Origin of the sequence: Nonomuraea sp. 10N515B, assembly GCF_052245915.1 — a bacterium.
Lineage (GTDB): Bacteria > Actinomycetota > Actinomycetes > Streptosporangiales > Streptosporangiaceae > Nonomuraea.
Map to the genome: position 1 here is coordinate 113266 of NZ_JBQQBQ010000011.1, position 112770 is coordinate 226035.

Annotated in this window: 105 protein-coding genes and 3 pseudogenes (1 of these 108 only partly in view); 65 read left to right on the top strand and 43 right to left on the bottom strand. The window is 69.9% G+C overall.

What is annotated here, in order from left to right; genetic code table 11:
* A protein-coding gene (locus tag ACTWQA_RS18615) for an adenosylcobinamide-GDP ribazoletransferase (protein WP_443160448.1) crosses the window boundary here: on the top strand, nucleotides 1–171 show its final stretch. Its footprint begins 777 nt before the window's first position; 171 of the gene's 948 nt are visible here — the last part of the coding sequence; its start codon lies off the left edge, out of view; its stop codon occupies nucleotides 169–171.
* Nucleotides 172–218: 47 nt separating this feature from the next.
* Here the strand turns inward: ACTWQA_RS18615 and ACTWQA_RS18620 are convergent, their stop codons facing one another.
* The 3 genes from ACTWQA_RS18620 to ACTWQA_RS18630 form a co-directional block, all read right to left on the bottom strand.
* Nucleotides 219–1118: a CPBP family intramembrane glutamic endopeptidase gene (locus ACTWQA_RS18620; protein WP_443160449.1), complete on the bottom strand. Its 900-nt coding sequence runs from the start codon at nucleotides 1116–1118 to the stop codon at nucleotides 219–221.
* A 28-nt stretch (nucleotides 1119–1146) separates the two neighbouring features.
* Nucleotides 1147–2697, bottom strand: a complete 1551-nt coding sequence (iscB, locus tag ACTWQA_RS18625; RefSeq protein WP_443160450.1) for an RNA-guided endonuclease IscB — start codon at nucleotides 2695–2697, stop codon at nucleotides 1147–1149.
* A 98-nt stretch (nucleotides 2698–2795) separates the two neighbouring features.
* The gene (locus tag ACTWQA_RS18630) at nucleotides 2796–3146 is read right to left on the bottom strand and encodes a GntR family transcriptional regulator (protein ID WP_443160451.1); all 351 of its coding nucleotides are present in this window, start codon (nucleotides 3144–3146) and stop codon (nucleotides 2796–2798) included.
* 105 nt (nucleotides 3147–3251) lie between these two features.
* Between ACTWQA_RS18630 and ACTWQA_RS18635 the strand changes: the two genes are divergently transcribed.
* The 14 genes from ACTWQA_RS18635 to ACTWQA_RS18700 all read left to right on the top strand — a co-directional run bounded on the left by ACTWQA_RS18635 (nucleotide 3252) and on the right by ACTWQA_RS18700 (nucleotide 18468).
* Entirely contained in the window at nucleotides 3252–4721 is a 1470-nt protein-coding gene (locus tag ACTWQA_RS18635; protein ID WP_443160452.1) for a leucyl aminopeptidase, read from the top strand.
* A gap of 51 nt (nucleotides 4722–4772) precedes the next feature.
* A complete protein-coding gene (gene lpdA, locus ACTWQA_RS18640) occupies nucleotides 4773–6137 on the top strand; it encodes a dihydrolipoyl dehydrogenase (RefSeq protein ID WP_443160453.1) in 1365 nt (454 codons plus the stop codon).
* A gap of 39 nt (nucleotides 6138–6176) precedes the next feature.
* Nucleotides 6177–7643: a 2-oxoglutarate dehydrogenase, E2 component, dihydrolipoamide succinyltransferase gene (gene sucB / locus ACTWQA_RS18645; RefSeq protein ID WP_443160454.1), complete on the top strand. Its 1467-nt coding sequence runs from the start codon at nucleotides 6177–6179 to the stop codon at nucleotides 7641–7643.
* A 100-nt stretch (nucleotides 7644–7743) separates the two neighbouring features.
* On the top strand, nucleotides 7744–8637 hold the full coding sequence (locus ACTWQA_RS18650) for a TIGR01777 family oxidoreductase (protein ID WP_443160455.1): 894 nt from the start codon (nucleotides 7744–7746) through the stop codon (nucleotides 8635–8637).
* 38 nt (nucleotides 8638–8675) lie between these two features.
* Nucleotides 8676–9413: a Type 1 glutamine amidotransferase-like domain-containing protein gene (locus tag ACTWQA_RS18655; protein ID WP_443160456.1), complete on the top strand. Its 738-nt coding sequence runs from the start codon at nucleotides 8676–8678 to the stop codon at nucleotides 9411–9413.
* 38 nt (nucleotides 9414–9451) lie between these two features.
* The gene (gene lipB / locus ACTWQA_RS18660; RefSeq protein WP_443160457.1) at nucleotides 9452–10156 is read left to right on the top strand and encodes a lipoyl(octanoyl) transferase LipB; all 705 of its coding nucleotides are present in this window, start codon (nucleotides 9452–9454) and stop codon (nucleotides 10154–10156) included.
* Between the two features lie 58 nt (nucleotides 10157–10214).
* On the top strand, nucleotides 10215–11195 hold the full coding sequence (locus ACTWQA_RS18665) for a hypothetical protein (protein ID WP_443160458.1): 981 nt from the start codon (nucleotides 10215–10217) through the stop codon (nucleotides 11193–11195).
* A gap of 42 nt (nucleotides 11196–11237) precedes the next feature.
* Entirely contained in the window at nucleotides 11238–12167 is a 930-nt protein-coding gene (gene lipA / locus ACTWQA_RS18670) for a lipoyl synthase (protein WP_443160459.1), read from the top strand.
* 108 nt (nucleotides 12168–12275) lie between these two features.
* Nucleotides 12276–13232 carry an AraC-like ligand-binding domain-containing protein gene (locus ACTWQA_RS18675; protein WP_443160460.1) on the top strand — a complete coding sequence of 319 codons (957 nt, stop codon included), beginning with the start codon at nucleotides 12276–12278 and terminating at the stop codon, nucleotides 13230–13232.
* 92 nt (nucleotides 13233–13324) lie between these two features.
* Nucleotides 13325–13711 (top strand): VOC family protein, encoded by a 387-nt coding sequence (locus ACTWQA_RS18680; protein ID WP_443160461.1) that lies wholly within the window; start codon nucleotides 13325–13327, stop codon nucleotides 13709–13711.
* Entirely contained in the window at nucleotides 13687–14499 is an 813-nt protein-coding gene (locus tag ACTWQA_RS18685) for an alpha/beta fold hydrolase (protein WP_443160462.1), read from the top strand. Before ACTWQA_RS18680 ends, ACTWQA_RS18685 begins: the two co-directional genes overlap by 25 nt.
* A gap of 42 nt (nucleotides 14500–14541) precedes the next feature.
* A complete protein-coding gene (locus ACTWQA_RS18690; RefSeq protein ID WP_443160463.1) occupies nucleotides 14542–16959 on the top strand; it encodes a beta-glucosidase family protein in 2418 nt (805 codons plus the stop codon).
* A 64-nt stretch (nucleotides 16960–17023) separates the two neighbouring features.
* Nucleotides 17024–17704, top strand: a complete 681-nt coding sequence (locus ACTWQA_RS18695; protein ID WP_443160464.1) for a DUF4191 domain-containing protein — start codon at nucleotides 17024–17026, stop codon at nucleotides 17702–17704.
* Nucleotides 17704–18468 (top strand): class I SAM-dependent methyltransferase, encoded by a 765-nt coding sequence (locus ACTWQA_RS18700; RefSeq protein WP_443160465.1) that lies wholly within the window; start codon nucleotides 17704–17706, stop codon nucleotides 18466–18468. Before ACTWQA_RS18695 ends, ACTWQA_RS18700 begins: the two co-directional genes overlap by 1 nt.
* A 3-nt stretch (nucleotides 18469–18471) precedes the next feature.
* Here the strand turns inward: ACTWQA_RS18700 and ACTWQA_RS18705 are convergent, their stop codons facing one another.
* A complete protein-coding gene (locus ACTWQA_RS18705; protein WP_443160466.1) occupies nucleotides 18472–18933 on the bottom strand; it encodes an RDD family protein in 462 nt (153 codons plus the stop codon).
* A gap of 77 nt (nucleotides 18934–19010) precedes the next feature.
* Here ACTWQA_RS18705 and ACTWQA_RS18710 point away from each other — a divergent pair, with 77 nt between their 5' ends.
* Both ACTWQA_RS18710 and glnA (ACTWQA_RS18715) read left to right on the top strand, forming a co-directional pair.
* On the top strand, nucleotides 19011–20036 hold the full coding sequence (locus tag ACTWQA_RS18710) for a hypothetical protein (RefSeq protein WP_443160467.1): 1026 nt from the start codon (nucleotides 19011–19013) through the stop codon (nucleotides 20034–20036).
* 94 nt (nucleotides 20037–20130) lie between these two features.
* Nucleotides 20131–21555, top strand: coding sequence for a type I glutamate--ammonia ligase (gene glnA, locus ACTWQA_RS18715; protein ID WP_443160468.1), 1425 nt, complete (start codon nucleotides 20131–20133; stop codon nucleotides 21553–21555).
* Between the two features lie 27 nt (nucleotides 21556–21582).
* Here the strand turns inward: glnA (ACTWQA_RS18715) and ACTWQA_RS18720 are convergent.
* The 3 genes and pseudogenes from ACTWQA_RS18720 to ACTWQA_RS18730 all read right to left on the bottom strand — a co-directional run.
* Nucleotides 21583–21813: pseudogene (locus ACTWQA_RS18720) on the bottom strand (tyrosine-type recombinase/integrase); the annotation flags it as partial.
* Nucleotides 21814–21855: 42 nt separating this feature from the next.
* Nucleotides 21856–22317 (bottom strand): HIT domain-containing protein, encoded by a 462-nt coding sequence (locus ACTWQA_RS18725; protein WP_443160610.1) that lies wholly within the window; start codon nucleotides 22315–22317, stop codon nucleotides 21856–21858.
* A gap of 468 nt (nucleotides 22318–22785) precedes the next feature.
* Entirely contained in the window at nucleotides 22786–23061 is a 276-nt protein-coding gene (locus ACTWQA_RS18730; RefSeq protein WP_443160469.1) for a DUF2637 domain-containing protein, read from the bottom strand.
* Nucleotides 23062–23738: 677 nt separating this feature from the next.
* Here ACTWQA_RS18730 and ACTWQA_RS18735 point away from each other — a divergent pair.
* The 12 genes and pseudogenes from ACTWQA_RS18735 to ACTWQA_RS18790 all read left to right on the top strand — a co-directional run bounded on the left by ACTWQA_RS18735 (nucleotide 23739) and on the right by ACTWQA_RS18790 (nucleotide 31511).
* Nucleotides 23739–24930 (top strand): annotated as a pseudogene (locus ACTWQA_RS18735) (IS110 family transposase).
* Between the two features lie 143 nt (nucleotides 24931–25073).
* On the top strand, nucleotides 25074–25775 hold the full coding sequence (locus ACTWQA_RS18740) for a GntR family transcriptional regulator (RefSeq protein WP_443160470.1): 702 nt from the start codon (nucleotides 25074–25076) through the stop codon (nucleotides 25773–25775).
* 140 nt (nucleotides 25776–25915) lie between these two features.
* The gene (locus ACTWQA_RS18745) at nucleotides 25916–26113 is read left to right on the top strand and encodes a hypothetical protein (RefSeq protein WP_443160471.1); all 198 of its coding nucleotides are present in this window, start codon (nucleotides 25916–25918) and stop codon (nucleotides 26111–26113) included.
* A gap of 2 nt (nucleotides 26114–26115) precedes the next feature.
* Entirely contained in the window at nucleotides 26116–26640 is a 525-nt protein-coding gene (locus ACTWQA_RS18750) for a DUF6879 family protein (protein WP_443160472.1), read from the top strand.
* Nucleotides 26637–27485, top strand: a complete 849-nt coding sequence (locus tag ACTWQA_RS18755; RefSeq protein WP_443160473.1) for a helix-turn-helix domain-containing protein — start codon at nucleotides 26637–26639, stop codon at nucleotides 27483–27485. Before ACTWQA_RS18750 ends, ACTWQA_RS18755 begins: the two co-directional genes overlap by 4 nt.
* A gap of 516 nt (nucleotides 27486–28001) precedes the next feature.
* Complete coding sequence (locus ACTWQA_RS18760) at nucleotides 28002–28241, top strand: hypothetical protein (protein ID WP_443160474.1); 240 nt, start codon at nucleotides 28002–28004, stop codon at nucleotides 28239–28241.
* A complete protein-coding gene (locus tag ACTWQA_RS18765; protein ID WP_443160475.1) occupies nucleotides 28238–28888 on the top strand; it encodes a hypothetical protein in 651 nt (216 codons plus the stop codon). Before ACTWQA_RS18760 ends, ACTWQA_RS18765 begins: the two co-directional genes overlap by 4 nt.
* 220 nt (nucleotides 28889–29108) lie before the next feature.
* On the top strand, nucleotides 29109–29510 hold the full coding sequence (locus tag ACTWQA_RS18770) for a hypothetical protein (protein WP_443160476.1): 402 nt from the start codon (nucleotides 29109–29111) through the stop codon (nucleotides 29508–29510).
* A 4-nt stretch (nucleotides 29511–29514) separates the two neighbouring features.
* Nucleotides 29515–29847: a hypothetical protein gene (locus tag ACTWQA_RS18775; protein WP_443160477.1), complete on the top strand. Its 333-nt coding sequence runs from the start codon at nucleotides 29515–29517 to the stop codon at nucleotides 29845–29847.
* Nucleotides 29848–30184: 337 nt separating this feature from the next.
* Nucleotides 30185–30673, top strand: coding sequence for a DUF5946 family protein (locus tag ACTWQA_RS18780; protein ID WP_443160478.1), 489 nt, complete (start codon nucleotides 30185–30187; stop codon nucleotides 30671–30673).
* An 18-nt stretch (nucleotides 30674–30691) separates the two neighbouring features.
* Nucleotides 30692–31078 carry a NucA/NucB deoxyribonuclease domain-containing protein gene (locus ACTWQA_RS18785; protein WP_443160479.1) on the top strand — a complete coding sequence of 129 codons (387 nt, stop codon included), beginning with the start codon at nucleotides 30692–30694 and terminating at the stop codon, nucleotides 31076–31078.
* The gene (locus ACTWQA_RS18790) at nucleotides 30987–31511 is read left to right on the top strand and encodes a hypothetical protein (protein WP_443160480.1); all 525 of its coding nucleotides are present in this window, start codon (nucleotides 30987–30989) and stop codon (nucleotides 31509–31511) included. The genes ACTWQA_RS18785 and ACTWQA_RS18790 overlap by 92 nt, the downstream gene beginning before the upstream one ends.
* A 535-nt stretch (nucleotides 31512–32046) precedes the next feature.
* Here ACTWQA_RS18790 and ACTWQA_RS18795 read toward each other — a convergent pair.
* Entirely contained in the window at nucleotides 32047–32586 is a 540-nt protein-coding gene (locus tag ACTWQA_RS18795; RefSeq protein ID WP_443160481.1) for an RICIN domain-containing protein, read from the bottom strand.
* Nucleotides 32587–32836: 250 nt separating this feature from the next.
* A complete protein-coding gene (locus ACTWQA_RS18800; protein WP_443160482.1) occupies nucleotides 32837–33829 on the bottom strand; it encodes an oxidoreductase in 993 nt (330 codons plus the stop codon).
* Nucleotides 33830–33931: 102 nt separating this feature from the next.
* On the opposite strand from ACTWQA_RS18800, the gene ACTWQA_RS18805 reads away from it, so the two are divergent.
* A complete protein-coding gene (locus tag ACTWQA_RS18805) occupies nucleotides 33932–34585 on the top strand; it encodes a TetR/AcrR family transcriptional regulator (protein ID WP_443160483.1) in 654 nt (217 codons plus the stop codon).
* On the opposite strand, the gene ACTWQA_RS18810 is transcribed toward ACTWQA_RS18805, so the two are convergent.
* Nucleotides 34494–34733 carry a M55 family metallopeptidase gene (locus ACTWQA_RS18810; protein WP_443160484.1) on the bottom strand — a complete coding sequence of 80 codons (240 nt, stop codon included), beginning with the start codon at nucleotides 34731–34733 and terminating at the stop codon, nucleotides 34494–34496. The genes ACTWQA_RS18805 and ACTWQA_RS18810 overlap by 92 nt on opposite strands.
* 114 nt (nucleotides 34734–34847) lie before the next feature.
* Here ACTWQA_RS18810 and ACTWQA_RS18815 point away from each other — a divergent pair, with 114 nt between their 5' ends.
* Nucleotides 34848–35747 carry an MBL fold metallo-hydrolase gene (locus ACTWQA_RS18815; protein WP_443160485.1) on the top strand — a complete coding sequence of 300 codons (900 nt, stop codon included), beginning with the start codon at nucleotides 34848–34850 and terminating at the stop codon, nucleotides 35745–35747.
* A 200-nt stretch (nucleotides 35748–35947) separates the two neighbouring features.
* A pseudogene (locus tag ACTWQA_RS18820) lies at nucleotides 35948–36013 on the top strand (helix-turn-helix domain-containing protein); the annotation flags it as partial.
* Between the two features lie 79 nt (nucleotides 36014–36092).
* Here the strand turns inward: ACTWQA_RS18820 and ACTWQA_RS18825 are convergent.
* Together ACTWQA_RS18825 and ACTWQA_RS18830 are read right to left on the bottom strand one after the other, a co-directional pair.
* Nucleotides 36093–36299 (bottom strand): hypothetical protein, encoded by a 207-nt coding sequence (locus ACTWQA_RS18825; protein WP_443160486.1) that lies wholly within the window; start codon nucleotides 36297–36299, stop codon nucleotides 36093–36095.
* A gap of 110 nt (nucleotides 36300–36409) precedes the next feature.
* On the bottom strand, nucleotides 36410–37597 hold the full coding sequence (locus tag ACTWQA_RS18830; protein ID WP_443160487.1) for an amidohydrolase family protein: 1188 nt from the start codon (nucleotides 37595–37597) through the stop codon (nucleotides 36410–36412).
* A gap of 46 nt (nucleotides 37598–37643) precedes the next feature.
* On the opposite strand from ACTWQA_RS18830, the gene ACTWQA_RS18835 reads away from it, so the two are divergent.
* Nucleotides 37644–38240, top strand: coding sequence for a TetR family transcriptional regulator (locus ACTWQA_RS18835; RefSeq protein ID WP_443160488.1), 597 nt, complete (start codon nucleotides 37644–37646; stop codon nucleotides 38238–38240).
* Here ACTWQA_RS18835 and ACTWQA_RS18840 read toward each other — a convergent pair.
* Both ACTWQA_RS18840 and ACTWQA_RS18845 read right to left on the bottom strand, forming a co-directional pair.
* Entirely contained in the window at nucleotides 38230–38922 is a 693-nt protein-coding gene (locus ACTWQA_RS18840; protein WP_327583335.1) for a B3/B4 domain-containing protein, read from the bottom strand. The genes ACTWQA_RS18835 and ACTWQA_RS18840 overlap by 11 nt on opposite strands.
* A 243-nt stretch (nucleotides 38923–39165) precedes the next feature.
* Nucleotides 39166–40413: an MFS transporter gene (locus ACTWQA_RS18845; protein WP_443160489.1), complete on the bottom strand. Its 1248-nt coding sequence runs from the start codon at nucleotides 40411–40413 to the stop codon at nucleotides 39166–39168.
* Nucleotides 40414–40497: 84 nt separating this feature from the next.
* On the opposite strand from ACTWQA_RS18845, the gene ACTWQA_RS18850 reads away from it, so the two are divergent.
* A complete protein-coding gene (locus tag ACTWQA_RS18850; protein WP_443160490.1) occupies nucleotides 40498–41355 on the top strand; it encodes a LysR family transcriptional regulator in 858 nt (285 codons plus the stop codon).
* On the opposite strand, the gene ACTWQA_RS18855 is transcribed toward ACTWQA_RS18850, so the two are convergent.
* The 3 genes from ACTWQA_RS18855 to ACTWQA_RS18865 are packed head-to-tail and all read right to left on the bottom strand — an operon-like array spanning nucleotide 41325 to nucleotide 45854.
* Nucleotides 41325–41834: a GNAT family N-acetyltransferase gene (locus ACTWQA_RS18855; RefSeq protein WP_443160491.1), complete on the bottom strand. Its 510-nt coding sequence runs from the start codon at nucleotides 41832–41834 to the stop codon at nucleotides 41325–41327. The two genes, ACTWQA_RS18850 and ACTWQA_RS18855, sit on opposite strands and share 31 nt — an antisense overlap.
* A 22-nt stretch (nucleotides 41835–41856) precedes the next feature.
* Nucleotides 41857–42891, bottom strand: coding sequence for a hypothetical protein (locus ACTWQA_RS18860; protein WP_443160492.1), 1035 nt, complete (start codon nucleotides 42889–42891; stop codon nucleotides 41857–41859).
* A 32-nt stretch (nucleotides 42892–42923) separates the two neighbouring features.
* Nucleotides 42924–45854: a bifunctional [glutamine synthetase] adenylyltransferase/[glutamine synthetase]-adenylyl-L-tyrosine phosphorylase gene (locus ACTWQA_RS18865; protein WP_443160493.1), complete on the bottom strand. Its 2931-nt coding sequence runs from the start codon at nucleotides 45852–45854 to the stop codon at nucleotides 42924–42926.
* Nucleotides 45855–45934: 80 nt separating this feature from the next.
* Here ACTWQA_RS18865 and ACTWQA_RS18870 point away from each other — a divergent pair, with 80 nt between their 5' ends.
* A complete protein-coding gene (locus tag ACTWQA_RS18870) occupies nucleotides 45935–46516 on the top strand; it encodes an HXXEE domain-containing protein (RefSeq protein ID WP_443160494.1) in 582 nt (193 codons plus the stop codon).
* Here ACTWQA_RS18870 and ACTWQA_RS18875 read toward each other — a convergent pair.
* Nucleotides 46494–47177, bottom strand: coding sequence for a type 1 glutamine amidotransferase (locus ACTWQA_RS18875; protein WP_443160495.1), 684 nt, complete (start codon nucleotides 47175–47177; stop codon nucleotides 46494–46496). The two genes, ACTWQA_RS18870 and ACTWQA_RS18875, sit on opposite strands and share 23 nt — an antisense overlap.
* A 57-nt stretch (nucleotides 47178–47234) precedes the next feature.
* Between ACTWQA_RS18875 and ACTWQA_RS18880 the strand changes: the two genes are divergently transcribed.
* Nucleotides 47235–50747, top strand: coding sequence for a serine/threonine-protein kinase (locus tag ACTWQA_RS18880; RefSeq protein WP_443160611.1), 3513 nt, complete (start codon nucleotides 47235–47237; stop codon nucleotides 50745–50747).
* 9 nt (nucleotides 50748–50756) lie between these two features.
* Nucleotides 50757–51608: an alpha/beta hydrolase gene (locus ACTWQA_RS18885; protein ID WP_443160496.1), complete on the top strand. Its 852-nt coding sequence runs from the start codon at nucleotides 50757–50759 to the stop codon at nucleotides 51606–51608.
* A gap of 64 nt (nucleotides 51609–51672) precedes the next feature.
* Here ACTWQA_RS18885 and ACTWQA_RS18890 read toward each other — a convergent pair whose 3' ends face one another.
* Nucleotides 51673–52386 carry a PaaI family thioesterase gene (locus tag ACTWQA_RS18890; RefSeq protein WP_443160497.1) on the bottom strand — a complete coding sequence of 238 codons (714 nt, stop codon included), beginning with the start codon at nucleotides 52384–52386 and terminating at the stop codon, nucleotides 51673–51675.
* Between the two features lie 347 nt (nucleotides 52387–52733).
* Here ACTWQA_RS18890 and ACTWQA_RS18895 point away from each other — a divergent pair, with 347 nt between their 5' ends.
* The 5 genes from ACTWQA_RS18895 to ACTWQA_RS18915 all read left to right on the top strand — a co-directional run bounded on the left by ACTWQA_RS18895 (nucleotide 52734) and on the right by ACTWQA_RS18915 (nucleotide 57289).
* Nucleotides 52734–53501, top strand: a complete 768-nt coding sequence (locus ACTWQA_RS18895; RefSeq protein WP_443160498.1) for an ion channel — start codon at nucleotides 52734–52736, stop codon at nucleotides 53499–53501.
* A 102-nt stretch (nucleotides 53502–53603) separates the two neighbouring features.
* Nucleotides 53604–54233 carry an AAA family ATPase gene (locus ACTWQA_RS18900; RefSeq protein WP_443160499.1) on the top strand — a complete coding sequence of 210 codons (630 nt, stop codon included), beginning with the start codon at nucleotides 53604–53606 and terminating at the stop codon, nucleotides 54231–54233.
* 207 nt (nucleotides 54234–54440) lie between these two features.
* A complete protein-coding gene (locus ACTWQA_RS18905; protein WP_443160500.1) occupies nucleotides 54441–56363 on the top strand; it encodes a S8 family peptidase in 1923 nt (640 codons plus the stop codon).
* 113 nt (nucleotides 56364–56476) lie between these two features.
* Nucleotides 56477–56824, top strand: coding sequence for a YciI family protein (locus tag ACTWQA_RS18910; RefSeq protein ID WP_443160501.1), 348 nt, complete (start codon nucleotides 56477–56479; stop codon nucleotides 56822–56824).
* Between the two features lie 21 nt (nucleotides 56825–56845).
* Nucleotides 56846–57289, top strand: a complete 444-nt coding sequence (locus ACTWQA_RS18915; protein ID WP_443160502.1) for a GNAT family N-acetyltransferase — start codon at nucleotides 56846–56848, stop codon at nucleotides 57287–57289.
* A 56-nt stretch (nucleotides 57290–57345) separates the two neighbouring features.
* Here ACTWQA_RS18915 and glnA (ACTWQA_RS18920) read toward each other — a convergent pair whose 3' ends face one another.
* On the bottom strand, nucleotides 57346–58707 hold the full coding sequence (gene glnA, locus ACTWQA_RS18920) for a type I glutamate--ammonia ligase (RefSeq protein WP_305919775.1): 1362 nt from the start codon (nucleotides 58705–58707) through the stop codon (nucleotides 57346–57348).
* Nucleotides 58708–58870: 163 nt separating this feature from the next.
* Between glnA (ACTWQA_RS18920) and ACTWQA_RS18925 the strand changes: the two genes are divergently transcribed.
* Complete coding sequence (locus ACTWQA_RS18925; protein ID WP_443160503.1) at nucleotides 58871–59416, top strand: EF-hand domain-containing protein; 546 nt, start codon at nucleotides 58871–58873, stop codon at nucleotides 59414–59416.
* A gap of 8 nt (nucleotides 59417–59424) precedes the next feature.
* Nucleotides 59425–60399 carry a terpene synthase family protein gene (locus tag ACTWQA_RS18930; RefSeq protein WP_443160504.1) on the top strand — a complete coding sequence of 325 codons (975 nt, stop codon included), beginning with the start codon at nucleotides 59425–59427 and terminating at the stop codon, nucleotides 60397–60399.
* A gap of 27 nt (nucleotides 60400–60426) precedes the next feature.
* On the opposite strand, the gene ACTWQA_RS18935 is transcribed toward ACTWQA_RS18930, so the two are convergent.
* Nucleotides 60427–61389, bottom strand: a complete 963-nt coding sequence (locus tag ACTWQA_RS18935) for a DUF5937 family protein (protein ID WP_443160505.1) — start codon at nucleotides 61387–61389, stop codon at nucleotides 60427–60429.
* A gap of 59 nt (nucleotides 61390–61448) precedes the next feature.
* Here ACTWQA_RS18935 and ACTWQA_RS18940 point away from each other — a divergent pair, with 59 nt between their 5' ends.
* The 8 genes from ACTWQA_RS18940 to ACTWQA_RS18975 all read left to right on the top strand — a co-directional run bounded on the left by ACTWQA_RS18940 (nucleotide 61449) and on the right by ACTWQA_RS18975 (nucleotide 70674).
* Complete coding sequence (locus ACTWQA_RS18940) at nucleotides 61449–62642, top strand: MDR family MFS transporter (RefSeq protein WP_443160506.1); 1194 nt, start codon at nucleotides 61449–61451, stop codon at nucleotides 62640–62642.
* 72 nt (nucleotides 62643–62714) lie between these two features.
* On the top strand, nucleotides 62715–64586 hold the full coding sequence (locus ACTWQA_RS18945; RefSeq protein WP_443160507.1) for a sensor histidine kinase: 1872 nt from the start codon (nucleotides 62715–62717) through the stop codon (nucleotides 64584–64586).
* 49 nt (nucleotides 64587–64635) lie between these two features.
* Complete coding sequence (locus ACTWQA_RS18950) at nucleotides 64636–66090, top strand: BTAD domain-containing putative transcriptional regulator (RefSeq protein WP_443160508.1); 1455 nt, start codon at nucleotides 64636–64638, stop codon at nucleotides 66088–66090.
* Nucleotides 66091–66122: 32 nt separating this feature from the next.
* Nucleotides 66123–67901 carry an NAD+ synthase gene (locus tag ACTWQA_RS18955; RefSeq protein ID WP_443160509.1) on the top strand — a complete coding sequence of 593 codons (1779 nt, stop codon included), beginning with the start codon at nucleotides 66123–66125 and terminating at the stop codon, nucleotides 67899–67901.
* A 30-nt stretch (nucleotides 67902–67931) separates the two neighbouring features.
* Nucleotides 67932–68627 carry an alpha/beta fold hydrolase gene (locus tag ACTWQA_RS18960; protein WP_443160510.1) on the top strand — a complete coding sequence of 232 codons (696 nt, stop codon included), beginning with the start codon at nucleotides 67932–67934 and terminating at the stop codon, nucleotides 68625–68627.
* A 74-nt stretch (nucleotides 68628–68701) separates the two neighbouring features.
* Nucleotides 68702–69064 (top strand): metalloregulator ArsR/SmtB family transcription factor, encoded by a 363-nt coding sequence (locus tag ACTWQA_RS18965; RefSeq protein WP_443160511.1) that lies wholly within the window; start codon nucleotides 68702–68704, stop codon nucleotides 69062–69064.
* Nucleotides 69061–69564, top strand: a complete 504-nt coding sequence (locus ACTWQA_RS18970; RefSeq protein ID WP_443160512.1) for an SRPBCC family protein — start codon at nucleotides 69061–69063, stop codon at nucleotides 69562–69564. Before ACTWQA_RS18965 ends, ACTWQA_RS18970 begins: the two co-directional genes overlap by 4 nt.
* A gap of 36 nt (nucleotides 69565–69600) precedes the next feature.
* Entirely contained in the window at nucleotides 69601–70674 is a 1074-nt protein-coding gene (locus ACTWQA_RS18975; protein WP_443160513.1) for a hypothetical protein, read from the top strand.
* A 44-nt stretch (nucleotides 70675–70718) separates the two neighbouring features.
* Here the strand turns inward: ACTWQA_RS18975 and ACTWQA_RS18980 are convergent, their stop codons facing one another.
* Nucleotides 70719–71342: an SDR family NAD(P)-dependent oxidoreductase gene (locus tag ACTWQA_RS18980; RefSeq protein ID WP_443160514.1), complete on the bottom strand. Its 624-nt coding sequence runs from the start codon at nucleotides 71340–71342 to the stop codon at nucleotides 70719–70721.
* A 102-nt stretch (nucleotides 71343–71444) separates the two neighbouring features.
* Between ACTWQA_RS18980 and ACTWQA_RS18985 the strand changes: the two genes are divergently transcribed.
* Nucleotides 71445–71813, top strand: a complete 369-nt coding sequence (locus ACTWQA_RS18985; RefSeq protein ID WP_443160515.1) for a MerR family transcriptional regulator — start codon at nucleotides 71445–71447, stop codon at nucleotides 71811–71813.
* A gap of 144 nt (nucleotides 71814–71957) precedes the next feature.
* A complete protein-coding gene (locus ACTWQA_RS18990; protein WP_443160516.1) occupies nucleotides 71958–72956 on the top strand; it encodes a sigma-70 family RNA polymerase sigma factor in 999 nt (332 codons plus the stop codon).
* Between the two features lie 15 nt (nucleotides 72957–72971).
* Here ACTWQA_RS18990 and ACTWQA_RS18995 read toward each other — a convergent pair whose 3' ends face one another.
* From ACTWQA_RS18995 to ACTWQA_RS19005, 3 genes are read right to left on the bottom strand one after another with little or no spacing between them, the layout of a single operon-like run.
* Nucleotides 72972–73805: an SgcJ/EcaC family oxidoreductase gene (locus tag ACTWQA_RS18995; RefSeq protein WP_443160517.1), complete on the bottom strand. Its 834-nt coding sequence runs from the start codon at nucleotides 73803–73805 to the stop codon at nucleotides 72972–72974.
* Nucleotides 73806–73864: 59 nt separating this feature from the next.
* Nucleotides 73865–74860: a sigma-70 family RNA polymerase sigma factor gene (locus ACTWQA_RS19000; RefSeq protein WP_443160518.1), complete on the bottom strand. Its 996-nt coding sequence runs from the start codon at nucleotides 74858–74860 to the stop codon at nucleotides 73865–73867.
* Nucleotides 74861–74894: 34 nt separating this feature from the next.
* Nucleotides 74895–75668 carry a TetR/AcrR family transcriptional regulator gene (locus ACTWQA_RS19005; RefSeq protein ID WP_443160519.1) on the bottom strand — a complete coding sequence of 258 codons (774 nt, stop codon included), beginning with the start codon at nucleotides 75666–75668 and terminating at the stop codon, nucleotides 74895–74897.
* A gap of 49 nt (nucleotides 75669–75717) precedes the next feature.
* Between ACTWQA_RS19005 and ACTWQA_RS19010 the strand changes: the two genes are divergently transcribed.
* Together ACTWQA_RS19010 and ACTWQA_RS19015 are read left to right on the top strand one after the other, a co-directional pair.
* Nucleotides 75718–76659 carry an ATP-binding cassette domain-containing protein gene (locus tag ACTWQA_RS19010; RefSeq protein WP_443160520.1) on the top strand — a complete coding sequence of 314 codons (942 nt, stop codon included), beginning with the start codon at nucleotides 75718–75720 and terminating at the stop codon, nucleotides 76657–76659.
* A 212-nt stretch (nucleotides 76660–76871) separates the two neighbouring features.
* Nucleotides 76872–77648: an ABC transporter permease gene (locus ACTWQA_RS19015; protein WP_443160521.1), complete on the top strand. Its 777-nt coding sequence runs from the start codon at nucleotides 76872–76874 to the stop codon at nucleotides 77646–77648.
* A 33-nt stretch (nucleotides 77649–77681) separates the two neighbouring features.
* Here the strand turns inward: ACTWQA_RS19015 and ACTWQA_RS19020 are convergent, their stop codons facing one another.
* The 4 genes from ACTWQA_RS19020 to ACTWQA_RS19035 all read right to left on the bottom strand — a co-directional run bounded on the left by ACTWQA_RS19020 (nucleotide 77682) and on the right by ACTWQA_RS19035 (nucleotide 83664).
* On the bottom strand, nucleotides 77682–79850 hold the full coding sequence (locus ACTWQA_RS19020; RefSeq protein WP_443160522.1) for a right-handed parallel beta-helix repeat-containing protein: 2169 nt from the start codon (nucleotides 79848–79850) through the stop codon (nucleotides 77682–77684).
* Nucleotides 79851–79915: 65 nt separating this feature from the next.
* Nucleotides 79916–80518 (bottom strand): TetR/AcrR family transcriptional regulator, encoded by a 603-nt coding sequence (locus tag ACTWQA_RS19025; protein ID WP_443160523.1) that lies wholly within the window; start codon nucleotides 80516–80518, stop codon nucleotides 79916–79918.
* 167 nt (nucleotides 80519–80685) lie between these two features.
* On the bottom strand, nucleotides 80686–82239 hold the full coding sequence (locus tag ACTWQA_RS19030; protein ID WP_443160524.1) for an MFS transporter: 1554 nt from the start codon (nucleotides 82237–82239) through the stop codon (nucleotides 80686–80688).
* Between the two features lie 177 nt (nucleotides 82240–82416).
* Entirely contained in the window at nucleotides 82417–83664 is a 1248-nt protein-coding gene (locus ACTWQA_RS19035; RefSeq protein ID WP_443160525.1) for an MFS transporter, read from the bottom strand.
* 136 nt (nucleotides 83665–83800) lie between these two features.
* On the opposite strand from ACTWQA_RS19035, the gene panB reads away from it, so the two are divergent.
* Entirely contained in the window at nucleotides 83801–84631 is an 831-nt protein-coding gene (gene panB / locus ACTWQA_RS19040; protein ID WP_305919748.1) for a 3-methyl-2-oxobutanoate hydroxymethyltransferase, read from the top strand.
* Nucleotides 84632–85198: 567 nt separating this feature from the next.
* Nucleotides 85199–85762 (top strand): DinB family protein, encoded by a 564-nt coding sequence (locus ACTWQA_RS19045; protein ID WP_443160526.1) that lies wholly within the window; start codon nucleotides 85199–85201, stop codon nucleotides 85760–85762.
* A 524-nt stretch (nucleotides 85763–86286) separates the two neighbouring features.
* On the opposite strand, the gene ACTWQA_RS19050 is transcribed toward ACTWQA_RS19045, so the two are convergent.
* Both ACTWQA_RS19050 and ACTWQA_RS19055 read right to left on the bottom strand, forming a co-directional pair.
* A complete protein-coding gene (locus tag ACTWQA_RS19050; protein WP_443160527.1) occupies nucleotides 86287–87243 on the bottom strand; it encodes a serine/threonine dehydratase in 957 nt (318 codons plus the stop codon).
* 27 nt (nucleotides 87244–87270) lie between these two features.
* Complete coding sequence (locus tag ACTWQA_RS19055; RefSeq protein WP_443160528.1) at nucleotides 87271–88443, bottom strand: trans-sulfuration enzyme family protein; 1173 nt, start codon at nucleotides 88441–88443, stop codon at nucleotides 87271–87273.
* Between the two features lie 59 nt (nucleotides 88444–88502).
* Here ACTWQA_RS19055 and yczR point away from each other — a divergent pair, with 59 nt between their 5' ends.
* Both yczR and ACTWQA_RS19065 read left to right on the top strand, forming a co-directional pair.
* Nucleotides 88503–89945: an aminotransferase class I/II-fold pyridoxal phosphate-dependent enzyme gene (yczR, locus tag ACTWQA_RS19060; RefSeq protein WP_443160529.1), complete on the top strand. Its 1443-nt coding sequence runs from the start codon at nucleotides 88503–88505 to the stop codon at nucleotides 89943–89945.
* A gap of 13 nt (nucleotides 89946–89958) precedes the next feature.
* A complete protein-coding gene (locus tag ACTWQA_RS19065; protein ID WP_443160530.1) occupies nucleotides 89959–90660 on the top strand; it encodes an alpha/beta hydrolase in 702 nt (233 codons plus the stop codon).
* A gap of 70 nt (nucleotides 90661–90730) precedes the next feature.
* Here the strand turns inward: ACTWQA_RS19065 and npdG are convergent, their stop codons facing one another.
* Both npdG and ACTWQA_RS19075 read right to left on the bottom strand, forming a co-directional pair.
* Nucleotides 90731–91384, bottom strand: coding sequence for an NADPH-dependent F420 reductase (gene npdG, locus ACTWQA_RS19070; protein ID WP_443160531.1), 654 nt, complete (start codon nucleotides 91382–91384; stop codon nucleotides 90731–90733).
* A gap of 204 nt (nucleotides 91385–91588) precedes the next feature.
* Nucleotides 91589–92731 carry a lipase family protein gene (locus tag ACTWQA_RS19075; RefSeq protein WP_443160532.1) on the bottom strand — a complete coding sequence of 381 codons (1143 nt, stop codon included), beginning with the start codon at nucleotides 92729–92731 and terminating at the stop codon, nucleotides 91589–91591.
* A gap of 174 nt (nucleotides 92732–92905) precedes the next feature.
* Here ACTWQA_RS19075 and ACTWQA_RS19080 point away from each other — a divergent pair, with 174 nt between their 5' ends.
* Nucleotides 92906–93484: a hypothetical protein gene (locus ACTWQA_RS19080; RefSeq protein WP_305919741.1), complete on the top strand. Its 579-nt coding sequence runs from the start codon at nucleotides 92906–92908 to the stop codon at nucleotides 93482–93484.
* A 199-nt stretch (nucleotides 93485–93683) separates the two neighbouring features.
* Here ACTWQA_RS19080 and ACTWQA_RS19085 read toward each other — a convergent pair whose 3' ends face one another.
* A complete protein-coding gene (locus ACTWQA_RS19085) occupies nucleotides 93684–94640 on the bottom strand; it encodes a LysR family transcriptional regulator (RefSeq protein WP_443160533.1) in 957 nt (318 codons plus the stop codon).
* Nucleotides 94641–94713: 73 nt separating this feature from the next.
* On the opposite strand from ACTWQA_RS19085, the gene ACTWQA_RS19090 reads away from it, so the two are divergent.
* Together ACTWQA_RS19090 and ACTWQA_RS19095 are read left to right on the top strand one after the other, a co-directional pair.
* Nucleotides 94714–94965 carry a CBU_0592 family membrane protein gene (locus tag ACTWQA_RS19090; RefSeq protein WP_327583389.1) on the top strand — a complete coding sequence of 84 codons (252 nt, stop codon included), beginning with the start codon at nucleotides 94714–94716 and terminating at the stop codon, nucleotides 94963–94965.
* A complete protein-coding gene (locus ACTWQA_RS19095) occupies nucleotides 94962–95606 on the top strand; it encodes a cyclase family protein (protein WP_443160534.1) in 645 nt (214 codons plus the stop codon). Before ACTWQA_RS19090 ends, ACTWQA_RS19095 begins: the two co-directional genes overlap by 4 nt.
* Here ACTWQA_RS19095 and ACTWQA_RS19100 read toward each other — a convergent pair.
* A complete protein-coding gene (locus ACTWQA_RS19100) occupies nucleotides 95603–95779 on the bottom strand; it encodes a hypothetical protein (RefSeq protein WP_305919737.1) in 177 nt (58 codons plus the stop codon). The genes ACTWQA_RS19095 and ACTWQA_RS19100 overlap by 4 nt on opposite strands.
* A 32-nt stretch (nucleotides 95780–95811) precedes the next feature.
* Between ACTWQA_RS19100 and map the strand changes: the two genes are divergently transcribed.
* On the top strand, nucleotides 95812–96660 hold the full coding sequence (map, locus tag ACTWQA_RS19105) for a type I methionyl aminopeptidase (protein ID WP_443160535.1): 849 nt from the start codon (nucleotides 95812–95814) through the stop codon (nucleotides 96658–96660).
* Between the two features lie 125 nt (nucleotides 96661–96785).
* On the opposite strand, the gene ACTWQA_RS19110 is transcribed toward map, so the two are convergent.
* From ACTWQA_RS19110 to ACTWQA_RS19125, 4 genes are all read right to left on the bottom strand, one after another.
* On the bottom strand, nucleotides 96786–97178 hold the full coding sequence (locus ACTWQA_RS19110; RefSeq protein WP_327583391.1) for a sensor histidine kinase: 393 nt from the start codon (nucleotides 97176–97178) through the stop codon (nucleotides 96786–96788).
* A 207-nt stretch (nucleotides 97179–97385) separates the two neighbouring features.
* Complete coding sequence (locus tag ACTWQA_RS19115; protein ID WP_443160536.1) at nucleotides 97386–99362, bottom strand: cytochrome c oxidase assembly protein; 1977 nt, start codon at nucleotides 99360–99362, stop codon at nucleotides 97386–97388.
* On the bottom strand, nucleotides 99359–99973 hold the full coding sequence (locus ACTWQA_RS19120; protein WP_443160537.1) for a copper resistance protein CopC: 615 nt from the start codon (nucleotides 99971–99973) through the stop codon (nucleotides 99359–99361). Before ACTWQA_RS19120 ends, ACTWQA_RS19115 begins: the two co-directional genes overlap by 4 nt.
* Before the next feature lie 44 nt (nucleotides 99974–100017).
* On the bottom strand, nucleotides 100018–101301 hold the full coding sequence (locus ACTWQA_RS19125; protein WP_443160538.1) for a helix-turn-helix domain-containing protein: 1284 nt from the start codon (nucleotides 101299–101301) through the stop codon (nucleotides 100018–100020).
* A 430-nt stretch (nucleotides 101302–101731) separates the two neighbouring features.
* On the opposite strand from ACTWQA_RS19125, the gene ACTWQA_RS19130 reads away from it, so the two are divergent.
* Nucleotides 101732–104638 (top strand): BTAD domain-containing putative transcriptional regulator, encoded by a 2907-nt coding sequence (locus ACTWQA_RS19130; RefSeq protein ID WP_443160539.1) that lies wholly within the window; start codon nucleotides 101732–101734, stop codon nucleotides 104636–104638.
* Nucleotides 104639–105767: 1129 nt separating this feature from the next.
* Here ACTWQA_RS19130 and ACTWQA_RS19135 read toward each other — a convergent pair.
* The 4 genes from ACTWQA_RS19135 to ACTWQA_RS19150 all read right to left on the bottom strand — a co-directional run bounded on the left by ACTWQA_RS19135 (nucleotide 105768) and on the right by ACTWQA_RS19150 (nucleotide 112696).
* Nucleotides 105768–106238 (bottom strand): hypothetical protein, encoded by a 471-nt coding sequence (locus tag ACTWQA_RS19135; RefSeq protein WP_443160540.1) that lies wholly within the window; start codon nucleotides 106236–106238, stop codon nucleotides 105768–105770.
* 234 nt (nucleotides 106239–106472) lie between these two features.
* Nucleotides 106473–107051, bottom strand: a complete 579-nt coding sequence (locus tag ACTWQA_RS19140) for a hypothetical protein (protein ID WP_443160541.1) — start codon at nucleotides 107049–107051, stop codon at nucleotides 106473–106475.
* A gap of 81 nt (nucleotides 107052–107132) precedes the next feature.
* Nucleotides 107133–112235: a LamG-like jellyroll fold domain-containing protein gene (locus ACTWQA_RS19145; RefSeq protein ID WP_443160542.1), complete on the bottom strand. Its 5103-nt coding sequence runs from the start codon at nucleotides 112233–112235 to the stop codon at nucleotides 107133–107135.
* A 164-nt stretch (nucleotides 112236–112399) separates the two neighbouring features.
* Nucleotides 112400–112696 carry a helix-turn-helix domain-containing protein gene (locus ACTWQA_RS19150; RefSeq protein ID WP_443160543.1) on the bottom strand — a complete coding sequence of 99 codons (297 nt, stop codon included), beginning with the start codon at nucleotides 112694–112696 and terminating at the stop codon, nucleotides 112400–112402.
* Nucleotides 112697–112770 lie beyond the last annotated feature (74 nt).

Consider the following 112770-nt stretch of genomic DNA (forward strand, 5'->3'; position numbering starts at 1 on the left):
CTGCCCGCTTTCCTCGCGCTACCGCTCGGCCTCCTGACCGGCCTGGCGGCCGCCCTGCTGCTGCTCCGGCGCGCCAGGCGGCGCCTCGGCGGCATCACCGGCGACGTCCTCGGCGCGCTGGTGGAGACCGCCACCGCCGCCACGCTGGTGGCCTGCGCGCTGCTCGGCTGACCGCGCTCGGCTGAGCGGGCTCGGCTGAGCGGCGGAGTCGGGCCCGGCTAGGCGGCGGGCTCGGCAGCCGGTTGCGGCGGGCGTACCGGGAAGAAGCGCAGCAGAGCCGCGCCGATCACCGCGATGAGGACCCACCCCACCAGGCCGGTCACCCCGACCAGCACCTCGTTCGGCGGGGCGGCGGCGTCGCCGAGCAGGATGGCGGCCGGGGCCACCGCGTTCAGCGAGCCGTGCGCCACGACGGCAGGCCACACGCTGCCCGTGCGCAGCCGCAACCATCCGAACACCACCCCGGCGAGCACGCAGAAGCCGATGAAGTACAGCGCCGCCCACGACCCGAGCCGGGGATAGTTGTAGCCGAGCAGCGTGAGCGGCGCGTGCCAGACCCCCCAGATGGCGCCGGAGAGCAGCAGCCCGGCGAAGACGCCGTTCCCGGACACGAGCCGGGGCAGCAGCCAGCCGCGCCAGCCCCACTCCTCCCCCAGCGCCGGGATCGCGTTGAGCAGGGGACCGGCGAGCACCGCCAGCACGACCTGGATGGCGGCCACCGAGCCGAGGTCGGGGGGCACCGGGGCGCCCCGGCCCTCCAGCGCCGACCTGAGCAAGCTGAGTCCGCCGAGGTCCAGCGACACCAGCCCGACCGCAGCGCTGAGCCCCATCGCGAGAAAGACCAGCAGGGGGACGCCGAACCACGCGGCGAGCACGAGCGCGCCCGTGCGGCCCTTGCGCTCGCCGAGCGTCAGCCCGGTCTGCCTGGCCCACTCCTTGAACGGCGTGCGCGAGAGCGCCCACACCCCGAGCACTCCCACGGTGGGCGTGAACATCATCAGCGTGGCCAGCCCGGCCATCAGCGGCGAGCCGAGCCCACCGCCGAACCAGATGGGCAGCACCGCCGCCCAGGACAACCCGAAGGCCAGGACGATGAAGATGAGCAGGGGTCTTTTCATCAAATTGTCTGGGGCTGAAAGCCCGGGCTTAAGCCCGGAGAGGAGCCCCTCCCTCCTTCTGCGCTGTGTAGGCGTATCCGTCTGCTCGTTGGAGGAGGCGGAAGTGCCGATGGTGGATGCCTTGGACGATCCCGTGGGCGGTGGTGATGTTGAAGTTGCCGGTAGCGCGGACGGCGACGCGTCCGGTATGGATCCCCTGCTTCTTCCCAGTGGGAACGACGGCGGTCACGAGATCGCCGGTGGCGTAGCCGAAGAACTGCTTGTGCCGGGGCATGCGGAGGCGGGGGAAGCCGTGCCTGTCGGTGCGGGTGCGGGTGCGGGTGTGGGTGCCGCGGCCGGTGCATCCGGCGACCAGCACTGTGGACACGGTCTCGGTGATGGTGTCGAGCTTTCCGACGGCCAAGGCGTCGAGGGTGTGGGTCTTGGGCAGATGATTGCGGGTGCGGTTCCATTTCGTGCGGCCTCCGGAGGCCACGTGCGTGGGGAGGCGGGCGTCGAGTTCCCGCCATAGGGCCCAGCGGGTGGACTGGACGGCGGCTGCGTCCCGGAGTGGGGCCTTGACCTGAGCGAGGATCTTCGCCAGCAGCTTCGGCTTGTGGGCGAGGAAGTCTTCGACCGGCTGGGTACCCTTGGCCTGATTGCAGGACACACAGGCCAGGGTGAGGTTGGAGAGGCGGTCCGAGCCGCCGCGGCTGCGGGGGTGGACGTGGTCGATGTTCAGTGGCACCCCACTCGCGCCGCAGTAAGCGCAGGCCCGCCCCCACTTGGCCAGCAGGTACTCCCGGGCCTCGTACCCCGCGAGGGTGCCCTGCTGATACTCCGCCCCTTCCAGGGGCTTGCCGGCCGCGAACGCATGGGTGTCGAAGGCGACCCGCTCCACGTGCACCGCCCGCACGGGAGCCCAGCGGGTCAGCCGGTCGATCCACGAGAGGGTGGTAGCCACCCGGTGATGGAGGGACGGCGGCAGCCATCCTGACGGTCGGGTGCGGTTGGCGAAGCGCGGCTTGCGGTATCGCAGGTTCCGGGTCCGGCGGCCCCGCCGGTACGCGGCCCGCTGCTCCATCTTCTTACGGATGGTCGCGCCGCGATGATCGAGCTGGATCGCGAACCGGGCTCGCCGTTCGCCGGCCTGGGTGGTGAATGCCGAGATCCCGGTGTGCTGGGAGCCAGGATCGACGCCCAGTTCCACCCCATCGACTTCTGAGGTGTCGATGGTGCGGTCCTTGAGACGGATGACGAAAGGAGTGTGCCGGTGCACAGCAGCACGTCCTTTCGCGAGCAGCTTGCGCGCCCTGGCCGGAGCGCAGGGCTGCAGCGGATGCCCGTGCTTGTCCAGCACGAACACGTACGGCGGGGACTCACGTCCCTTCTCCCGAACCAGGTGGTCCGGGGTGACGCCCCCGGCGGCAGGTGAACTGCCGGGGATCTCACCTCGCACATGTCCCGCGCCCGATGCCGTACGGCCTTCGAGTCCCGTTTCGTCCCTGATCCCGGGGTTGTCTGCTGACTCGAATTCGAGAGCGCGCTGCTGGTGAAGCACAGCGCGGTCGGGCTTCTGTCGTACGCGGAACGTAGCCAACGTCGGTCACCTCCTCGTGTGCTGTTGGCTGGTGCTGGTAACCCATGGGCCTCCAGCCATCCCGGCTGAAGGCCCCCACGTTTATGCGGGGGATCGGGTTACGGCAGCTCCTTCAAGATGGCGACGAGATCGTCGCGGTCGTAGCCATGCTTCCTGGCTTTCTCGAGCAGCTCGCGCGCCTGCTGCACGAGCAGGGCGCGCCCGTCGGCCCGGCCGGCGACGCTGACACCGCGCCCGCGCCTGAACTCCAGCAGCCCCTCCTCCCGCAGGTCGCGCAGCGCCCGCAGCACGGTGTTGGGGTTGATGCCGAGAGCCTGGGCCAGGTCACGGGCGGGGGGCAAGCGGTTTCCAGGCGCATAAACGCCCTCGCCGATCGCGCGTCGGATGGCGCCGGCGGCCTGCTCATGCAGGGGCCGTCGCGCATCGTTAAGATCAAGCATCTGCAACATGGTGCTAATGAAATTATCATTATGTTCCAGGAAAAGCTAGCAAAGAATTCGTGGGATGAACCCCTGTTTGTGAGTACGCAGAAACCCTGGATAGCATCGGTTTACGTGACCACTGTGCGGCTGAACTCAGCAGATCCCGTCTCCCTGGACACCGACGCTTTGATCGTCGGCTTCACGTCGAGCGAGGAAGGTCCCAGCCCTGCCACGGGCGCCGAGTCCCTGGACGCGGCCTTCGGCGGAAAGCTGGCCGCGTCGCTCGCCGCGGTGGCCTTCTCCGGGAAGGCCGGGGAGCTGGCCAAGCTGCCCACGTTCGGCGCCATCGCCGCCCCGCTGCTGGTCGCGGTCGGCCTCGGCGACTCCTACGACGCCGAAGGGCTGCGCCGGGCCGCCGGCGCAGCCGTGCGGTCGCTCGCCGGCACCTCGCGCGCCGCGCTCGCCCTTCCCGCGGGCTCCCCCGAGGAGGCCGAGGCGGTCGCGCTCGGCGGCCTGCTCGGCGCCTACTCCTTCGCCCGCTACCGCACCAACGGCGAGCAGAAGGCGCCGGTGGCCGAGCTGACCGTGGTCTCCGGGCAGCCAGAGTCCGTCGCCGAGCGCGCGGGCGTCCTGGCCGAGTCCGTCGCGCTGGTCCGCGACCTGGTCAACACGCCGCCTTCGGACCTGTGGCCGGCCAAGTTCGCCGAGATCGCCGAGCAGGCGGGCGGCAAGGTGGGGCTGAGCGTCGAGGTGCTCGACGACAAGCAGCTCAAGGACGGCGGCTACGGCGGACTCATCGGCGTCGGCCAGGGCTCGGCCAACCCGCCGCGCCTGGTCCGCCTCTCCTACAGCCACCCGGACGCCGGCAAGACCCTCGCCTTCGTGGGCAAGGGCATCACGTTCGACTCGGGCGGCCTGTCGCTCAAGCCGTCCAACGCGATGGACTGGATGAAGTCGGACATGGGCGGCGCGGGCGCGGTGCTCGGCGCCCTGATCGGCATCGCCAGGCTGGGCCTGCCGGTCAACGCCATCGGCTATCTGTGCCTGGCGGAAAACCTGCCGAGCGGCACCGCGCAGCGCCCCTCCGACGTCATCCACAGCTACAGCGGCAAGACCGTCGAGGTGCTCGACACCGACGCCGAGGGCCGCCTGGTGCTCATGGACGGCATCGCCAGGGCCGCCGAGGACAACCCCGACGTGCTCGTCGACGTGGCCACGCTCACCGGCGCGCAGATCGTCTCGCTCGGCTGGCGCATCTCCGGCGTCATGGCCAACGACGACGCGATCAGGGAGCTGGTCCTCCAGGCCGCGGGCGCGGCCGGCGAGGGCGCGTGGGGCATGCCGCTGCCGGAGGAACTGCGCAAGGGTCTCGACTCACCGATCGCCGACATCGCCAACCTGCATCCCGAGCGGTGGGGCGGCATGCTGGCGGCGGGCATCTTCCTGAAGGAGTTCGTGCCCGAAGGGGTGCGCTGGGCCCACATCGACATGGCCGGGCCCGCCTTCAACAAGGCCGAGCCATATGGCTACACCCCGAAGGGCGGGACCGGAGCCGTCACCCGTACCCTCATCGGACTGGCAGAGCGGCACGCGAGCATCTGAAACAAATGAAAAGATGGCGGCATCACGAACACCCCGACAAGGAGCCTTCCTGTGGCCTATGACATCGTCGTCCTAGGGGGCGGCAGCGGCGGTTACGCTTGCGCGCTTCGGGCGGCTGAGCTGGGCAAGTCGGTCGTCCTCATCGAAAAGGACAAGATCGGCGGCACTTGCCTCCACAGGGGATGCATCCCCACGAAGGCTCTGCTGCACTCGGCCGAGGTCGCCGACGAGACCCGTGAGAGCGAGGCCTTCGGCGTCAAGGCCCGCTTCGACGGCATCGACGTGCAGGGCGTGCACGCGTTCAAGGACAAGATCGTCACGCGGGCCTGGAAGGGCGTGCAGGGCCTGCTCAAGGGCGCGGGCGTGACGATCGTCGAGGGCGAGGGCCGGCTGGCCGGCGCCAACAGGATCCAGGTGGGCCGGGACGTCTACGAGGGCCGCAGCATCGTGCTGGCCACCGGCTCAGCGCCCAAGTCGCTGCCCGGCCTGGAGATCGACGGCGAGCGCGTCATCACCAGCGAGCACACGCTGAAGATGGACCGCGTGCCCACCTCGGTGATCGTGCTGGGCGGCGGCGTGATCGGCGTCGAGCTCGCCAGCGTCTACCGCTCCTTCGGCGCCGAGGTCACGATCGTGGAGGCGCTGCCGCACCTGCTGCCGACCGAGGAGGAGTCGAGCTCCAAGCTGCTGGAGCGGGCCTTCCGCCGCCGCGGCATCAAATACGAGCTGGGCGTCTTCTTCGACAGCGCCAAGACCACCGAGACGGGTGTCGTCGTCACGCTGGCCAGCGGCAAGACCCTCGACGCCGAGCTGCTGCTGGTCGCCGTCGGCCGCGGCGCGGTCTCCTCGGGCATGGGCTTCGAGGAGCAGGGCATCGCCATCGAGCGTGGCGCCGTCGTGGTCGACGAGCACTGCCGCACCTCCGTGCCGGGGATCTACGCCATCGGCGACCTCATCCCCACCCTGCAGCTGGCCCACGCCGGCTTTGCCGAGGGGATCATGGTGGCCGAGCACATCGCCGGGCTCAACCCGCCGCCCATCGACTACGCGGGCGTGCCCCGCATCACCTACTCCGACCCCGAGGTCGCCTCGGTGGGGATCACCTCGAAGCAGGCGGCCGAGCGCGGCATCGAGATCGTCGAGCAGGTCTACGACCTCGCCGGAAACCCCAAGAGCCAGATCCTCGGCACCTCGGGCGCGGTGAAGGTCATCGCCCAGAAGGACGGCCCCGTCGTCGGTGTCCACATGGTGGGCCGGCGCATCGGCGAGCTCGTCACGGAAGGCCAGCTGATCTACAACTGGGAGGCGCTGCCCGCAGAGGTCGCCCAGCTCATCCACGCACACCCGACCCAGTCCGAGGCCATGGGTGAGGCGATGCTGGCCCTGGCCGGCAAGCCGTTGCACGTCCACAACTAGTCCTAGCCCTCGAGATCAGAACGCGAGAGAAGAATAACGATGCCGGTCTCCGTACAGATGCCCCAGCTCGGCGAGAGCGTGACCGAGGGCACCGTCACCCGTTGGCTGAAGAAGGAGGGCGAGCGCGTCGAGGCCGACGAGCCGCTCCTCGAAGTGTCGACCGACAAGGTCGACACCGAAATCCCGTCGCCGTCCGCGGGCGTGCTCACCAAGATCGTCGTGGCCGAGGACGAGACGGTCGAGGTCGGGGCCGAGCTCGCCGTCATCGACGAGAACGCCCAGCCGGGCGCCGCCGCCCCGGCCCCCGCTCAGGCGCCCGCTCCGCCGCAGCCCGAGCCCGAGCCCGAGCCCGAGCCCGAGCCTGCCCCGGCGCCGGTCTCCTCGATCCCGCAGCCGGCCCCCGCTCAGCCGACGCCTCCGCCCGCCCCGGCACCCGCCCCTGCTCCGGCCCCGCAGGCCGCTCCCCCGGCGCAGCCGGCCGCCGAGCCGACCCCGCTGCCCTCGGGTGAGAGCCCCTATGTCACGCCGCTGGTGCGCAAGCTCGCCAACGAGCACGGCGTCGACCTCGACGCGATCAACGGCACCGGCGTGGGTGGTCGCATCCGCAAGCAGGACGTGCTCGAGGCGGCCAAGGCCCAGCGTGAGAAGGCCGCCGCAGCCCAGGCTGCGCCGGCGCCCGCCGCCGCCCAGCCCGCTCCGGCCGCCGCCCCGGCTCCGGCCGCGCAGGCCGCCCCGGTCGCCGCGGTCGCCGCGGCGCCCGAGCCGGTGGCGGTCGACACCACGCTGCGGGGCCGCACGGAGAAGATGTCGCGGCTGCGTCAGACCATCGCCAAGCGCATGGTCGAGTCGCTGCAGACCGCCGCGCAGCTCACCTCGGTCGTCGAAGTGGACGTCACCAAGATCGCGCGGCTGCGGGCGAAGGCGAAGGACGACTTCTTCCGCCGCGAGGGCGTGAAGCTGACCTTCACCCCGTTCTTCGCGATGGCGGCGGTCGAGGCGCTCAAGCAGCACCCGAAGCTCAACGCCACGATCAACAACGAGACCAACGAGGTGACCTACTTCGACGTGGAGAACCTCGGCGTCGCGGTGGACACCGAGCGCGGCCTGCTGGCGGCGGTCGTCAAGAACGCCGGCGACCTCAACCTGGCCGGTCTCGCCCGCAAGATCACCGACGTCGCCGAGCGCACCCGCAACAACCAGGTGACGCCCGACGAGCTCACCGGCGGCACGTTCACGCTGACCAACACCGGCAGCCGGGGCGCGCTGTTCGACACGCCGATCCTCAACCAGCCGCAGGTCGGCATGCTCGGCACCGGCGCCGTCGTGAAGCGGCCCGTGGTGGTCGACACGCCTGAGGGCGAGGTCATCGCGGTGCGGTCGATGGTCTACCTGGCGCTGACCTACGACCACCGCCTGGTGGACGGGGCGGACGCGGCGCGCTTCCTGACGACGATCAAGCGCCGTCTGGAGGAGGGCCGCTTCGAGGCCCAGCTCGGCCTCGCGTAAGGGGTTCAGGGAAAGGGCCGGGCGGGGTTCCGCCCGGCCCTTTCGCTGTGCCGCCCGGTTCGCGGGGCGCATCCGCGGGTGAGCCGCGTAGGGTGAGCGTATGGCGATCATCGTGACGGGAGCGTCGGGGTTGCTCGGCACGTCGCTGGTGGCAGCGCTGCGGGCCGAGGGGCAAGAGGTCGTCAGGCTGGTGCGCCGGGAGCCGAGGAGCCCGGACGAGGCCTACTGGCAGCCCGCCGAGCAGGAGGTCGACCTGGCCGCTCTGGACGGCGCCGAGGCCGTCGTGCACCTGGCCGGGGCCTCGATCGGGGACAAGCGGTGGACGGCGGCGTACAAGCGGGAGCTGGTCGACAGCCGGGTGCGGAGCACCCGGGTGCTCGTGGACGCCCTGCGCGCGCTGTCCAGGCCGCCCGAGGTGCTCCTGTCGGCCTCCGGAGTGGACTTCTACGGCGACACCGGCGACCGGGAGATCGACGAGAGCGAGGACCGGGGCACGGGGTTCCTGGCGGACCTGTGCGTGCAGTGGGAGGCCGAGGCACGGCGGGCCGGCGAGGCGGGCATCAGGACCGTGCAGATGCGTTCCGGGCTGGCGCTGAGCCGGCGGGGCGGGGTGCTGGGCCGGGTGTTGCCGATCTTCAAGATGGGGCTGGGAGCGCCGCTGGGATCGGGAAAGCAGTACTGGTCGTGGATCTCCTTGAACGACTGGGTGGGAGCCGCACGACATGTCCTGAAAAATCGGGATGTGGCCGGGCCGGTCAACTTCACCTCGCCCTCCCCCGTCACCAATGCCGAGTTCACCCGTGCCATCGCAAAAGCCCTGGGCAGGAGCATGATGCCGATGCCCGTCCCGGCGTTCGCGCTGTCCATCGGGCTCGGTGAGTTCGCGCGTGAGGGGCTGCTGCCCAGCCACCGTGTCCTGCCGCGCACCCTGCTGGACAGCGGCTACGGCTTCGCCCATACCAGTCTCGGTGAGGCGCTGAGCGCCGTACTCTAGGGGCCGTTCATCCTTCTTTTCAGGTAGGAGATCATGACATGATCCGGTCAGGACAGTCGCACATCCTCGCGATCGGGGGTGGCTCGTTTCGCCCGAGTGCGCGTTACAGCTTCATCGAGGCGAGCGGCCTGCTGCGCTACGGGCTCGACCTGACCGGCCAGGACCGGCCCAAGCTCGGCCTGCTCGCCACCGCCACGGGCGACGCGTCGGACTGGCTGCTGAAGATGTACGGCGCGTTCGCGGGCTGGGACGTCGAGCTGAGCCACTTGACGGTGTTCCCGATGCCCAACGTGGCCGACCCCAAGGCGTGGATCCTGGAGCAGGACATGATCTACGTGAGCGGCGGCAGCGTGGCCAACCTCATGGCGTTGTGGCGGCTGCACGGGCTCGACGAGGCGTTCGAGGAGGCCTGGCGGTCCGGGGTGGTGCTCACGGGGCAGAGCGCCGGCGCCCTGTGCTGGCACGTGGGCGGCAACACCGACTCCTTCGGCCCCGAGCTGCGGCCCTGGTCCGACGGGCTCGCGCTGCTGCCCTACTCGTGCGGCGTCCACTACGACTCCGACCCGCAGCGGCGCCCGCTGCTGCACGCGTCGGTGGCCAGCGGCGAGCTGCCCGCCGGCTTCGCCGCCGACGAGGGCGTCGGCCTCCACTACGTGGGCACGGAGTTCATCCAGGCGGTGTCCATTGAGCCCGGCGGCTCCGCCTACCGGCTGGAGCACGATGGGGCGGGCGGCATCAAGGAGTTGAGGATCGAGCCTCGTCTGCTCACACCCTGAATTACCCTTCAAGGGTGAGGGAACGGCACAATAGGCTCATGCGCCCCGGAGCTCGCACCCACGGGGACGATCCCCACGCACTGGCCATCGTCCGTCTCGGCGTCGACGTCCCCTACGAGCAGGCCTGGTCGCTGCAGCGCTGGGTGCACGGCAAGCGCGTGGCGGGCGAGCTGCCCGACACCGTCCTGATCCTCGAGCACGCGCCCGTCTACACCGCGGGAAAGCGCACCGCCCCGCAGGAGCGCCCGTCCGACGGCACCCCGGTCATCGACGTCGATCGCGGCGGCCGGCTCACCTGGCACGGTCCCGGGCAGCTCGTCGCCTATCCGATCGTCGGCGGCGTCACGGACGTGATCACGTACGCCTGCCGCCTGGAGGAGACGATGATCCAGGTGTGCGCCGACTTCGGCGTCACCGCTCGGCGGGTGCCGGGCAGGGGCGGCGTGTGGGCGAAGGGCGATCCGAGCCTGGGGCTGCCGGATCGCCAGCTCGGCGCGGTCGGCATCCGCGTCTCGCGCGGCGTCACCATGCACGGCTTCGCGCTCAACTGCGCCAACGACCCTCGCTGGTTCAACCGCATCGCGCCGTGCGGGCTGCCCGACGTGGGCGTCTCCTCGCTGTCGGCGGAGACCGGCCGGCGCATCGTGGTCGAGGAGGTCCTGCCGATCGCGGAGAAGCGGCTGGCCGAGGCGCTCGGTATGGAGGCGTTCGAGCTGCACGAAGAGGACCTCCTCCGGAGGTAACCGGATCGGGATTCAATAGCGTCGAAAACCGGGATATCTCCGGCTTACGATCGCCCGTGTGAAGCGCCTCCTGGCTCTCCTTCTCGCGCTCCTCGTGCACCTGATGACGCTGGCGTTCCTCGTGCTGGGCGTGTGGGCCATCCTGGCGCACGCGGATTCACTGCTCGCGTGGCTGCTCGGCGGGCTGTGCCTGGCCATCGGCTGGGTGCTGCGGCCACGCCTGGCCCGGGTGCCCGCCGACGCCGAGGCGCTCGAGCGCGACTCGGCCGCTGAGCTGTACGCCGTCGCCGAGCGCGTGGCGGACCGGGTCGGCGTGACGCGGCCGCGCAAGATCGCGATCAGAGACCTGGCCACGGAAACCGGCTACGACCGGGTGGGCCTGGCGCGCACGCCGGTGCTGGTCGTGGGGCTGCCGCTGTGGCTGGCCCTGCCGCCCAGGCAGCGGGTGACGCTGCTGGCGAACGCGTACGCCCGCGTGCCGACCAGTGAGGAGCTCATCGTGGGCGGCGCGCTGGACACGCTGGAGGCCTGGCGGGACGCCCTGATGGAGGCCGGGCCGCTGCGGGTCAGGGAAGAGGCGCACACCACGATCACCGCCGCCTCGCTGGGCGTCGCCGACCAGCCGGGGACCGCGTACGAGGTGGCGGGGTTCTTCGGCCGCCTGCTCGGCCGGGTGCTCGGCGCTCCCGTGCTGCTGATGCGGTACGCACTGAGCCGGCTGGCCCGCGCCGGCGAGCCCCATACCAGGGAACGGCGGCAGGCGCTGACGCGGCGGGTCGCCTCTGCGGCGGAGCAGACGGAGCTGGAGGAGCTGCGGTCCGGCGGCTACCTGGCGCCGATGCAGGCGGCGGCGCTGCGCGGCGAGAACGCGGCGTCGATCAGGCAGGCTGCGCTGGCCAGGTCCCGGCTCACCGCCGACGGCGTGCTCGCCGCGGCCCCGCACTGCGAGCTGCTCGGCACGCGCGAGTCCGAGCGCATCGACGACGAGCTCCAGACCCATTACGCCCGGGCGATCCGCGGCTTCGGCCTCATCTCGTGACCCTCGACCGGGCCGGCTCACCGGGAGACGTAAGCTGAGGACGTGACCGTTGCTCCTGAAGGCCGAAAGCTCCTCCGCCTGGAGGTGCGCAACGCCGAAACCCCTATCGAGCGCAAGCCCCCATGGATCAAGACCAAGCTCAAGACGGGCCCCGAATACACCGAGCTGAAATCGCTCGTGCGCCGCGAGGGCCTGCACACGGTCTGTGAAGAGGCGGGCTGTCCCAATATCTACGAGTGCTGGGAAGACCGCGAGGCGACCTTCCTCATCGGCGGCGACCAGTGCACGCGCCGCTGCGACTTCTGCCAGATCGACACGGGCAAGCCGAAGGAGTACGACCGCGACGAGCCGCGCCGGGTCGCCGAGTCCGTCCAGCAGATGGGCCTGAAGTACGCGACCGTGACCGGCGTGGCCCGTGACGACCTGCCCGACGGCGGGGCCTGGCTCTACGCCGAGACCGCCCGCCAGATCCACGCCCTGCTGCCCGGCTGCGGCGTCGAGCTGCTGGTGCCCGACTTCAACGGCAACCGCGAGCAGCTGGAGGAGGTCTTCTCCAGCAAGCCGGAGGTGTTCGCGCACAACGTGGAGACGGTGCCGCGGATCTTCAAGCGCATCCGTCCCGCGTTCCGCTACGACCGCTCCCTCAACGTGATCACCATGGCCCGCGAGGCCGGGCTGGTCACCAAGTCCAACCTGATCCTGGGCATGGGCGAGACCCGCGAGGAGATCGTCGAGGCCATGCGTGACCTGCACGCGGCCGGCACCGACCTGCTGACGATCACGCAATACCTGCGGCCGACGCCCCGCCACCACCCGGTGGAGCGGTGGGTGAAGCCGGAGGAGTTCGTCGAGCTGCAGGGCGAGGCCGAGGCGATCGGGTTCGCCGGTGTCCTGTCCGGGCCGCTGGTCCGCTCGTCCTACCGGGCGGGCAAGCTCTACAAGCAGGCCATCGAGGCGCGCCAGACCGCTTGATGCCCACTGAGGACAGCCCCGGGCGCGCTCGCCCGGGGCTCCTTCGCTTTCGCGTGCTGGGGCCCGTCGTTACCATGGCCGGGGGCAGCCGACGGAGGGCGACGGGGCATGGCCGTACTGATCCGCACCAGTGATGTTCCGGCCAAGCACCGCCACGACGCCTGGCGGAGCATCGTGTGCGACACGCTCGGCCCCCTCGACTTGCGCATCGATCCGGACGCGCCATTGCGGGGCGAGATCGAGATGGGGCGGCTCGGCGCCGTCGGCGTCGGCCGGATACGCACGTCCACGCCGCACAGCGTGCACCGCACCGCCGGGCTGATCCACCGTGACAATCCCGACCTCTACCGGGTGGTGCTGGCCCTTTCTGGCAGCCCGCGCCTGGCCCAGGACGAGCGGTACACGCAGCTGAGCCGAGGCGAGTTCGCGATCTACGACTTCACCCGGCCGTACGAACTGGCCTATGACAGCGCCGTGCAGCTGGCCGTGTTCAGCGTCCCGCACGACCTGCTGGCCCTGCCCGCCGGCTCGGTCGCCGCGCTCACCGCGTTGCCCGTCAGCGCCGACTCCGGGGCGGGCGCGCTGGCCGTGCCGCTGCTGCGCCGGGTGGCCACGGACCTCGACACGTACGCGCCGGCCAGCGCGGCCCGGCTGTCGACCGTGGTGACGGACCTGCTCAGCACCGCGGTCGCCGAGCGCCTGGAGCTCACGCGGGCGCTGCCTGCCGACGCGCGGCAGCGGACGCTGCTGCTGCGCGTGCACGCCTTCATCGAGCAGCGCCTGGGCGAGATCGACCTGGACCCGGGCGCGATCGCGGCCGCGCACCACATCTCCGTGCGTTACCTGCACCGGCTGTTCGAGTCCGAGAACACGACGGTGGCCGCCTGGATCAGGCAGCGGCGGCTGGAACGCTGCCGCGCCGAGCTGGCCAGGGGCGGCGACGAGCCGGTGAGCGCGATCGCGGCCCGCTACGGGCTGCCGGACTCCGCGCACTTCAGCAGGCTGTTCCGGCGCGCGTACGGGATGCCGCCCGCCGAATACCGGCGCGCCGGCACGGTGCGCTGAACGTCAATTCGCCTGGCACCCAGATCCAAGACCGGCGAGCCCCTCGTCAGCAGACTGGAGGCATCAACCGATCGAGGGAAGGGATCAGGAACATGCAGCTCTTCGTCAATCTGCCGGTCAAGGACTTGGACCGGTCGAAGGACTTCTTCACCGGCCTCGGATTCCAGCTGTTCGGCATGGCCGAGGGCATGGCGTCGGTGATCATCAGCGAGCAGACGCAGGTGATGTTGCTGACGGAGCCGGTGTTCGCCTCGTTCATCGCCAAGGACGTCGCCGACGCCGCCGCGGCCACCGAGGCGATCCTGGTGCTCGGGATGGAGAACCCGCAGCAGGTGGACGAGCTGGTGGACAAGGCCCTGGCGGCCGGCGCGACCCCGGCCGGCGTCAAGCACGAGGACGGTTTCCGCTACCAGCGCGGCTTCGCCGACCTGGACGGCCACCACTGGGAGGCGCTGTGCCTGGTGCAGCCCGCGTCCTGAGCGGCAAGGCGGTCTCCGCCGACGGCACCCCGATCGTGTTCGACGCCTACGGCTCGGGCCCGGCGGTGATCCTGGTCGCCGGGGCGATGATGGAGCGGGCGCACCCCACGCTGGCCGGCGTGGCGGCGGCACTGGCGCCGTGGTTCACGGTCTGCTCCTACGACCGCCGGGGCCGCGGTGACAGCGGGGACACGCCGCCGTACGCGGTCGAGCGGGAGGTCGAGGACGTGGCGGCCGTCATGGCGGCGGCCGGCGGGTCCGCCATGGTGTTCGGCGGCTCGTCCGGGGCGGCGCTGGCGCTGGAGGCCGCGGTGCGGCTGCCGGCCATCGCCAAGCTGGCGTTGTGGGAGCCGCCGTACCACGTGGACGACAGCGCGCCCGCGCTCCCTGAGGACTTCGCGGCGCAGCTGACCGCGCTGGTCGGGGCGGGCAGGCGGGCGGAGGCCGTCGAGCGGTTCCTGGTGGAGGCTGCCGAGGTGCCGGGCGAGGTGGTGGCCGGGATGCGGGGGCACGCGTTCTGGGCGCAGGCCGAGGCGGTCGCGCCCACGCTGGCGTACGAGGCCGCCGTGCTGGGTCCCGGCAACGCGCTGCCCGACGGGCGGATCGCGGAGATCAGACGGCCGGTGCTCGTGCTCAACGGCGAGGACAGTCCCGGGTGGATGCGGAACGCGGGCGCGGCGGTCGCGGCGGCGGTGCCGGGCGCGGTTCACCGGGTCCTGGAGGACCAGGCGCACGATGTGGCGGTCGAGGCGCTGGTGCCCGAGTTGCTGGAGTTCTTCGCGCTTTAGGTAACGCTAAGGTAACAAACCTATCGAGTGGTTGGTTTTCTGGTGAACACTGAGCGGGTGGACTTCGACGAACTGATCACCCGCCTGGACCTCACCACCAAGATCGGACTGCTCACCGGGGCGGACATGTGGTCGCTCCCGGCGGTTCCCGAGATCGGCCTGGACCGGCTCGTCATGAGCGACGGACCCATCGGCGTGCGCGGCGAGCAGTGGAGCTCCGGCGACCCGTCGATCGCGCTGCCGAGCCCGACCGCGCTCGCCGCGACCTGGGACCTGGACCTGGTCAGGCGGGCCGGGCGGCTGCTCGCCCAGGAGGCCCGGCGCAAGGGGGTGCACGTGCTGCTCGCCCCCACGCTCAACCTGCACCGTTCGCCGCTCGGTGGGCGGCATTTCGAGTGCTTCTCGGAGGACGCGTACCTGACGGGTGAGCTCGGCGCGGCGTACGTCGAGGGCGTGCAGGAGGGCGGCGTGGCCACCACGCCCAAGCACTTCGTGGCCAACGACTTCGAGACCGACCGGTTCACCGTGGACGTCCGGGTGGGTGAGCAGGCGCTGCGGGAGGTGTACCTGCGGCCGTTCGAGCGCGTGGTGCGGGCGGGCGCCTGGGGCGTCATGACCGCGTACAACGCGGTCAACGGCACGACGATGACCGAGCACGCGGAGCTGGTCAACGGGGTGTTGAAGGGCGAGTGGGGGTTCGACGGGTTCGTCGTGTCCGACTGGACGGCGGTGCGCTCCACCGAGGCGGCCGCCATGGGCGGGACCGATGTGGCGATGCCGGGGCCGTACGGGCCGTGGAGCGAGAAGCTGGAGGCGGCGGTGCGGGACGGGCGCGTGCCCGAGGCCGTCATCGACGACCGGATCCGCCGCATCCTGCGCCTGGCCGCACGCGTCGGCGCCCTCCACACCCCGGACGAGTCCACCGGGGCCTTGGTCGCCTCCCCCACCGGCGCCTCCGACACGGCGGCCGCCACGCGCGCGGGCGCGGGTGGCGAGGTGATCGATGGTGTGGCGCTGGCGCGTGAGGTCGCCGCACGGGCCTTCACGCTGCTGACCAACGACGGCGTCCTGCCGCTCCGGGGCGCTCCGACGATCGCCGTCATCGGCTCGGCCGCCGACAAGGCGCGCGTCATGGGCGGCGGCAGCGCCCAGGTCTTCCCCGACCGGATCGTCTCACCCCTGGAGGGTCTGGGTGCGCGTGCCGAGGTCCGGTACGCCCTCGGCACCGACCCCCGGGTCCGCCTGGCGCCGATCCCCTCCCCCACCAGGGCCCTGTTCCTGGACGTGGCGGGCGGCGTGCTGGCCGAGCACCCACTGGCCGACGGTGAGGCGCGCTGGATCGGCCAGCTGCCGCCGGACGTGGACGGCGATCGGCTCAAGGCGGTCCGGCTGGTGACCGCATACACGCCGGGGCTGTCGGGTGAGCACCAGCTGTCCGTCGTCGGCGCCGGCGCCTTCACCGTCACCGTGAACGGCGAGACCGTCTTCGACGACACCATCGACCCGCCGGGCGACGACCCGGCCGCGGCGTTCCTTTCTCCGCCGGAGCAGCGGGTGAGCGTGCCGATGACGGCGGGCGAGCCCTACGAGGTGACCGTGACGCACCCCACAGGGGCGTTCGGCGGCATGGCGATCGTGTCCTTCACGCTCGGCCACGCCGACCCGAGCCCCGGCGACGAGGCGCTCATGGCCGAGGCCGTGCGGGTGGCGGCGGAGTGCGACGTGGCGGTGGTCGTGGCCGGGACCACGCCGGAGGTGGAGAGCGAGGGCTTCGACCGTACCGACCTCAGGCTGCCCGGACGGCAGGACGAGCTGATCCGCGCGGTGGCCGCGGCCAACCCGCGCACGGTGGTCGTGGTCAACGCGGGCTCGCCGGTCGAGATGCCGTGGGCCGGGGAGGTGGCGGCGGTGCTGCTCACCTGGTTCCCGGGGCAGGAGGCCGGGGCCGCGCTGGCCGAGGTGCTGTTCGGGGACGCCGAGCCGGGCGGGCGGCTGCCGACGACCTGGCCGCGCCGCCTGGAGGACGTTCCCGTGGCCGGTGTGACGCCCGTGGACGGGGCGATGGCGTACGAGGAGGGGGTGTTCATCGGCTACCGGGCATGGCAGCGGTCGGGGAAGGAGCCGGCGTTCTGGTTCGGGCACGGCCTGGGGTATACGTCCTGGTCGTACGACTCCATCGCCGCCGAGGGCACCACCGTCACGGTGGCCCTCACCAACACCGGCGACCGCCCGGGCCGCGAGGTCGTGCAGCTCTACGTCGCCGACGGGGCCGATCGGCGGCTGGCCGGGTTCGACGTGGTCGAGGCGGAGCCGGGGCAGACCGTGCTCACCACCGTCTTCCTGCCCGAGCGAGCCTTCCAGGTGTGGGAGGGCGGTTGGCGCACGCTCACGGGCGAGCACACGATCGAGGCGGCACGCAACGTGGCCGACCCGCGGCTCTCCGTCACCGTGAAGATCTAGCCGTCGGCGAAATCGCCGGGCCGCGTTTCCCATAGCCCACCAGTTGGTTTGTATCCTTCAGAGCATGGCAAAGTCCGAGGATCCAGAGAAGCCGGGGCGCATCAAGCAGCTCCGCATGGTCGCGCAGATCATTAAGCAGGCCAATCCCAAGGGGATGCCGCTCGTCTTCCTCTCGGCGGTGGGCACGCTCGCTGTGGTCGTCGTGATCGGCCTGGTCACGGGCTATTTGTGGTATTCGGTCTTCATCGGCGTCCTGGCCGCGTTCACCGTCGGCCTGGTGGTGTTCGGTCAGCTCGCGCAGAGGGCGCAATACTCGATCCTGCACGGGCAGACCGGCGCCGCAGCCGCGGTGTTGCAGGGCATGCGGGGCAACTGGCAGGTCAACCCGGCCATCGCGGTCAACCGCGACCAGGACCTCGTGCATCTCGTGATCGGCCACCCGGGAGTCGTGCTGGTGTCCGAGGGGCCCGGCAACCGGGTGGGGAAGATGCTGGCGGCCGAGAAGAAGCGGATCGCGCGGGTGGTGCTGGGCATCGAGATCTACGACATCCAGTGCGGTGACGGCGAGGGGCAGGTGCCGCTGGGCAAACTGCAGCGCCACCTCATGAAGCTGCCGCGCAACCTCAAGAAGCCCGCGGTCAACGAGGTCAAGGACCGCCTGCGCTCGCTGCCGCGCAACATGCCGCTGCCCAAGGGCCCGATGCCCAAGGGTGCCCGCATCCCGCGCGGCCCCAAGATGCGCTAGTGCTGTCGCTTTCCTCGCGGGCCAACCGCGGCTGGTGGGACGGCAACGCCGACGACTACCAGGTGGAGCACGGCGAGTTCCTGCGTGACAGCGGGTTCCTGTGGTGCCCCGAGGGCGTGGACGAGGCCGACGCGCACCTGCTCGGGCAGGTGCGCGGGCGGCGTGTGCTGGAGATCGGCTGCGGTGCGGCGCAGTGCGCGCGGTGGCTGGTGACGCAAGGTGCCGAGGTGGCGGCGTTCGACATCTCACATCGCCAGCTGCGCCACTCCCAGCGGATCGATCTCGACACGGGGCTGCATGTGCCCGTGGTGCAGGCCGACGCCGAATCGTTGCCGTTCGCCGGTGCCGCCTTCGATCTGGCGTGCTCGGCGTTCGGGGCGCTGCCGTTCGTGGCCGACCCGCTCGCGGTGTTCCGCGAGGTGCGCCGGGTGCTCAGGCCGGGCGGCCGGTTCGTGTTCTCGGTGAGCCATCCCATCCGGTGGGCATTCCCTGACGACCCGGGACCGCGCGGGCTGACCTCCGACCGGTCCTACTTCGACCGCTCCCCCTATGAGGAACGGGACGAGCGCGGCACGGTCACCTACGTCGAGCATCACCGGACGCTGGCCGACTGGGTCAACCTGCTGGTCGCCTCCGGCCTGACGATCACGGGGCTGCTGGAGCCGGAGTGGCCGGAGGGGCATGAGCGGGTGTGGGGCGGCTGGAGCCCACTCCGCGGCCGACACCTCCCGGGTACGGCGATCTTCAGCTGCGTGCGCGGCTAGCGGTCACATCCGTACGGTCATCGTGTTGGACGCGCGGTCATGGATGCCGCGATGGTCGCGGTCGAAGATCAGCGCGGGCACGACCAGGCACAGCAGCACGGTACGGGCCAGCACGGGCAGCCACCGGGGCCTGCCCCCGTCCATCGCGGCGACCCTGATCCCCATCAGCCGGTGCCCGAACGTCTGCCCCATGAAGCCGACCAGGATCAGATATTGCACGGCGAACACGGCCATGGGCGCCCACGGCGACTCGGCCGGATTCATCCTCAGCAGCAGCTGCACGACGACCCACGTGCAGATCACCCAGTCGATGACGAGGGCGCCGATCCTGCGGCCCCACCCGGCGATCGACCCGCTGCCCTCCTCGGGCAGCCCCAGGCGCTCGCCCGGGTATCCGAGGTCGACCCCGGCGGCCCGGACCCCGCCGAGCCACGTCTGCGTCCACCGAGGTTCCTTGCTGCTCATGCCCTCCACGGTATCCGCCCGATACGCCGGTCGGCATTGTGACCCAACCGCGTCGTGGAGCGGCCACGATGTACGCCATGCCAAACGGGGATGACCTTGACGAGCGTTTCAACGAGCTGGTCGCGCAGATCGACGCCGAAGAGCGGCGCAAGATGCGGGCCGCCGCCAAGAAGGCGGCACGAACGGGGCGCCAGAGCCGCTCAGGACGCACGCCCGGCCACGCCGACCACCCCTCGAACGGCCGGATCGATCACTTATCCGGCCCGCCGCCCCGGATAGGTCGAGCCTCGCTCGCGATAGCCACGATCACGACCGTGATCGGCGCCGCCTTACTCGTCGTGACCTTACGCCCCGACCTGCTGGCGCCGCCGGGCCCGGCATCCGAGGAAACCAGGACGGTGGCCACGATCTCGGACACGGATCCATTCGCCGGGTCTCCCGCGGCCGACTACGCCGACGGGATTGCCGGATTTGTCATGCCTGAGCCGAAGGCCATGGAGGGGCTGTCGAAGAGGGACGTGGCCAAGGGCCTGGAGCGCACGCGCGACCTGCTGGCCGCGGCCTTTCTGGACCGCACAACGCTCCTGGGAGGCGAGCCGGCGGCCTTCGCCAACCTGCTGGACAGCGGTCAGAGAGATGTGTTCTACGAGAAGCTGGGCGACGTGCGGCTCAATAGCCGGACACTCGTCAATAGCTTCGCGCCGAACACCGCCGAGCTCGCCACGGATGTGATCAAGGTGAAGGGAACGGCGGGGCTCGACACGTTCAGGATGGGCCTTCGCCACGGCGTCGAGGTAGAGCTGAACTATCTGATCGTCTACGCGGTGCGGCGACCCGGCCAGCCGTCCACCACCATGCGCTTCGTCTCTCATCTCTCTGGCGGCGTGCAGATCTACCGCACATCCGGAAAGCTGTCGCTCTACGTGGATTGGGGGGCCAGCCAGACTCCGGCCAGGTGCGACATCGACGACGGCTTCATCCATCCGGTCTACGAGGGCGACTCGCCCGGCGGTGTCCAGCCCACCGGCCCGCTCATGGATCCTTACAGGTTGGAGGATCGCCCTCCAGCAAACGGCGTCTGCCGCGCCGCCAAGGACACCTGACGCTGCGTAACACGTGCGAAACAATCGAGACACCATTCGGAAACCGCCACGCCCTAGCGTCGGCATGATGGCCAGTCCCCAGGGAGGTTCGAGAGTGTTCAACTCCGCCGACGACGTCCTGAAGTTCATCAGTGACGAAGGGGTGCAGTTCGTCGATGTCAGGTTCACCGACCTGCCGGGGACGACGCATCACTTCACCTTCCCGGTAGAGAACTTCAGCGGAAGCGTCTTCACCGACGGGCTCATGTTCGACGGCTCGTCGATTCGCGGCTTCCAAGCGATCCATGAGTCGGACATGCTTCTGCTGCCTGACCCGTCGAGCGCCGTGGTGGACCCGTTCCGCCAGCACAAGACGCTCAACATCAACTTCTTCGTGCACGACCCGCTGACCGGCGAGGCCTACAGCCGCGACCCGCGCAACGTGGCGCGCAAGGCGGAGGAATTCCTCAAGGGCACGGGCATCGCCGACACGGTCTATTTCGGCCCCGAGGCCGAGTTCTACATCTTCGACGACGTGCGCTTCGAGACGAAGCAGAACGCCGGCTATTACTACATCGACTCCATCGAGGGCGCCTGGAACACCGGCAAGGCGACCGAGGGCGGCAACCTCGGCTACAAGCCGCGCTACAAGGGCGGCTACTTCCCGGTCCCACCGATGGACCACTTCACCGACCTGCGCTCGGAGATGGTCCGCAACCTCATCGAGTGCGGCATCGAGGTCGAGATGCAGCACCACGAGGTCGGCACCGCCGGTCAGGCGGAGATCGACTTCAAGTTCGGCACGCTGCTCAAGACCGCCGACAACCTGATGCTCTACAAGTACGTCATCAAGAGCACGGCCCTCGAGTACGGCCACACGGTGACGTTCATGCCGAAGCCGATCTTCGGTGACAACGGCTCGGGCATGCACTGCCACCAGTCGCTGTGGAAGGACGGCTCGCCGCTCTTCTACGACGAGGTCGGCTACGCCGGCCTGTCGGACACGGCCCGCTACTACATCGGCGGCCTGCTCAAGCACGCCCCGTCGCTGCTGGCCTTCACCAACCCGACGGTCAACTCCTACCACCGCCTGGTGCCGGGCTACGAGGCTCCGGTCAACTTGGTCTACTCACAGCGCAACCGGTCGGCCTGCGTCCGCATCCCGATCACGGGCTCCAACCCGAAGGCCAAGCGCATCGAGTTCCGCGTGCCGGACCCGTCCTGCAACCCCTACTTCGCCTTCTCGGCCATGCTGATGGCGGGCATCGACGGCATCCGCAACAAGATCGAGCCGCCGGAGCCGGTCGACAAGGACCTCTACGAGCTGCCGCCGGAAGAGGCCCGCAACATCCCGCAGGTGCCCGGCTCGCTCACCGACGTGCTCAACGCCCTGGAAGAGGACCACGACTACCTGCTCGAGGGCGGCGTGTTCACGCCTGACCTGATCGAGACGTGGATCGCGTACAAGCGGGAGAACGAGGTGGACCCGATCCGGCTGCGTCCGCACCCGCACGAGTTCGAGCTCTACTACGACGTATAGCCGGTTACCGCGCGGTGAGCTGCACGTTCATCGCGCGGTTCCTGTCTGGTTCTGCCTCAGTTCCGTCCGAGCGGCAAGCACCGCATCGATCGCGGCCCGCGTCGACTCGTCAGAGTCCGGCCAGAGGTGACCGTAAGTGTCGAGGGTGCTCTTGGCGCTCGCGTGCCGTAGACGGGCCTGGACGACCTTGACGTCGGCTCCGGAAGCGATGAGGAGCGACGCGAGGTAGTGCCGCAAGTCGTGGAATCGAAAGCCCGTGGGAAGGTCCTGTACCTTGCTGCGGGCTTTCGCATTGCACGATCAAGCTTCCATGGGCCGACCTGTTCCTTGTTGTCGTCCGTCAGGATCGTTTCGGCGCTGTAGCCGGCCTGGACATGGGCCGACAGTTCGAGCGTTAACGACGCAGGGATTGGGATGGGTGTGCGAGAGATCTCGGTCTTGAGCGGCTCGGCAGGATAATGGAGCAATGCTTGAGACCTGTGGATCAGCCGGGAAGGGGTGTACCTTCCCGGCTGATCCACAGGTCTCAAGCATTGCTCCGGCAACTCGATGCACCATGTCCGCGACCTTGCTGTGAGAGACCTCGGAGATCTCCCACACGTCGCGCGCATGCACACGCGGAACCACCAACGTGTGTCCCAGAGAGGCAGGTCTGATGTTCAAGAACGCCAGGGTGTGCTCGTCCTGGAGGACACGATAGGACGGCAACCGACCAGCGACGATCTTACAGAAGGTGCAGTCGCTCACCCACTCAATGATCACATCCAATCAACCACTGCAACTACCGTTAAGCAATTGAGTGACAAACCGAGTGACATCCGGAATACCCGCGACTGCTCAAGCATGCACAGTGATGCACAGCACTTACCGCATCGCCAGGAGAAACGCTCGGTACAGAGATCAATCTGACTGCTTTGGGAGGATCGGGAGGAACTGATCAACACGACGGAAGTCTGGTTCGAGTCCTATCGCGGGAACCTTTGGTAGAGCTGAGGGATACCCAGCTCCAGGCTGGCCAGCGGTGCCGTCAGCTCCATTGCGTTCGTGGCCCGGGCACGCGCAAGGCCTTCGAGCGGTTCCGGGAGCGATTTGTCCTGGGTCACCGCAGCCGTCGCCTCTTGTCATGCCTCCGCTGAACAGCAGGCGGGTTTCTCACAGGGGGTGCGGGAGGAGCGCCGAGCACGCCGTCGAGGAAGAGCGTGACCCACCACCAGCTCATGCCACAGTCGTTCACCTCGGTGGCGATCTCCCTACCACATGCCTCACACGCCAAGTTAGGCGCATCTCCAGCCGGGCCAGCACGATGTCCAGCGCGGAGAACGCGAGGATGCCGAGGTCGATCCCGAGCGGGACGGTGAACGCCAGCGCTCCGAAGGTGGGCGCCGCGGCGTCCATGACCTTCTTGAAGGAGTTGACGAAGCCGATCATGCCGAGGACGCCGACCGCGATGGTGACGGCGTTGACGGCGTTGTGCTCGGCCTGCGTGAGCGTGCGAGGCGTGGTCACGCCGCCACCCGTCGCAGCGCTGGAGGTCCGCGCCGATGCCGAGCTGACGGCGCAGCTTGGGGTCGGTGCCGCCGATGACGCCGATCGGGTCGTACGGCTGGAGCCGCGCCCGCTCCACGCAGAGGCCGGCCAGCCCCGTGAAGGGGCAGCCGGTGCACCGCTTGTTGGCCTTCGCGTAGGCGGCATCGTAGGCGTCGGCGGTCTCCGCGATGGGGAACCAGTCGTCGGGGTCCACGCGGGGCTTGCGGCACAGCGCCTTGGGGGTGAGGAGGAGTTCGTCGAGCTGGCGCAGCCGCTGGGCGGCCTGGCGGGCGGGGTCGGATATGACAGTGTGGCGGCTTGGTGCCACGATGTGGCTGGACATCGGGTCTCGGGTCCTAATGAGTTCTAGGAGCAAGCCATCTGGCAGACTCCTTAGTAGATAGCGGCCGCCGGCGGGTGAGCACTCGGCCCTCCTGGGCGTTGAGTCCTTGACGAAGATCGTGCCCCCGTCGGTGGGTCGGGAGAGTTGATCGCTGCTGGGATGTCGTGCCCGCCCGTATGCGGCGTGAGCACTGCTTCATTAGGTCGCTGGCGGTTCTCTCGCAGGCTGCTGACAAGCGCAAACACAGACGGGAGGACGGGTGCGACTGTTCGTGGGAGACGACTGGGCCGAAGACCACCACGATGTGGAGCTGATGGATGCCACCGGCAAGCGGCTGGCCAAGGCCCGGCTGCCGGAGGGTGTGGCGGGCATGGCACGGCTGCACGCGATGATCGCCGAACACCTGAGCGTGGACGCCGAGCACCTCGAGGACGAACAGGCCGCCGGCCAGGTGCTGATCGGCATCGAGACCGACCGGGGGCCGTGGGTGCAGGCGCTGGTGGCGGCCGGGTACCGGGTGTTCGCGGTCAATCCGCTGCAGGCCTCGGAATACCGCAGACGGCATGCGGTCTCGGGCGCCAAGAGCGACTCCGGCGACGCCCACGTGCTGGCTGACATGGTGCGCACCGACTCTCACCAACTTCGCACCGTGGCCGGCGACAGCGACCAAGCTCAGGCGATCAGGGTGGTCACCCGCGCGCACAAGACGCTGATCTGGGAACGCACCCGGCAGACCCAGCGGCTGAGGCGCGCGCTGCGCGACTACTTCCCCGCCGCCTTGACCGCCTTCGACGACCTCGACGCTCCTGAAGCGCTGGAACTGCTGGCCAAGGCGGCCGAACCGGCGGCCGCGGCGAAGCTGACCATCGGCCAGATCAGCGCGGCGCTCAAGCGCGCCGGCTGCCGTGGCGACCTGGTGCCCAGGGCCGCCCCCATCCAGGCCGCGCTGCGCACCGAGCACCTGGGCCAGCCCGCTGCGGTCACCGCCGCCTACGCCGCCTCCGTGAGGGCTCTGATCGCCGTCCTGACCACCCTGAACCAGCAGGTGGCAGCCCTGCAGCAGGAGGTTGAGGCGCATTTTGGGCAGCACCCGGCCGCTGAGATCGTCTTGTCCCAGCCCGGACTGGGGCCGATCCTCGGCGCCCGGGTGCTCGCTGAGTTCGGCGACGATCCTAAGCGGTACGCCAACGCCAAGGCCCGCAAGAACTACGCGGGCACCAGCCCGATCACCCGGGCCTCGGGGAAGAAAGGTCGTCGCAGCGCGGTTCGTCCACAATGACCGGCTCATCGACGCCCTCATGGCTCAGGCATCCAACGCCATCAACGCCTCGCCTGGGGCTCGCGCATACTACGACAAGCAACGCGCTCGTGACGTCGACTACAACGCCGCCCTGCGCCAGATCGCCAACCGATTGGTCGGCATCCTGCACGGCTGCCTCAAGAATGGCACTCCGTACAGCGAGGTGACCGCCTGGCCCCACCATGCCCAAGAACCCGCTGCTTGACATCAAAGCTCCTGGGATGTCTTTCGCGAGGGGTGAGACTCGGTGTTTCAGGGCCTCCTGTCAAGCCCGCAGGTGAGACGCCCGGACGCAGCCCGTAATACGATCAACGCCAGCCGACCAGCGCCGAAGGAGAGGACCCGCCCGTGCCCGTCGTGCGGCTTCCCGAGGTCCTAGCCGACCTCCGGACCAAGATCCTCGACGGCACCTACCCAGTGGGCCAGCCACTCCCCCACACCGACGTGCTGAAAGAGACCTATGGCGTCGGCGCGCACGTCATCACCAGGGCCATGCGGGAACTCAAGGAGGAGGGACTGGTCTGGCGCGTCGCCAACAAGGGCATGATCGTCCTTGGGCCAGCCGTTGTCATTGAGATCCCCATGGCCATCGACTTCCGCGACGAGCCCACCGCGTGGGCAGCCGCGTGCCGGCGAGCCGGGATCACTGGCCACCTAACAACCCTCCTTAGCCGCGCCACGCCCGCGACTGAGGAGGTCGCCCACATCCTCCGCCTCCCGGCCAAGGCAAAAGTGATCATCAGCGAGATACGGGGCGACATCGAAGGGCAACTCGTGTGCCTCGACCAGTTGTACTGGTCGATGGAGCGGCACGACGCCCGCAGCTACGACGTGGAGCGCTCAACGGCCGTTGTAGAACTGCAGACCCGTGTCCGTCCGGCCAGCCCTAAGGAGGCATCGGCCTTTCGGGTAAGCCGCGGCAGTCCCCTGCTCGACATCACCCGCATTACCTACGACGACACCGGCCAGCCGCTCCAGCTGCTGCGCCGCCTCGTCAACCCGCAGCGCGTTCACATTACCGACCGGCGGCTGCCGCTCACCTCGCCCTGAACTCCCCCAACGCTGGGACATTGCGGCGGGACACCCGGCATGGCCAGGCCCGTTCGTTCTACGCCCTTGACGGGCCTGGTGTGGCGACGGACGATCGGCGCGAGTGGAGAAATCTAGAGAAATTCGATCAAGGAGAAGCCATGCGCCTGCGGTTCCTCGGAAGCAACAGCGAGCAAGGCACGTGCCCGGCCGTCTACGAGACCGACCGCGGCACGATCGCCGTTCAGGGGAAAGTCGTCACCGATCCCACCGCGCTGGGCGATGCCGTTAACCTGGCCTCCGACGAGGTGATCGTGGAGATCCCCAAGGACCTCCTGCCCTACTTCCCCCAGGGGTGACCGTGCTTCTGTCCGAGGCTGAGCTAGGCGACTTGCTCGCCAACTTCACCACCAGCGCGTTCAGGTTCGAGCTACGCGAGCGGTACAACAGCACCGTGGGCGCCGAGCCGTTCCGCAAGTGGCAGATGGGCGAGCCGGATGACTACGCGTGGCATCGGTCTTGGATGGAGAAGATCAGCCGTGATGTCGCGGCCGGGAAAACGTGGCAGCGGGTCCGCATCGTGTCCGTGCCACCATCGGAGTACACCCGGTACGGCATCGAAGTGGCCCGGCTCAGCGTGCAGGCCGGCGAGGACATCCGCTATCTCCGCCGGGACGTAGCGGAGGGGCTCGGGCTGCACCCGTACGATGCGTGGCTGCTCGATGACTCGCGCCTGGTCTGGCTGCACTTCAGCGACGTTGACGACAGGTTCGCCGACGCCGCGCTCATCACAGACCCCGAGGTCGTCTCTCGCCACCGGGCGTGGCGGGAGGTGGCCCTCAAGCACGCCCAACCGCTCGAAGAGTTCGCCGCGCACCTCCCGTGAATCAACCCCTCCTTGGCCAGCAAGCCGTTCAAGCGCTCGGCGTCCGCCTGCGAGACCTGCGGCGTGATGCCGGGCTGACCGGCCGCCAGCTCGCCACAGCCTGCAGTTGGGTGCCGTCGAAGGTCTCCAAGATCGAGCTCGGCAAGCAGGTCCCCACCGAGGACGACATACGCGAATGGTGCCTGGCCTGCCGTTTTCCAAGCGAGATCGCAGACCTGATCGCCGCCGTCCGGTCGATCGACGCCCAATACACGGACTGGCGGCGCTCCCTCAAGACCGGCACCCGGCGCAGGCAACGCGCCAACATCGACGCCTACGAGAAAACCACACTCATCCGGGCCTGGGAGCCTACGGTCATCCCTGGTCTGCTCCAGACGGCCGCCTACGCGCGAGGGATCCTGTCCACGGTCGTGGACTTTCACGGCATCCCAGACGACGTTGAAGAGGGCGTGCAGACCCGCATGGAAGCTCAGCGAGCATTCGATCGCCCGCAGCGCCGCTTCCTGTTCCTGCTCGGCGAGGGAGCGCTGCACACCCTTGTCGGCGATCGCACCACAATGGGCGCACAACTACGGCGACTCCTCGAGGCCGCCCGCGCCCCGCGAATCAGCCTGGGGATCGTGCCGCTCGCGGCCCCGTACACCGTGCCCCGGAACAACGCCTTCACCATCTACGACAGCCGGATGGTGACCGTGGCCACATACACCGCCGAACTCACCCTGCAGCAGCGCCACGAGGTCGCCATCTACGAGAAGGCCTTCGATCGACTTCTGGCCCTGGCCGTGCACGGTGAAGACGCCCGCAGATTGATCGAACTAGCAATAAACGATCAAGAAGAAATCTGAAGCAACTTCATTGAGAACGATCAGGTGCCGTCCGTAGCGTTCCGAGCATGGACAGTCACGGGTCCAAACCCGCCACACATTCGCCCGCCACGGGCGCCACGAGCAGGTCTGCCTGCGCTGACGTGACTCGGCGTCGGCAGGGGCCGGTTTCGAGTACTTGCGAGATTCCCGGGTTCCGCGATGTTAGGCGGCGGTCGGACGGCATGTGGACCGCCGTCCACAAGGCCAGCGGTGCGGTCATCATGGCGGCGACTTTCGAGCGGCTGGATCGGGTCAAGGCCCCGGAGGTGCGCCTCCTTCATGCCTGGGGGCGAGCCTCGTGACCCTCTCGGCCGCCCCGGGCAGGCGCGGCGACAGTGCCCAGGCGTCTGCCGTCGTGCCGCCGCGCGAAGGGTCAGCGCGGCAGCGGCGGCACGACACCCACACCATCGCTTCCAGTCGTGCCGCCGCACTCAAGCGCCCCCGCTGGGTCTGGGTCTCCTCTGGCGAGACGCCGTTCCATGCAGGGGACCTGGCATGACGGCCGCGTACAGCTACTGGGATCGGCCTGACAGCCTCGACTGGATTCGCGCCCTCTTCCATCGCACCCGGCCCGGATGGGAGATCTTCCGCGACGGCGGGCTGTGGTGGGGCCAGCATCGCCGGAGCCGCAAGAGCCTCTGCGCAGCCAACGTCATGGACCTCGACCGACTGATAGCCAGCTACGACGACGAACGCCGCCGGTCACAGGCATGGGAAAGTGCGGTGACGCCATGAGCGGCTACACGACCGTCCCGTACACGATCGCCTACGCCAACGAGCTCGTGACCGACCCGATCGGCTTCGTGCCGTACGCCGGCCGGGTGCGGCTGTCCTACCTGCCGTCCAAGCCTGGCGACTGGATCTCGGACCCGCTCGCGCAGCGAGGGATGGGCGGTGTGGGCGAAATCCTTCGGGCGCGAGTCCGCGACCTTCGGGATCGGCCGGACCGGCGCGGCCCCGAGCGGATGCGCAAGCTCAACACCCTCCGCCAGTGGCGGTGCATGAACAAGCTGCTGTGCCAGGTGTGCGGCGGGCTGGCCCTCGACACGGCGGGCTACATCTCGTGGGCGCTCACCAAGACCGTCTTCGAGCGCACCGGCCTGGACAGCGGCCGCACCAACGCCCCGCCCACCTGCCGATATTGCATCTCGAAGGCGCTGGAGGAGTGCCCGATGCTGCGTGAGGACTTCGCCGTCTATCAGGTGGCCTCCGTCACGTCTGCCGGGGTGCTGGCTGACCTGTACCGGCCGGGAGTCCTGCGCACGCTGGAACCCGCAGGGCACAACATGTTCGTCGCGTGGGACGACTACCAGCATCACCCTTACGCGCTTGCCGCCGCCCAATTGGTCGAGCTGCACGGGATGGAGCCCATCTCGCCCTAGACGGTCCGACCCCCGTTTGAAACGAACCGGCGTCCAGGAGCCGGAGCAAAGGGATACAAAGCGTCCCCGCGAAAAGCGGGGACTTTGTGTTTCTGGCTCGCGACGTTCAAAAGGCGGATCCGGAGCGCTCATTCACGATTGGGGGCATGTGGGTGGACCGTTCCCCTGCGCTTCGCTACTCTCGCTCCAGGGGCACGCGAATGCCGCATGTGAGGACGCCATGAATCCGGAGCTAGCTGAACTTCTGTCCCCTGCGATCACAGTGGTGGGGGCGTTGCTCGTGGCGGCATGGGCTACTGTCCGGGCCTACTTGGGCAACTCGCGAACCGCTTTGCGAGCCATCGAGATCCTTCGCTCGATCATCACGTCCCCTCTTTCGACGACCACGATCACCATTGACTCCGGACGCGTGGATCGGACGAAGGAGACGGGTACCCAAGAGCAACAAGGTACTGGAATCCCGGAAGCACGTACGCACGGCGACTACTCGGGCGACCACATCGAGTTCCAGATCGTTGTCCGAGAAGCCCGCGTGACACAGGCTGGCCGGGACCATACGGTGACGATTGGCGACGACCTGCCAGCGACGAACGGCGTTCAGTCGTCGGACGAGGGGCGGTGACGTCATGTCGGAGCCAATGCCTCAGACGGCCGGCCAGTCCATGGCCGCCTCGTCTGTCGCAACCGACATCGCCGCTGTCGCGCAGCAGTCGGCCGTCGCTGCTGAGGGTGCGCAGTCAGGCGATGGTGTGTCCGTCGTCGTCCAGAGTCACTTCAAGCTGGTCTTCCTGACGGTCGCTGGGCTTTCGGTGCTGTTGTTGGCGATACAGGTGACTCTCGCCGTTATGGTCAAGGAGCCCACCGACGCGGTGAACAACGTCTTGACCCTGTGTGACACCATTTCCAAGCTCGGCTTCGGGGCCATCTTCGGCATGATCGGGACGAAGGCGGCCGGATAACGCGCGCTTGAAACGCGCTCAGATCCCCTCGCGAAAAGGCGGGGCATTTCGTGTTCGTGAGAGTGCGCCAGCTATCCGCGGTGTCGGCTCTCGGAAACGCGAAAAGCGCCCCGCCACTCCCGGAGGAGACACTGTTGGCGAAGTAGATCAAACAGAAGCGGCTTCGTGATTACAGATGCGATCACGAAGCCGCTTCTCTTGTGTCGCTGGGACGCGCTTCGCCAAGAGCTGATCCAGAGGACCATGGCGGCGAGGTAGGCCAGGTCGTTCGTATGGACATGGAGTGGCGCCGAAATCTCGTCGACAACGCTGCTCCTGGCCACCTATGGTGCAGATCATGGCGGACAGCCCTGTCGTGGATCGGTGCGAGTGCGGTGCAGTTGCCGGCCCGTTGGGCACATGCGTGGACTACTACCACGCCATTCTCTCCGAAGAGCAGGCCGATCCCCGAATGTACAGGTGGCACGCGCTGGTGGTCTGTGCGTATCTCCTGCAGCATCCTTCCAGAGCTCACCAGAAGTACCTTGACGGTCAGTTCCGCCAGTTGCAGCTTTACGTGGACCGCGGCCTTGACACGCTGCTTCGCGTGGCGGCCAGTCAGGTGGCGCGGAACAAACACGGGGCGAGGCCGGGCTACAACATGGAGCCATTGGCGGCATACGCACCGCTCCCGCTGGGCGGACCGCCTGGGCACTTCCGGGCTACGTTCTGCGCTCTCCCGGTCAGGGACGGCAGCTTCGTGTCTGATGGACACTTGGCATACGGACACCGCATCGAGACCATTGCCGAAGCGACTGTGGAGTCCTGGAGATCTATCCGGGCCTGACGCCCGAAGGCCGGCGGTATGTACGACGACGCGGACGCCGAACAGAATCGTGCCGATGCGTGCAGCTTCCTCACCGGTTCACCCCCGGCCGGAGCAAACTGTGACGAGTACCCGATGGCACACACCTACCAGGGCGCGTACACCGGCGGCGACAACCCCGCCGACTTCTCCGCCGAATGGGTGAACGAGACTCAGAACAGCAGCGCTGGCGGTAAGTATGGCAGCTTCGCTAACCAGCAACGGCTGCTGAAACCGGGACCCGTTGTTCGTCTTTCCCGACATGAATTCCTAACCCCAGAAAGGTCTTCTCCACATGACTGGCGCCGCGCCGTCGTCCTATCGGGCCGACGTCTGGCTGTCCTACCATCAGCTGCAGCTCCGAGATGCGAACGAGTTGGGTCCTGAGTTTCCGGAACGTTGGGACAACGGCTTGATCGCAGTGGCAGATGAGCCGGAGGGCGCGACGATTCTCACGGGCATCTCCATCGGTGCCGTCGACGTCACGGTGCAGCCGACCGAGGAGCCTCCGCCTCTCGACTTGGACAGCTGGGAGGAGATTGTCGAGGTCTCCATCGAATCCACGAGCGGATCACTCATCGTTTGCGGGCTCGATGGGGACCTCCCCAACCTGCCGAACCTTGCCTGGCGCGGGAAGGGCTTCTACCGGCTCCGGGTGCACGCGCGCGGACGTGACACCATGCCGGACGGCTCCGCCGGCGCCACCCCGGTCGAGCACTACCTGATCATCTCGTGGCCAGCGGAACCCCAGCCGGACATGCCCTTCAAGTACGCTGACGTGTTCGGCGCTGGGATCCGCCAGCGACACGGAGGCGCCTAGTCGGCGTACGCGCGCAACGCGGCCAAGACGATCTGTGCCGTGCTGGCGTTGCCGTCGCGGGCGCGGATACGGGCCGAGCAGCGCGTTCACCTCGTCGTGCTCGGCGGCGGTCAACGTGATGAGCAGGTCAGCCGTGAGGCCGGCCTTCGGGCGGGGCGGCGGCGCGTCGTCGTCTGCGCCGTCGTCGTCCAGGTCGTCCTCGTCGTCGCCGGTCGCCGCGGCGGGCCTCTGGCCTCTGGCCGGCCGGGGCGTCCTCGACGATTGCGATACCGCTATCAAGGTCGGCGAGCAGGTCGTTCAGGTCGTCGTCGTTGTTTGTAGTTACTGAGCAACGTCAGCCGGAACAGAACCGGAACAGAATGGCCCGGCACCGTGATCGGTGCCGGGCCGTTTCCGTTGCGCTATTACTGCGGAGCATTCCGGTGTGTCCGAAGTCGGTAGATGGCGGCGGTCCTGAGCAACGTCGAGGGCGTGTGGGCGAGAGATGGTCATTACCCCGGCCGACAGGCCATCAAGACCGTGCGCGGCGGTGATATCAGCCGGCGGGGCGTCTCCAAAGCTGCGAGGAGTTGCCGTTGCAGAACCGCAACTCCACCACTAGGCCGTCCTGTGACCCCGGTGTGGCGACACAGTGGCTCGCGGTGCCGGAGATTCTCGACCCCAGCAGGTTGTTCCCGATACCGAAGGTCCAGTTCTCGTTGCTGATATTGGCGCACCCCCACTGATCAACACGGCCTCCGTTGAAGGCCCCATCGCGGACTTCGAGGCAGTAGCCACTGCCCCTGTTCTTTAGGTGCATCTTGTTGCCGGAGAGGTACTGGACCACCCATTGCTGAGCGTAGGTCCCGTTGCAGGTCTGCTGAACGATCACATCTCCCTCTTCGAAGGTCCTCGGCTGGAGGCATTTGCCGTTCTGGACGCTCACGAGCTTGACGATCTCGCTTTCGGCCTGCGCTGGTGCCGCTGCCAGTCCGACACTGGCTGTTATCGCCGTCGTGAATAACAGCGCGATGAGTGACTTTCGCATGACGTTCCTCTCATGGTGACCGGCGTCCACGGCGATGGAACGATCCATCGCTCGCTGCACGCTCTTCTTGTGTGTGCTTTTAGACCTAGGCGTTCCAATCCGTTCCGGCACGGGACAGACCGCGGAACGGCGGCGGGCCGGTGACGGAGGTGCGAGCCCGGCTTGACGCGTCCCTTCGCCTGTTCACCTTCCACGGTCATCGGACGCCAATGGTCACAGCCGGGCTTGCGACGGAGGATGCGGACTGCTGGGCTTGCCTGGGTCCCCGTCGAATGGGCACCGCCTCGAGCCCATAGCGTCACTGCCCGCTGCGGATCACGTCGTCCACGTCGCGGTTCAGGCGGCGTGTCGCTGTGGCGGCGGATAGGGCATAGGTGACGCCGGTAAGCCGTTCGGACAACTGCCAGAGGCGAGTAGCTGTGGCGGTGTCGCGGATAGCGTGCTCGCGAGTACGACGAGTTGGCTCGCCACGCAGTTGCAGCGGCCCGTCGGGAACGATGTAGCTGCCGCCGGGCAGGTCCGGTACGGTCGCTGCGTACAGGGAGGTCTTCGCGCCTTCCGGGGTGGGCCGGAAGGCCACGCGCACCAGCAGGCGGGTGAGGGTCGCATACAGCCGTCCTCTGCCGCTGTTGGCGCCCCCGGTGAGCACGTTGGTGCGGGTGAGTCCGGGCGCGACGGCCATGCTGCGCAGCTTCTGCCGGGCGGCGTCGGCCCGGCGCTGCAGTTCCATGGCGAAGTAGAGGTTGGCCCGCTTGGACTGCACATAGGCGAACGCCGTGCGGTAGCTGCGCTCGGCGTTGAGGTTTTCCAGGTCGAAGCGGGCGAAGCGCTGCCCTTCACTGCTGACGGTTACCACCCGTGGATCGGGCGCGGCGAGCAGATGCGGCAGAAGCAGGCCGGTCAGGGCGAAGGTCCCCAGATGGTTGATGCCGAACTGCGACTCGAACCCGTCGGCGGTCAGGGCATGGGGCACCATCGCCACCCCGGCGTTGTTGACCAGCAGGTCGAGCCGGTCGTGGTTCCAACCGGCGGCGAATTCTCGGATGGAGGTCAGACTGCTCAGGTCCACCCGGCGGAGTTCCAGGTGAGCGCCGGGCACCTCGCCCCGCATGTGGATGAGCGCGGCCTGACCGCGTTCGAGGTCGCGGCAGGCCAGCACGACGTGTGCACCACGGCGGGCCAGTTCGCGGGCGGTGACGTAGCCGATGCCGCTGTTGGCTCCGGTCACCACAGCGACGCGCCCGGTCAGTTCGGGGATGGTACGGAAGGTCCAGGGGAGAGAGCTGCGCATGATGTGCCACCTCAAGGGAACGCAAGCGAATGTATCGCAACTTTGAGTTGCGATACATTCATCTTGTCACTCGCCTCGCGAATATCGCAACTTGGAGTTGCAATGCAGTCCGATCATTCCGCCGCCAGGCCGGTCGGCCGCGGCGCCAAAGTACGCGCCGCCATCCACGCCGCCACGCTCGCCGAGCTCGTGGACAAGGGCTACGCCGCGTTGACCGTCGAGAACATCGCCCAGCGCGCGGGAGTCCACAAGACCACGGTGTACCGGCGGTGGAAAGATCGAGAGATCCTGCTCACCGACGCCCTCGCCGAGCACATGGCCATGGACATCCCCATCCCTGACACCGGAGCGATCGAAACCGACCTGCGAGCGCTGGCACGCTCGCTCGTCCAGGCGTTCACCAGTCCGACCGGGCAGGCCATCCTCGCCGCCATGTTCACCGGGGCAGCCCGCCTTCCAGAGATCGCCGCCGCCCGGCGTCACGTGTTCGACGACCGGCTCGCCCGAGCCGAACCGGCGGTGACGCGCGCCATCGAACGCGGCGAACTGCCCAGGGACACCGATCCCGCCGAGCTGTTGAAGACCCTGGCCGCGCCGATCTACCTGCGACTGCTCATCACCGCCGATCCGGTCGACGAGGCGACCGCAGATCAGGCGGTGCGCGTCACGCTCGCCGCCGCACACGCCGGCGCCCTGCGGCTGGCGCGCGACGCGAGCCGACTACCGGATGAGGACACTGGGGCAGCAGTGCGCTGAACTCGTCGCACGCCGGGTTGTCGCCGCCGGCCAGCACGACGGACACGCCGTTCGAGCCCGCCAGCAGGGTGTTGATCCCGATCTCGCCGTGCGAACTTTCATTGATGCGGACGTCGAGGATGGTGTCGGCCATGGTGCGGGCCGGCATGCTTCACCTCGTCGTCGTGCTCACACAGACCGGGGCCCGTGAGCGCAGTACGTTCAGGAGCCGGTGGTGGGGCGAGGCACCACCCCGCGTGCAAGGCATGGCAGGATCGCGGCCATGTCCCTCAGCGTTCCCCGCCTCCGGATCGGCTCGACCGAGATCATCGCGCTCGCCGATGGCGAGGGCCCATTCTTCTCCCCGCGCGCCGAGGCCTTCCCCGAGGCCACGGCCGCCCAGTGGGCCGCGGCCGACCGCTACGACCCGGGCGCGGTCGACGCCGAGGGCCGCTGGCGCCTCCAGTTCCGTGCGTACGCGATCCGCAGCGACATGGGCCTCACCATCGTGGACGCCGGGATCGGTCCGGCGGACGGCCCGGCCGTCTCGTGGGCGCCCGTGCCCGGTGCGCTCCCCGAGTCGCTCGCCGCCGCGGGCATCGACCCGGCCGAGGTCGACACCGTGGTGCTCACGCATCTGCACACCGACCACGTCGGATGGGCGGTCGTGACCGAGGCGGCCGTCCCGTCAGCGGGCGGCGCGGTGGACGGCAACACTTCGACCAGCAGCGCGGTGGGCGGCGCCCCTGCGCCCGGCAGCGCGACCAGCGACCGCCGCCCCTACTTCCCAAACGCCGAATACCTGCTCCAGCGGGCCGAGTTCGACGCCCTCGACGCGCTCAATCCGCAGCTTCGCGAGACCCTCACCGACCCGCTCGCGGCGGCCGGTCGGCTCCGGCTCCTCGACGGGGACACGCCGCTGCGCGCCGGGCGCACGGTCGCCACGCCCGGTCACACGCCCGGGCACCAGAGCGTGCTGGTCGCCGACGGGCGCGAGCTGGCGCTCGTCACCGGCGACCTCCTGGTGCACGCGCTCCAGCTACTCCACCCCGAGCTCGCCTACTCACACGAGATCGACCCTGAGGCGGCCAGGCACTCAAGGGAGCGCATGCTCGGCCACGAAACCGCCACCACGCTGCACCTGGCGACACCGCATCTGACGGAGCCGTTCATCTCGGCGTGATCGCGGCCGCCCGAGCCGTTCGGCGCAGGTCAGGCCGCGAGGGCATGCAGACGCTCCAATTTCACGGTGGTCCCTTGAAGGGAGCTCGGCTAGCCAAACTGAAGGAGTTGCGGCCGGGCAACAAGGAGCGGGCGCAGCCGCGGCATGAGATCGACGCCTACGTGGTCGGCCATCGGCTCGCCTAACAGCGAAAGTGGGAGGGGCTGACGCAGGCGGAGGTGGCCGAACGCATGGGCGTCACCAAGGGCCGGGTCTCGCAGATCGAGCGGGGCGACGTGGCCATCATGGAATTAGTCGGCCGGTACGCGGCGAGAGCCAGCCTCCCCAAGTCCCCGTTCGAAGCGATCAGCCCGAAGGAGAGCATCGGCCGCCGCCGAGCGAGTCGAGATGCGCGAACATGTCTTCGGCAGAGCGATGGAAGGTCGTGCGACGGGCCGCGATGTGCGCTGCTGTCTGCACCTCACCGGCCCGCCATTCAGTCGTCCAGAACCACGCCTCGTCAGCGGGGATCGACACGAAGTCACGAACCGTCACGGTACCGTCGTCGTACACGGCGAATCTCACCCCATCCCCTTCGCCGACGTGCAGCGCTCGAACTCCGACTCTCGTTCTCCTACACCTTAGGCGCCGTAGGCTCGCTGTGCTGCGGTCGTCACGGAATGTCACTTCCTCGGTAGGCGACGGCCTGCCAACCACACGCCGACGATGTCGAGCGTGGTGTCGATGTCGGCCGTGGGGTCGCCGTCGACCAAGAGAAGGTCGGCGCGTAGGCCCGGAGCGATGCGGCCGCGGTCGTGCAACGCGAAACGGTCGGCGGGAGCCGAAGTGGCGGCGGCGAGGGCCTCACGCGGGGGCAGGCCGGCCGCGACGAGCAGGGCGAGTTCCTGGTGGAGCGTCGCGCCGTGGGCGGTGCCGACGTTGGAGGCGTCGGAGCCGGCGAGCAGGGTCACGCCGGCGTTTCGTAGGTCCGCGACCGTGCGTGTCGCCACGCCGAGGTCGTGCCGGGCGCCCTCCCCCAGTGGGAACGGGCCCATAGTGAGCATGCGGCGCGAGCCCTCGGTCAGGTACGGAGACACTCTCGGGTCGGCAGCCAGGGCCTTGCCTCCCGTCCCGGGGCCGAACAGTTCACCGAGCACAGCCAAGGTGGGGACCACCGCGGTCTCGGCGAGTTCGTAGACAAGCTCAGGATCCGGGCGGTCCACGTACACGTGCCCCAGCACGTCCGCGCCCACCCGCAACGCCTGACGGGCGGTCTCGGCGGTGAGGGCGTGCGCGACGACGATCTTGCCTCGGTCGTGCGCCGCCGTCACCAGCGCGCCGACCGTCTCCTTCGCCAGAGAAGGCGTGGGCAGGCCGGTCGTGGAGCCGTCATCCAGAAGGATCTTGAGGTAGTCGGAGCCCTCCGCGAAGCGGCTCGCCACGAACATGTCCGCCTCATCCGGCGTCACGAGGGTCGGGAACGGCGGCAGGAGGCCCATGTCCACCAGGTACCAGCCGTAGCCCCCAGGGACCGTCGCCGCGGTGCCCGCCGTACGCAGATCCGCTCCTCCGCTACCACGCAACGTGGCGGCCTGCGCAGGGTCGGCCATCATGTCGAGGACTGTCGTCACGCCGAACAACGCGGCCTGTTCGAGGTCGCCAGGGAATACGTGGGCGTGCGCGTCGATCAGGCCAGGGAGCAGGGTCCGCCCGCGCCCCTCGATCACCTCGTCGCCCGGGGAATGCGGCGACGGTTCCTCCCCCACGAAGAGGATGACGCCGCCGGAGACCGTCACGTTCGCCGACCTCAGCGTCGTGTCGCCAGTGAACACCCGCACATTCCTGAAGATCAGCCGCTTAGATACATGCATGAATGTATATAAACATACGTGCACGCCTGTATGAAAGAGTGCAGTCATGCGACGAACGGCCGAGGAAGCGGCGGAGACCAGGAAGGCGCTGTTGAGAGCCGCGCTGGCCGTCTTCTCCGAACGGGGGTACGCCGCCGCCACCCTCGCGGGGATCGCCGAGCGGGCCGGGGTGACCCGCGGGGCCGCGTACCACCATTTCCATGACAAGGCCGCGCTCTACCTCGCGACGATCAGCGAGCTGTGGGCCGAGGCGGCCGCGCCCGTCTGGGGCACGCTTGACGGTGACGGGCCGGTGATGGAGCGGATGCGGCGGTTCCTGGTGGCGTTCTTCACAGCGCTGGAGCGGGACGCGACGCTGCGGCAGGCGTTCGCACTGTCGATGCGCAGTGCCGAGGGGCTCCCGGAGCTCGAGACCGGGCTGCGGGACAAGCGGATCATGATGGAGGGATGGAAGCGCGGCCTGATGGAACTGCTCGCAGGGGCGGGACTGCGCGACGAGGTCTCGGCGGAGGCCGCCGCGCTGACGATCATCACCTCCGTGAACGGGACCGCCGCCACCTGGCTGGCCTGCCCCGACCTCTTCTCCCCCGCCGATCAGGCCGAGGCGCTGGCCGACGCCGTCCTCTGCGGCATCACACGGTGAACTCGGGCGCCGAGGGACTGAGGATCGCCGCCCGGGGAGTCACCGGCCAGAGCGCTGCCAATTCGTCGTTGAGCGTGGCCATGAGGGACTCGACGTCGGACTGGGCTGTTTCGTGCAGCGCCTCGGTGACGATCAGGACGTCGGTGGTCGTGTCGCGGACAGCGGAGTGGCCGCTCTGGCGGTTGGTCCAGCGGCGGGCGTGCGCCATCCTCTCGGCGTCCGCGAAGATCACCTCTCCTGCGGGCGGGTGCTCCGTCTCGCCGGAGAAGGTCACATAGGTCTCGTCGCCCACCGCATGCCGTACCTCGACGTATTGCGCGATCTTGGAAGTGTCGAACACCGCGACCGGGATCGCGTACGCGATGGAGACCGCGTTGCACAGGTCGATCAGCGGGTGCAGGCGCGGCAGGGCGCCTTCTTTTCTGAAGCGGCGCAGCAGCGATTCCGAGGCGCAGCGGTATTGGGTCGGTTTGAGCCCCATCTTCGAGAATGCCCGGCGCCACGCCTGGATCTCCGGGAGCTCGCCCTCCGACGCGGTAGCCAGCCGCTTCGCGGCGAGCTCGCCGAACGTCGCGACCCGGTCCTCCACGGACACGCCCGCGTTGACGCCCCGCACGGAGATCACCGCGGGGACGAGCTCGGGGAAGTCCCGCCAGATGTCGCTCGAATGCTGGAAACGCACGGTCACCTCCATCGTCGTGGCCACGACGATGCGCCCGCATGGCGCTCCGCCGCGCCGATCACAATACTCGCCATCCGCAGAGGAGGGACGGAGGCGCGGGTCGGGGCGTGGGGCCGGAGCCGGGAGAGGCGGGCTCTTGGACGGCGGTGACGGCCGATGGCCGGGCTCTCGGCGGAGATGACGGCCCTGGCGGTGGATGATCAGGCGGGGACGGTGGAGTATCAGGCGGGGACGGGTGGAGGATCAGGCGGGGACCGTGGTGTGGCGGCGGGTGGTGAGTGCGTAGCAGGCGCAGGTCGCGGCCGTCAGGATGGCCGCCGCCAGCAGCGGTCGCCCGATCGTGCCCGCCGCCGCCACGCCGAGGGTGGCGCCGACCTGGCGGAAGGCGTTGAGTACGCCACCCGCCGCACCCGCCGTTCCTGGCGGTGCGCTGTCGAGCATGCCGGCCATCAGCGCGGGGAGCACGAACGACAGCCCCACGCCCATCATCACCAGCCCGGGCGTGAGCGCGTCGGAGAGGGCCACACCGGTCAGGCCGGCCGCGATCAGGGCGAGGCCGCCCAGGATGGGTGGGCGCGGGCCGTAGCGGGCCACGAGGCGGCCGGTGAGCATCGGGTTCACGGTCATGGGGATGGTGAGCGGCAGGAACGCCAGCCCGGCCGCGAGCGGGGTCAGGTGCCGGACGTCCTGGAGTTGGAGGGTGAGGACGAACAGGGCGCAGGCGAAGGCGAAGTTCGCCACTGTGCCGGCCAGAAGTTCGGGCCAGGTGGCGGCGAGCAGGCCAGGAGGCAGCGCCGGGGCGTGGCTGCGGCGTTCGACGACGATCAGCGCGGCCGACGCGACCAGGGCTCCAGCGAACGCGACCACCGAGGAGTCGATCAGGGCCTCGGCGAGGAGGCCGAGGAACACGCAGGCCAGGGCCTGCACCGACCAGTCGATGCGCCGCACGCCACGCGGGGAGCGTACCCGGCGCATGACCAGGAGGCTGATGAGCGCAAGCGGCGGGTTGATCAGGAACACGGCCCGCCAGCCGGACAGGTCCACCAGGAGGCCGCCCAGCAGGGGCCCGGCCGCGAGCGCACTGCCGGTGATGGCCGCCCACAGGCCGGTGGCGCGGGCGCGGGCGGCGGGTTCGGGGAACAACTCGGCGAGCAGGCCGAGCGTGCCGCCCGTGCAGAGCGCGGCCGCCACGCCGAGCAGAGCACGCAGCACGATCAGAATCCCGAGGTGCGGCGCCGCGGCACTCAGCAGGGAGATCACGCCAAAGGCCGCCACGCCGACCTTGAAGATCCGGGCGGCGCCGTACCTGTCGGCCGCCGCTCCCCCGGTGAGCAGGGAGGCGGCGAAGGCGACCGTGTACGCGTTCACGGCCCACTGCTGGCCGGCCAGCGAGCCGCCGAGCGAGGCCCGCAGGTCGGGCAGTGCGATGGTGAGCACGGTCGTATCGAGGATCACCAGGAAGTAGGCGAGGGAGAAGCCGATCATTCGCATGCGCCCCAGCCTGCGGAAACGCGCCATCTCCGCTCAACAGGCGCAGCCGCAAGGAGCGTTCGGGAAAACCGTATGCTGGCGTGCATGGACTTGCGGCAGTTGCGGGGGTTCGTGGCGGTGGCAGGCGCCGGCACCGTGACGGAGGCCGCGACCGCCCTCGGCCTCGCCCCGGCATCGGTGTCGGAGCAGGTGCGCAGGCTGGAGCGCAGCCTCGGCGTGGCCTTGTTCGAGCGCACACCCCGGGGCATGCGCCTGACCGAGCCGGGCGCCGCGTTGCTGGCGCGAGCGCAGGGCCTGCTGGACCACGCCGACGAGGTACGCCGGGCCGTGACGGGCGAGCGCCGCCAGGTGCGGATCGGCGCGCTGGAAATGCTGGCCGCGGCCAGGCTGCCCGCCGTGATCCGCCGCCTGGCCGAGCGCCGTCCTGACCTGGATGTGGACGTGCGCTCGCTCACCAGGCAGTCGCTGCTGGCCGAGGTCGCCGATGGGCGGCTGGACGCGGCGCTGCTGCTGGACTCGGGGGCGCGGGTGGGCGGGCTGGGGTTCAGCCCGCCGGCCGAGCTCGACTTCCTGGATGTGGGCGAGGTGGCGTTGTCCCTTGTCGCGGCGCCGGACGGGGACAGGGAGCCGCTGCTGGTGAGTCCCAGGGGCTGCTCGATCCGGCTGGCGGCCGATCGGTTGTTCGGCACGGAGGTGAGGCGCAGGGAGCTGACCAGCATCGCCACCGCCCGCGAGTGGGCCAGGCAGGGGCTGGGCAGCTCGCTCCTGCCGGACTTCGCGGTGGGCGCCGATCTGGCCTCCGGAGCGCTGGTGGCCCTCGAGACACAGCCGACGGAAAACTTGGCGTTGCGGCTGGTCTGGCGGTCCGGCCGTGAGCCGGCCCTGCGCGACGTGCTCTACGCCCTCAGCGGCTATGCGTCTTCGCCGCGCTTGAGCCGGTAGAGGACGTGGCGGCGCAGCGGGCTGCCCTCCGGGATCCGGGGGTGGTCGAAGTCCGCCTCGTACGTCATGCCGAGGCGCTCCATGACGGCGCGGGAGCGCAGGTTGCGCGCGGCGGTCATGGAGATGATGTCGTCGAGGCCCGCCTCGGTGAAGGCGTACGTGACGGCCCGCCTGGCCGCCTCGGTGGCGTAGCCGTGGCCCCAGGCCGGGCGGGCCAGCCGCCACCCGATCTCCACGGCGGGCAGGAAGGGCGCGTCGAAGATCTGCCAGCCCAGCCCGGCGAAGCCGATGAACTCCCCGCTCTCGCGTACCTCCAGCGCCCACAAACTGAACCCGTGCTGGTCGAAGTGCTGCTCGATCTTGTCGACCAGGGTGTCGCTTTGCTCACGGGTGAGCGGCGCGGGAAAGTGCTCCATCACCTCGGGATCGGCGTTCATGGCGGCGAAGGGCTCCCGATCCTCTTCACGCCATCTGCGCATGATCAGCCGCTCCGTCTCCACCTCAGCGCCTCCCCTTGATGCCGGTGATCCGACGGAACACATCCCACCAGAACGGCGCGCCGAACAGCAGCGCCACATACGTCAGCAGAAATCCCGGCCAGTGGCTGGGCGTGCTGATCCGGTCCCACCACAGGCCGCCGTTCCAGTGCGCGCTCGGGTCACCCTGCTCTGGGATCGACACGCTGACCAGGGCCTGGTCGAGCATCCTGACCAGGGCCGGCTGGCTGAGCGTCTCGGTGACGCACCGCATCGGGTCCTCGCCGCTGCAGCGGGCCTTGAGCTCGTTGTACGCGTCCGGCCCCGCCTCGGCCACGGCGGTCACCGAGGCGCGGAAGGCGTTGTCCCGCAGCAGCGTCTTGCCGTACTCCAGCCCGTCCATCGAGAACAGCAGCGTCACCAGCAGGCCGAGCACGGCGACGACCCACTTCACGTAGCGCTTGTACAACATCGACAGCCGCTGCATCTCACTGTCAAACCAGGTCTCGATGCCCTGCCTGAACCGGTCGAGGTCGCGCTGCGCCGTCTCCCAGATGCCCTTGAGGGGGCCGTACAGAGGGCTGTCGATGGCCTTCAGCTTCTCCAGGAACCGGTCGACGTCGCCGTCCTCCCCCGCGGCCAGCTCCATCACCGCGACCGCGAACCGGCCGGGCGGGATGTTGGCGATGCTGGTGCGGCCGCGTTTGGCGTGGTCGATCTCCCTGACCCGCTCGTACAGCAGGTTGATCATGGAGTCACCGGCCCGATGCTGGGGGTCGGGCAGCCCGCCGGCCTCGGCGGGCGCGGGCAGGTCGCTGTGGCGGGGACGTGGATCGCGCAGGAACGGCAGCGCGGTGAACACGTCGCGTATCTTGGCCGGCAACCACGACCCGGTTTTGTCGTCGGCGCCGTCCATGGTGTCCCTGAGGTAGGCCCACAGGAACTTGCTCCGGATGGCGAGCACCCGCACGAACGCCTCATTGACGCCGCTCACCAGCAGCGACAGCAGCAGGAACGACACCACCAGGCCGAGGGCCAGATCCACGTAAACGGATAACACCGGGCCTTGATACACCGGCGCACCGGGGTGGATCAAGCCCCGTAGAAGACTCGATCCACCACGAGGCGTGCGCGGCGGGTCACGCGGCGGTAATCGTTCAGGAAGTCCTCCGAGCCGTCCGGCGGGTAGCCGAGGGTCTGCGCGAGGAGCTTACGCTCGCCCGCGTCGCGCGGCACGCTGTCGCCAGGACGGCCCTTGACCAGCATGATCGCGTCCCTGATGCGGGAAGCGAAGCGCCACGACTCGGCCAGCACGGCCTCGTCGGCGAGGGTGAGCAGCTCTTCAGCCACGGCGGCGCGCAGCGCGTCCAGCGTGCGCGTGGTGCGCAGCGACGGCAGCGTGCCCGCGTAGCGCAGTTGCAGCAGCTGGGCCACCCATTCCACGTCGGACAGCCCGCCGGGGCCCAGCTTGGTGTGCAGGCCGGGGTCGGCGCCGCGCGGCAGCCGCTCGGCCTCCATGCGGGCCTTGAGCCGCCTGATCTCCCTGACCGCGTCGTCGTGCAGCCCGCCCTGCGGGTAACGCAGCTCGTCGATCATCTCGGTGAACGCCGCGCCCAGCTCGGCGTCGCCCGCCGAGAACCGTGCGCGCAGCAGCGCCTGCGCCTCCCACGGCGACGACCAGCGGGAGTAGTAGGCGCGGTAGGAGGCGAGCGTGCGCACCAGCGGGCCCTGCCGGCCCTCCGGCCGCAGGTCAGGGTCGATGATCAGGGGCGGGTCCGGCGCCGGCAGCGACAGCAGCCTGCGCAGCTCGTTGGCCACGGCGAAGGCGGCGTCCGTGGCCTTGCGCTCCTCGACCCCGGGCTTGGGCCGGTGGACGAACATGACGTCGGCGTCGCTGGCATAGGAGCTCTCCAGGCCGCCCAGCCGGCCCATGGCGATGACGGCGAAGGAGGTGACGTCGCCGACCTTGCTGAGCGCGGCGTCCATGGCCGCCTGGAGGGTCACGTCGGTCAGCGACGACAGGGCGCCGCCGACCGTCTCGATGTCGGCGAGCCCGAAGATGTCGGCCACGGCGATGCGGAACAGCTCCTTGCGGCGCAGCGCCCGCACGGCGGCGACGGCGGTCTCCGCGCCGCTGTCCCCGCCGACGTGCCTGGACACCGCGGCGGAGGCCTCGCCGCGCAGCGACTCCCGCGGCCGCACGGCGAGCTCCTCGTCCGAGCCCAGCATGGCGACCGCTTCGGGTGCGTTCATGAGCAGGCCGGTCGCGTAGCGACTGGTGCCGAGCACGCGGGCCATCCTGGCGGCCACCGCCGTCTCGTCACGCAGCAGCCGCAGATACCACGGCGTGCTGCCCAGCTTGTCGCTGACCTGCCTGAACCCCAGCAGCGCGGCGTCCGGGTCGGGCGTGTCGGCGAACCAGCCCAGCATGACCGGCAGCAGGGTGCGCTGGATCGCGGCCCGCCTGGACACCCCGGAGGTGAGGGCGCCGATGTGGCGCAGCGCCCCGTTGGGGTCGACGTAGCCCAGCGCCTCCAGCCTGGCCGCCGCCGCCGTGGCCGACAGCCGCGCCTCGGACTCCTGCAGCCGCGACACCGCCTGCAGCAGCGGCCGGTAGAAGAGTTTCTCGTGCAGCCGCCGCGCCTCCATGGCGTGCCGCCGCCACCTGGCCGTGAACTCCCCCACCGGGTCGGTCTGCATGCCCAGCGCCCGGCCCAGCCTGCGCAGGTCGCCCTCGCCCGTGGGCACGAGGTGCGTGCGCCGCAGCCGGTGCAGCTGCAGCAGGTGCTCGACCTGGCGCAGGTACGAGTACGCCTCCGCCAGGCTGCGCGAGTCGTCGCGGCCGACGTAGCCCCCTCGGGAGAGCGCGGCGAGCGCGGGGAGCGTGGCCCGGCGGCGCAGCAGCGGGTCGAGCCGCCCGTGCACGAGCTGCAGCAGCTGCACGGCGAACTCGATGTCCCGCAGCCCGCCGGGCCCCAGCTTGAGCTGCCGCTCCCCCTCCGAGCGCACGTGGGCCTCGACCCGGCGGCGCATGGCCTGCACGTCCTCGACGAAGTCCTTGCGGGTGGCCGCCGTCCAGACCATGTCGTTGACCGCCTCGACGTAGGCGGCGCCCAGCTCCATGTCGCCCGCCACCGGCCGGGCCTTGAGCAGCGCCTGGAACTCCCACGTCTTGGCCCAGCGCCGGTAGTAGGCCAGGTGGCTGCCGAGCGTGCGGACCAGCGGCCCGGAGCGTCCCTCGGGACGCAGGCCGGCGTCCACCTCCCACAGCGAGCCCTCGGGCGTGGTCGCGGTGCAGGCCCGCATCATGGCCTGGGCCAGCCTGGTCGCGGTACGCAGTGCCTTGGCCTCGTCGGCGCCCTCGCGCGGCTCGGCCACGAAGATCACGTCCACGTCGCTGATGTAGTTGAGCTCCCTGGCGCCGCACTTGCCCATGCCCACGACCGCGAGGCGTACGTCGCTCGCGTCCACCTCCGCCCGCGCGATGGCCAGGGCGGCCTCCAGCGCGGCGCCCGCGAGGTCGGACAGCTCGGCCATGACCTCCTGGAGCGAGGCCTGGCCGGTCAGGTCGCGCGCCGCCAGGTGCGTGAGCCTGCCCCGGTAGGCCACCCGCAGCGCCACCAGCGTCCTCTCGCCCGTGGCGACCGGCTCGGGGGCCTCCGGATCGGCACCGACCGCGCGCAGCAGCTCGGCTCGCGCCTCGCCCGGCTGCGGCTCGGCCAGCCACGCGATCTGGCCGGGGTGACGGACGAGGTGCTCGCCCAGGGCGGCGCTGACGCCGAGCACGGCCAGCAGCCTGACCTTGAGGTCGTCGTCCTGGCGGAGGGTGCCGAGCACGGCGGGCTCGCGCTCGATCAGCCGGGTCAGCGAGACCAGTGCCAGGTCGGGGTCGGCCACGTCCACCAGCGACTCGAGGAGGTCGTCCAGGTCGGTGCCGGCCTGGCGGACGAGCTGGGCCGCCCTGGCGCCGTCGGCGAAGCCGAGCTTGGCGAGGCGCGCGGTGGTCGATTCGATCCTGGGCACCTCTCCATCTTGACAGCACTCGCGCCGGCAGCCGTAGCATCGAACGCAACGTTGCGTTGCGTTTCGGTGGGAGGGTGGACGTGGGACGGGTGGACGTGGGACGGGTTCCGGCGACGGTGACGTGGGGGCTGCTCGCGGCGTGGGCCCTGCACGACGCGGAGGAGCTGGCGACCATGGCGGGATGGGCGCGAGCCGCGCGGCCGCGGCTGGAGGGGCGGCTTCCCTGGATTCCCTGGGAGCGGCTGGAGGTGTCACAGCGGCACGTCAACGTGGCCATCGGGCTCATGGGCGGGGTGATGGCGGGGGCGGCGGCCCTGGGGGCGCGCACGGGCGGGCGGAGCCCGGTCTTCCAGGCGGCGCTGGCCGGCTTCGGCGCGCACGGGGTGGCGCACCTGGCGCAGGTGGCCGTGACCCGTGGGTACACGCCCGGGGCGGTGACCGCCCCCGTGGTGGTGATCCCCTTCTCGGTGTGGGCGTGGCGGCGGCTGCGGTCCGAAGGGGTGCCGGCGCGTTCCGGGCGCGCGGGCCTGGCGGCGACGGTGGCTTTCCCGCTGCTGCTGGGCGGCGTGCATGCGATCGCCCACGCGCTCACCCAGCCGCGCGGCCCGCGCCGGGCGGGTGCCGCGCAGGCCGCGCGGGTCAGGGGCGGGCGGCGGCTCTGACCACGTCGGCGAAAGCCTGCGCGACCGGGCGCCAGGTGGCCACGAGGGCCCTCTCGGCCGCCTTGACCTGGGCGTTCAGCTCCTCGGCCGCCTCCAGATCCGACTCGGCCGTCCAGGAGGCGAAGATCTCGGGCGTGGCCTCGGGATGGAACTGGACCGCCCAGGCGGCCTCGCCGAGCCGGTAGGCCTGGTTCGGGTACGGGGAACCGGTCATCAACGGCACCGCCCCGTCCGGCAGCCGCGTCATGGCGTCCTGGTGATACTGGATGGCCACGGCCGTGCCGACGCCCGACAGCAGCCGGTCGGCGGCGGCCTCGGGCAGCGCGACCACCTCGCACGCGCCCACCTCCAGCCCGCCGGCGCCCCGCTCCACCGTGCCCCCGCAGGCCATGGTGAGCAGCTGCGCCCCCAGGCAGATGGCAAGCGTGGGCGTGGCCTCGTCCACCGCGCGGCGCAGCAGGTCACGGGTGGCCGGCTGCCAGGGGCTGCGCTCGTCCTCCCAGGCCGCCGCCGCACCGCCGAGCACGATCAGGCCGTCGGCGGCCCGCTCGGGCACGTCCTCCCCCAGGTACGACCGCACGACCTCGCAGGTCGCTCCCAGCCAGCCGCCGAGATACCCGAGCCCGGCCTCGGCCTCGTGCTCGATTACGGTGATGCGCATACCAGGTAATTTATCCGGAACTTTCGTCCCAAACGTATCATCCAACACGCCGTGGAGATGTTGACCGAGGACGATCCCCAGCGGCTCGGGGACTACTGGCTGGCCGGACGGCTCGGAGCGGGCGGCCAGGGGGTCGTCTACGAGGCGTACGCCGAGGACGGCCGGCGGGTGGCGATCAAGGTGCTGCACCGCGGCCAGGCCACGCAGCTGGCCAGGGAAGTGACCGCGGCACAGCGGGTGGCCGCGTTCTGCACAGCCAGGGTGATCGAGGCGCGGCTGGAGGAGGCCAGGCCGTACATCGTCAGCGAGTACGTCGAGGGCCCCAGCCTGCGCAGGGCGGTCGCGGAGGGACGCCGGTTCACCGGCGGCGACCTGCACCGGCTGGGGACGGCGGTGGCCACGGCACTGACCGCGATCCACGACGCGGACGTGATCCACCGTGACCTCAAGCCGGACAACGTGCTGCTCGGCTCGGACGGCCCGCGAGTGATCGACTTCGGTGTCGCCAGGACGGCCGAGATGTCGCTCACCAGCACCGGGCTGGTGACGGGGACGCCGACGTACATGGCGCCGGAGGTGTTCACCGGGCAGCGGGCCGGCAAGCCGGCGGACGTGTTCGCGTGGGGCGCGATCATGCTGTACGCGGCGACAGGAAAGGATCCGTTCGAGGCCGAGAGCCTGGGCGGGGTCATGCACCGGGTGTTGTCGGCCGTTCCCGACCTGAGCGTGCTGCCGGAGGCGTTGCGCCCACTCGTGGCCGCCACGCTCAGCAAGGAGCCGCTGCACCGGCCGACGGCGCGGGAGCTGCTGCTGTCCCTGGTCAGCGGGCATGCCGGGACGGACACCGCGCATCTCCTCGCCGAAGGCGGCAGGGAGGCGGCCGGTGTGACGGCGGCCGCGGCGGACCCGGCGCTCGGGACGCTGGCCGAGGAGGCGTACGCGCACCTCGGCCAGGAGGAGCGGGAGCTCGCGCCGGAGGTGTTCCTCAGGCTCGTCACGGTGGGCGAGCGGGGCGAGCTGTCGGCGCGGCGCGCGGCGCTGGCCGAGCTGGTGGACGGCCGGCCGCTGCCCGAGGTGTCGGCGGTGACGCGGATCCTGGAGGTGTTCGCGTACCTGCTGGGCAGGGACGACGAGCAGGTCTGGCTGACCCGGCCGGCGCTGCCGCACGCCTGGCCGCGCTACCGCCGCTGGGTGGACGCCAACCGGGACGGCCTGTCCGTGCATCGGGAGATCCTGGCGGCGGCGCGGCGCTGGGAGCGCGCCGGGCGCAGGGACGGCGACCTGTTCCATGGCCACAGCCTGGAGAACGCGTTGCAGTGGGCGGCCACGGCCCGCAGGAACATCACGTTGTCGCCGTTCGAACGGGACTTTCTGGCGGCGGGCGCGCGGATGCGGGCACGCAGGGCCAGGCGGGACCGGCTCGTGACGCTCTCGCTCGGCGGCCTGCTGGTGATCGCTCTGGTCGCCGCCGGGCTGGCCGTGTACCAGGGCGGGCTGGCCGACGAGCGGGCCGCGCACATCGCCGCCCAGCGCGACCAGGCGGAGGCGGCCCGGCTGGCGCAGCTGGCGGGCACGCTGCGGCACAGCGATCCGCGGGTGGCGATGCAGCTCAGCGTGGCGTCGTGGCGGCTGCACCGCACGCCGCAGACGCGCGCGGCGCTGACGGCCTCGCTGGCGCAGCGGGAGGTGGCGGCGTTCAGGGATCCGGCCACGGCCGCTGAGACGCTGCGGATGCTGAGCCTGGACGGCAGGACGCTCGCCAGCGTCAGTGAGGACGCGATCCGGTTGTGGGACGTGCCCACCGGCCGGCGGACGGGCGGGATCGCCAGGCTGGGCATCGCAGGTGAACCCCTGGTCGGTGCGGCGCTGTCGCCCAGCAAACGCTACGTGGTGGTGGCGACCGCTGCGCGGGCCGACGTCTGGGATCTGCGGACGGGCAAGGTGACGCGCTCGTGGGCATACGGCAAGAAGCCCACGCCGATGTTCTTCGCGTACGGGACCGTGGACCGGTACGTGCTGGCGTGGGACGGCGAGGACAACCACGTGTGGGATCTGGAACGCGGCACCCGGGTGAGGACCAAGGCGGCGCTGGGCGCCATGACGCCCTCGGGAGAGGCGATCTACGCCATGGACACGCCTGGGCGGATCGACCTGCTGCGCCTGCCCGACCTCGCCAGGAGGTCCACGCGGCCGGCCGCGGAGCGATGCGGCGCGTGCGGGCTCCCGCTCGCGCTGACCCCGGACGGCCGATCGCTGCTGGAGACGGTGCGCCGCGGGCTTCAGGAGACCTCGTTGAAGGACGGCTCCTCCTGGCAGATCGGCTTGGACGGGACGAGCTGGAACGAGGGCGAGCTCACCTTCAGCCGGGACGGGCTGCTGCTGGCGTCGGTGACCCGTACCGGGATCCAGGTATGGCGGCGTCACAGCACGTTCCTCACGGCGCTGTCGTTGCCCGGCGGAGCGGACGACGACGCTCAGCCGGTCCCCCAGGCCGCCTTCGACGGGCACACGTTGCGGTACCTGAACGAGGACCGTGTCGTCACCGTGGACCTCGCCGACCTGACCGGGGAGCGTCCGGAGCCGGGGGGCAACGGGTGGTCGCTGGCCGCGCTCGTCCCCGGGCGCGTGCTGGCCACAGGGGACCTCTACGCGATCCACCTGACCACGCCAGGCAAGCCTTCAGGAAAGCCCGTGCAGCGCAGGCCGGACGCCGATGGGGCCGGCGCGCTGGCACTCAGCCCGGACGGGCGGCTGGCGGCCGTGGGGGGCAGCAGCACGATCACGGTCCTGGACACGAGCACGCGGCGGGAGCTGGCCCGCTGGCCGATCGGCGACTTCTCCCATACGACCCTGCTGGCGTTCAGTCCCGACGGGACGCGGCTGGCCGGTGTGCTGGAGGCCGCCGACCTGGACGAAGAGACCACGTACACGCTCCGGGTGTGGGACTGGCGGGCCCGCCGCCCGCTGTGGTCGGCCCACGTGGACGAGATCCGGGACATGGCGTTCTCCCCCGACGGCACGACCCTGGCGGCGGCGTCGGACGCGCAGCAGCTCTTCGACGCCGCGTCGGGCACGCCCCGTGGCGGGGCCTTCGGCGGCACCGGACAGGGGACCACGATCACCGGCGTGATGTTCACCAGGGACGGCGGCAAGGTGGCGGCGGTGGACTCGCGCGGCCGGATGACGGTGTACGACGTGGCCACGCACCGCCAGTCCGGGGAGCCGATCCGGGGCCGGCTCGGCGGCCGCGGCGCCGTCGCGGCCAGGTCGCCGCGCGAGGACGTTGCGGCGGTGACCACCCAGGACGGGCGGGTCCAGCTGTTCGACCTGGCGGCGGGGGCGGACCTGGGGGTGCTGCGCGACGGGGCGGTGGAGGGGCCGATGGCGCTGGCGTTCTCCGCGGACGGGTCCAAGGTGGTGGAGCTCGACGGCTCGGGAATGGTGCGCGAGCAGCTCGTCGGCCCCGGCCACGTGGCCGCCGCGGTGTGCGCCCGCGCGGGTGTGCCGTTGAGCGGCGCCGAGTGGAAGCGGTACGTGACCGGTGTGCCCTACCTGAAGGTTTGTCCTTAAGATCCGGATATGAGGGTCGAAGAGGTCGGCGGGCTGCGGATCGCCACATTCGGGAACGGGCCGCGGGTGATCATCGCGGTGCACGGGATCACCGCCTCGCTCATGGCGTGGGGCGCGGTGGCGCGGCGGCTGCCCGAAGGGTGGTCGCTGGTCGCGATGGACCTGCGCGGGCGTGGGCACAGCGCCTCGCTGCCCGGTCCGTACGGGCTGCCCAGGCACGCCGAGGACGTGCTGCGGGTCGCCGGCCACGTGGGGGCCGGGCCGGACGCGGTGCTGACCGGCCACTCCATGGGCGCGTACGTCGCCGCGCTGGCCGCCGCCCAGCGGGACTGGGCCAAGGTGGTGCTGGTGGACGGCGGGATCCCGTTCCCGCGACTGCCCGAGGGCGTGGACCCGGACGCGGCGCTGCAGGCCACGCTGGGGCCCGCGCTGGCGCGGTTGCGGCAGACGTACCCGTCGGCGCAGGCGTACATCGACTTCTTCAAGAGCCATCCGGCCTTCACCGGGCACTGGAACGACGACGTCGAGGCGTATGTCCGCTACGACCTGACCGGGCCCGAGGGCGCGCTGCGGTCGCGGGTCGTGGGCGAGGCGGTGCTGCAGGACGGGCGATGGCTCAACACCGAGCAAGACCGGGCGGGAGCCGCGCTGGAGGCGATCACGTCGCCGCTGCTGCTGCTCAGGGCGCCGCGCGGGCTGCTCAACCAGGACGTCGGCCTGCTCCCCGACGATCTGACCGCCCCGTGGGCGGCGCGGCTGCCCGGGCTGCGGGACGAGATGGTCCCCGACTGCAACCACTACACGATCATGTTCGACGACCGCTGCGTGAGGACCGTCGTGGAGCGGCTCACCGGGGGTTGAGGCCGCCATCCCCAACGGAAGCGGCCCCTGAGCTGCGATGCTCAGGGGCCGTCCGTAGTCCGGGTCAGCGTGGAGCGATCCACGTGGCGCGGGCGGCCGCCACCAGCGTGCCGTCCATCTCGTAGATGGCGCTCTGGCCGTACATCTTGCGGCCGTCGCGGCCGGTCGGGCGGGCCACCACCGAGTAGCGCCCACCGGGCTGGACGGGCCGGTGCATCTGCAGGGCCAGCCTGCCAAGCAGGGCGGTCTCGCCGGGGCCGAAGTGCGCCCAGCCGGTGATGCAGTCGAGCACGGCGCCGATGATCGAGGCGGGCACCCCGTCCTCGCCCGACACCGTGAACGGCACCCGCCAGCCGGCGGCCACCAGGTCCGTGCCCTCGACCGGGCCGGGGAAGATGCGCAGGCCGTCACCCGGCTCGCGCAGCCCGCACGCGAAGCACTCGGCGAACGGGTGCGCCTTCAGCCCCAGGAACCCGGCCTCGGCGCGGGCGGCGTCGTTGAACGCCACGAACCCGGGCCCCTCCAGATCCTCGGCCACGGGGATGGCCTCGACGAGCAGCTTGTCGTCGTGCGCGAGGGACACGGAGTTGGCCACGTGCTCCAGCCGCAGCTCGGTCTCCAGCGGTGTGGGGGCATGGAGCGTGACCTCGACGGCTGATCGACCACCGTTGAGCGCCTCCGCCATAGTGCCCGCGATCCAGCCGCCGTTGGCGACTCCCTCGGGCCCGCGGAAACGCTGGGGAACGGTCAATACGGTCTGCAGGGCAGCCGTCGTCATGCCACATCCTCCAATATCGCCACATGAGGCGCAAGTCCGGAAATACCATAAAGAGAGGGCCAATTTTACTTGGACCACCCGTTTGCCCAGAGGGCGGGGGTGCCGGGTGCTCCGTACCCCTCCCATAACGCCTCGACCGGGTCCGAAACTTCCCCATCCTCACCATGAGGTTAGACACCGCACATGGCGCAAGCGTGACTCAAGGGTCAGAAGCAACGAAAATCGGCCTCACTCCGGGAGCGATCCCGGCGTGAGGCCGATCAAGGCGTTGCCCGTACTTTAGCCCGGAAATCCCGCGTGTCGCGACCAATCCCCCCAATACGGGCCGACCAGTGCAGACTGTCCGCATGGACCGGCTGACCTCCTGGGAGCGACGCACCAGCGTGGCGCTCCTCGCCATCGGCACGGGGTTCCTCTTGAGCTGGGCGATCCCCGTCCTCGTCCCCGACCTGTCTCCCGCCGCGCACAAGGCCTTCTGGTACGTCCAGGTCGCCACCTGGGCCCTGTTCACCGCCGACTACCTGATCCGCGTCGCGCTCGCGCCCCGCCGCCTGCGCTTCCTCCTCAGGAACATCCCCTCGCTCCTGGTCGTCCTCCTCCCCCTCCTACGCCCGCTGTGGCTGCTGCGGGCACTGCTGCTGCTCCAGGTCATCGCCGAACGTGTACAGCTCCCGCTGCGCCTGCGCGCCGTCGTGTACGTGACGGGCACGGCGCTGTTCCTGTGCGTGGTCGGCAGCATCGCCGTGCTCGACGTGGAACGTGACATCCCCGACAGCAACATCAAGACCATCGGCGACGCGCTGTGGTGGTCGCTCACCACGATGACCACCGTCGGGTACGGCGACCGCTTCCCGGTCACCGCCGAGGGCCGCCTGGTGGCGTCCGGCCTGATGATCGCCGGCATCGCCTTGGCCGGCGTCGTCACCGCCGCCATCGCCTCCTGGTTCGTCGAGCGGTTCGAGCGCACGGCGGCGCTGGAGCGCCGTACCGAGGCCGAGCTCGCCCAGATCGCCACCGAACTGGCCGAGACCCGCAAGGCGCTGGCCGAGCTCGCCCACACCCACGGCGCGCTGCGCGACGAACTGGCCACGCTCACCGCCCGGTTGAATTCATAACCTCTAAGGTGCGCGCCAGCCTGCTGCCTCGGCGAGGCTGGTCGTTGCCGGCGTGATCGGAGAGAAGTGGTCGGCGTGATCGGAAGAAGGGGACACGGATCCGTGCAAAGTGAGCCTGTACAGGGCGCGATGGTGCGCTACCCGTCCGGGTCCCTGGTCATCCTGACCGGGCTCCCCGGCGCGGGCAAGACCACCCTGCTGCAACGCCTGTACGGGTTGCACGGCGCGGAGAGCGCGCCGGTCGCGAAGGACACGGTCATGGTGATCGACTCCTCGCAGTCCCGGCGCCACTGGGACGGCCGCATGACCTGGGCCCCCTATCCGCTGCGCCGCGCCGTCGTCTTCGTCACCCACCTGACCCGCATCCGCCGCGCGCTGGCCGGCGGGCAGTCGGTCATCGCCCACAACCGGGGCTGCGGCCCGTACGTGCTGCGCGGCTTCGCCTGGCTGGCCCGCCGCCACGGCGCCGCCTTCCACCTGCTCCTGCTGGACGCCCCGGCGGAGGCGGCGCTGGCCGGGCAGCGAGCCAGGGGCAGGGTGGTCGCGCCCCGCACGTTCGCCCGCCACCAGCGCAGGTGGGCGGGCCTGGTGGCGCGGGTCAAGAACGGCGACCCGGCCCCGGCGGCCGGCGCCCGCATCCTCGACCGCGCCGAGGCCGCCCTCCTGGGGTCCATCGTCTTCGACGGCCCGACCGGCAATTCAACACACCAAGATTTCCACATAACGGAATAACCTCATTCCCACCGTTTCCTCCGGTCACTCCCTACGCTTGCGGCTCAGACATAAACGGGGAAGCGTTCCAACATCAGCCACGGGGAAGCGCGGGCGTCGCTGAGCTCTGCTCGCATGCCCGCATGTCCGCTGATGGGTGGGTCCCCTCAACCCCCCGGAGGTCCTGTGAGACTGCGGTCTCTACTGGCGAGCGCATCTGCGCTCGTCATGACAACGACGGCCTTGCTGGCCGTCGCCGCGCCCGCCCAGGCGAGCGCCGGCGACCCCGAGGTCGCCAAGAGCGTCACGGCCGATGTGAAATCGGGCGAGAAGGTACGCGCGATCATCGAGCTCAAGAGCGGCGAGAGCGTTTCGGCTGTGGCCAAGACCACTGAGGACGCCTCGAGCGCCACCAGGGTCATCGACAAGACGAGCTCCGATGAGTTCCTGGTCGCCACCATGGACACGAAGACGCTCAACAAGCTCAAGACCGACGACCGCATCGAGTCCATCTACGAGGACAAGCTGAGCAAGCCGTCACTCGCGGCAAGCACCAAGCTGATCGGCTCGGACAAGGCCAACGAGGCGGGCTGGACCGGCAAGGGCTCGACCGTCGCGATCCTCGACACAGGCATCGACCGCGACCACCCGTTCTTCGCGGAGCGGATCGTGACCGAGGCGTGTTTCTCCACCGTCTACGCCGACCCGTACTACCAGGCGGTGTCCCTGTGCCCCAACGGCCTGCCGGTCCAGATTGGTCCGGGCGCGGCCGACGCCGAGACCGCGAACTGCATCGTGTCGGGCTCGAACGAGTGCGCCCACGGCTCGCACGTGGCCGGCATCGCGGCGGGCAAGAAGGCGGCAAACGCCCCTTCCAACGGCGTCGCCCCTGAGGCGGGTATCCTGCCCATCCAGGTGTTCACCCGCTTCAACGGCCCCGTCTGCGCGGAGCTGCGCACCACCGCTCCGTGCATCCTCAGCCTGACCTCCGACCAGAAGCTGGCGCTGGAATACCTCGCGGGCGTCCGAGCCACGCACAAGGTCGTCGCCGCCAACATGAGCCTGGGCGGCCCCACCAAGTACACTGCGCACTGCGACAACGTCGACGGCGAGGACGGGATCGAGCCCGAAGTCATCGCGCTCCTGCGGGCCGGCGTGACCACCGTCGTCGCCGCGGGCAACGACGGCTTCGAGGACGGCGTCAGCAGTCCAGCTTGCCTCTCCCAGGTGCTCACAGTCGGCGCCACCGACGACAACGACGCCCCGGCGAGTTTCTCCAACCGTGGCAGGCTGCTCGACCTGTTCGCGCCGGGCGTGACCATCGTCTCGTCCGTGCCGAACAACACTTTCGCCAGTGCCGGCGGCACCTCGATGGCAGCCCCTCACGTAGCCGGTGCGCTGGCGATCATGCGGCAGGCGTACCCGGACGCGTCCGCCAGCGAACTTGCCGCGAAGCTGCAGACCACCGGCAAGAGCATCACGTACGACAGTGGCAGTGCGCAGGTGACCACCAAGCGGATCGATCTGGTCCCCGCCCTGCCGCCCAAGCCGACCGCGTCGCCTACCACGTCGCCCACCGCGACCCCGACTTCGACGCCCACGGCCACCCCGACCTCGACGCCCACGGCGACGAAGACACCCACACCGGCACCCACGAAGTCGCCGACGCCGAGCCCGACTCCGACGCACACTCACACGGGCGGTCCCGGAGACCCGGGAGTGAACATCGACCTGGTTCCGGTTCCCGACAACTGCACGCGGGGCAAGGGCACCAAGCCGCTGAGCGCCAAGACCTGGGCCACAGAGATGCTGAAGAACAAGGGCAGCCTGAGCGACAAGACGCTCGTGTGCTACCTGACGCTGGCCCAGAACGGCAGCAAGATCTTCCCCGAGCTGACCGACGCGACCACCCTGGCCAAGGCGTACAAGGTGCTTGGCACCAAGAGCAAGGCCGCCAAGGCGCTGCTCGACCGTGAGCTGCTGGCCGCCTGGCTGAACTACGCGCACGGCGTGTACAACGGCTCGGCCAAGGTGCATGGGAAGACGACCCTCTCCAAGGCCGTCGCGGCCGCGGAGCGGCACCGTACGGGCAAGAGCACGGCCGCGATGAAGAAGGCAGCCGTATACCTGTACAAGCACGTCAACAAGTAGAAGTTTCTGAAAAGCGGGTCACGTCGATGACGTGGCCCGCTTTTCGTTCCCGGGTGTCGATCCGGGCGGACGTCGTTCGTGTAAGGGGTGAGTACTGACGGAAGGAGCACCTCATGAAGCAGTACGTCCTCACCATTTACCAGGGCGACGGGCCGCCGCCGGCACCCGAGATCCTGGACCCGATCATGCAGGACCTCAATGCCCTCGACAAGGAGATGAAGGACGCCGGCGCGTGGGTCTTCTCCGGCGGGCTGCAGCCCGCCGATCAGGCGCGCGTGATACGGATGCGGGCCGGCGAGGCCTTCACCACCGACGGGCCGTACACCGAGGGCAAGGAGCACATCGGCGGGTTCACGATCATCCAGGCGCCCGACATGGAGACGGCGCTCGAGTGGGGCCGCAAGATGGCGGAGGCGGTGGCGCTGCTGCCGGTCGAGGTACGCGAGTTCCAAGGCGGCTGATCGGCTGGCTATCCTGCCCGCATGTCGATGATCCGTCCCGCCACGGCCGAGGACCTGCCGCTGCTCACCGCCTGGGAGGATGACCGCGACACCGCGGCGTGGCTGGGCGAGACGGGCCTGGCCTGGCACGAGGGTGCGCTGGCCGACCCGGATCAGGACCACGTCGTGGCCGAGCACGACGGCACGGTGACGGGGTTCGCGGTGCTGGCGGGGTTGAGCGGCGGGGACGGCGTGATCGAGTTGCGCAGGATGGTGGTCGATCCAGGTCGGCGTGGCGCTGGTCAGGGGCGGGCGCTGCTCAGGGCGGCGCTCGCCCGCGCCTACGAACACCACGGCGCCGGGCGCGTCTGGCTGGACGTCCGGGCGGCCAACCGGCGCGCCCGGGCGCTCTACGAGTCGGAGGGCTTCTCCGTCACCTACGCGGTGGCGGACGATGACCTGATCATCATGTCCCACCGCCGCTGAGCGAGCGGCCCGGCGCACGTGTCCATGAGCGCCGGGCGGCCGTCAGCGCACGCGGGTCAGAGGACCGGCAGGTAGCGGCCGAGCTCGAACTCCGTCACGTGGCGGCGGTATTCGCGCCACTCCGACCGCTTGTTACGCAGGAAGAAGTCGAAGACGTGCTCCCCCAGCGTCTCGGCCACCAGCTCGCTGCGCTCCATGACCTCGATCGCGTCATTGAGCGAGCCGGGCAGCGGCTGGATGCCGAGGGCCCGCCGCTCGGCGCTGGTCAGCGTCCAGACGTTGTCCTCGGCCGCGGGCGGCAGCTCGTAGCCTTCCTCGATGCCCTTCAGCCCGGCCGCGAGGATCAGCGCGAACGCCAGGTAGGGGTTGCAGGCCGAGTCGAGCGAGCGGAACTCGATGCGCGTCGAGCCGCCCTTGTGCGGCTTGTACATCGGCACCCGCACCAGGGCCGAGCGGTTGTTGTGGCCCCAGCACACGTAGGAGGGCGCCTCGCCGCCCTGGCCCGCGATGGCCTCGGCGCCGCCCCACAGCCGCTTGTAGGAGTTGACCCACTGGTTGGTGATGGCGGTGATCTCGGCGGCGTGCTTGAGCAGCCCGGCGATGAACGAGCGCCCGATCTTGGACAGCCGGTAGTCGGAGCCGGCCTCGTAGAAGGCGTTCCTGTCGCCCTCGAACAGCGACATGTGGGTGTGCATGCCGGAGCCGGGGTGCTCGGTGAACGGCTTGGGCATGAACGAGGCCCAGATGCCCTGCTCGAGCGCGACCTCCTTCATGACCAGCCGGAAGGTCATGATGTTGTCGGCCGTGGTGAGCGCGTCGGCGTAGCGCAGGTCGATCTCCTGCTGGCCGGGCGCGCCCTCGTGGTGGCTGAACTCGACGGAGATGCCCATCGACTCGAGCATCATGATCGCCTGGCGCCGGAAGTCGTGCCCGGAGCTGTGCGGCGTGTGGTCGAAGTAGCCGCCGGAGTCGATGGGCTCGGGCCGCTCGCCGGTCTCGGGCCGGTTCTTCAGCAGGAAGAACTCGATCTCCGGGTGGGTGTAGAACGTGAAGCCCATGTCGGCGCACTTGGCGAGGGTGCGCTTGAGCACCCAGCGCGGGTCGGCGTGCGACGGCGAGCCGTCCGGCATGAGAATGTCGCAGAAAATACGCGCGGCACCCGGCGTCTCACTGCGCCAGGGCAGGATCTGGAACGTCGACGGGTCCGGCTTGGCGAGCATGTCGGACTCGTAGACGCGGGCGAAGCCCTCGATGGCGGAGCCGTCGAAGCCGATGCCCTCGGCGAAGGCCCCCTCGAGCTCGGCCGGTGCGATGGCGACGGACTTGAGGAAGCCGAGAACGTCGGTGAACCAGAGCCGGATGAACCGGATGTCGCGTTCCTCGAGCGTGCGGAGCACGAACTCCTGCTGGCGGTCCAAGGCATCCCCTCATGAAGACAGTACAGGTCTCCTACCAGCATGCCGTGTCCGTGTTTCGCACACGTTACGGGGGGTGCCGGTGAACAAGCCGGTGCGTGCCTCACTGACAAAGCCCCCGCCCCCCCTTACTGTGATCACGCAGTCAGTCTCGGGGGAGGCATTGGTGGCTATCGACCTGCTCAATCACAAGCTCGATCGGGCGTTCGACCACATCGACGCGAGCGGTTACGGCGTCGTCGAGCGTGAGGACTTGCTGGGGCTGGGCGCCCGCATCCTGGTGGGCTTCGGGGAGTCCCCCACGTCGGTCACCGGGGCGAGCCTCGTCGACAGCTTCGACGGCATCTGGTCCGCTCTGGCGAAGGCGCTCGAGTGCGACGGCGACTCCGGCATCGCGCGCCCGGACTTCCGCACCGCCATGACGGCCGCGTTCGTCATCGGCGATCAGTACGAGCCGGTGTTCAGGCCGGCGACGGTGGCGGTGGCGGAGCTGTGCGACGGCGATCGGGACGGCGAGATCGACCTCGCCGAGTTCCGCACCATGTTGTGCGCGTTCGGCGTCGCCTACGACGACGTGGAGGAGGCGTTCGACCGGCTCGACCGCGCGGGCAGGGGCACGCTGACCGTGGACGGGCTGGTCGCGGCGGCCTCCGAGTACTACCGCAGCGACGACCCGAATGCCGCCGGCAACTGGCTTTTCGGTCCCCTGTGAGCATCACCATGACGACCACCGTGTTCGCCACGGTGCGCACCGCGCTGCGTTCCGTGCTGACCTCGATGATGCCGCTGCCGCGCCGGGGCGGCGCCGCGGCCCTCGCGCTGCTGCCGCTCATCGAACGCGTGCCGGGGATGGCCCAGCCGTGCCGGATGCACCCGGCCGTGTACGCGATCGAGGCCGCGGTCATCGACTGGGCCAGGCGGACGGGCCTGCGGGCCGATCCCGGCGTCGGCTTCCACCGGATGGCAGGCCGGGCGTTCGCCGAGTTCGACGCGGCTGCGGCGGCGTTGTTCGCGCAGTGGCTGACGTGGCTGTTCCACCTGGACGACGAGCTGGACGAGGGCGAGTGCCGGCTGGAGGTCTTCACCGGCATGCTCAAGGGGGCGGTGCGCCACCCGCTGGAGGCGGCGTTCGCGGACCTGTGGCGGGTGACGAGCGTGCGGATGAGCGACCGGTGGCGGGCCAGGTTCGCGGTCGGCCTGCAGCGCCAGCACGACGCCTGCCGTACCGAGGCCGACAACCGGGCGGCGGGCCGGATGCCGACGCTGGAGGAGTACCCGGCGCTGCGCAGGGGCACGGTGGGGCCGTACCTGTACGACCTGGTCGAGCCGTGCCTGCGGGTGGAGGTGCCGGCCTGGGTGCATGAGTCCGAGCCCTGGCAGCAACTGGTGAACGCCTGCAGCGACGTCACCGCCTGGTGCAACGACGTGGCCTCGCGGCCGAAGGAGCACGGCGACGTGCACAACTTCGTCGTGCTGGCGATGCGCCAGCTCGGGCTGAGCGAGCGGGAGGCGACGGGCTGGGTGCTGGACAGGATCGTCCGGCGCTGCGAGGACATGCAGGCGGCGGCCAGGCGGCTGCCGCTGGACGATCTGGCGCCCAAGGCGGCGAGGGACGTCAGCAAGGTGGCCTGCGCCTACCTGGCGGCGCCCCGCGCGCACTTGGACTGGCTGCTGGAGTCCACGCGCTACGCCTGACCGGCGAGCGGCTCGCGCGGCGGCCGCTCACGCCTGACCGGCGAGCGTGTCGCCGGTCGGGGTGCGGCGGTAGACGACCTGCTTGCCGACCCGCATCCCGACCGTGAGCCCGCCGCCGCTGAGCACGCCGAGGTGCTGGCTGACCGCGCCCGGCGTGAGCGACATGCGGGCGGCGAGCGCGGAGGTGGTGCTGGGCTCGGCCAGCGCGAGCAGGATCTGCGCCCGGCTGCGGCCGATCAGCGCCGCCAGCGCGCCGGGCGCGGGCGGCGGGCCCTGCGCCCACAGGGTGCCGACGCCGTGCACGGGGTAGACGAGCATCGACTGGTACGGCGCCGACATGATCGCCACCGCCGGGCCCCAGAAGGCGCTGGGCAGCAGCACGAGCCCGTCGCCGTGCAGGCCGCTGACCTCGCAGTGGTGTCGTTCGATGAGCAGCCGCTCCCCCGTCCAGACCACGGTGGGGTCGAGCCCGGCGAACAGCGCGCTGGCGCCGCCCTGGGCCAGCTGCCGCGAGCGGCGCAGGACGTCGCGTTCGAGCAGGGCGTACACGCGCGGCCAGTACTCGGAGAAGCACGACTCCCAGTACACCTGAAGCGTGTTCGCCACTCTGGCCACGCCGGCCTCGGGGTCGGCCATGAACCGCTCCAGCACGGCCCGGTCGGTTCCCTGCACTCTCGCCGCCTCCTGCCCGGCCCGCTCGGGCGGCGCGTTCCTGACCCGGTCGAGCTCGGCGGCGAAGTCCGGCATCGGCGTGTCGGGCGGCGGGGTGACGAAGTCGGCGATGTAGCCGGCCGGCGGCACGAGCGCGAACAGCTCGGCCAGGTCGAGACCGGCCAGCCGGTGACGGACGACCTTGAGCCACGGCAGGTGGATCGAGTGCCTGGCGGGCTGCTGGAGGGTGCGCAAACTGGCCACGAGCTCCCACATCGGGGAGAACGCGAACCGGATGCGCGCCACGTCCTCCGGCGTCATGACCCAGGTGATGGACATCCTTTTAGTGTGGGCTAAACCGTTCGCGCCGGGAAACCGGAAATATCAACCTTTGTCGCGTGTCTAGTCCCACTGTCGAGAAGCCGTCCTTCCTCCGTTCCCAGGTCGCCGGCCTGCCCCGCCCGTTCTGGGCCCTGTGGGGCGGCACGCTGGTGAACCGCCTGGGCACCATGGTCGTGCCGTTCACCGGCGTCTACCTGACCCAGGCCCGCGGCCTGTCGGTGACCGCCGCGGGCCTGGTGATGGCCGTGTTCGGCGCGGGCTCGCTGCTGTCCCAGCTGCTCGCCGGTGTGCTCACCGACCGTGTCGGGCGGCGGGCCACGCTGTCGGGCGGCATGCTGGCCACCGCCGCCTCCATGCTGGCGCTCGGCTACAGCACCTCGTTGCCGGCGATCCTGGCCTCGATGTTCGTGCTCGGCCTGGTGATCGACGCCTACCGGCCCGCGTCCAACGCGCTGGTCGCCGACCTGGTCTCGCCCGCGGAGCGGCCCCGGGCGTACGGGCTGCTGTTCTGGGGGATCAACCTCGGCTACTCGGTCGGCATGACCGCCGGCGGCTGGCTGGCGGGGCTCGGGTTCATCTGGCTGTTCTGGATCGACGCAGTGTCGAGCGTGGTCTTCGCCGTGCTGGTGTGGCGGGCGGTCCCGGAGACGCGACCGGCGGCGCGGGAGTCGGGCGGCGGATTCGGGGTGGTGCTGCGCGACCGGGTGATGGTGGCGTTCACGCTGGTGACGTTGGGTCACGCGGTGCTGTACGCGCAGACGATGAGCATGCTGCCGGTGGCGATGACCAAAGTGGTGGGGCTGACGCCGGCGCAGTTCGGGCTGGCCATGGCGCTGAACGGGGTGCTGATCGTGGTGGTCCAGCCGCTGGTGTCCGGCTGGCTGGGACGCAGGGACGCCTCACGGACGTTCGCGCTGGGCGTGGCCGTGATGGGGGCTGGTTTCGCGATGACCGCGTTCGTCACCAGCCCTCTGGGGCTGGCCTCGACGATCGCGGTGTGGACGGCGGGCGAGATCGTCACGGCAGGCATCGCGGGCTCGATCGTGGCCGCGCTGGCGCCTGCGGAGTTGCGTGGGCGGTACGCGGGATTGTTCGGGTTCGCGTGGTCGGTGGCCATGGTGCTGGCGCCGCTGCTCGGCGGGACGCTGCTGGACCTCGGGATGGAGGCGCTGTGGTGGACGATGGGCGGGGTCGGGCTGGTGTCCGCGGCGGGGATGCTGACGCTCGGGCCCGCGATCCGGCGGCGTTGAGAGAATTTTGATCGGGTATTGGCACTTGCCCGATAATTTTCTCCCATCCATGGGGTGGGAAGGGCGGGTGGCATGCGCCGCGCGGGTCTGGCTAGGGGTACGGCGATCGGGATCGCCGCGCTCGCGGTCGTACTGGAGCTCACCGACATCTGGGTGACGGCGCAGTTGCCGCAGTCTCCTCATACGCCGCTGCCGTTCGCACCCGAGGACATGGCCGGCACCGCCTTCCCGATCTTCGGAGCGATCCTCGTCCACAGCAGGCCGCGCCTGGTCATCGGGTGGCTGCTGTGCGTCGGCGGGCTGAGCGCGGCGGCCAACATCCTGTCGGCCAACCTCTTCACGCTCCTGTACGGCAGCCCGGCCCACGGCTGGATGATCGTCAACCTTACGTGGAACGTTCTCCAGCTCACCCTGGGCGTGCTGCTCCCGCTGCTCTATCCGGCCGGAGAACTCCTGTCCAGGCGGTGGCGCTGGGTGGTCGTCCTGGCCGTCACGGGCATGGCGCTCGACTGGGTCGCGGTGGTGGCCGGCCAGCGCTCGCTCAGGGAGTTCGCGCACTGGATGGTGGCGGCCGCCATGGCGGCGGCGTTCGCCTCGCTCGTCGTCCGGTTCAAGCGCGGTGACGCGGTCGAGCGGAGGCAACTGCTGTGGCTGCTGGTGACGCTGCCGGGGCTGCTGATCCCGTTCATCGTGGGCGGCGCGGTGTGGTGGCTGGCAACGCTGGCGATCCCGCTGATCCCGGCCGCCATCGCGGTGGCGGTGCTGCGGTATCGGCTGTTCGGCATCGACACGCTGATCAGCCGGGCGTTGGTGGGCACCGGCCTGGCGATCGTCACCATGGGCGTCTACGTGGCGGTGAGCGCGGCGGGCAGCATGTTCCTGTCGGAGGTGGACCCGATCGCGGGCATCGCGGCGGCGGTGTTCGCCGGGGCCTTCTTCCAGCCGATGCGGCGCGGGCTGCAGCGCGGCGTGGACCGGCTGCTCTACGGCAGCACCGGAGTGCCGGGCGCGCTGGCCAGGCGACTGCGGCACCGGCTCCAGCACGCCGACCCGGTGCACGGGCTGCTGGCCACGCTGGACGTGCTGCGCGAAGGGCTGTCGGTGACGGGCGTCGCGGTGGAGGTGGACGGCACGACGACCACGTCGGGGGCGGTGGGCGACGCGGGCAACGCCCCGCGCCCCGTCAAGACCATCGCGCTGGTGTGGCACGGGGAGCCCGTGGGGCTGCTGCTGATCGGGCCGACCGACCGGCGCAGGTTCCCGGCCGCCCACGACGAGCGGGTGATCGCGACGCTGACGCCGTACATCGCCGACGCCGCGCACGCCGTACGCCTCACGGCGGCGCTGCAGCGCTCCCGCGAGCGTATCCTGACCGCCCGCGAGGAGGAGCGGCGGCGGCTGCGCCGCGACCTCCACGACGGGCTCGGGCAGTCGCTCACCGGCATGGCCATGTCGATCAACGCCGCCCGCCTGAGCGTGCGTTCCTCCCCGCAGGAAGCCGACCGGCTGCTCGCCGACCTGCGGGCCGGCATGGATGCCGTGAGCGGCGACATCAAGCAGCTCGTGTACGGGCTGCGCCCGCCCGCGCTCGACGAGCTGGGGCTGGCGGGCGCGGTCGAGGAGCTGGCGGAGACGCCGATCGAGACCTCGGGCGACCTGGCGAGCCTGCCGGCGGCGGTCGAGGTGGCCGCCTACCGCATCGTCCAGGAGGCGCTGACGAACGCCCGCAAGCACGCCCACGCCGCCAGGATCACGATCAGCCTGCGCCGCGACGACCGGCTGCGGGTGAGCGTGACCGACGACGGCGTGGGGGTGCCGCCGGACGCCCGGCCGGGCGTGGGCCTGGGCTCCATGCGGGAGCGGGCCGCCGAGCTCGGGGGCACCTGCGTGGTGCGCGAGGCCGAAGGAGGAGGCACCGTGGTCCAGGCCGAGCTCCCACTGTGACCTTTCGCCATATACCGAAGCCCGTTCTCCCTCTAAAGTTACGCGTGACATGCTCATCTTCACTGCTCTCGGACCGTTCCAGGCCTGGGCCGGCGGCGCCCCTCTCGACCTCGGCGGCCAGCGGCAGCGCGCGGTGCTCGCGCGCCTGCTCGTGGCCGGCGGCCGCGCCGTTCCCGTGAACACCCTCATCGACGAGCTCTGGCCGGGCGGCCCGCCGGCGCAGGCCCTGTCCACGATCCAGGGCTACGTCTCCCGCCTGCGCCGCGCGCTCGAGCCCGACCGCGCGCCGCGCGAGGAGGCCGGCGTGCTGGTGTCCGCGCCGCCCGGCTACGCCCTGCGGGCCGGGACCGAGCAGGTGGACGCCTGGCACTTCGAGAGCCTGGTGAAGTCGGACGGCACGCCGGCGCAGGTGTGGGCGGCCATGGACACCGCGCTGGGGTTGTGGCGGGGGCCCGCGCTGGCCGAGTTCAGCGAGCTGAGCTGGGCGGCGACGGAGGCCGGGCGGCTGGAGGAGCTGCGGCTGATCGCCGTCGAACGGCGGGCCGACGCCGGTCTCGCGCTGGGCCGGGCGACGTCGCTGGTGGCGGACCTGGAGGCGCACGCGACGGCTTACCCGCTGCGTGAGGAGGCCTGGCGGCTGCTGGCCGTGGCGCTCTACCGGCTGGGCCGCCAGGGCGACGCGCTGGCGGCGCTGCGCAGGGCGCGCGCGGTGTGGCGGGACGAGCTGGGCCTGGACCTGTCGGCCGCGCTCCAGCGCCTGGAGGGCGACATGCTCGCCCAGCGCCTGGAGGAGCCGGCTCCCGCGCCGACGCCGGCGGCGGTTCCCGCGGACGTGCTGCGGGTGCTGGTGGCCGACGACCAGGCCCTCGTACGGGCGGGGCTCCGGGCCATGATGGCCGCCGAACCAGGGGTGACGCTGGTCGGCGAGGCCAGCAACGGCGAGGAGGCGATCGCGGCCGTCCGCGAGACCCGGCCCGACGTGGTGCTGCTCGACATCCAGATGCCGCATCTGGACGGTCTCGCCGCCGCACGCAGGATCCTGGCGGAGGAGCGGCCGCCGAAGGTGGTCATGATGACCACGTTCGGCAGCGACGAAAATCTTTACGCGGCCCTGCGGGCGGGAGTGAGCGGATTCCTGCTGAAGACGGCGGCTCCGGAGCAGTTCGTGGCCGCGATCAGGGCCGCCGCCGGCGGGGACGCGCTCATCGACCCGGCGGTCACGACGCGACTGATCTCCGCCTTCGCCGGGCGGGCCGACCCGGCCTCGCCGCCGGCGCTGGCCGGGCTCTCCGACGCCCTGCTCGACGTGCTGAAACTTGTCGCCAGAGGCCTGACCAACCGCCAGATCGGCCAGACCCTCTCACTGCCGGAGGAAGAGGCCTCGCTGATGGTGAAGTCGCTGCTCGAACACCTCGGGCTGTTCGACCGGGCGCAGCTGGTCATGGCCGCGTACGAGTCCGGGCTGGTCACGCCAGGTGAGAAGGCTCACTTTTCGTCGCTTTGACGATAAAAATCGCGCCATATTAGGCTGGGCGCGTGGCACAACTGCGCATTGCCCTGGCACAGACCAACCCGACCGTCGGCGACCTGGCCGCCAACGCCGACCGGCTGGTGACGTGGACCCGCGACGCCGCCGAGCGCGGGGCGCACCTGGTCGTCTTCACCGAGATGTTCCTCACCGGATACCCCGTGGAGGACCTGGTGCTGCGCACGTCCTTCGTGGACGCCAGCATCCGGACTCTGGAGGAGGTGGCGCGCAGGCTGGAGCTGGAGGGCCTGGGCGACCTCCCCGTGGTGGCCGGCTACGTCGACCGGGCCGGCCTGGCGCCCCGGGTGGGGCAGCCGAAAGGCGCCCCGCTGGACGCCGCCGCGCTGCTCTACAAGGGCGAGGTGGTCACGCGTACGGCCAAGCACCACCTGCCGAACTACGGCGTGTTCGACGAATACCGCTATTTCGTGCGCGGCGACCGGCTGCCGATCTTCCGGCTGCACGGGGTCGACGTGGCGATCGCCGTCTGCGAGGACCTCTGGCAGGAGGGCGGTCCCGTGTCGGTCGTGGGGCAGGCGGGGGCCGGGCTGCTGGTGGTGCCGAACGCCTCGCCGTACGAGAAGGAGAAGGACGACGTACGGCTGGAGCTGTGCCGGCGGCGCGCCCGTGAGGCCGGGTGCGCGCTCGTTTACGTGAATCAGGTCGGCGGGCAGGACGAGCTGGTCTTCGACGGCGACTCGATCGTGGTGGACGGCTCGGGCGAGCTGGTGGCGCGGGCGGGCCAGTTCCGAGAGGAGCTGCTGGTCGTGGACCTGGACGACCTGCCGGTCTCGGACGCGGAGCCGGGCACGTACCCGCACGACGCGGGCGACGACTCCACGATCACCGTCGAGCGGCTGGTGCTGTCGGAGCAGCCCGTGGCGCCCTATTCCGCTGAGCCGGCCGGCATTGCCGAGCGGCTCGATCTGCACGCGGAGGTCTATTCGGCGCTGGTGCTCGCGGTCAGGGACTACGTGCGTAAGAACGGGTTCCAGTCGATCATCCTGGCGCTGTCGGGCGGGATCGACTCGGCGCTGACCGCGACCATCGCCTCCGACGCGATCGGCCCGTCCCGGGTGCACGTCGTGCTCATGCCGTCGCGCTACTCCTCCGAGCACTCGGTGACCGACGCCGAGGAGCTGGTGCGCAGGCAGGGGGTCAACGCGCAGATGGTCCCCATCGCCGACGTCGTCGACGCCTTCGAGAAGGAGATCGAGCTGTCCGGCCTGGCCGCCGAGAACCTCCAGGCCAGGGTGCGCGGCATGATCCTCATGGGCCTGTCCAACCAGCACGGCCACCTGGTGCTGACCACGGGGAACAAGAGCGAGCTCGCGACCGGCTACTCCACCCTCTACGGCGACTCGGCCGGCGGCTTCGCCCCGATCAAGGACGTGCCGAAGACGATGGTGTGGGCGCTGTCCCGGTGGCGCAACGCGCACTCGGACCCGCAGTTCCTGATGACGGCCGAGTGCCCGATCCCGGAGAACTCGATCACCAAGGAGCCGAGCGCGGAGCTGCGCCCGGACCAGCGCGACACGGACTCGCTGCCGCCCTACGAGGTGCTGGACCGGCTGCTGGACGACTACGTGGAGAAGGACATGGGCTCGCAGGAGCTCATCGCGGCCGGCCATGATCCTGAGCTGGTGACGCGCATGATCAGGCTGGTGGACCTGGCGGAGTACAAGCGCCGCCAGTATCCGCCGGGCCCGAAGATCACCCCGAAGAACTTCGGCCGGGACCGCCGCCTCCCGATCACCAACCGCTGGCGGGAGACCACCACGGGGTAATTGTCGGACCGCTCCGCTACGTTGCCCGCCATGGCTGAATTCGTACTGGTGGCAGGCGCGTGGCTCGGGGCGTGGGCGTGGGACGAGGTGGTGCCGGAGCTGCGGGCGGCCGGGCACGGCGCGCACCCGTTGACGCTGTCCGGGCTCGCCGACAAGCAGGGTGTGCCCGCCGGGCAGCAGACCCACGTCCAGGACATCGTCGACGAGGTCGAGCGCCGCGATCTGCGGGACGTCGTCCTGGTCGGGCACAGTTACTCCGGCATCCCGGTCGGCCAGGCGGCCGACCGGATCGGCGACCGGCTGGCCCACGTGGTCTTCGTGGACTCCAACGTGCCCACGCACGGCGAGGCGTTCGCGTCCGGGGCGCCGGACGGCTGGGCGGCGAGCGAGATCGACGCCCACGGCGGCTTCTGGCCGCCTCAGACCGCAGCCGACTATGCGGGCCAGGGGCTCAGCGACGAGCAGATCGCGCGGATCGTGGAGGGCTCGACGCCGCATCCCGGGGCCTCGCTGACCGAGCCCGCGGTGCTGGCGCGGCCGCTCGGCGAGCTCCCCGCCACCTACATCAAATGCCTGCTCGACGGCGAGAAGCCGGCCGACGACGTGGCCAGGCTGCTGACCGGCGAGCGGTGGCGGCTGGTGGAGATGGACACCGGCCACTGGCCGATGTTCTCCCAGTCCCGTGAGCTGGCCCGCATCCTGCTCGACGCGGCCGTGCGCCGGTAAGGGCCTTCTTCCTCTTCCGCCACGATGCGGGAGAGGTGCTGGCGAACGCGTAACCAATGGGTTACGCTTTTCGCGTGGACGAAGTGGCAGGGGCGATCGCGGATCCGGTGCGGCGGCAGATCCTGGTGCTGCTCAGAGAGGGGCGCCTGGCGGCCGGCGAGGTCGCCGACCGGTTCCCGATCAGCCGCCCCGCCGTGAGCCGCCACCTGCGCGTGCTCAGGGAGAGCGGGCTGGTCCGCGCGGAGCTCGTCGGCAGGCAGCGCTTCTACACGCTCGATCCTGATCGGTTCACCGAGCTCATCGCGTGGCTGGCACAGTTCGTCCGGCCCTCGGGCTGGGAGCACCACTTCGACGCGTTGGAGACAGAGGTCTACCGAACGCGCCGCGAACGCCGCACGGGCGGCGCCGCTGACAGCAGAAAGGCAGGCACGGCATGAACCGATTCCCCACCGGCCGACTGTTCCGCACGGAGTCCGGCAGCGATCTCGTCCTCACCCGCACCTTCCGCGCACCCGCCGAGGACGTGTGGGCCAGCATCACCGAGCCGGAGCGCACCGCGCGCTGGTTCGGCCCGTGGGAGGGCCAGGCCGGGCCCGGCCGGACGATCAAGGTCCAGATGTTGTACGAGGAGCAGCAGCCCTGGTACGAGATGCGCATCGACGCGTGCGAGCCACCGCGGCGGCTGGAGGTGTCCGCCGTGGACGAGGCCGGGTCCTGGCATCTGGAGCTGCTGCTGTCCGAGGCCGACGGCACGACGGAGCTGCGGTTCGTCCAGCACCTGGCCGACGAGGAGGGGATCGGCGAGATCGGCCCCGGCTGGGAGTACTACCTCGACCTGCTCGTGGCCTCCCGCGACGGCTCCCCCAAGCCGGACTTCGACGACTACTACCCGTCGATGAAGCCCTACTTCGACCAGCTGCGGGACACGGACGCGTAGCGGGAATCTGTCGGTGGCGGCTGGCACAGTGAGGCCGTGGCTCAACCGCTGAAAGACATGATCAACGCCCAGTCCGTGTCGGTGCTGGCCGACGGGCTGGCCGCCGCCTGGTCGCCCTTCCCCCGGGACCGGTTCGTGGGGCGGGCCCTGGACGGGCTCGACGGGCTGGAGTTGAAGGACCGGGTCAGGCACGTCGCCGCGGCACTGGCCAACGCGCTGCCGCTGCCCTATCCGCGGGCCGCCGAGATCGTGCGCGGCTGCGCCTCGCGGGCGGTGCTGGACATGTGGAGCGGCTGGCCCGCCACCGATCACACGGCCGTCCAGGGGCTCGATCACCTGGACGCGGCGATGGAGACGCTGGCGACGCTCACGCCATACTCGTCGGGCGAGTTCGCGGTCCGGCCCTTCCTGGAGCTTTACCGCGACGACGCGCTCAAGATCATGTATGCCTGGGCGGAGTCACCGGACGAGCATCTGCGCCGGCTGGCGTCGGAGGGGTCGCGACCGCGGCTGCCGTGGGCCACGCGGGTGAGCTGGCTGATGGCGCCGGGGCCGACGCTGCCCCTGCTCGACCGGCTGCGCGACGACCCGAGCGAATACGTCCGCCGCTCGGTCGCCAACCACGTCAACGACCTGGCCAAGGGCCATCCGGAGGAGGCGCTGGCGCTGCTGGCGCGCTGGCGTGCCGACGGCGGCTCGCACGTGGAGAAGGTGCTGCGGCACGCGGTGCGCGGGCTGCTGCGAGCCGGGCATCCTGAGGCGCTCGCGCTCGTGGGCGCCACTCCGGGCAGCGGCGCGGTGGACGTGCTCGCCCTGGAGTCGGAGGCGGTGGCCGTCGGCGAGAAGCTGGGCTTCTCGGTCACGGTCACGGCTGACGGGGCGGGGCCGCTGCTGCTCAAATACGCGATCCGGCGGCCGGGCTCGCGTCGCGTGTTCCACCTGGGTCAGCGTGAGGCGGACGGGGCCGGGGCGACGTTCACGTTACGGAAGAGCCATTCCTTCCGGCCGGTGACTACGCGCGATGAGCCGCCCGGGCCCAGGGAGCTCGACGTGATCGTCAACGGCAGGGTGGCCGCGACCACCGCCTTCACCCTGACACCTGCACCGTGACCTGGCCACCCTGACCCCGAGCACCCTGACCCGGCCGCCCCAGGTCACCGGTCGTGGCGGCCGTTGTGGAGGATCTCGTGGTCCCAGCGGGCGCGGGGCTGAATGTGCAGGCGCCAGTAGTGCTCGGCGATGTCGTCGGGATCGAAAGCCGTGCCCGGCGCGACGGGACCTGCCACGGTGACGGTGGCCACGTGCACACCCGAAGGGCCGTACTCCTGGTCGAGCAGCGCCACCAGCGTGCGCACGCCGCTCTTGCCCAGGGACAGGCTCGTGTACTGGCGCTTGGGCTCGGGCATGCCGCCGGTGATGATGAACGTGCCGCCGTCGCGCCGCGCCATCGCAGGCGCGACGTGGGCGGCCGCGATGAGCGCGCCGACCACGTTGACCGCCCAGGCGTCCAGATGGGCGCGTACGGTCGCCTCGCCGGGCGAGTCGGGCCGGATGATCGCGGCGTTGTAGACCACGACGTCCGGAGTGCCCAGATCGGCGGCCGACGCGTCCAGGGCGGCCCGCAGGGCCGTCTCGTCGGCGCTGTCGGCCCGATACGCCCGCACCTTATCGAGCCCCAGGGTGTCGCCCGTTCGCGAGACGAGGGCCACCGGCAGGCCCTCACGTGCGAACCGGCGGGCGACCGACCGGCCGATCCCTGGACCCGCTCCGATAATCACCGCACCCGGCATCATCGGCTCCTTCGCTTTGTTGGCAGTGGCAGACAAGGGGACGCTAAGGCGTCACATCGATGTGAAGGTCAAGCTCGGAGCGAGGAACATATGCGGATCGGCGACCTGGCCCATGAGACCGGGGTGAGCAGGCGGTTGCTGCGGTACTACGAGGAGCAGGGACTCTTGCGGCCTGTCCGGCTGCCCAACGGCTATCGCGAGTACCACGAGTCGGACGTCGCCGCCGTCCGCCACATCCGGACCCTGCTGGCCGCCGGGCTGCCCACCGCGGTCATCGGCCGGCTGCTGGACTGCGTCCATGACGACGAGGGCGGGCGGATGGTGCCGGTGGCCTGCCCCGGGATGATCATCCATTTGCGACAGGAGCGGCGGCGCATCACCGCGACAATCGAGCGTCTCCAGACGTCCCAGCGGCACCTGGACACCATGCTGGCCTCCGTCCAGGAGCAGCACGTTTGAAGCGGCCCCAGCCACCACCCGGGTCTCGACCGGCACCAGGCCCAGCCGAAGCGCCCCCCGATCCTCTGAGCGGCACCGAGCGCTCCCCCCAACAGCCCTCTTGGGGCACAATCGGGGCTCGTGAGCGAAACTCGCCAGCCAACCGTGGATTCGACAACGCAGGATCGTGACCTGGGCCGGGCACGCGAAGGGGACGATGCCGCCTTCGACCGCCTCATCTCGCCGCTGCGCCGTGAACTGCACGCGCACTGCTATCGCATGCTCGGCTCCGCCCACGACGCCGACGACGCCCTGCAGGAGGCCCTGGTGCGGGCCTGGCGCGGGTTGGCGCGCTTCGAGGGTCGCAGTTCGCTGCGTTCGTGGCTGTACACGGTGGCGACCCGTACGTGCCTGGATCTCGTCGAGACGCGCGGCAGGCGGGCCCTACCGGTGGATCTCGGCCCGGCCGCCGACCGCACCGTGGCCGACAACGCGCCGCGGACGGACGTGGCCTGGCTGGGACCGTACCCGGACACTGGCCCGGCCGCGCGGTATGAGGAGCGGGAGGCCGTCGAGCTGGCGTTCGTCGCGGCCCTGCAGCACCTGCCGGGCAACCAGCGAGCGGCGCTGCTGCTGTTCGAGGTGCTGGGATTCTCCGTCGCCGAGATCGCCGCCATGATGCGGACCACGACCACATCCGTCAACAGCGCGTTGGCGCGGGCCCGCAGGATCGTCGCCGAACGGGTGCCTTCCCCTTCCCAGCAGCAGACGCTGCGGACTCTCGGGGACGCCCACACGCGGGAGATCGTCGCCGGGTACGCCGCCGCGCTGGAACGCGGCGACGCCGGCGCTCTGGTCGCGCTGCTCACCGAGGACGTGACCTGGTCGATGCCGCCCATGCCGCACTGGTACCGCGGCCTGGCGGCCGTCACCGACTTCGCGGTACGGGTGCCGCTGACCTCGTGCGGCTCCTGGCGGCACCTCCCGGCGCACGCGAACGGCCAGCCGGCCGCCGCCTCCTACCTCTGGGACGACGCGGCCGGCGCACACCTGGCCTGGTCGATCAACGTGCTGACGCTTCGCGGCGACCAGATCAGCGAGATCACCTCGTTCATCGGCCGCGAGCACTTCCCGCGGTTCGGGCTGCCCGTGTCGCTCCCCTGACGGCCGCGCGCGTCGCTACCGCGGCGGCGACGGGCGCAGGTCGGTCCTGGCCGCGCCGGTGGCCTGGTCGAGCGGGAACGACAGGTGCTGGTGGGTCATCATCCAGGCGCCGTCCCGCCGCTCGAACACCCGCGTGCCCCGCGACCAGGTCTCGGACACCTGACCGTCCTCGCCTGCGACGCGGACGCGGTTGAGTCCCCACGCCACCGCGAGGTCCTCGCGTACCAGGATCTTCAGGTCGGGCACGTCGAAGCTCACATCGCCGGGGACGTCGAGGCCACGGGCGCAGACCTTGCGCACCTCGTCGACGCCGACGTACTCCAGGGGCGTCTCGTGCTCGTACGAGACGACGTCGTCAGCGATGGCGGTCATCATGCCGTCCAGGTCCTTGGCGGCGGTCTCGGCGTACCAGCGTTCGTGGACCTGCCGCACCTCCTCCTCGGCCGCGCCCTCATCCCCGAGGGGGAACGAGTGGTGCTCGTGGGCGACGACCCAGCGGCCGTCCTCCTTGCGCAGGCCGAGCGTCAGCCGCAGCCGGTATCCGGGGTTCGCCGCCAGCTCACCGGGGGTGCCGCAGCGCAGCAGGGCGTGGGCGAAGGCGACGTCGGAGCCGGCGGTGACGTCCAGGGTCTCGATCTCGAACGACGCGCCCTGCGCCTGCCACTGGAAGAAGCCCGGCCACGTCTCCTTGTACGCCTCGATGCCGTGCACGCCTTCGTAGGGCGGCGGCACGTCGTACATCACGATGTCGTCGGCGTGATCGGCGAGAACGCGATCGAGGTCGCCGGCGTGCACCGCCTCGGCCCAGCGCTCGATCAGCTCGCGGATCCGCTCTTCGTCGCCGGTCATGGTGCAGTCCTTTCGGTCGGTGGGTCCGTCAGGAGTACAACCTGGGCCGGGGCGCGAAATCATCGCGGCAATTCGGGCGGAAGGTCGAAGTCCGCGAACTCGGCCTCCAGGAACGAGACGACCTCGGCGATCCGGGTGCCGCGCACGACGATCAGGTCCACACCCGCCGGGACGTACGCGGCCCGCCGCTCGTCCCACATGTACGTACCGAACGCGAGCTGCCCGTTCGCCCGCGCGGGCAGGAAACGCCAGCGGCAGGTCAGCGGCCCCTCGGCCAGGAAGCCGCGGATGCCGTCGTGGCCCTGGTACCAGGCGGTCAGCGGCGGCATCGAGTACTTCGCGTCCTCGGTCAGCATGGCCACGATGGCGTCGATGTCGCCGGCCTCCCAGGCGGCGGCGTACCGGCGGGCCAGCTCCCGCTGCCCGGGCTCGCCCAGCACGTCGAGCGTCTGCCGCTGGCTCGCCTCCGGCAGCAGCTCGGCGAGGACCTTACGGGCCCGCTGCAGGGCGCTGTTGACCGCCGCGACCGTGGTGTCCAGCTGGTCGGCGGCCTCGACGGCGGCGTACCCGAGCACGTCCCGCAGCAGCAGGGCGGCCCGCTGCCGGGCCGACAGGTGCTGCAGCGCCGCGACGAACGCCAGCTCCACGCTCTCCTTCGCCACCGCGCGGGCCTCGGGGCCCAGCTCGGCCGTCCAGCCCATCAGCCGGTCCGGGTACGGCTCCAGCCACGCCACCTCGGCGACCGGCGCGGCCTCGGGGCTCAGGTCGGTGGGCAGCTCGCGCCGTCCCCGCCGCTCGATCAACGTCAGCGCCCGGTTGGTCGCGATCTTGTAGAGCCACGCCCTGAATGTCCCGCGGTCCTGGAACCGCGCCATGCTTCGCCAGGCCCGGTCCAGCGTGTCCTGCACGGCGTCCTCGGCGTCGTGGACGGAGCCCAGCATGCGGTAGCAGTGCGCGCGCAGCTCCTCCCGCAGCGGGCCGACCAGGCGGCTGAACGCGTCACGGTCGCCCGCCCGCGCCGCGGCCAGCAACTCCGCCGCGGGCGTCGTGGCCATCGCTTCGTCCCCTTCCGCCTCCTCCGTGGCCAAGCTACCTGAGAGGATCGCGGGCAGCGGGAGGCGTCGGTGACGCTCGCCGCCGGATCAGCGCCTCGACACCGTCGAGCAGCAGGTCGAGCCCGAATACGAAGTCGCCGTCGTCCACCCAGCCCTCCGCGCCGCGCATGGCGCCCGAGCGCATCGCCGCCGACAGGGCCGGGTAGGTCTCGGGGTCGAGCACCTCGGCCAGCACCTCGCCGTAGTCGGCGGCGCCCTTGATCCCGGATTCCTCCATCCGCGGGTCGCCGACCGCGTGGCGGAGGGCGGCGTCGGTGAGCGCGTATCCGGTCAGGGCGCTCGCCACGTTGATCTTCTCACCGTCGTCGAGCCCCGTGCCGTCGAGTGCCGCCAGAGCGCGGTCCAGCCACAGCAGCCGCTGCGGGCCCATCGGCGGCACGGGCGCGGCGGCCGACAACAACCACGGATGGTCGAGCAGGATGTCGCGCTGCGCCCGGGTCCACACAGCCAGGTATGCGCGCCAGGTCATGCCCCCGGGCTCGGGCGGCAGTGGCGCGGCGGCGTCGGCCATGGCCGTGAGCAGATCATCCTTGCTCTCGACGTACCGGTAGAGCGCCGTAGCCGCCACTCCCACCCGCGAGGCCACACTGGCCATGGAGACCCCGGCCAGCCCTTCGGCGTCGGCGATCTCGATGGCGGCGGCGGTGATGGTCGCCAGGTTCAGCCGCGGCCGCGGTCCCCGGCGCGTCACCGGCTCGCGTCCCCACATGCGTTCCACCACGGACGGCAGCGGCCGCTCCTGCGCCATGCGAACTCCTCCTTGACCCGCTCCTAGGATTGTGCATTACCTTAGAACTATGAACGACATACACAGTACGCCATTCACAGATGCCATCCGCGCGCGGGGCCTGACGAAGTCCTTCGGCGCGACCCAGGTGTTAGCCGGGATCGACCTGACCGTGCCCACGGGCTCGCTGCTGGCCCTGCTCGGCCCGAATGGGTCGGGCAAGACGACCACCGTGCGCATCCTGACCACGCTGCTCGCGCCCGACGGCGGCACCGCCACGGTGGGCGGGCGCGACGTGACGCGTGACGGCGTGGCGGTGCGCCGGGTGATCGGGCTGACCTCCCAGCAGGCCACGGTGGACGACCTGTTAACCGGCCGGGAGAACCTGGAGTTGTTCGCCGGTCTCCACCACCTGGGCGGGCGACGGGCGCGGCGGCGGGCCCGGGAGCTGCTGGAGCGGTTCGACCTGGCGGAGGCCGCGAACCGGCAGGTGGCGACGTACTCCGGCGGGATGCGGCGGCGGCTGGACCTCGCGGCGAGCATGGTGTCGGCGCCGCGGATCCTCTTCCTCGACGAGCCCACCACCGGGCTCGACCCGCGCAGCCGGGCCGAGTTGTGGTCGGTGATCCGCGAGCTGCTGGCGTCCGGGACCACGATCCTCCTCACCACGCAGTACCTGGAGGAGGCCGACCAACTCGCCGACCGGGTCGTGGTGATCAATGCAGGGCGGGTGGTGGCGGACGACTCGCCCGCCGCGCTGAAGCGGCAGGTCGGTGCCGAACGCCTGATCCTGCGCCTGTCCCGGGCTGAGGACGGCCCGCGCGCCCGGGCGCTGCTCGGGGCGTCCGCTGACGCGGAGGCCGGGAGTCTCACGGTGGCCGTCCACGGCACCGACCACCTGCGCCACACGCTCGACGCGCTGCACCGGGCCGGCGTCGGTGTCGAGCACGTGGAGCTGCGCACGCCCACGCTCGACGACGTCTTCTTCGAGCTCACGGCGGCCGCGGCATGAGCGAGCGCAGCGAGCGACCAATCAACACAACCGGGGTATCCGCTCATGGGGCCGACGGAGGAGGCCCCATGAGCGAGCGCAGCGAGCGACCAATCAACACAGCCGGGGTATCCGCTCATGGGGCCGACGGAGGAGGCCCCATGAGCGAGCGCAGCGAGCGACCAATCAACACAGCCGGGGTATCCGCTCATGGGGCCGACGGAGGAGGCCCCATGAGCGGGGTGCTGAGCGCCGCGGGCGACCTGCGCCGCCTCGCCGTCCGCGGCCTGCGGCGCGAGGTGCGCGTCCTCGACGGCCTCATCGTGAACATCGTGCTGCCCGTCATCATCATGGTGGTGTTCGTGTACGTCTTCGGCGGCGCGATCACCACCGGCTCCAGCGGGCTGGCCTACATCGACTTCGCGGTGCCCGCCGTGCTGCTCATGTCCGGCGGGTACGGGGCCGCGCTGACGGCCGTGAACGTCGCCGACGACATGACCGGAGGCATGATCGACCGCTTCCGCACCCTGCCGATCGGCGGCTGGGTGGTCCCCGCGGGGCACGTGGTCGCCTCCGTGGTCCGCAACGTGGCGGCCTGCGCTTTCGCCCTGGTCGCGGCCGTCATCCTCGGTTTCCGCCCGGACGCCACACTCGCCGGGTGGGCGCTGGTGCTGGGGCTGGTGGCGGCGTACGTGCTGGCGATGTCGTCGCTGGCGGTGCTGTGGGGGCTGCTGGTGAGGTCGACTCAGGCGGCCGGGGCGTTCAGCTTCGTCGTGTTGTTCCTGCCGTACCTGTCGGACGGGGTCGTGCCGGCCGAGACCATGCCGAGCCTGCTGCGGGACTTCGCCTCCAACCAGCCCATCACGCCGATCGTGGTGACATTGCGGGCGCTGCTCCAAGGCGAGCCCGTGGGGTCGCCCGGCGTGGTGGCGGCGCTCTGGCTCGCGGGCGTGGTGGCGGTGAGCGTGCCGATCGCGGCGGTGCTGTTCCGCCGCCGGACCTCGGCCTAGCCCGCCTCGGCGTTCATCGCACCGCCGGGCGGTTCACGCCGGCACCTCGGCCTCGGCGGTGCTCTTGTCCGCGCTGCGGCTGTCCCGGAGCACGAGCACCAGGACCGCGCACACCACCCAGAGGCCGGTGAGCAGCCCGCGTACCCATCCGGGCCCCAGCGGGACGAACGGGATCAAGTGCACCAGCCGATCGAAGGCGTCCGCCACAGCCAGCACGCCCACCAGAACCGTGAACCAGCCGAACACCGGCCGCCGGGCCCGCAGCGCCGCCCCCAGGCACAACCACCACGCTGCCATGAGCAGCAACGCCACCCCGGCCTGCCGTGGACTCCCCACTGCCGCCGCCACGACGTCGAGCACCAGCCCAGCCGTCCCGGCGAGGGTGCCCGCCACGATCAGCCGGTGCCTACGGCGGTTCCCTGACGGGTCGTCCTCCTCCCCGCCGATCCGTGCGGCCGCCTCCGGCCGCCGGCCCGCACCGGCCGTGACGTCGAACGAGGCGCCGAACGTGATCCGGAACGTGCCGCCGGAGAGGCGGGCGGCGCGGCGGGAGCGCCACCAGAAGAGCCCCACCAGCAGGCCCAGCACCACCGAACCTGCCAGTGCCAGGAGAGCCTCGACCGTGCCCAGTCCGGACGCGCCGAACCAGTCGCACCCGGCGGGCAGGCGGACCTCCGAGGCGCTGAAGTCGGCGCACATGTACAGCTTGATCAGCTTGACCGGCTCGGCCAGGATCCGGCGCGTCCCGCCCGACAGCTCGGGCGCCCGGTCGGCGCACACCGGCAGCACGGCGGGCGTGGACGTGCCCGTGTCGCCCTGCCAGCAGTTGCCGGCGCCCTGCCCGTCCCACCACACGTCCAGCCCGTTCGGCCGCCGCTCCCCCGCCGGCGTGACGCCGAAGACGTTGCGTTCGTACCGGTTGAAGTCCGAGGTGTCGGCCTGCTTGGCCAGGTCGGTCTCGCCCCTGATGAAGGCGGGCACGCCGAACAGCTGGAACGCCGCCCGCTGGTGCCCCCAGATCCGGTTGCCGGTGAAGACGTTGTAGTTGCCGCCCGCGACCAGGACGCCCGTGCCCGACGGGACCCCGACCTGAGGACAGACGACGCCCTGCTCGTAACCCCGCTGGGCCGGGGGCTTGGCGCAGGTGCCGTTCCGAAGGTACCGGTAGTAGTCGCGGTTGTTGTCGTAGATCTTGTTGTTCTCGAACCTGGCGTGGTTCTGCGGCAGGCCGGGGTGGGACGGCCAGAGGCTGTCCATCGTGGCGCCGACCATGTTGCCGTAGAACTCGTTGTCGTGCGCCCACACCGAGTCGCCGGCGGTGCCGGAGTAGCCGAGCGCGTTGTCGTGGCTCTTGCAGCGGCGGATCTCGATGGCGTAGCGGGGCACGTCGTGGCCGCGGCCGTCGTTGATGTCAGAGGCGCTGCCCGGATACAGGCCGCCGTCGCCGTTGCCGTACGACTCGCAGTCGGTGTAGAGGCCGTGGTCGCTGGCGAAGGTGAGGAAGCCGTACTCGTCGTTCCAGCGGGTGAGGACCTGGTCGATGACGAAACCGTCGGTTTCGAGCACGTAGAGGGAGTTGAACGTGGTGCGCTGCGCGGTGAAGTTCTTGAAGTAGACGCCGCCGGCGCGGTCGGCGCGGATGGCGTTGAGCTTGCGGTATTCGGCGTCGATGACGACATCCAGCGGGCCCGCGCCGGTGCCCTCGATCTGCAGATCCTTCTCGCCGAGGATGGCGACGAGGTTCTGGTTGTGCGGGCATTGGCGCTGCTGGTCGAAGCTGAGGATCTGGTATCCCCCGTGGTGCGCCCAGCGGGCGGGGAGCCTGGCGCAGTCGCCGGTCGGGGCGGCGTGGCTGGGTTCCTCGCGGTAGAGGCCGGGGAGGATGGCGATGGTCATTCCGGGGCGGTCGACCTGGTCAACGGCCTCCTGGAGGTGTCTCGCCCCGTTCTCCTGACATTTCGCGAAAAGGTCGCGGTTGCGCTCCTGGAGCTGCGCCGGAAATTTCGCGATTCTCCGCTCGAAGTCGGCCTGGTCGGGTTTGCAGACGAGCACATCTGGCTCCCCCGTCCGGAGCCGCGGGACCGTACCCGTGCCGTCGGGGAAGCTCACCTCCCGCTCCTCATGCGCGAAGGCGACACCGGCGGGTAACAGCAGACCTGACGCGAGCGCGACGACCGCCGCGATCCTCCGCATGGGGCCCATGACCGCGAGACTAGAACGATGCTCACGTCCTGCCCAGGCCCAGAGCAGTCGTCCGGCCGCTCCGCTTAGGGAGCCATGCCCGCCAGGGCCGCATCAACGATGCGTTCGGCAAGATCGACAGGAAGGTCCCCGGCAGGACCCCACTTGGTGTGCCACAGCATGGCGCCCGAGAGGATGGCCATGCCCAAGTCGACGTCGACGTCGGCCCGGAGCTCGCCGGAGGCGACGCCGCGTTCGATCACGCCGCGCAACGCCTGCCTGCGGGGCTCGACGGCGCGCTTGACGAAGCGCTCCAGCAACTGCGGGTAACGATCGGCCTCGCTCATCGCGATGTTCATCACGCACCGGCCGCGCTTGTTGCCGTGCTCCTGCCGCATCGCGTCGAGCAGGCTGATCAGATCGTCCCGCACCGACGTGCCGGCGAGGGGCGGCACCGGCGCCTTGAGCGTGGAGAGCGCGTCGACGACCAGGTCCTCCTTGTTGGACCAGCGCCGATAGATCGTCGTCTTGCCGACGCCCGCCCTCGACGCGATCGCCTCGATGGACAGCTCGGAGATGCCCATGCCCTCGCTGATCAAATCGAGGGTGGCGTCAATGATGGCCTTCTCGGCCTTCTCGCTTCGCGGGCGCCCGGCCGGACGGGCGGCCCCTGTTTCCTGGATCGTCATCGCGGTCTCACCGTACATCTCCACCGTGCCTTCGCCCTCCCCCGGTCAAGGGAGGGCACGGGGAACGGCGCGGCACGTCGGCCTCCCGATCTTGCCACCGGTTCATCTGTCCTCCTCTTGGCGTGAGATGGGCTGAATCCCGCGCCCGGATCAGGCGGGGGAGGACGTCAAACGGTGGCGGGTTCCTTCAACCCCTCCACCTGCTCCACGGGGCGCGGCTTGCCCGGCATCCACCTGGCCACGACCACGACGCCGAACAGTGCGATCGCGGCCGACACCAGGGCCGTGACGTGCATGCCGTTCACGAAGGCGGTGAACGCGGGCTGGATCAGCGCCTCGCCCCGCCCGCCGAGCCCCTCGGCGACGCCCAGCGTGGCCATGATGGACTCACCGGCGGAGTGCCGCACGTCGGCGGGCAGCGCGGCCAGCGCGGGCGCCATCTCGCCGCGGTAGCTGGACGACAGCACCGAGCCGAGCACGGCCACGCCGAGTGCGCCGGCGACCTGGCGGACGGTGTTGCTCATGGCCGAGCCGACCCCGGCCTTCTCCCTGGGGAGCGCCTCCATGATGGCGGTGGTGGCGGGCGGCATGATGTTGGCCATCGCGGCGCCCTGGACGAAGAAGATGACCTCGATGAGCAGGATCGGCGTGTGCTGGTCCATGAGCGCGTAGCTGGCCAGCGCCACGGTCACCACGCTCATGCTGACCGTGGCCGACAGCTTGGCCCCGAACCGCTCGTTCACCCGCTGGCTGAGCGGCGCGAAGATGAGCTGCGCGGCGGCGAAGGGGATCATCAGCGCGCCTGCCTGCAGCGGGGTGAAGCCCATCACGGCCTGCAGGTAGAAGGTCAGGAAGAACATCCCGCCCATCATCGCGAAGAACACGATGCCCATCATGCCGATGGCCGAGCTGAACTTGACGTTGGAGAAGTTGCGCACGTCGAAGACCGGGTGGTCGATGCGCCGCTCCCACCACACGAACGCGCCCAGCACCGCCACGCCGATCAGCGTGGGCACGATCACCTCGGCGCTCGCCACGGTGCCCAGGTAGCCGCCGCGGATGATGCCGAACACGAGGGCCACGAGGCCGATGATCGACAGCACCACGCCCACCGGGTCCAGTCTGGACGGCTTCGGGTCCTTCGACTCGGGCACGATGCCGGCGATGAGGAACAATCCGATGATCACGATCGGCACGTTGATCAGGAAGACCGAGCCCCACCAGAAGTTCTCGATCAGCAGGCCGCCGGTGATCGGGCCGATCGCCACCGCGAGCCCCACACCGCTGGCCCAGATGCCGATCGCCCTGCCGCGCTCGCTGGGCGGGAAGACATTGGAGATGATGGCCAGGGTCGCCGGCATGATCGCCGCACCACCGATGCCCATCGCCGCCCTGGCCAGGATCAACTGCATCGGATCCTGGGCGTAGGCGCTGGCCAGCGAGGCCAGGCCGAACAGCGCCATACCGATGAACAACATCCGCTTGCGGCCTGTCCGGTCACCGATCACACCGAACGTGAACAACAACCCGGCGAACACCAGCGTGTAGGAGTTGATCGCCCATTCCAGCTCGCTCTGCGTCGCCCCCAGCCCTTCAACCGGGTCGGCGATCGTCTTCATCGCCACGTTGAGGATCGTGTTGTCGAGCACGACCGCCAGCAAGCTGAAGACCAGCACGCCGAGGATCGCCCATCGGCGTGGATGTCCTGCGTTTGCATCCATGGGAGGCATCCTTAATTTCGATACGTCTGAGTTTCGCAACGACACCGTATCGCAAGCTATTCCGATACGCAACGGTCCCGTTTCGTAAACTCCATGTGAACTCCGGGCGTGCCTCCGTTCCGCCCGCAGCCTGTGCGGCACCGACGCCCCTGCAACCGGTGCCGCGACGAGCGTGCGTCAGCTCAGCGTGGAAGGAACCGGAGCCGGTGTCCCCTGTGCGACGTCCTCGGCCGGCATGGAGGAAGCTCCCTGCGGACGGCGCCGCCAGAACGGCAAGGCGACCAGCACCATGGCCACCCCCACCAGCCCCGCCACCGTGAACGCCCAAGCCGGGCCGACGCCGTCGATGACGGCCCCGGCGATCGGAGCCGAAGCGGCGCCGCCGATCAGCAGAGCGGTGCCGTGGAGGCCCATCGCCTCACCTCTGGCACGGGCGGGCACCCATCCGCTGACGGCGTCGACGGTGGACGACAGCGATGGCGCGCAGAGCAACCCGGCCGGCAGGAGGGCGACGACCAGCCAGCGCCAGTCGCCGCCTGCCAAGCCCACCGGAATGGTCAGCAAGCCCATGCCCCCGATGAGCGTCAGGGGCGTGAAGCCGCGCGACAGGCCGCCGTAGACCAGACCGCCGATCAGCGAGTAGAGGCACCAGATGCCCACGGCGAGGCCGACCCACGCGGTCTGGTGAGCCTGGGTCATGGTCGCGACCAGGGCGAGCTCGCTCGCAGTGAGCACGAACGTGGCCGCCGCCACTGTGCCGAGTAGCGCCCCGAACGCCGGCGTGAACCACTGGCTCCTGGGCAGCCTGACGCCCGACTGCTCTTCCCGGCTTTCCTTCTCGTCGGCCGACCGGGTGGGCGGGTTGAGCACGATCAGCCCCAGCCCGGCGGCGGTCATGCCGGCCCCGACGACCGCCATGGTCACGCCGCTGCCCAGCGTCGTGATGCCGGCCACCGCCAGCGCCGGCCCCGTCATGTAGGACATCTCAACCAGGATCGAGTCGAGCGCGAAGCCGGTGCGCCGCTGCGGAACGGGCACCATGGCCGCCAGGCACTGCCTGATCACGCTGAACACCGGCAGCGCCAGCAGCCCCGCCAGAGCCGCCGCGACGAGCAGGACGGGGAACGGCAGCGCCCACGCGCCCGCCCAGAACGCCGCCTGCGCCACCGTGGTGACGGCGAGCACGGGACGCAGGCCGTGCTTGTCGACGAGCCTTCCCGACAACGGCGAGCCGACCGCCATGCCGATCGTGCTCGCCAGGGTGACCAGCCCCGCCTTGGCGTAGCCGAGCTCGAGCACCACGGCCACGTGCAGGGTCAGTGCCATGCCCGTGGCCGTGGCAGGAACCCGGGCCAGCAGCCCCACCATCAGCAACGTGGGGACGCCCCGGATCCTGAGCAGGCGTCGGTAAGGGTCGAGAGCCATGTCGTTGATTACCTCCACGTTGATTGTGGCAACAGGCACCGACAGTTTCGCCACAGGTTTTCCGCCCGTGCCATCATCAGAAGGAGTCCGGGGACGCCACTGGGGCGCCTCGAGACGTTTTCCGGAGGGTTTACGCATGTCCTCTTCAACCACGCTGTACGGCGGCGTCTCCGGGCGCCGTGTCACCGTCCGCGATCTCGCCGCCGCCAAGGAGCGCGGAGAGCGGTGGCCCATGGTCACCGCCTACGACGCGATGACGGCGCGGGTGTTCGATGCGGCGGGCATCCCGGTTCTGCTGGTGGGCGACTCGGCGGCCATGGTCGTCTACGGCTACGACTCCACGCTCCCCGTCACGGTCGATGACCTGCTGCCTCTGACGGCGGCCGTCGTGCGCGGGTCGTCCCGCGCGCTCGTGGTCGCGGATCTGCCGTTCGGGTCTTACCAGTCCTCCCCCCAGCAGGCGCTGGAGTCGGCGGCACGCTTCATGAAGGAGGCGGGCGCCCACGCGGTCAAGCTGGAGGGCGGCCGCCGGATCCTGCCGCAGGTGGAGGCGCTGGTCGCGGCGGGCGTGCCGGTCATGGCGCATCTCGGGCTGACCCCGCAGTCGGTCAACGTCCTGGGCGGCTACCGCGTGCAGGGGCGGGGGCAGTCGGGCGACGAGCTCATGGCGGACGCCAAGGATCTGGAGCGGGCCGGGGCGTTCTCGGTGGTGCTGGAATGCGTGCCGGCCGACCTGGCGGAGCGGGTGACGACGTCGCTCGCGATCCCGACGATCGGCATCGGGGCGGGGGCGGCGACGGACGCGCAGGTCCTGGTGTGGCAGGACCTGATGGGGTTGACGCCGCGCCCGGCCAAGTTCGTCAAGCGGTATGCGGACCTGGCCGCCGACATGGATCGCGCCGTCCGGGCCTTCGCCGACGAGGTCGCCTCCGGCGCCTTCCCCGCCCCGGAGCACACCTACACCTGACCCGTCCCCGCATCAGCGACCTGGGACCCGGCCGCACGAACCGATGCTCGGGCGGCCGGCCCACCCGCACGGCACGTTCTGAGGCGCCATCACGCCAATGGCGGACGCGAGCGGGCGGCGGGCCATAGCACGCTGGCCGGCCGCCCCGAGGGCGTACAGCCGTGACCGGCCGACAGGCGCGCAGGTGGGGGCGGCCTGGCTATGTAGGTGAGGACTGGTACTAGTTGTCAGTCAGGTGAGGCTCCACCCCTCTGGGCCGGAAAACGGTGTCGGTGCGTTTTGGTACCACGCTTGTCCGGCTGGTGAGACGATCGGGGTGCTCCGCATGGCGAGGGGGCACCGATGGCCAACAAGGGCAAGGCCGAACTGTTCGCGGCGATCCGTCGTGACGCCCGGCTGGAAGGCATGTCGGCGCGGGCGCTGGCCCGTAAGTACGGCGTGCACCGGCGGACGGTGACTGGAGGAGATCAAACGCTGAGCCCTTGGGATACGCGGCTCGCGGCCCACGGCCGTCGACGGCGTCCGCGAGGTTCGCAGCCAGGTCTCCGTCGTCTGTAGGGTGCGGAGATGACAAGAAGCGAGCGGCTCGCGGAGCAGCTGGACCGGCACTGGCGCAAGAACCTGCGGCCGCGGCTGGACGGTCTTACCGATGAGGAGTACTTCTGGGAGCCGGTGCGCGGCTGCTGGAGCATCCGCCCACATGGCACGTCGGCCGCACCGATGTCGGCAGGTTCGGGGGAGTGGACGATGGACTTCGCGTCCCCTGACCCGGTGCCGGCGCCGGTGACCACGATTGCCTGGCGGCTGGCGCACATCATCGTCTCGTGCCTGGGCTATCGGGTCGGATGGCACTTCGGCGGCCAGGACGTCGACTCCCAGACATTCGCCTACGCGGGGACCGCTGACGAGGCGCTAAAACAGCTCGATGAGATGTACGGGAGATGGAACGCGGGGGTCCGCGAGCTCTCGGACGCTGACCTGGACAATCCGCCCACGGTGGGGCCCGAGCAGTTTCCCATGGAGGGCATCGTCCTGCACGTCAACAGGGAGCTGATCCATCACGGTGCCGAGATTTCTCTGCTGCGCGACCTCTACCGCTGGCAGGACGGAGCCGTACCGCGCCGAATATGACTTTTCGGTAACCGGCGATCGAGCTTCGAAACTTACTGGACTCCGTGACGCTCCGTGGCTGCTGCCGCCGCGAGGCTTCACGATCTTTAACCGCCCTTCTACCTGCATGTTCGAAGGTGGCGAAGCTTCACCACTGATAGATGCGCGCGTAACCCTCCGCCGGCACACCGGGCAAACATGAAAGCGCCCCCGTTCCCCGGCTACATGCCGTGGAGCGGGAGGCGCAGTGCGTCAGGTGATGGTGAGTTGCCAGATGGCGACAACGATGGCGGCGAGGTAGTACCGAGCCAACACACCCGACGTGCCCAACATGCCTCACGGCCCCACCGCACCCCAGATAGCCACCGGAAGATCGACAACTCCGCAGAGCGGTGCCAAAACTCGCCTTCAGATCATGGCGAGTTGATCAGCAAGTGGAGCCAAAAGAGACCGACGATCGGCACCTGAACTCACCGACGAAATCAGCGGCCGGCGGGCGCGCGGGCGGGGGCGGATCCTGCCCCGCGGGGCAGGAGCACGCGTGGTCAGGAGTTGCCGAGGGTGGCGGGGTCGGTGTTGGAGCCGCAGACGACCACGGCCACCCGCTCCCCCGCCCTCGGCGTGTACGCGCCCGACAGCAGCGCCGCGTACGCCGCCGCGCCCGCGTGCTCGGCCACCAGCCGGTGCCGCTCCCACAACGTCCGGCGGGCCGCCACGATCGCCTCGTCGCTCACCAGCACGCTCTCCACCCGCGGCCCCGAGAGGATCTCGAAGGCCAGGCCGCCGATCTGGCTCGCACCCAGGGCGTCGGCCGCCACCCCGCCGACCTCGACCGGCACCGGCCGGGCGGCCCGGAGCGCCTCGCGGAGGGTTGGGATGCGCTCGGGCTCGACCGCGACGATCCGCGGACCCGCCGCGCCCGCCGCCCCCGCCGCGCCGGCCGAACGCGCGGACGTCCCCACAGTGATCCCCCCGGCGAAGCCGCCGCCTCCGACGGCCACCACCACGGTGTCCACGCCCCCGGTCTGCTCCATGATCTCCAGCCCGGTGGTCCCCTGCCCGGCCACCACCTCCGGCTGATCGTAGGCGTGCACGCTCAGCGCACCGGTCTCGGCGGCCCTCTTGGCCGCAGCCTCCGCGGCGTCCGAGTAGATGGCCCCGGTCTGTGTGATATCCGCCCCCAGCGCCGCCAGCCCGGCCACCTTCACCGGGCTGGTCACCTCGGGCACGAAGATCTCGGCCCGCACCCCCAGCGCCTTCGCGGCGTACGCCACCGCCAGCCCATGGTTCCCCCCGCTGGCCGCGATCACCCCGCTGTCCGGCAGGGCACCCGCCGACAACATCCGGTTGAAGGCCCCGCGCACCTTGAACGATCCGGAATATTGCAGCAGCTCCAGCTTGAGGAACAGCCCTGGCGAGACCTCGAGCACGGGCGTGCGCAGCACGAGCCCGGAGATCCGCCCGGCGGCGGCCAGCACATCCTCATACGCGACGGCAGTCATGGAATCACACCCTAAGACGGAGGAACGCTACGACAGTGCCTGGGAGACGTCGGCCCAGAGGTCCTCAGGATGTTCGATGCCCACCGCGATCCGCACCGTGCCCTCGCCGATCCCGCTCCTGGCCAGCTCGTCCGGGCTCAGCGCGCGGTGCGAGGTGGTGGCCGGGTGCAGGATGAGCGTCTCGACGCCGCCGAGTGAGGGGGCGAGCAGCGCGAGGCGTACCGAGCTCATGAACTTCTCCCCCGCGGCCCGCCCGCCGACCAGGTCGAACGAGAACACCCCGCCGAAGCCGGGCAGCAGCTTGCCGGCCAACTCGTACGACGGATGCGACGCCAGCCCCGGCCAGTGCACCGCCTGGACGGCGGGGTGCTCGGCCAGCCGGGTGGCCAGGAACTCGGCGTTGGAGCAGTGGCGTTCCATGCGCAGCGCGAGCGTCTGCAGCCCGCGCAGCGTCAGCCAGGCCGCGAACGGGTCGGCCGAGGCGCCCAGCTCGATCGCGAAGTGCCAGATCCGCTCGTAGAGCGCGGTGTCGGCGAAGACCGCGAGGCCGCCCACCACGTCGGTGTGCCCGGACAGATATTTGGTGGTCGAGTGGATGACGATGTCCGCCCTATGCTCGAAGGGCCGGCACAACATGGCCGTGGCGAACGTGTTGTCCACCACGGACGGGATCCCCAGTTCGCGCGCCACCCCGCACATCCCGGGCAGATCGGCCACCAGCGTCATCGGGTTGCTGATCGTCTCCAGGTAGACGAGCCTGGTCTCGGGCCGCACGGCCGCACGCAGCGCGGCGGGATCGTTCTCGGGCACGTACGTGACCGTGATCCCGAACCTGCCCACCAGCTCGTTGAGCATCGCGGCCGTCCCTCCGTACAGCGACCGCTGGGCGATCAGGTGGTCGCCGGGCTGGAGCAGGCCGAGCAGGACGGTGTTGATCGCGCCCATGCCGGAGCCCGCGGCGATGGCGGCCGCGCCGCCCTCGAGCCCGGCGACGGCCAGCTCCAGCGAGCGCACGGTCGGGTTGGTGTAGCGCCCGTACACGAATGCCCCGTCGGGACGCCCCATCGCGTCGGCCATCACGGCAGGGTCGTCGAAGACGAACCCCGAGGTCTGGTAGATCGGCATGGTGATCGGGCGGCTGCCCTCGACGGGCGGCTGAGGGACGTGGACGGCCCTGGTCTCGGGGCGGAAATCGGTCATGTGGCCATGATTTCCGGTGCGGGGATTCACCGTCAGAGCCAATCGGGCAGAATTGGTTCATGAATGGGGCCAATCTGGATGACCTCGTCGATCTGCTGGGGCGGTGGGCGTCGGGACGCGGACCGCTCTACCTGCTGCTGGCGGTCCGGCTGCGGGCGCTGATCGACGACGGCGTGCTCCCACCGGGTGACGCGCTGCCGCCCGACCGGGTGCTGGCCAAGCGGCTCGCGGTGGGCCGGGGCACCGTGGTGGCGGCGTACGACCTGCTGCAGCAGGAAGGCCGCGTGGTGCGCCGCCAGGGCAGCGGCACCCGGGTGGCCCCGCTCGACCTGCCCGCGACGAGGGCGGCCGACGGCGTGGTCGCCAATCCGCTGCTGCAGCACATCCTGCATCCGCCGGACGGGGTGATCCTGCTGACGTGCGCCGCTCCCCATGATCCGCCGCAGGCGTTGTTCGAGGCGTACGAGGAGGCGGGGGCGCGGCTGGCCGGCGTGCGCGACCTGGGCTACCAGCCGGCGGGCAACGCCGAACTGCGCGCCGCGCTGGCGGACTACTACTGCGCCCGCGGCGTGCCGACGACGCCGGAGGAGATCATCACGACGACGGGCGCCCAGCAGGCGCTCACGCTGCTCACCGCGCTGCTGGCGGCGCCGGGCGACACCGTGCTGACCGAGTCGCCGACGTACCCGGGCTCGCTGGAGGTGTTCAGGCACGCCGCCGCGGTGGTCAAGCCCGTGACGCCGGAGCAGCTGCGCGACGCCCTGCGCGAACGTCCCGCGTTCACCTACTTCGTCCCCACCGCGCGCAACCCGGACGGCGCCGTCATGGCCAACCACGACCGCAGGCGGCTGGTGGCTCTGACCGGCGAGCACGACGTGCCGCTGATCGATGACGAGGTCTGCGCCGAGCTGTGCTTCTCCGGCGAGACGCCGCCCCCGCTGGCCGCGTTCGGGCCCAGGGCCGGACAGGGCGAGCACGTCATCACGATCGGCTCGCTGAGCAAGCTCGTCTGGGGCGGGCTGCGCGTGGGCTGGATCCGCGCGGCGGCGCCGCTCATCTCCCGGTTGGCCCGGCTGCGGGCCGTGCACGACCTCGGGGGCGAGGTCTTCAGCCAGCTCGCCGCCGCGGCGCTGCTACGCCGCCTGGAGGAGGTGCGCGCGGCCCGCGTGCGCGGGCTCCGCGAGCGCCACGACCACCTGTGCGCCGAGTTGCGCGGGAGCCTGCCGTCGTGGTCGTTCGAGCCCGCCCACGGCGGCCAGACGATCTGGGTACGGATCCCGCGCGGGGACGTCGACGCCTTCTCCCAGGTGGCGCTGCGGCACGGGGTGGCGGTGCCGCCGGGCAGATCGTTCGACCCCCTGGGCGGGCACGCCGACCACATGCGGCTGCACTTCCTGTTCCCGGCCGACGAGCTTTCGCGAGCGGTGAACAACCTGGCGGCGGCCTGGGCGGTCTTCGACGGAGCGGGGCGCACGGCCTCCCGCCACACCCTCATCGTCTGAAAGTGTGGGACGTGTGGAGACGACTCTTATCGAGAAGACCTTCGTCCTCGTGCACAGCCCCTCCGTCGGACCGTCGACCTGGGCTCCCGTGGCCGAGTTGCTGCAGCGCCGCGGACACGCCGCCGTGGTGCCCGAAGTGACCGGCATCTCCGTCGGCGGGCCGCCTTACTGGCCGCGGGTGGTGGCGGCGGTCAGGGACGCCACGCCCGACACGCCTGTGGTGCTGGTGGGGCACAGCAACGCGGGGTTCTTCCTGCCGCTGATCAAGGAAGGGCTGGGCGATCGCGTGGTGGCGTGCGTGTTCGCCGACGCGCACATCCCGCCCCGCGACGGGCTGATCAAGGTCGCGGACGACGGTTTCCTGCCGTTCCTGCACGATCTGGCCGGGCCCGACGGGGTGCTGCCGCGCTGGACCGACTGGTGGGACGAGGAGGACGTGGTGGCCATGCTGCCCGATCCCGCCGTACGCGTGCGGGTCGCGGGAGAGCAGCCGCGGCTGCCGCTCGACTACTACACACAGTCCATCCCCGTGCCCGCCGGGTGGGACGAGGTCAGGTGCTCGTGCCTGTGGTTCGGGCCTCCGTACGACAAGGTCGCCGAGGAGGCGCACCGGCGGGGCTGGCCCGTGACCCGCGTCCCCGGCAACCACCTGCACCAGATCGTCGACCCCGAAGGCGTCACGGACGCGCTGCTGAAGCTGTCGCGCACGTCGTGAATTCGGGCTGACCGGCCAGGCAGGCACGACGATCCGCAACAAGATCAACGCCATCCGCTGGCTGTGATCTTTAGATGTCGGTGATGCGCAGCCCCGCGTGCGCCTTGTAGCGGCGGTTCACGGAGATGATGTTGGCGGTGAGCGCCTCGATCTGGTGGGCGTTGCGCAGCCGGCCGCCATAGACGCCGCGCACGCCCGGAATGACGTCCGCCAGCGCCTGCACCGTGTCGGTCGCCTCCCGGTCGTCGCCCAGCACCAGGACGTCCAGGTCCACCTTGTCCACCGCCGGATCCATCAGCACGACGGCCGACACGTGGTGGAAGGCCGCCACCACCCGGCTGTCCGGGAGCACCGCCGCGGCCTGCTGGGCGGCGCTGCCCTCCTCGACGGGCAGCGCATACGCGCCCTGCTTGTCGAACCCGAGCGGGTTCACGCAGTCCACCACGATCTTCCCTGCCAGCTCGGCGCGCAGGGACTCCAGCAACGCCTTGTGGCCCTCGTACGGCACCGCAACGATCACGATGTCGGCCTGGGCGGCCACGGCGGCGTTCTCATCACCCGTGACGCCCGACCCGATGGAGTCGGCCGCGTCCTGGGCGCGTGGCGCGCTGCGCGAGCCGATCAGCACCTGATGGCCCGCCAGTGCGAACCGCCGCGCCAGCCCCTTCCCCTGGTCGCCGGTGCCGCCGAGGATGCCGATGGAAAGCCCGTTCACGTCAGTCATAAGCCGCATCATGCCAGCACCCCGCTCCCACCCCACCGCCGCCCACACCCTCCGCCACCGCCCGCCGCCTTCCAGCGCCCGGCCTGCGCGGTGCGGCGCCGGCCCGTCGCCAGCAGGATGATCGGCCACTCAACACCGGCAACACCGGCAAGCAACAGCCGGGCCCGGGACAGGGCCAGGGCCCGGCTGTGCGATCGCAGGCCGCTAACAGTTGCCGAACGCCGGCAGCCCGAGTATCCGCAGCGTCAGCCACTCGATGGCGAGCGGCCCACCCTCAACGGCCCCCGTGACATGGTCGGGCGCGGGCAGCGCCGCCCACCGTACGTTCACCCCCGCGCGGCAGTACTCCGAGCGCAGAGTGGATCCCACCGCGAGCGGAATGATCTCGTCACCCCTGGCGTGGTACAGGAACATCGGCACCCGCGGCGTGACCGCCCCGAGCCGGTTCTCGGCCAGCCGCGCCAGCCACTTGGGCTGGTTGAGCAGGTCGATCGGGCTCAGGTCGGAGAAGCGGAGCCCGGCGAGCCGGTCGAGGTCCCCCACGCAGTCGTCGGCGGCATCGGCGAGCAGCGCCCGTCCCCGGTCGTTGAGATCGGCCTCGAGGTCGAGCTCGGGGTAGGCGGCGTCGAGCCCGACCCCGGCGGCCGCGGCCAGCCCGAAGTTCTCATCGCCGTCCAGGTGGCTCGCCACGGCGCGCAGGTCGGCGGGCACGCCGCCCGCGGCCACGCCCCTGAGTCTGAGGTCGGGCGCGTAGGCGGGCTGCAGCTGGGCGGCCCACCCGGCCGACGCGCCGCCCTGGGAGTAGCCCATGACGGCGACCGGCGCCCGGGTCGACAGCCCGGCCGCCGGCACCCGCATGGCGGCCCTGACCGCGTCGAGCACGGCGTGGCCCTGCGAGATCCCCGCCATGTAGGTGTGCTGCCCCGGCGTCCCGAGGCCTTCGTAGTCGGTCACGACCACGGCGAACCCTTTGAGCAGGAACAGGCTGACCAGCGCCAGCTCGGCCTCCCTGCCCTCGCTCATGCTGACGGACGGGGCGCACTGGTCGCCGAGGCCGTGGGTGCCGGTGGCGTACCCGATGATCGGGCGCGCGCCCAGCGGGTAACCGCTCTTGGGCACGAGCAGTGTGCCGGACACCGCGTTGAGCGCGCCGATGGCGGAGGTGGAGTGGTAGAGGATGCGCCAGGCGTTGACCGGCACCTCCAGTAGCTTCCCCGGTAGGAGGTAGACGGTGGTGGGCTGTGCGGAGACCACGTCTCCCGCCGTCGCGGCGCGCGCGGGGGCCGTGGTGAGGGACATGATCGATAACAGGATCACGGACACGCTGACGCGGACACGTAAGTTCATGTGCCGCCCCTCTCCCTGAGAATCACTCGACTTGGGACGGCGGCGCCGCGAGCCGATCGTTACCCGAGGGTAACTCCATGTCAAGGCCCGAAATGACGGAGAAACACAGCTTGTGTCAATACATCACTCGCGAAACAGCTCCCCCGAACGGACTCGTCAGGCACCATGGAACCCATGGACTCAGGATCGGTAGCCCTTCTGCGCGAACTCCTGGCCCAGACCGGCTGGCTCGAACGCGCCCGCGAGCTCGGCCACGCCCTGCGCGCCACCCGCTCCCCTGGCGGCCTGCTGCTGGTGGGCACCCCTGACGACGAGCCATGGCACCTGACCGCGCACCTCGGCGATGAGGCCCGGTTCTCCGGTCTGCCGCAGCTGACGCCCACCCTGGTGCGCTGGGCGCCACCCCTCGACGCGCCCGCCCACCTGCGCGTCGGCCTCGACCGGCTGGAGCAGGCGGCGCGGGGCGAGACGTTGTTCGTGCTGTCGGAGCAGCAGGCGCCGGTGCCGCTGCTCGAGCGGGTGAACGACGCCCGCCACACGGGCGCGACCATCCTGGCGATCGAGGGCGGCGACACGGAGCTGGCCGGTCTGGCGCACGACAGGATCGCGGTGCCGCGGGACGGGCTGGTGACGTTCGACGGCGCGCAGCATCTGGTGAGCGCGGCGGCCGGGGAGGTGGAGCAGCGGCTCGGCCTGCGCGCCCGCCTGGCCCGCCTCCTGGAGAAGGTCAGCGGCCCCCAACTGGCCGACTGATCCGCAGCCCCGCTACGCGGCCAAGCTCCGACCATCCCCGTCCCCCGACCGCACCCGCCAGGCACAGCCCGGCCACACAGCCCGGCCGAGCACAATCCGGCCAGACACAGTCCCAGCCAGACACAGTCCCGGCCCAGGCAAAGTCCCGGCCGAGCGGGTACAGGAGCCGAGCGGGTCCAGGAGCCGAGCGGCTCGCCGACTACGAGTCGAGCGGTTCGGGGGTGCGCAGACGGCCGCTGAGAGGCGTCGCCAGGGCCGCCGTGGCCTCCTCGATCGCGCCGATCACCACGGCCTGCACCGGATCCGGCTCCCCCGACCTCGTACGGCTGACCCGGGTCACGGCGTCAAGCCGCCGCGCCCCCACATCCCGCAACCCGCTCACCCGCACCTCGCCTTCGGGCACGTCCAAGAGGGCCAAGGCGGGCACGATCGCCACCCCGTGCCCAGCCGCCACCAGCGCCAGCGTCGGCCCGAACTCCGTGATGACGTGCACCTTGCGCGGCTCGAACCCGTGCAGCCCCGCCAGCCGCTCCAGCGCCTGCCCGGTCGCCTGGCTCGGCTCCCCGGCCACCCACGGCACCTCCGTCAGGTCGGCGAAGGCACGCGGCGGGTCCGGCCAGTCGGGCGGCAGCACGATGCGGTACTCGTCCACGTAGAGCAGGCGCGTGCTCAGCGACGGCTGCGACAGCGCGGGCAGTCCCATGTCCTGCTCGGTGATGAGCACGTCCACCGCGCCCATCCGCAGCTCCTGCAGCGCGGGCTGGCCGTAGATCTCGTGGATGATCGGTGTGATCTTGGGATGCCGTACGGCGAGCTCCCGCATGGCCGGCACCAGCACGTGCGTGATCACCGTGGGGAACGCGGCGATGCGCACGGGCCCGGCCAGCCGTTCGGTGAACCGGGTGAGCTCCCGCCTGGCCTCCAGCAGCTCCTCCTCCACCCGTTCCGCGTACCCGGCCAGCACCCGCCCGGCCGGGGTGAGCGACACGCTGCGCTGGGAGCGGTCGATGAGCGCCAGCCCGACCTCGCGCTCGAGCTGGGCGAGCTGCTGGGACACCGCGGAGGGCGTCAGGTGGAGCGCCTCGGCGGCCCGCATCACGCCGCCGCGGCGGGCGACCTCATGCAGGACGCGCAGCCGCCGAGGATCAATGTCCATGAAGGACAGCTTACGACCACCTTTAGGTTTCTTTATTTGTGCTTCAGCGCCAAATTTCCGGACAATGGCGCTCATGGATTTGCTCCTCGCCGCCGTCGGGTGGGCGGGCGCCGCCGCGCTCCTGCTCGGCTACGCCCTGGTATCGTCGTCCCGCCTTTCCGGGGACGGGGTGGCATACCAGCTGCTCAACCTGTTCGGCTCGGTCGGTCTCATGGTCAACAGCGCCTACAGCGCCGCGTGGCCCTCGGCCGGGCTCAACCTGGTGTGGGCCGCGATCGGCGGGGTGGCCCTGATCAAACTCGCACGCGTAGGAGTGGCCAAATGATCGTCGAGCTCAGCCATCGCATCGTCGACGGCATGGTGACCTATCCCGGCATCCCCGGCCCCAAGCTGGGCGTACATCTCAGCCGGGAGGACTCCCGCGAGGTGTACGCGCCGGGCACGGAGTTCCACATCGGCACGATCACCTTGGCCGCCAACACCGGAACCTACCTGGACACGCCCTACCACCGCTACGCCGACGGCCCCGACCTGTCACAGGTGCCGCTGACCAAGCTCGCCGATCTCCCGGGACTCGTCGTGCGCGCCCAGCGACCGCGGGAGGTGGTCCTGGACCAGGGCCTGGACGTACGCGGCAAGGCCGTGCTGATCCACACCGGCTGGGACCGCCACTTCGGCACCGACGCCTACACCCACGGCCACCCCTACCTGGCGCCGGAGTCGGCCAAGTGGCTGGCCGAGCAGGGCGCGGCGCTGGTCGGCATCGATTCGCTCAACATCGACGACACCCCGCCGCACGGCGAGCGCCCCGCCCACACGATCTTGCTGGAGGCGGGGATCCCGCTGGTGGAGCACCTGACGGGCCTGGCGGAGCTGCCCGGCGAGGGCTTCCGCTTCCATGCCGCGCCACCGATGATCGCCGGCATGGGGACCTTCCCCGTCCGGGCCTACGCCATCGTCACCTAATCGTCGTCCTCGTCGGCCTCGTCCCATGCCTTGTTGCGCTCGGCGGCGCGTTGCAGTGCCCCGGCCGCCTCCTGCTCGGAGGAGTAGGGACCCATCCGGTCCTTGTTGGGGCAGCCCTGCTCGGGCTCGACCCGCATGTGCTTGAGACAGAACCACCACTGGCCTTCGCTCACGAGGTCAATTCTGCCCCGTAGACTCCTAGTTCATGACGACACTGCTCCAGCCAGGGCGAGTTTCGCCCTTGCGAAAGGTCCCCGCCCACATCGAGCGGCCGGAGTACGTCGGCAAGAAGCGCCCCAAGATCGGCGAGTCCGACGTGAAGACCCCCGAGATCATCGAGCGGATGCGGGTGGCGGGCAGGATCGCCGCCCAAGCGCTCGAGGAGGTGGGCAAGCACGTCCAGCCGGGCGTCACCACCGACGAGCTCGACAGGATCGGCCACGAGTTCCTCCTCGACCACGGCGCCTATCCCAGCACGCTGGGCTACAAGGGCTACCCCAAGTCCCTGTGCACCTCGATCAACGAGGTGATCTGCCACGGCATCCCCGACGACACCGTGCTGCGCGACGGTGACATCGTCAACGTCGACATCACCGCCTACATCGGCGGCGTGCACGGCGACACGGACGCGACGTTCCTGGTGGGCGAGGTGGACGAGGAGTCGCGGCTGCTGGTCGAGCGCACCCGCGAGGCGACGATGCGCGCCATCAAGGCGGTCGCCCCCGGCCGCCAGCTCAACGTGGTGGGGCGGGTCATCGAGGCGTACGCCAAGCGCTTCGGCTACGGCGTCGTCCGCGACTTCACCGGCCACGGCATCGGCACGAGCTTCCACTCCGGCCTGATGGTCCCCCACTACGACGATCCGACGCTGCGGGTGGAGCTGGTGCCCGGCATGACGTTCACGATCGAGCCGATGCTCACGCTGGGGACGATCGAGTACGACATCTGGCCGGACAAGTGGACCGCGGTGACGAAGGACCGCAAGCGCACGGCCCAGTTCGAGCACACGATCGTGGTCACGGAATCGGGCAGCGAAATCCTCACCCTCCCGTAATCCAACACCGCCACCCGCAAGTCCGGCCGGTTGCCGACGCGCCGCCGGCGCCGCCGGCGCCGCAGAACCGCGGCGGCGGCAGCGCGGGACAGACCTCCGTGACTGCAACGCTCCATCCGGCACGCTCAGTGACGTTGTGTGGGCACCACCCCGGTGATCGTGGTGCCTTCGCCGTGCACACTGTTGACCGACAAACTCCCCCCGACCTCGGCAAGCGCCGCCCGCATCCGCGCGATCCCCCGCCCCGCCCCCGTCGCCGGGAAACCCTGGCCGTTGTCGCTGACGGTCATGCGCAACCCGCTCTTGCCGGCCGTCACGGCGATGGACACGGTCCTGGCCCTGCTGTGCTGCTCCACGTTGTCCAGGGCCTCACGCAGGGTGGCCATGACGCTGCTGGAGACGCGGGCTGGAACGTCGGTGGCCGGCAACGCCCAGGTCTCAACGGCGATCCCAGTACGCCCCGACCATTCGGCGAGGTAGCTCTCGAGCGCCTCGGCCAGGCTTTGCCCCCCGCGCATGCGTGTCTCTTCCGACAAGGTTCTCGCCTTCCTCGGCACCCCGGGCCGGCGCCGGTTCCCCACTCCGGCGCCCTCACTGGCGGTGCGCAATCCCCCCTCAAGGCTGCGCTCGCTAGCTGACGAGGTTATGCCCGTCTCCCCTGAGAGAAAGGCTACCTGGCGGTCCAGAGACTTGTAGTTGGAAGATAGGAGGGCATGGCCGAACCGCTACTCGCCCTTGTCAGCGCGGTTGAGACGGGCGAGATAGGCGTTGTAGGAGTCGAGTTCTGGATCTCCCGCGCCGGTCCGGTCGGCCCTGCGGTCGGAGCGCCGCGCCTGCCGGGAATCGTCCTTGTACCACTGCACGGCGATGGCCAGCAGCACGATCAGCGTCGGGATCTCGCCGAACCCCCACGCGATGGCGCCGCCGTCCTGCTGGGTCCGCAGCAGGGTGTCGCCCCAGGTGCGGCCGAGTTGCTCGTACCAGCCGGAGGCGATCACCGTGCCCATCATCATCAGCGCGATGCCGAAGAACGCGTGGAACGGCATGGTGACGAAGAGCATGAGCAGCCGCCCGACGTGCGGGAGCCGGTTGGGCCCGGGGTCCACCCCGATGATCACCCAGAAGAACAGGCACCCGCTGATCAGGAAGTGCAGGGTCATCCAGATGTGCCCGAGGTGTTCCGTCATGGCGGACTCGAACAGCGGCGTGAAGTAGAGCGCGTAGGTGGAGGCGATGAAGATGGACGTGGCGACGAGGGGATGCGTGACGACCTTGGTGAACCGGCTGTGCAGGATCGTCGTGATCCACTCGCGCGGCCCCCGGTCACCCTTCCTCGCTGCGGGCTTGAGCGCGCGCAGGGCCAGAGTGACGGGCGCGCCGAGGACGAGGAAGATCGGCACGATCATGGAGAGGGTCATGTGCTCGATCATGTGAATGTCGAACATGACCTGGGCGTATCTGGCCAGGCCGCTCTGCGTGGCGAACACCAGCAGCGCGACGCCGGCGAACCAGGAGACCGTGCGCCCCGGCGGCCAGCGGTCGCCGCGCCGCGCGAGCCTGCGTACGCCGATCCCGTAGAGACCGGCGAGCACGGCGGCCACCACGGCGAAGAACAGGTCGAACCACCACAGGGCGAACACGTTCGCCACGGTGATCTCCGGCGGGAGGGGGAAGCCGAGCAGCTCGAACGCCCGGTCGGCGGGGATGCTGAAGTCGGGCGGCGGCGTGCGCGACAGCGCGACGGCCAGGCCGACGGTGGCGAGCATGAGCAGCATCTCGCCGCCGGCCAGCCGGGTGAACGCCCCGGGCTTGCCGGACGCGAGCTGAGCCAGGGTGCGCCCCCTGTGCCAGTAGCCCACGTAGCCGAGCAGCACGAATGCGACGATCTTCACGACGGCGAGCACGCCGTATTCGGAGGTCCACAGGTCGGACACCGCGCCCAGCCGGGCGACCAGGCTGAACAGCCCGGACAGCCCGACCCCGATGTAGCACCACAGGGCCATCTTGGAGAACCGGGTGGCGGCCACGTCCAGTTGCGGCTGGCGCCGCAGGGCGTGCGTGGCCAGCACGACCAGCCCGCCCACCCACAGGGCCAGCGCGAGCAGGTGCAGCGACACCGCCGAAGTGGCCAGGTCGTGGTTGGGCGAGGAGGAGGTGTGCCCGGTGAGCGGCGCGGGCAGCAGCGTCACGAGTGCGAACACCAGCAGTCCCGCCGCGGCGCCCGCGGTGATCGCGCCTCGTGAGAACAGCGCGATCGCCACGCCGAACAACACGACGAGGGTGAGCGCCACGCCCTGTGTGGTCTGGGTGGCGTAGCTGCTGAGGATGGGACCGTCGAGGATCTGGGGCACGGTGCGGCCGATGGACTCGGCGGCGCCGAACACGATGGCGAGGAACGCCCCGCCGGCCCAGGCCAGCGCCGCCCAGGAGGCGGCCTTGACGTAGTGGAGCGCGGGCTTGCCCAGCACGCCCTTGTCGTTGGGCAGCAGCGCGGCGGCCATCAGCAGCAGTCCGACGGTGAGGAGTCCCGCGCCGTCCATGAGGAGCTTGGACACGGGCAGGCCCCACCTGACGACCGCGCCGGAGTCGGGCAGGCCGGGAATGATCCTGGGGAAGGCCCTGCCTCCGGCGATCATGCCGAGCACCAGCGCGACGACCGCGGCCGCCGCTCCCGCGAACGCGAGACGCGCCGCCCTGCTCATGGCTTCCTTCTCCGTGCGCTGAGGAGGAAGCCGATGCCGATGCCGACGAGCCCGCCGATCACGATGATCAGCCAGACGGGGAAGCCGGCGTCCTGGGTGGCCGACGCCTGGTCGGCCTCCAGCGACGCCTGCCCCGCGGGCGCGGAAGCACCGGTCGGCGCCGCACTCGGCGACGCCTCCCCCGTCCCGGACGGCTCGGGGGTCGCGGACGCGTCACCGGACGGCTCAGGGCTCGGGGACGCCGTCTTCGCGCCCTTGACCGTGAACGGGATCTCCCCTTCGATCGGATGCCCGTCGGACGACACGACCCGGTAGGCGATCGTGTATTTCCCGTCCGGCAGCGGCCCCTTCACCGCCTGCGTCACGACCTTGCCGTCCACCTTCGGGTCGCCGGCCTGCCGCGGGGTGTCCCCGGGCCCGCGCACGATGACGAACGGCATGCGCACCGTGGCGCTGAACTCGAGCTTGACCTCGTCCAGGGCCTCGACTTCCGCCCCCTTGGCCGGGGTGCTGCTTTTGAGCGCGTCATGCGCCAGCGCCGGCCCGGCGGCGCCGAGAACGAGCAGGGCGGCGAGTATCGCGACGAGTGCCGCGAGCGGGGATGTCTTCATAGCATCCTCAAGGCTACCGACGCCACTGCCCGGTCCGGACCGCGCTACAGCCCTACGCAGGCCAGCGCCCGCTGGTACGCCTCCACCGTGCCGTCGGAGTCGCCCAGCTGCTCCATGGTCTCCGCCGTGGCGTACCAGGTGGAGGCGGAACGGCGGGAGTCGGGCAGCGGCGTCATCCAGTCGCGTACGGAGGCCGCGTACCTGACGGCTTCCTCGGACCGGCCCACGGTGGAGTAGACACGGCCAAGCAGGAGGTTCGCCTCGACCCCCAGCACATGCCCGTGCTCGGGAAGCAGGCCCCTGCCGATCAAGGCATGCTCGACGGCCTTGTCGTAGTCGCCGGTCATGTACTCGGCGTAGGCCAGCTCCACATGGACGCGTGCCCGGTCTATCGTGCTGGTTGAGGTCTGCTCGAACTCGGACACCGTGGCATACAGCGCGTCCCGCACCGCCACAGCCTCATGAGGACGCGCCCGCAACCGCTTCTGCAGCAGCGCGAGGCGCATCCTGGCGATGCCGCGTGGCTGGCCGGTCTCGACCTGCACCGCCATCGCCCGCTCGGCGAAGGACAGTGCCTCCTCGTTGTGACCGGTGGCGTGGGCAACGGCCGAGGCGTTCCAGTTGGCGGCCACGACCGAGCGCGGCGTGCCGAGCGCGTCGGCCGCGTTGAGCAGCTCAGCCGCGAACTGGCGGGCGCGCAGCAGGTCGCCGCGGAACATGTAGGCCGACAACAGGGTGGCCCCTAGCTCGACAAGTGCGTCGGTCCAGGGCAGGCGGGTGCTGCCGACCAGCACCTCCTCACCTACCTCGACGGCCTCGGTCAGCCGCTCGCTCTCCCGGTAGGCGCGGCAGAGCACCATGGCGACCTCGATGCGGCGCTCGGGCGAGAGCTCCTCTTCGCGGAGCTTGAGCAGGATGGAGATCGCCTCGTCGAGATCACCGCACGCCTCGTGAGCGAGGGCGAGCCCGAAGTCGGTGTCTTGACGAAGTGTAGTGAGCCCTGTCAGGTTGTTGTTCGCCAACAGCTCGACGAACCGGGTGCGGGCCTCGTTGACCTCGCCGTTCTCGAGCGCCAGCCGCGCGTAGCCGAGCGCGAGTTCGATGTCCTCCATCTGCTCGGCGGTGACACCGTTGATCAGGTAGGACAGCGAGCAGTCCAGTTTCTGAGCCAGCAATTCCAGAACGGCAGGGGTCGGGGTACGCTTGCCACTCTCGATCAACGAGACGTAACTGTCCGACAACTCAGGGTGCGCCAGCTGTGCCTGTGACAGGCCGCGTTGTCGCCGAACCGTCTTAATACGGAGTCCGACCAGGTCAGATGTGGTCACAGTTGTCGCTCCCTGTGAAAATGAGTCCAAGCAACCCCACATAGGCGAGGGAGAACCCCCAATGCGTATGCGTCGTGCCCTGTCCGTCCTGATCACCGCGATTGCGGTCGCGGTGACCGTTGGAGGTAATGCTACGGCCGCGAGTGCCAGTACGTCTTCCCTCTATTCGGCGTTCGACGACAGCGTCTGCTGCTGAGGTAAGGCCCGTGAGAGGGGGCGCACCCACATGCCCTGGCTCGACACCGCACCGCGCCTGGGGCAATGACGCCTTCTGTGCCCTCTCTTCCGGGTCCCCCGCCCAGCGCTGACGACAGCTTACCGACCGGCTCCTATATTCGATCTACATCGTCTCGCGCCCCCCTTCACGAGATAGCGGGAGCGATTACGCTGCCTTGTTGACACGGGATTGGGGGCGACAGCGGAGGCCGGCGTGCGCGAGGGGATCTTCATCCGTCTGCTGGGGGCAGTGACCGCCACGCAGGGCTCTCAGCCCATCGATCTCGGTCCGGCCAGGCAGCGGGCCGCGCTCGCCATTCTCGCCTCCGCCGCCGCCCGTCCCGTCCCGATGGACCAGGTGGTCGCCGGTATCTGGGGCGAGCGGGCCCCGCGCCACGCCGAGCAGAGCGTCTACACCTACATCGCCGGGCTGCGCCGTGCCTTCGAGCCGCACCGGGGGCGCCGCGAGCCGTCGCGGGTGCTGGCCGGCTCATCCGCCGGCTACGTCTTATGTCTGGAGCCCGGACAGGTGGACACGTTGTGGTTCGCCGAGCGCGTGGGCGAGGCCCACCGGGCGCAGCACGCCGGTGACGACCGGCTCGCCCTGCACCTGCTCGACCAATCCCTGGACATGTGGCGGGGCACCGCGCTGAGCGGGCTGCCCGGGCCGTTCGCAGAAGCGGAACGCGCCCGTCTCGAAGACCGGCGGCTGGCGGCGATCGAGCGCCGCGCGGAAGCGCTGCTGCGGCTGGGGCGCCACCAGGAGGCCACCGACGAACTGCGCGACCTCACCCGCCGCCACCCCCTGCGCGAGCTGGTGCGGGAGCTGCTCATGACGGCTCTACTCCGCTCGGGCCGCCGAGCCGAGGCGCTGGAGGTGTACGAGGAGGGCAGGCTCCTGCTCGCCGAGGAGCTGGGCCTGTCTCCCGGCGAGGGGTTGCGCCGGTGCCACGAGATGGTGCTGCGAGCCGACACATCCGCCCAAGGGCCTGAGGCGCCCGCCCCGGAGTCCGGCACACCCGCCCGGGGGCCCGAGACGCCTGGCCCGAGGACGGACATCTCCGTAGAGGCTGAAGCACACACGCTCGTGCCGCATCAGCTGCCCCGCCCGCTGACGGAGTTCGTGGGCAGGGTGCGGGAGACCCTACGGCTGAAGGAGCGGCTGGCGCCGTGGGACGAGAGCCCGCCCGGCCCTCTGGTGATCATCTCCGGACCACCAGGCGTCGGCAAATCGGCTCTGGCCGCACACGTCTCTCACCTGGCGAAGGACCGCTTCCCCGACGGTCAGCTCTACGTGAACTGCCGGGGCGCCACGCCGGAGCTGCCCGCGCTCACCGCGCTGGACGTGCTCGGCCGGTTCCTGCGGGGGCTCGGCGTGCCGGCTCAGTCGGTGCCCGCGGACCTCGACGAGGCGGCCGCCATGTGGCGCAGCCGCCTGCACAGCCGGCGGGTGCTGGCGCTCCTAGACGACGCCGCCGACCTGAGGCAGATCCGGCCGCTGCTGGCGGTGCCGTTCGGCAGCGCGCTGCTGGTCACCAGCCGCGAGAGCATGTCCTGGGGTGAGGACGCCTACCAGCTGGAGCTCGCCCGGATGTCCCAGGCGGAGGCCACCACAATGCTGGCCAAACTGGCCGGCGCGGGCCGGATGGCGGCCGAGACGGAAGAGACGGCGAGGCTCGTCCGCCTGTGCGAGGGACTTCCGCTGGCCCTGCGCATCGCCGGGGCGCGCCTGGCGAGCCGCCCGGACTGGAGCGTGGCGGGGCTGACGGCTCGCCTGAGCGACGAGCGGCGCCGCCTGCACGAGCTGTCGGCCGGGGACCTGGCCGTGCGCTCCAGCCTCTCCGCCAGCCACACCGCGCTCGAACGCGGCCCCCGCCCGGTGGACCGGCTCGCCGCGCACGCCCTCGCACTGCTCGGCCGGCTGCACGTGCCGGAGGTCACCGCGGAGGCAACCGGCGCGCTGCTCGCGGTCCCCCTCCCGGAGGCGGAGGCGGCGCTGGAGCGGCTGGTGGACGCGCACCTGATCGACCGCTCCGGCCCCGCCCGCTACCAGCTACACGACCTCGTCCGCCTCTTCGCAAGCGAGCTATCGCCGGCCGGGGATCGCGAGGCACTGATCCGCGCCCTGTCGTACTACGCCGCCTCCGCGCGCCTGGCCAGCCACGTCAGCGACCCCCACCGGATGCAGCTCGCACGCCCCGTCGACGCCGCCCCCCACTCGATGACGACCCCCGAGGAGGCGAGGGCATGGCTGTACGAGGAGGAGACGGTCCTGTCCGCTGCAGCCCTCCAGGCGCTGAACTCCTCCGACGACACGATCGCCGGGCTCGGCGTCAACCTCGCCTTCGGCCTCAAGTGGCATCAGGCGCGTGCCTACCGCGTGGCGGAGACACTCCAGCTGAACACACTGGCGCTGCAGGTAAGCGAACGGCTCGGCGACGAGGCGAGTGCCCTGCTGGCGCACGACCACATCGCCAACTCCCTGCGCATGACGGGACGTACGGACGAGGCCGTCGCGCATCTCCAGGCCGAGCTCACGCTGGCCGGGCGACTCGGTGACACCTTCGGCGAGATGCGTGCGCTGGGAAACCTGGCCGGCGCCTGCAACTCGGGCGAGCGCTACGAGGAGGCGTTGCCGTGGGCGGAGCGTCAGCTCGCATTGGCCAGGCGCATCGACGCCCGCGTGGGCATGCGGTTCGCGCTCCTCTCCATGGGCAGCGCCCACCTGGGCGCGGGGCGTCCGGAGAATGCGCTCGCACCACTGCGCGAAGGCCTGGCTGACGCCCAGGAAGCCGGGGACACCCATCATGAGGCGCAGCTCCACATCGCGCTCGGAGAGGCCTGTCTTGGCATGGACGACCCGGAGCATGCGCTGCCCCATTTTCTGAAGGGCCATGACCTGATCACCGTGGACGGCTACCGCATTGGGCTGCTGCGCTGCCTCATCGGGATGTCGCGCACGTACCGGATGCTGAGCGACCCCGACCGGGCCCTGGCCTGCGTCAGCGAGGCCGTCGCCGCGGGCGGCGGCCTCGGCCACGCCCGCTGGGAGCGGCGGCTCAGGGACGAACAAGCCGCGGTGCAGGAAGCGCGCGGCTCCGCGCCTGTGCACCGGGTGTGATCACAGCTCAGCGCGGCGGCCAGTGTCCGCCGTCGACAACAAGGGACAGGCAGTTCACGGAGTTAAGGTTCAACCAGGCGCTGTAGACCCGGGCATTCGACGCCAGCCGCCGGAGCGCTCCGCTCGAGTACCCGAGATGGTCGAGCTCGTACAAGACGACCGCTGCACCGGATCGGTCCACGGCCGGCGCACGGGCCCGGGCGGCGCAATGGGAGGTTGATGATGTGGGGATTCGCCACTCCGGGCAACTTATAGCTGGTTCCTCCGCCCAGCCGTGCGCTCACCTCATGCAAGGTGAGACAGTCCGCGCGGTCGTCGGGAACCACGACCGCCCAGCACAGCGCCACATCCGACTCTGGCTCACTGACAAGCCGTTGATCGTGCCGTACACCTCATCGGTCGGAGGCCGTCGGACATCCACGTGATGGCCTCTCAGATCATCGGTGGACAGGCAGATATGATCTTTGCACAATCGGGAGCCCCTTGGACGTCTGCGGCGGCCAATACGTTCCTGTCCGCTCGGAGAACCCTCATTGTGTTCGGACCCCTTGGGCCCTGCTCCGATTCTTGGCAGCGTCCACTTGCCCAGGCCTCCCCTGGCCGAGGGCTGCCTGCGGGCATGCCGTTCTCCACCTCCGTGATGAGAAATTCCGAGTCCTGGTGGATGCGCAAGCTGTCGTAGGCGCTGGTGCGGAGAACTGCCATGAGGGTTTGCCTTCCTGCGGTCGGGGAGAGACCCCGACGTGTGTCGTGGCTGCACGCGCCGGGGCGCTCCAGTCAGTCGCGCAAGTGGATGAAGAACAGATCGCTTCGCATCACCTGGTCATTCTGATACCAGGCGCCGAGCACGTTTCCGTGCGCGGTATTCTGCGCCGCAGGCATCGGCAGGATGGCGGAGTTGTTCTACAGTTTGGCGTACAGCGCGCCCTGCCGTGTGCTGGCGAACGGGGACTCGTCGCACTGTTTGCCTTGCCGCTGGACAGCGGTTAACTCAATGTTGCACGCCACTTCCACGATGCCCCGACTCCCCGCCGGTATCGGCGTGGTATTTGCCCATGATCAGTCGATCGCTCCAGTTTCCCGAAATATCCACTGCTGCACCGCCAAGCCCGCCGGTCCGGTGAGACGATCAAGCGAGCGGCCAGAACTGCAGGCAGTAACGCTCCACTCCTGAGGGAAACCCTTCCTTCTCCCAGTCGACCTCGTTGGGGTCGCGCAGGACGAACACCAGCGCACGCAGCTTCCATGACGCCGCGTGCCGACCGAGATCGAAGAACGCGTGCTCACTGTGCGAAACCAACTCCGCCAGGCAGATCCGGCCGGAGCTTGTGGAGAACTCCACTTCCCTGGAATCCGCGTCCGCCAAATGGCCCGGCGCCGCGTCCCACAGTTCGAATCGCACCTGCACCTTGTGATCGGAGTATCCGGTGCTCACCAGGCCGCCATTCGCCGTAACCTGCAGCCGCTCTTCTTCCTCGAAGGCGAGCTCCCACGGGGAAGGGTAATCGCCGGCACCGTCGGAGCCGTCCGCGTCGACGAAGATGAACTGCCCGTACTGAACGCTGACGGTATCCTCCATTGCGGAGACGAGCTGCGCCATGCGTCTATTCTCCCAGTCGATGCCGATGATGGCAGGCGCCTCGACCGATACCCGTCGAGGCGCCTGCCGGACTATAGAGGCGACACTATGTCCATCTCGCCGGGGGCTCAGGGAAAAGCGAGTTGGGCTTGCTCTGGCCCCGCCCACAGAGCTCAGCGGGGCCTCGAGCGGCAACGAGAGCGACAGCCAGGCAGTCGTGCGCGCCATCCCAGTCCCGGCGTCACCCAAGCTCGCCTATGAGACTATCGGCAACGTTGCATGAGGAGTATCCATGAGCTCGTTGTCCAGGCGGACGCCGCTTTCCAGCTCGACTACGGTCAGGCATGCGGCAGTGATATCTATCTCGGCCTCCGCCACCTCGCTGTCGTAGCCGGCCGCGAGCAGCTCCCGGTAACCGCTCAACGGGCCGAGGCGCTCTGACCGCTGATCGAAGGGTATGTCTATCGGTCCCGGGTGATCTAGATCTCCCTCAATTTCCCCGTACCGAACGTACATGCTGGTGTTGCCTTCGATGTCGACGGACACATACCAGTGCCGGAATCCCACACCAGACAGCCGATTACTTATCTCTTGGCGTTCCTCTCCCGGATTGGTCCAGTCCAGAGTGACGATGCCAGGGTCGACTTGGTAGAGGTGAAGGCTGCCAGGGATGTGCCGGTCCTCGTAGCCCTTCAGCGTGAGCGGGTCGAATCCCAGGCGGCGCACTGCGTCCTCGATCAGGAGCGTGCCGGAGTCGGGAAGAGTCACTGTGTATGCGAAGGTGTCGAGGTCATTCAGCAGGTCGCGGTAACGAGCGACGATCTCATCGAACACCAGACGATCAACCTTTCGAAACAAATAGGGATGTTCCCCCAGGACAGTGCCTTCAGGCCCCTGGGGGAACATCGGAGATGGTTAATTCTGGTTAGAGTGCGGATTCTGCCCCGGCACGTGTGCTTCTACCCACCACAGGTCGTAGGTCTTCTTCCTCATGTTGCCGTCCACAGCGAGGATGCGCTGACTGCCGTAGAAGGTGCCGAGACGTGCCCCATCGTCTGTATTGTGCTTGTGCCAGACGAACCTGATCGAGTATGCGTAGGCGTCGGGACTGTTCAAACGCTCAACCGATACCCAGGTCCCTTGCATCGTGGACTGGAATGGGAACTCGTCGCAGTTGTAAACCTTCTGCCATCTCTTGTCTCCGAGGACTGGATCTTTGCGCTTGTAATCGTCCGGCCAAAGAATTCGGCACAGATTGGCGCTTTTTTCGTTGTTCTTTTTCCTCCAGGTCCCATTATTTTGTCGTTCGAGTGGGGTCCCATTGGCCAGGTAGTGGCCAGGAATCGTCTTGTCGGAACGCGCTGGCCATGTCAGTTCCTTTTTGTGCTGAGCCGTCCAGATGTGGCTCGGAACATTCCTGTAGGCTTTATTGACATTATCCGGGTCACCCTCGTCGCTCCATGGGGAACCCGGCTGAGTCTCGGTTGTCTCGTAAACCGCCTTAGCCAGGTTGAACACACACCCGCTGCCGAAGTCTCTCACAAAATAGCTGGCAGAGTCGCATCGAACCTGGGGTGCCGCGTCCGACCAGTAATATTTCGGCTTGGTCGAGGGGATCTCGTCAAGCCAGACCTTGGTATAGAATTTGGGGCGGCAGTGCTCGACCTTGTCTGGTCCTTCGCCGTTCTGCGCGTCTGATATGACCGTGAACTCGGCAGCTTTTCCGTCACGCCACTGCTGCCAGGTGCCCTCAACATAAGGGGTCCCATCCAGCTTGCAGGCGCTGTCTTCTATCTTGGCGCCGAAAGCGAACATCCCGTGCAGGCTGTATACACCGCCGAGCGGGACGGGGGTTACATCTCTCAAAGAGATGCGGAAATGACTGCGGCGCAGATTGCTGTTGTTCTGCGGGCCATTGGCATACGTGTAACCGATTATGGTGGCGGTGGCGGTGAGCCCGTTCACCATAAACTTCTCTCTGCCGTATTCGGCGTCACCTCCCGCGACCGGCTGAATAGCACACCAGTTACTGCGGCCCGCATGGTAGCCGTCGGTGCCGTCGCCCCTCTCCTTACCTACTCTGGCTTCCTTCTCATTCTTCCAGCAATCGGTCACGCGGGCGTCGTCGTCAACCAGCGCGAGTGGCGTGGTCGCGCTGGAGGAGCGGGAACTTGACCCGGCGGTCGTGTCCGTGGAGTCGACGACCAAATCCTGCCATGGCGACCACGTGCCGTTGGCTCCGATTCTGGCCCGCCATCTCAGCTTCTCGCCGTCCTGTATCCGGCCCTTGGGAACTCGCAGCGTTATCTTGGAGTCGCCGGGCTTGGTGGTGGCGTGGCCGCTCCAGATCAGCCGCTTGTCCGTGGTCACCTTGTCCGCCTTGATGGACTTGGTGGGCTTATGGGCGATTTCCACTTCCACCTTCGCCGCCCCGTCGCGCCCAGCAGACAGCCAGGTGGTCAGGTGGGGGGTCAGGGTGGAGGCGACGGTGACGCCGTCCACGGAGCGGCTGCCGTTCACCGTTAGCTTCTCTATCCCACCAGCTGGGTTGGCGGTGGTGCTTGTGCTCAGCCTCTGCGCTGTGCTGCTCGTCGCCGCGGTGCCGATGGGAGTGTTCATGTCGGTCTGGATCTCGGTCACGGTTTGGGCGCGGTTGTAGACACGCACCTCGTCGATCAGGCCGCTGTAGAACTCGCCCCAGAAGGAATTGCCACCGATCCGCAGCGCGCCCCCGTCGTCGACGAGGTCACCGGTGATCTGCGACGTCTGCGCGACCTGGGCACCATTGACGTACAGGGTGGTGATGTTGCCGTCATAGGTGAGCGCCAGGTGGCTCCACTCATTCAGCGTAAGCGCGCTGTCATCGGCCACTCCGCGTGCACCGTCGGCTATCTGCAACCAGCCCAAGGGGGAATCGCCGTCGGAGGCGTACACACCGTAGGAGCCGCCTTGGGCGGTCTCTTTCATCATTACAGTGCGCCACTGGCCATCCTCTGCCGAGGGTTGCACCCAGGCCGAGAGTGTCAGCGCGTTCGTCAGGCGCAGCGACGCGGCATGTGCGACAGTGACCCAACTTGAGGAGCCGTTGAAGGACAGGGCCTTACCGTGCTTGCCAGTCGTCCAGGTGGTGTCGGTTGCCGCCCCGGTGTTGTTCTGCCCGGAGGAGTCCCCGACGTTCGTGCCGGTGCCCTCTTCCATGCCGTAGGCCGCCACCAGTCCCGGGACCGGGGTGGGCGTGGGATCCGGCGTGGGGGTGGAGGTCGGTGTAGGGGTTGGAGTGGGTCCCGGCGTGGTGGAGCCGCCGACCGGGCTGTTCATGTCGGTCTGGATCTCGGCTGTGGTCTGGGCGCGGTTGTAGACGCGCACCTCGTCGATCAGGCCGCTGAAGAATTCGCCCCAGGCGGCGTTACCGCCGATCCGCAGCGGGCTGCCGTCGTCGTAGAGGCTGCCGCTGAGCGCGGTCTGGCCGACCTGCTGGCCATTGACGAACAACCGCAAGGCGGTGCCGTCGTAGGTGAGCGCCACGTGGCTCCACGTGTTGACCGGCAAGGGAGAGGTCCCGTTGACGGTCGAGTGGGTCACTGGATCGGTCTGCACCCAACCGGAGGGCGCCGAACTGTTGGACGCGTACAGGGTGTAGGAGACCGCATCGCTACTCAGTTCTTTGCCCACGATGGGCCTCCAGGAGGACAACGTAGCCGGGTTGACCCAGGCCGAGAGCGTCATCCCGGTCGTCAGCCGCAGCGACGCGGCATCCTGGACCGTGACCCAGCTGGTGGAACCGTTGAACGACAGGGCCTTGCCGTACTTGCCGTCCGCCCAGCCGGTGCCGGTGCCGGTGCCGGTGTTGTTCTGTCCGGAGGAGTCAGCCACGCTTGTCCCTGAGCCCTCGTTCATGCCGTATGCCGCCACTAGCCCCGCCACAGGGGTAGCTCCTCCCACCGTCGTGAACGTGGCGGAGTAGTCGGTCATGACGTTCCCGGCGGCGTCTGCGGCCGCCTTGACCTCAATACGGTAGCGCTCGCCTTCCATCAGAGGCTGCTCAGGCTTGAGCTCCCAACCCTGATTGCTGGGTTCGACCTCCTCGGTGTCCGGATCGTCGCCGATCGACGTGGTGCCGAAGGCGACGTCTTTTCCACTCGCATCCTTGAGCGCAAACGTCTGCCCGGTCACCGGTTCGGTGAACGCGACCCGGACTGTCACGTCAACAGGAATGCCAGAGTCACCGTCCGCTGGATTCGTGAGCGCCTGAGGGGCAGCAGTGTCCGCGACCGGAGGTGGTTCTGGTACGTCCTCAAACCCTCCTCCTTCCTCATTGCCGAACTCCTCCAGCTCTTCGCCAGTGAGATGCGACGGCGGTTGGAGTTCGTTCGCGTTGACAGACACGCGCAGGGAGGAATTCAACGCGGCCTGCCGCGCCTCCTCCTGGGAGAGGACGGGGAAGGGCGGGTCCTCGGTCTCCGTCTCCCGAGCCCGCATCTTGTTCAGCCCCTGCTCGGTGGTGTCCCACGTACCGTATCCAAACGTACCGACTTCGACGGTTTCGACCGGGGCAGGCTCGTACTCGATGAACAGGACAGGGCCTCGTGGCGTGAAGGGATAGGTGTCGTAGCCGCCGTACTCGTGAGAGCGGTAGTAGCGCCAGTTCGAGGTGACGTCCGGCTCGATCACCGAGTTGAGGCGTACGCCGTAGTCGGCGGTGCCGTTCATCCAGGCCTGGGTGATCAGCTCGATGGAGTAGTACAGCTCGCCCTCGCCCTCCGGGCAGGGGATCTGCGAGCTGTAGGCCCCCCGGTTGGCCACGTGCCCGGTGAGCGTGGTGGAGGGCTGATTGCTCCAGGTGAGCGTAGACATGCTCCAGTCGGTGGTGACTTGCTGCAGGTCGATGCCGGGGCTGTCGGTGTCGCTGCAGGTCTGGGAGTTGTAGTTGTGCAGCCGCAGGTCGGCGTTGTTGACCGTGCCGCCCTTGAGCGAGTCGGGGATGTTGAAGCGGATATAGGTGCGGTGGGTGCGGTTGCCGCTGTGCGAGCGGCCGGCCAGCAGCCAGTTCAGCAGGTCGTTGTCCGCTCCCCACGGGAGCACGTTGCTGACGTGGGTGTCGCCCGCGATACCGGTGCCCACCCAGGTGTCACTGGCCGCGGTCACCGTCACCGGATAGGTGACGGCCGGGTCGTTGAGGAAATCGGCGGCGGCGGTATATACCACGCTGTCGCCGTCCACTGCCCCCTTGGCCTGGCCGATGAGGCCCTTGTCGGGGTTGTCCAGCGCGGCGGCGTCCAGCATTGGCGCCCCGGCCAGGTCGTCGACCTCCCGGCCCTGGGCGTCCAGCACGCCAGCGGTCTTGTCCGGCCCCTTGCCCAGCTTAAAGCTCTTGGGCAGGCGCATCGGCACCCGCAGTTTGAGGTCCTTGGCGGGTCGTTGCCGGATCATCACATCCTGCCGGAACCCGCTGGGAGTGACGGTGATGACCAGGTCGGCGCCGGGCCCGTAGGCGTCGGGGTAGGTGGCGATGTTGTCCTTGACCACCGGCTTGGGCAACGCCGCGGGGGCTGCGATGGCCATCTTGCCTTGTTCGCCGGTGTAGGTGATGGCCGTGGCGTCGCCGCCTGCGGACAACGCCACGTTGCCGTGGGTGGCCTTGGGCCGCAGGACGCCGCCGTCTTCGATCAGGGTGGGGTCGACCGGCTGCCAGGACCCATCGTCCTTCTTCACCCGTACCGGGGTGGTGGTCAGCTCGGCGCGCAGGGTCTTGCCGTCGGGGTTGGCGTAGAAGGTCGCGGTCTCTGAGCGCAGGCTTTCGATCTCGACCCGCTTGTTGTCCTTCTTGGCCTGGGCCAGTGCCGCTCCGGTCGGGGTGCCGGCGTCAGTCGGTGGGGTTGTGGATGTGGGGGATGGCGTGGGCCCTGTAGCCGTCGCTGGTGCGGCCATCAGCGAGATGGGCAGCGCCAGCGCGGCGATCAGGGCAGCGCGGCGGCGCGTCCAGGCGGATAAGCCAGACGCTGGTCGTCGTTTGGTCACTCGCATCCTTTCAAGCGAAAGCGCGCAAACGGAGAGATCATCACATAAGCGGCAAATAAAAGTAAAGAGACTATTTCGGGTGACAAGAAGGCTGCACTCCGTCACATCGGAAAACGGTGCCGCAGTAAATGTAGATAAAATGTAGATAGAATGTTCCTATGGCTTTATGACAGGATTGTTGTCCTCGCTGACCTGCAGCATTGGAGATCTTCAACATGAGCAGGGTGGGCGGCGAGCTTGAGCACTTCTGGCGGGAGCGGCGGCCCAGGGAGAAGCGAGAGTGCGTGCGCGCGGTCCACGCGAGATAATTGACCTACAGGGCGCGCCCGTCTCTTTGAGGGCCGGGAAAAGTCCACGCGGTCGGCCATTGTGTAGCACACGGTGTTGAGGTGCACGTGGAGCTGCTCGGCGCAGGCGTTCCACGATCCGGCGCAGTCGAGGAAGATTCTGAGGGTACGCACCAGCTGGACTGGTGTCTGCGGTCGTAGTCGAGCAGCGGCGACACCAGCCGGGCCGCGAACGAGCGGCGCACGTC

Bases quoted from the DNA above. Each gene is read 5' to 3' on its own strand.
- ACTWQA_RS18620 (WP_443160449.1), bottom strand. From the start codon at position 1,118: ATGAAAAGACCCCTGCTCATCTTCATCGTCCTGGCCTTCGGGTTGTCC.
- ACTWQA_RS18630 (WP_443160451.1), bottom strand. From the start codon at position 3,146: ATGTTGCAGATGCTTGATCTTAACGATGCGCGACGGCCCCTGCATGAG.
- sucB (WP_443160454.1), top strand. From the start codon at position 6,177: ATGCCGGTCTCCGTACAGATGCCCCAGCTCGGCGAGAGCGTGACCGAG.
- ACTWQA_RS18650 (WP_443160455.1), top strand. From the start codon at position 7,744: ATGGCGATCATCGTGACGGGAGCGTCGGGGTTGCTCGGCACGTCGCTG.
- ACTWQA_RS18655 (WP_443160456.1), top strand. From the start codon at position 8,676: ATGATCCGGTCAGGACAGTCGCACATCCTCGCGATCGGGGGTGGCTCG.
- lipB (WP_443160457.1), top strand. From the start codon at position 9,452: ATGCGCCCCGGAGCTCGCACCCACGGGGACGATCCCCACGCACTGGCC.
- ACTWQA_RS18675 (WP_443160460.1), top strand. From the start codon at position 12,276: ATGGCCGTACTGATCCGCACCAGTGATGTTCCGGCCAAGCACCGCCAC.
- ACTWQA_RS18680 (WP_443160461.1), top strand. From the start codon at position 13,325: ATGCAGCTCTTCGTCAATCTGCCGGTCAAGGACTTGGACCGGTCGAAG.
- ACTWQA_RS18695 (WP_443160464.1), top strand. From the start codon at position 17,024: ATGGCAAAGTCCGAGGATCCAGAGAAGCCGGGGCGCATCAAGCAGCTC.
- ACTWQA_RS18705 (WP_443160466.1), bottom strand. From the start codon at position 18,933: ATGAGCAGCAAGGAACCTCGGTGGACGCAGACGTGGCTCGGCGGGGTC.
- ACTWQA_RS18710 (WP_443160467.1), top strand. From the start codon at position 19,011: ATGCCAAACGGGGATGACCTTGACGAGCGTTTCAACGAGCTGGTCGCG.
- ACTWQA_RS18745 (WP_443160471.1), top strand. From the start codon at position 25,916: ATGCGCCTGCGGTTCCTCGGAAGCAACAGCGAGCAAGGCACGTGCCCG.
- ACTWQA_RS18760 (WP_443160474.1), top strand. From the start codon at position 28,002: ATGACGGCCGCGTACAGCTACTGGGATCGGCCTGACAGCCTCGACTGG.
- ACTWQA_RS18765 (WP_443160475.1), top strand. From the start codon at position 28,238: ATGAGCGGCTACACGACCGTCCCGTACACGATCGCCTACGCCAACGAG.
- ACTWQA_RS18770 (WP_443160476.1), top strand. From the start codon at position 29,109: ATGAATCCGGAGCTAGCTGAACTTCTGTCCCCTGCGATCACAGTGGTG.
- ACTWQA_RS18775 (WP_443160477.1), top strand. From the start codon at position 29,515: ATGTCGGAGCCAATGCCTCAGACGGCCGGCCAGTCCATGGCCGCCTCG.
- ACTWQA_RS18780 (WP_443160478.1), top strand. From the start codon at position 30,185: ATGGCGGACAGCCCTGTCGTGGATCGGTGCGAGTGCGGTGCAGTTGCC.
- ACTWQA_RS18785 (WP_443160479.1), top strand. From the start codon at position 30,692: ATGTACGACGACGCGGACGCCGAACAGAATCGTGCCGATGCGTGCAGC.
- ACTWQA_RS18790 (WP_443160480.1), top strand. From the start codon at position 30,987: ATGACTGGCGCCGCGCCGTCGTCCTATCGGGCCGACGTCTGGCTGTCC.
- ACTWQA_RS18795 (WP_443160481.1), bottom strand. From the start codon at position 32,586: ATGGATCGTTCCATCGCCGTGGACGCCGGTCACCATGAGAGGAACGTC.
- ACTWQA_RS18800 (WP_443160482.1), bottom strand. From the start codon at position 33,829: ATGCGCAGCTCTCTCCCCTGGACCTTCCGTACCATCCCCGAACTGACC.
- ACTWQA_RS18805 (WP_443160483.1), top strand. From the start codon at position 33,932: ATGCAGTCCGATCATTCCGCCGCCAGGCCGGTCGGCCGCGGCGCCAAA.
- ACTWQA_RS18810 (WP_443160484.1), bottom strand. From the start codon at position 34,733: ATGCCGGCCCGCACCATGGCCGACACCATCCTCGACGTCCGCATCAAT.
- ACTWQA_RS18815 (WP_443160485.1), top strand. From the start codon at position 34,848: ATGTCCCTCAGCGTTCCCCGCCTCCGGATCGGCTCGACCGAGATCATC.
- ACTWQA_RS18830 (WP_443160487.1), bottom strand. From the start codon at position 37,597: ATGCATGTATCTAAGCGGCTGATCTTCAGGAATGTGCGGGTGTTCACT.
- ACTWQA_RS18835 (WP_443160488.1), top strand. From the start codon at position 37,644: ATGCGACGAACGGCCGAGGAAGCGGCGGAGACCAGGAAGGCGCTGTTG.
- ACTWQA_RS18845 (WP_443160489.1), bottom strand. From the start codon at position 40,413: ATGCGAATGATCGGCTTCTCCCTCGCCTACTTCCTGGTGATCCTCGAT.
- ACTWQA_RS18850 (WP_443160490.1), top strand. From the start codon at position 40,498: ATGGACTTGCGGCAGTTGCGGGGGTTCGTGGCGGTGGCAGGCGCCGGC.
- ACTWQA_RS18855 (WP_443160491.1), bottom strand. From the start codon at position 41,834: ATGCGCAGATGGCGTGAAGAGGATCGGGAGCCCTTCGCCGCCATGAAC.
- ACTWQA_RS18875 (WP_443160495.1), bottom strand. From the start codon at position 47,177: ATGCGCATCACCGTAATCGAGCACGAGGCCGAGGCCGGGCTCGGGTAT.
- ACTWQA_RS18880 (WP_443160611.1), top strand. From the start codon at position 47,235: ATGTTGACCGAGGACGATCCCCAGCGGCTCGGGGACTACTGGCTGGCC.
- ACTWQA_RS18885 (WP_443160496.1), top strand. From the start codon at position 50,757: ATGAGGGTCGAAGAGGTCGGCGGGCTGCGGATCGCCACATTCGGGAAC.
- ACTWQA_RS18890 (WP_443160497.1), bottom strand. From the start codon at position 52,386: ATGACGACGGCTGCCCTGCAGACCGTATTGACCGTTCCCCAGCGTTTC.
- ACTWQA_RS18895 (WP_443160498.1), top strand. From the start codon at position 52,734: ATGGACCGGCTGACCTCCTGGGAGCGACGCACCAGCGTGGCGCTCCTC.
- ACTWQA_RS18905 (WP_443160500.1), top strand. From the start codon at position 54,441: ATGACAACGACGGCCTTGCTGGCCGTCGCCGCGCCCGCCCAGGCGAGC.
- ACTWQA_RS18910 (WP_443160501.1), top strand. From the start codon at position 56,477: ATGAAGCAGTACGTCCTCACCATTTACCAGGGCGACGGGCCGCCGCCG.
- ACTWQA_RS18915 (WP_443160502.1), top strand. From the start codon at position 56,846: ATGTCGATGATCCGTCCCGCCACGGCCGAGGACCTGCCGCTGCTCACC.
- ACTWQA_RS18930 (WP_443160504.1), top strand. From the start codon at position 59,425: ATGACGACCACCGTGTTCGCCACGGTGCGCACCGCGCTGCGTTCCGTG.
- ACTWQA_RS18935 (WP_443160505.1), bottom strand. From the start codon at position 61,389: ATGTCCATCACCTGGGTCATGACGCCGGAGGACGTGGCGCGCATCCGG.
- ACTWQA_RS18945 (WP_443160507.1), top strand. From the start codon at position 62,715: ATGCGCCGCGCGGGTCTGGCTAGGGGTACGGCGATCGGGATCGCCGCG.
- ACTWQA_RS18950 (WP_443160508.1), top strand. From the start codon at position 64,636: ATGCTCATCTTCACTGCTCTCGGACCGTTCCAGGCCTGGGCCGGCGGC.
- ACTWQA_RS18960 (WP_443160510.1), top strand. From the start codon at position 67,932: ATGGCTGAATTCGTACTGGTGGCAGGCGCGTGGCTCGGGGCGTGGGCG.
- ACTWQA_RS18970 (WP_443160512.1), top strand. From the start codon at position 69,061: ATGAACCGATTCCCCACCGGCCGACTGTTCCGCACGGAGTCCGGCAGC.
- ACTWQA_RS18985 (WP_443160515.1), top strand. From the start codon at position 71,445: ATGCGGATCGGCGACCTGGCCCATGAGACCGGGGTGAGCAGGCGGTTG.
- ACTWQA_RS18995 (WP_443160517.1), bottom strand. From the start codon at position 73,805: ATGACCGGCGACGAAGAGCGGATCCGCGAGCTGATCGAGCGCTGGGCC.
- ACTWQA_RS19000 (WP_443160518.1), bottom strand. From the start codon at position 74,860: ATGGCCACGACGCCCGCGGCGGAGTTGCTGGCCGCGGCGCGGGCGGGC.
- ACTWQA_RS19005 (WP_443160519.1), bottom strand. From the start codon at position 75,668: ATGGCGCAGGAGCGGCCGCTGCCGTCCGTGGTGGAACGCATGTGGGGA.
- ACTWQA_RS19010 (WP_443160520.1), top strand. From the start codon at position 75,718: ATGAACGACATACACAGTACGCCATTCACAGATGCCATCCGCGCGCGG.
- ACTWQA_RS19015 (WP_443160521.1), top strand. From the start codon at position 76,872: ATGAGCGGGGTGCTGAGCGCCGCGGGCGACCTGCGCCGCCTCGCCGTC.
- ACTWQA_RS19020 (WP_443160522.1), bottom strand. From the start codon at position 79,850: ATGGGCCCCATGCGGAGGATCGCGGCGGTCGTCGCGCTCGCGTCAGGT.
- ACTWQA_RS19025 (WP_443160523.1), bottom strand. From the start codon at position 80,518: ATGACGATCCAGGAAACAGGGGCCGCCCGTCCGGCCGGGCGCCCGCGA.
- ACTWQA_RS19030 (WP_443160524.1), bottom strand. From the start codon at position 82,239: ATGGATGCAAACGCAGGACATCCACGCCGATGGGCGATCCTCGGCGTG.
- ACTWQA_RS19035 (WP_443160525.1), bottom strand. From the start codon at position 83,664: ATGGCTCTCGACCCTTACCGACGCCTGCTCAGGATCCGGGGCGTCCCC.
- panB (WP_305919748.1), top strand. From the start codon at position 83,801: ATGTCCTCTTCAACCACGCTGTACGGCGGCGTCTCCGGGCGCCGTGTC.
- ACTWQA_RS19045 (WP_443160526.1), top strand. From the start codon at position 85,199: ATGACAAGAAGCGAGCGGCTCGCGGAGCAGCTGGACCGGCACTGGCGC.
- ACTWQA_RS19050 (WP_443160527.1), bottom strand. From the start codon at position 87,243: ATGACTGCCGTCGCGTATGAGGATGTGCTGGCCGCCGCCGGGCGGATC.
- ACTWQA_RS19055 (WP_443160528.1), bottom strand. From the start codon at position 88,443: ATGACCGATTTCCGCCCCGAGACCAGGGCCGTCCACGTCCCTCAGCCG.
- yczR (WP_443160529.1), top strand. From the start codon at position 88,503: ATGAATGGGGCCAATCTGGATGACCTCGTCGATCTGCTGGGGCGGTGG.
- npdG (WP_443160531.1), bottom strand. From the start codon at position 91,384: ATGACTGACGTGAACGGGCTTTCCATCGGCATCCTCGGCGGCACCGGC.
- ACTWQA_RS19075 (WP_443160532.1), bottom strand. From the start codon at position 92,731: ATGAACTTACGTGTCCGCGTCAGCGTGTCCGTGATCCTGTTATCGATC.
- ACTWQA_RS19080 (WP_305919741.1), top strand. From the start codon at position 92,906: ATGGACTCAGGATCGGTAGCCCTTCTGCGCGAACTCCTGGCCCAGACC.
- ACTWQA_RS19085 (WP_443160533.1), bottom strand. From the start codon at position 94,640: ATGGACATTGATCCTCGGCGGCTGCGCGTCCTGCATGAGGTCGCCCGC.
- ACTWQA_RS19090 (WP_327583389.1), top strand. From the start codon at position 94,714: ATGGATTTGCTCCTCGCCGCCGTCGGGTGGGCGGGCGCCGCCGCGCTC.
- ACTWQA_RS19095 (WP_443160534.1), top strand. From the start codon at position 94,962: ATGATCGTCGAGCTCAGCCATCGCATCGTCGACGGCATGGTGACCTAT.
- map (WP_443160535.1), top strand. From the start codon at position 95,812: ATGACGACACTGCTCCAGCCAGGGCGAGTTTCGCCCTTGCGAAAGGTC.
- ACTWQA_RS19110 (WP_327583391.1), bottom strand. From the start codon at position 97,178: ATGCGCGGGGGGCAAAGCCTGGCCGAGGCGCTCGAGAGCTACCTCGCC.
- ACTWQA_RS19115 (WP_443160536.1), bottom strand. From the start codon at position 99,362: ATGAGCAGGGCGGCGCGTCTCGCGTTCGCGGGAGCGGCGGCCGCGGTC.
- ACTWQA_RS19120 (WP_443160537.1), bottom strand. From the start codon at position 99,973: ATGAAGACATCCCCGCTCGCGGCACTCGTCGCGATACTCGCCGCCCTG.
- ACTWQA_RS19135 (WP_443160540.1), bottom strand. From the start codon at position 106,238: ATGGCGCAGCTCGTCTCCGCAATGGAGGATACCGTCAGCGTTCAGTAC.